The 115,343-nt window shown below is 37.8% G+C and carries 100 protein-coding genes, 7 tRNA genes and 2 pseudogenes (2 of these 109 only partly in view); 31 read left to right on the forward strand and 78 right to left on the reverse strand.

The window, feature by feature from the left end; genetic code table 11:
- The 29 genes from PYV58_RS20765 to PYV58_RS20905 all read right to left on the reverse strand — a co-directional run.
- Nucleotides 1–18, reverse strand: partial view of a hypothetical protein gene (locus PYV58_RS20765; protein ID WP_034617310.1) — the beginning only. It extends 546 nt beyond the left edge of the window; 18 of the gene's 564 nt are visible here — the first part of the coding sequence; its start codon is at nucleotides 16–18; its stop codon lies beyond the left edge, outside the window.
- An 83-nt stretch (nucleotides 19–101) separates the two neighbouring features.
- Nucleotides 102–4,295 (reverse strand): DNA-directed RNA polymerase subunit beta', encoded by a 4,194-nt coding sequence (gene rpoC / locus PYV58_RS20770; RefSeq protein ID WP_004718473.1) that lies wholly within the window; start codon nucleotides 4,293–4,295, stop codon nucleotides 102–104.
- Nucleotides 4,296–4,439: 144 nt separating this feature from the next.
- Entirely contained in the window at nucleotides 4,440–8,528 is a 4,089-nt protein-coding gene (rpoB, locus tag PYV58_RS20775; RefSeq protein WP_004718475.1) for a DNA-directed RNA polymerase subunit beta, read from the reverse strand.
- Nucleotides 8,529–8,832: 304 nt separating this feature from the next.
- Nucleotides 8,833–9,198 carry a 50S ribosomal protein L7/L12 gene (gene rplL, locus PYV58_RS20780; RefSeq protein WP_004718477.1) on the reverse strand — a complete coding sequence of 122 codons (366 nt, stop codon included), beginning with the start codon at nucleotides 9,196–9,198 and terminating at the stop codon, nucleotides 8,833–8,835.
- Nucleotides 9,199–9,246: 48 nt separating this feature from the next.
- Nucleotides 9,247–9,753 carry a 50S ribosomal protein L10 gene (rplJ, locus tag PYV58_RS20785; RefSeq protein ID WP_004718479.1) on the reverse strand — a complete coding sequence of 169 codons (507 nt, stop codon included), beginning with the start codon at nucleotides 9,751–9,753 and terminating at the stop codon, nucleotides 9,247–9,249.
- A gap of 361 nt (nucleotides 9,754–10,114) precedes the next feature.
- A complete protein-coding gene (gene rplA / locus PYV58_RS20790; protein ID WP_004718482.1) occupies nucleotides 10,115–10,810 on the reverse strand; it encodes a 50S ribosomal protein L1 in 696 nt (231 codons plus the stop codon).
- A 3-nt stretch (nucleotides 10,811–10,813) separates the two neighbouring features.
- Nucleotides 10,814–11,242, reverse strand: coding sequence for a 50S ribosomal protein L11 (gene rplK, locus PYV58_RS20795; protein ID WP_004718484.1), 429 nt, complete (start codon nucleotides 11,240–11,242; stop codon nucleotides 10,814–10,816).
- 117 nt (nucleotides 11,243–11,359) lie between these two features.
- Nucleotides 11,360–11,893 carry a transcription termination/antitermination protein NusG gene (nusG, locus tag PYV58_RS20800; RefSeq protein WP_004718486.1) on the reverse strand — a complete coding sequence of 178 codons (534 nt, stop codon included), beginning with the start codon at nucleotides 11,891–11,893 and terminating at the stop codon, nucleotides 11,360–11,362.
- 7 nt (nucleotides 11,894–11,900) lie between these two features.
- On the reverse strand, nucleotides 11,901–12,341 hold the full coding sequence (gene secE / locus PYV58_RS20805; protein ID WP_004718489.1) for a preprotein translocase subunit SecE: 441 nt from the start codon (nucleotides 12,339–12,341) through the stop codon (nucleotides 11,901–11,903).
- Nucleotides 12,342–12,415: 74 nt separating this feature from the next.
- Nucleotides 12,416–12,491: transfer RNA gene (locus PYV58_RS20810), tRNA-Trp, on the reverse strand.
- 50 nt (nucleotides 12,492–12,541) lie between these two features.
- The gene (gene tuf / locus PYV58_RS20815) at nucleotides 12,542–13,732 is read right to left on the reverse strand and encodes an elongation factor Tu (RefSeq protein WP_004723653.1); all 1,191 of its coding nucleotides are present in this window, start codon (nucleotides 13,730–13,732) and stop codon (nucleotides 12,542–12,544) included.
- Between the two features lie 144 nt (nucleotides 13,733–13,876).
- Nucleotides 13,877–13,951 (reverse strand) — tRNA-Thr (locus PYV58_RS20820).
- Between the two features lie 11 nt (nucleotides 13,952–13,962).
- Nucleotides 13,963–14,038 (reverse strand) — tRNA-Gly (locus PYV58_RS20825).
- A gap of 32 nt (nucleotides 14,039–14,070) precedes the next feature.
- Nucleotides 14,071–14,154, reverse strand: a tRNA-Tyr gene (locus PYV58_RS20830).
- A gap of 53 nt (nucleotides 14,155–14,207) precedes the next feature.
- A tRNA-Thr gene (locus PYV58_RS20835) sits at nucleotides 14,208–14,283 on the reverse strand.
- Nucleotides 14,284–14,381: 98 nt separating this feature from the next.
- The gene (trpE, locus tag PYV58_RS20840) at nucleotides 14,382–15,875 is read right to left on the reverse strand and encodes an anthranilate synthase component I (RefSeq protein WP_034617660.1); all 1,494 of its coding nucleotides are present in this window, start codon (nucleotides 15,873–15,875) and stop codon (nucleotides 14,382–14,384) included.
- 130 nt (nucleotides 15,876–16,005) lie between these two features.
- Nucleotides 16,006–16,674: an HAD-IA family hydrolase gene (locus PYV58_RS20845; protein WP_004718496.1), complete on the reverse strand. Its 669-nt coding sequence runs from the start codon at nucleotides 16,672–16,674 to the stop codon at nucleotides 16,006–16,008.
- A gap of 94 nt (nucleotides 16,675–16,768) precedes the next feature.
- Nucleotides 16,769–17,491, reverse strand: coding sequence for an FHA domain-containing protein (locus PYV58_RS20850; RefSeq protein ID WP_034617656.1), 723 nt, complete (start codon nucleotides 17,489–17,491; stop codon nucleotides 16,769–16,771).
- Nucleotides 17,492–17,675: 184 nt separating this feature from the next.
- The gene (gspD, locus tag PYV58_RS20855; RefSeq protein ID WP_034617653.1) at nucleotides 17,676–19,925 is read right to left on the reverse strand and encodes a type II secretion system secretin GspD; all 2,250 of its coding nucleotides are present in this window, start codon (nucleotides 19,923–19,925) and stop codon (nucleotides 17,676–17,678) included.
- A gap of 41 nt (nucleotides 19,926–19,966) precedes the next feature.
- Nucleotides 19,967–20,812, reverse strand: coding sequence for a type II secretion system protein N (locus tag PYV58_RS20860; RefSeq protein WP_004818497.1), 846 nt, complete (start codon nucleotides 20,810–20,812; stop codon nucleotides 19,967–19,969).
- A complete protein-coding gene (gspN, locus tag PYV58_RS20865) occupies nucleotides 20,812–21,555 on the reverse strand; it encodes a type II secretion system protein N (protein WP_004818496.1) in 744 nt (247 codons plus the stop codon). The genes PYV58_RS20860 and gspN overlap by 1 nt, the downstream gene beginning before the upstream one ends.
- 163 nt (nucleotides 21,556–21,718) lie before the next feature.
- Nucleotides 21,719–22,045: an H-NS histone family protein gene (locus PYV58_RS20870; protein WP_004718506.1), complete on the reverse strand. Its 327-nt coding sequence runs from the start codon at nucleotides 22,043–22,045 to the stop codon at nucleotides 21,719–21,721.
- 225 nt (nucleotides 22,046–22,270) lie between these two features.
- Nucleotides 22,271–22,708, reverse strand: a complete 438-nt coding sequence (locus PYV58_RS20875) for an acyl-CoA thioesterase (protein WP_034617650.1) — start codon at nucleotides 22,706–22,708, stop codon at nucleotides 22,271–22,273.
- Nucleotides 22,709–22,717: 9 nt separating this feature from the next.
- Nucleotides 22,718–23,911: a hypothetical protein gene (locus PYV58_RS20880; RefSeq protein WP_034617647.1), complete on the reverse strand. Its 1,194-nt coding sequence runs from the start codon at nucleotides 23,909–23,911 to the stop codon at nucleotides 22,718–22,720.
- Between the two features lie 4 nt (nucleotides 23,912–23,915).
- Entirely contained in the window at nucleotides 23,916–24,746 is an 831-nt protein-coding gene (locus PYV58_RS20885) for a hypothetical protein (protein WP_034617644.1), read from the reverse strand.
- Complete coding sequence (locus PYV58_RS20890) at nucleotides 24,743–25,525, reverse strand: uroporphyrinogen-III synthase (RefSeq protein WP_034617641.1); 783 nt, start codon at nucleotides 25,523–25,525, stop codon at nucleotides 24,743–24,745. Before PYV58_RS20890 ends, PYV58_RS20885 begins: the two co-directional genes overlap by 4 nt.
- A gap of 13 nt (nucleotides 25,526–25,538) precedes the next feature.
- Complete coding sequence (gene hemC / locus PYV58_RS20895) at nucleotides 25,539–26,462, reverse strand: hydroxymethylbilane synthase (RefSeq protein WP_034617638.1); 924 nt, start codon at nucleotides 26,460–26,462, stop codon at nucleotides 25,539–25,541.
- Nucleotides 26,463–26,557: 95 nt separating this feature from the next.
- Nucleotides 26,558–27,295 carry a LytTR family DNA-binding domain-containing protein gene (locus PYV58_RS20900; RefSeq protein ID WP_034617635.1) on the reverse strand — a complete coding sequence of 246 codons (738 nt, stop codon included), beginning with the start codon at nucleotides 27,293–27,295 and terminating at the stop codon, nucleotides 26,558–26,560.
- A 49-nt stretch (nucleotides 27,296–27,344) separates the two neighbouring features.
- Entirely contained in the window at nucleotides 27,345–28,361 is a 1,017-nt protein-coding gene (locus PYV58_RS20905) for a histidine kinase (protein ID WP_081407412.1), read from the reverse strand.
- A 134-nt stretch (nucleotides 28,362–28,495) separates the two neighbouring features.
- Between PYV58_RS20905 and argH the strand changes: the two genes are divergently transcribed.
- Nucleotides 28,496–29,926, forward strand: a complete 1,431-nt coding sequence (argH, locus tag PYV58_RS20910) for an argininosuccinate lyase (protein WP_004718519.1) — start codon at nucleotides 28,496–28,498, stop codon at nucleotides 29,924–29,926.
- Nucleotides 29,927–29,937: 11 nt separating this feature from the next.
- The gene (locus PYV58_RS20915) at nucleotides 29,938–30,207 is read left to right on the forward strand and encodes an oxidative damage protection protein (protein WP_004818487.1); all 270 of its coding nucleotides are present in this window, start codon (nucleotides 29,938–29,940) and stop codon (nucleotides 30,205–30,207) included.
- 700 nt (nucleotides 30,208–30,907) lie between these two features.
- Here PYV58_RS20915 and PYV58_RS20920 read toward each other — a convergent pair.
- Nucleotides 30,908–31,546, reverse strand: coding sequence for a sterol desaturase family protein (locus PYV58_RS20920; protein ID WP_034618016.1), 639 nt, complete (start codon nucleotides 31,544–31,546; stop codon nucleotides 30,908–30,910).
- A 152-nt stretch (nucleotides 31,547–31,698) separates the two neighbouring features.
- Between PYV58_RS20920 and PYV58_RS20925 the strand changes: the two genes are divergently transcribed.
- Nucleotides 31,699–32,706 carry an AraC family transcriptional regulator gene (locus PYV58_RS20925; protein ID WP_034618018.1) on the forward strand — a complete coding sequence of 336 codons (1,008 nt, stop codon included), beginning with the start codon at nucleotides 31,699–31,701 and terminating at the stop codon, nucleotides 32,704–32,706.
- Nucleotides 32,707–32,981: 275 nt separating this feature from the next.
- Nucleotides 32,982–33,674, forward strand: a complete 693-nt coding sequence (gene aqpZ / locus PYV58_RS20930) for an aquaporin Z (protein WP_034618020.1) — start codon at nucleotides 32,982–32,984, stop codon at nucleotides 33,672–33,674.
- Between the two features lie 109 nt (nucleotides 33,675–33,783).
- Here aqpZ and PYV58_RS20935 read toward each other — a convergent pair whose 3' ends face one another.
- From PYV58_RS20935 to PYV58_RS20945, 3 genes are all read right to left on the reverse strand, one after another.
- Entirely contained in the window at nucleotides 33,784–34,029 is a 246-nt protein-coding gene (locus PYV58_RS20935; protein ID WP_004818484.1) for a hypothetical protein, read from the reverse strand.
- Between the two features lie 79 nt (nucleotides 34,030–34,108).
- Nucleotides 34,109–35,131, reverse strand: a complete 1,023-nt coding sequence (locus tag PYV58_RS20940) for a DNA/RNA non-specific endonuclease (RefSeq protein ID WP_227504289.1) — start codon at nucleotides 35,129–35,131, stop codon at nucleotides 34,109–34,111.
- 597 nt (nucleotides 35,132–35,728) lie between these two features.
- On the reverse strand, nucleotides 35,729–37,609 hold the full coding sequence (locus PYV58_RS20945) for a potassium transporter Kup (protein ID WP_004718533.1): 1,881 nt from the start codon (nucleotides 37,607–37,609) through the stop codon (nucleotides 35,729–35,731).
- Nucleotides 37,610–37,730: 121 nt separating this feature from the next.
- Between PYV58_RS20945 and PYV58_RS20950 the strand changes: the two genes are divergently transcribed.
- The 3 genes from PYV58_RS20950 to PYV58_RS20960 all read left to right on the forward strand — a co-directional run bounded on the left by PYV58_RS20950 (nucleotide 37,731) and on the right by PYV58_RS20960 (nucleotide 41,531).
- A tRNA-Ser gene (locus PYV58_RS20950) sits at nucleotides 37,731–37,821 on the forward strand.
- A 181-nt stretch (nucleotides 37,822–38,002) separates the two neighbouring features.
- A complete protein-coding gene (locus tag PYV58_RS20955; RefSeq protein WP_275059653.1) occupies nucleotides 38,003–39,178 on the forward strand; it encodes an integrase arm-type DNA-binding domain-containing protein in 1,176 nt (391 codons plus the stop codon).
- 247 nt (nucleotides 39,179–39,425) lie between these two features.
- Nucleotides 39,426–41,531: a hypothetical protein gene (locus PYV58_RS20960; RefSeq protein ID WP_275059654.1), complete on the forward strand. Its 2,106-nt coding sequence runs from the start codon at nucleotides 39,426–39,428 to the stop codon at nucleotides 41,529–41,531.
- 81 nt (nucleotides 41,532–41,612) lie between these two features.
- Here the strand turns inward: PYV58_RS20960 and PYV58_RS20965 are convergent, their stop codons facing one another.
- The 10 genes from PYV58_RS20965 to PYV58_RS21010 all read right to left on the reverse strand — a co-directional run bounded on the left by PYV58_RS20965 (nucleotide 41,613) and on the right by PYV58_RS21010 (nucleotide 58,262).
- A complete protein-coding gene (locus PYV58_RS20965; protein ID WP_275059655.1) occupies nucleotides 41,613–42,536 on the reverse strand; it encodes a hypothetical protein in 924 nt (307 codons plus the stop codon).
- A 52-nt stretch (nucleotides 42,537–42,588) separates the two neighbouring features.
- Nucleotides 42,589–45,768 (reverse strand): DEAD/DEAH box helicase family protein, encoded by a 3,180-nt coding sequence (locus PYV58_RS20970; RefSeq protein WP_275059656.1) that lies wholly within the window; start codon nucleotides 45,766–45,768, stop codon nucleotides 42,589–42,591.
- Nucleotides 45,769–45,781: 13 nt separating this feature from the next.
- On the reverse strand, nucleotides 45,782–47,758 hold the full coding sequence (locus PYV58_RS20975; RefSeq protein WP_275059657.1) for a site-specific DNA-methyltransferase: 1,977 nt from the start codon (nucleotides 47,756–47,758) through the stop codon (nucleotides 45,782–45,784).
- Nucleotides 47,759–47,785: 27 nt separating this feature from the next.
- A complete protein-coding gene (locus PYV58_RS20980; protein WP_275059658.1) occupies nucleotides 47,786–50,515 on the reverse strand; it encodes an ATP-binding domain-containing protein in 2,730 nt (909 codons plus the stop codon).
- Between the two features lie 5 nt (nucleotides 50,516–50,520).
- Nucleotides 50,521–51,195, reverse strand: coding sequence for a DUF4391 domain-containing protein (locus PYV58_RS20985; RefSeq protein ID WP_275059659.1), 675 nt, complete (start codon nucleotides 51,193–51,195; stop codon nucleotides 50,521–50,523).
- A gap of 2 nt (nucleotides 51,196–51,197) precedes the next feature.
- Complete coding sequence (locus PYV58_RS20990) at nucleotides 51,198–54,473, reverse strand: helicase-related protein (RefSeq protein WP_275059660.1); 3,276 nt, start codon at nucleotides 54,471–54,473, stop codon at nucleotides 51,198–51,200.
- 105 nt (nucleotides 54,474–54,578) lie between these two features.
- Nucleotides 54,579–54,806: an AlpA family phage regulatory protein gene (locus PYV58_RS20995; protein ID WP_275059661.1), complete on the reverse strand. Its 228-nt coding sequence runs from the start codon at nucleotides 54,804–54,806 to the stop codon at nucleotides 54,579–54,581.
- 82 nt (nucleotides 54,807–54,888) lie between these two features.
- Nucleotides 54,889–55,824 (reverse strand): hydrolase or metal-binding protein, encoded by a 936-nt coding sequence (locus tag PYV58_RS21000; RefSeq protein ID WP_275059662.1) that lies wholly within the window; start codon nucleotides 55,822–55,824, stop codon nucleotides 54,889–54,891.
- A 110-nt stretch (nucleotides 55,825–55,934) separates the two neighbouring features.
- Nucleotides 55,935–56,996 (reverse strand): lambda-exonuclease family protein, encoded by a 1,062-nt coding sequence (locus PYV58_RS21005; RefSeq protein WP_275059663.1) that lies wholly within the window; start codon nucleotides 56,994–56,996, stop codon nucleotides 55,935–55,937.
- Nucleotides 56,997–57,230: 234 nt separating this feature from the next.
- Nucleotides 57,231–58,262, reverse strand: a complete 1,032-nt coding sequence (locus PYV58_RS21010; RefSeq protein WP_275059664.1) for a DUF932 domain-containing protein — start codon at nucleotides 58,260–58,262, stop codon at nucleotides 57,231–57,233.
- A 320-nt stretch (nucleotides 58,263–58,582) separates the two neighbouring features.
- Here PYV58_RS21010 and PYV58_RS21015 point away from each other — a divergent pair, with 320 nt between their 5' ends.
- The 6 genes from PYV58_RS21015 to PYV58_RS21040 all read left to right on the forward strand — a co-directional run bounded on the left by PYV58_RS21015 (nucleotide 58,583) and on the right by PYV58_RS21040 (nucleotide 61,905).
- Nucleotides 58,583–58,714, forward strand: coding sequence for a hypothetical protein (locus tag PYV58_RS21015; protein WP_275059665.1), 132 nt, complete (start codon nucleotides 58,583–58,585; stop codon nucleotides 58,712–58,714).
- Between the two features lie 1,227 nt (nucleotides 58,715–59,941).
- Nucleotides 59,942–60,196: a hypothetical protein gene (locus PYV58_RS21020; protein WP_275059666.1), complete on the forward strand. Its 255-nt coding sequence runs from the start codon at nucleotides 59,942–59,944 to the stop codon at nucleotides 60,194–60,196.
- Nucleotides 60,197–60,199: 3 nt separating this feature from the next.
- Nucleotides 60,200–60,331, forward strand: a complete 132-nt coding sequence (locus PYV58_RS21025) for a hypothetical protein (protein WP_275059667.1) — start codon at nucleotides 60,200–60,202, stop codon at nucleotides 60,329–60,331.
- The gene (locus PYV58_RS21030) at nucleotides 60,328–60,552 is read left to right on the forward strand and encodes a hypothetical protein (protein WP_275059668.1); all 225 of its coding nucleotides are present in this window, start codon (nucleotides 60,328–60,330) and stop codon (nucleotides 60,550–60,552) included. The genes PYV58_RS21025 and PYV58_RS21030 overlap by 4 nt, the downstream gene beginning before the upstream one ends.
- A 32-nt stretch (nucleotides 60,553–60,584) precedes the next feature.
- Nucleotides 60,585–61,046, forward strand: a complete 462-nt coding sequence (locus PYV58_RS21035) for a hypothetical protein (protein WP_275059669.1) — start codon at nucleotides 60,585–60,587, stop codon at nucleotides 61,044–61,046.
- A 265-nt stretch (nucleotides 61,047–61,311) separates the two neighbouring features.
- Nucleotides 61,312–61,905 (forward strand): hypothetical protein, encoded by a 594-nt coding sequence (locus PYV58_RS21040; protein ID WP_275059670.1) that lies wholly within the window; start codon nucleotides 61,312–61,314, stop codon nucleotides 61,903–61,905.
- A gap of 189 nt (nucleotides 61,906–62,094) precedes the next feature.
- On the opposite strand, the gene PYV58_RS21045 is transcribed toward PYV58_RS21040, so the two are convergent.
- Together PYV58_RS21045 and PYV58_RS21050 are read right to left on the reverse strand one after the other, a co-directional pair.
- On the reverse strand, nucleotides 62,095–62,394 hold the full coding sequence (locus PYV58_RS21045) for a hypothetical protein (protein ID WP_275059671.1): 300 nt from the start codon (nucleotides 62,392–62,394) through the stop codon (nucleotides 62,095–62,097).
- A 112-nt stretch (nucleotides 62,395–62,506) separates the two neighbouring features.
- Nucleotides 62,507–63,376, reverse strand: a complete 870-nt coding sequence (locus PYV58_RS21050; RefSeq protein ID WP_275059672.1) for an inovirus-type Gp2 protein — start codon at nucleotides 63,374–63,376, stop codon at nucleotides 62,507–62,509.
- Nucleotides 63,377–64,035: 659 nt separating this feature from the next.
- On the opposite strand from PYV58_RS21050, the gene PYV58_RS21055 reads away from it, so the two are divergent.
- Nucleotides 64,036–65,010, forward strand: coding sequence for a hypothetical protein (locus PYV58_RS21055; RefSeq protein WP_275059673.1), 975 nt, complete (start codon nucleotides 64,036–64,038; stop codon nucleotides 65,008–65,010).
- A 532-nt stretch (nucleotides 65,011–65,542) separates the two neighbouring features.
- Here the strand turns inward: PYV58_RS21055 and dcm are convergent.
- A complete protein-coding gene (gene dcm, locus PYV58_RS21060) occupies nucleotides 65,543–66,835 on the reverse strand; it encodes a DNA (cytosine-5-)-methyltransferase (RefSeq protein WP_034618023.1) in 1,293 nt (430 codons plus the stop codon).
- Between the two features lie 74 nt (nucleotides 66,836–66,909).
- On the opposite strand from dcm, the gene PYV58_RS21065 reads away from it, so the two are divergent.
- Nucleotides 66,910–68,169 carry an AAA family ATPase gene (locus PYV58_RS21065; protein WP_275059674.1) on the forward strand — a complete coding sequence of 420 codons (1,260 nt, stop codon included), beginning with the start codon at nucleotides 66,910–66,912 and terminating at the stop codon, nucleotides 68,167–68,169.
- Here the strand turns inward: PYV58_RS21065 and PYV58_RS21070 are convergent.
- A protein-coding gene (locus PYV58_RS21070; RefSeq protein ID WP_085947552.1) for an IS3-like element ISAba21 family transposase occupies nucleotides 68,120–69,285 on the reverse strand; the annotation gives its coding sequence in 2 pieces (ribosomal slippage) (nucleotides 68,120–69,027 and nucleotides 69,027–69,285; 1,167 coding nt in all). The genes PYV58_RS21065 and PYV58_RS21070 overlap by 50 nt on opposite strands.
- A 65-nt stretch (nucleotides 69,286–69,350) precedes the next feature.
- Here PYV58_RS21070 and PYV58_RS21075 point away from each other — a divergent pair.
- Nucleotides 69,351–69,842, forward strand: a complete 492-nt coding sequence (locus PYV58_RS21075) for a hypothetical protein (RefSeq protein ID WP_275059675.1) — start codon at nucleotides 69,351–69,353, stop codon at nucleotides 69,840–69,842.
- Entirely contained in the window at nucleotides 69,832–71,109 is a 1,278-nt protein-coding gene (locus PYV58_RS21080) for an LlaJI family restriction endonuclease (RefSeq protein WP_034618027.1), read from the forward strand. Before PYV58_RS21075 ends, PYV58_RS21080 begins: the two co-directional genes overlap by 11 nt.
- Before the next feature lie 436 nt (nucleotides 71,110–71,545).
- Here PYV58_RS21080 and PYV58_RS21085 read toward each other — a convergent pair.
- The 10 genes and pseudogenes from PYV58_RS21085 to PYV58_RS21130 all read right to left on the reverse strand — a co-directional run bounded on the left by PYV58_RS21085 (nucleotide 71,546) and on the right by PYV58_RS21130 (nucleotide 84,187).
- Nucleotides 71,546–72,556 (reverse strand): annotated as a pseudogene (locus PYV58_RS21085) (HNH endonuclease signature motif containing protein).
- Nucleotides 72,556–73,149, reverse strand: coding sequence for a class I SAM-dependent methyltransferase (locus PYV58_RS21090; RefSeq protein WP_034613938.1), 594 nt, complete (start codon nucleotides 73,147–73,149; stop codon nucleotides 72,556–72,558). Before PYV58_RS21090 ends, PYV58_RS21085 begins: the two are co-directional and overlap by 1 nt.
- 69 nt (nucleotides 73,150–73,218) lie before the next feature.
- Nucleotides 73,219–76,479 (reverse strand): DEAD/DEAH box helicase, encoded by a 3,261-nt coding sequence (locus PYV58_RS21095; protein WP_051671014.1) that lies wholly within the window; start codon nucleotides 76,477–76,479, stop codon nucleotides 73,219–73,221.
- A 1-nt stretch (nucleotide 76,480) separates the two neighbouring features.
- The gene (locus tag PYV58_RS21100) at nucleotides 76,481–78,313 is read right to left on the reverse strand and encodes a phospholipase D family protein (protein WP_275059676.1); all 1,833 of its coding nucleotides are present in this window, start codon (nucleotides 78,311–78,313) and stop codon (nucleotides 76,481–76,483) included.
- A 3-nt stretch (nucleotides 78,314–78,316) separates the two neighbouring features.
- A complete protein-coding gene (locus PYV58_RS21105; RefSeq protein ID WP_034613936.1) occupies nucleotides 78,317–79,588 on the reverse strand; it encodes a DUF6361 family protein in 1,272 nt (423 codons plus the stop codon).
- A gap of 261 nt (nucleotides 79,589–79,849) precedes the next feature.
- A complete protein-coding gene (locus PYV58_RS21110; RefSeq protein ID WP_034613941.1) occupies nucleotides 79,850–80,080 on the reverse strand; it encodes an AlpA family phage regulatory protein in 231 nt (76 codons plus the stop codon).
- 195 nt (nucleotides 80,081–80,275) lie between these two features.
- Nucleotides 80,276–81,345 (reverse strand): annotated as a pseudogene (locus PYV58_RS21115) (IS3 family transposase).
- A gap of 166 nt (nucleotides 81,346–81,511) precedes the next feature.
- Nucleotides 81,512–82,462 (reverse strand): hypothetical protein, encoded by a 951-nt coding sequence (locus PYV58_RS21120; RefSeq protein ID WP_275059677.1) that lies wholly within the window; start codon nucleotides 82,460–82,462, stop codon nucleotides 81,512–81,514.
- A 124-nt stretch (nucleotides 82,463–82,586) separates the two neighbouring features.
- Nucleotides 82,587–83,597, reverse strand: coding sequence for an HNH endonuclease signature motif containing protein (locus PYV58_RS21125; protein ID WP_275059678.1), 1,011 nt, complete (start codon nucleotides 83,595–83,597; stop codon nucleotides 82,587–82,589).
- Nucleotides 83,597–84,187 (reverse strand): class I SAM-dependent methyltransferase, encoded by a 591-nt coding sequence (locus PYV58_RS21130; protein ID WP_034618333.1) that lies wholly within the window; start codon nucleotides 84,185–84,187, stop codon nucleotides 83,597–83,599. Before PYV58_RS21130 ends, PYV58_RS21125 begins: the two co-directional genes overlap by 1 nt.
- A gap of 787 nt (nucleotides 84,188–84,974) precedes the next feature.
- Between PYV58_RS21130 and PYV58_RS21135 the strand changes: the two genes are divergently transcribed.
- A complete protein-coding gene (locus PYV58_RS21135; protein ID WP_034618331.1) occupies nucleotides 84,975–85,391 on the forward strand; it encodes a hypothetical protein in 417 nt (138 codons plus the stop codon).
- 49 nt (nucleotides 85,392–85,440) lie between these two features.
- Complete coding sequence (locus PYV58_RS21140; protein ID WP_034618330.1) at nucleotides 85,441–86,010, forward strand: hypothetical protein; 570 nt, start codon at nucleotides 85,441–85,443, stop codon at nucleotides 86,008–86,010.
- A 204-nt stretch (nucleotides 86,011–86,214) separates the two neighbouring features.
- On the opposite strand, the gene PYV58_RS21145 is transcribed toward PYV58_RS21140, so the two are convergent.
- Together PYV58_RS21145 and PYV58_RS21150 are read right to left on the reverse strand one after the other, a co-directional pair.
- Nucleotides 86,215–87,216 (reverse strand): Fic family protein, encoded by a 1,002-nt coding sequence (locus tag PYV58_RS21145; RefSeq protein WP_034618329.1) that lies wholly within the window; start codon nucleotides 87,214–87,216, stop codon nucleotides 86,215–86,217.
- A gap of 137 nt (nucleotides 87,217–87,353) precedes the next feature.
- On the reverse strand, nucleotides 87,354–87,674 hold the full coding sequence (locus PYV58_RS21150; RefSeq protein WP_004718545.1) for a hypothetical protein: 321 nt from the start codon (nucleotides 87,672–87,674) through the stop codon (nucleotides 87,354–87,356).
- Nucleotides 87,675–87,956: 282 nt separating this feature from the next.
- On the opposite strand from PYV58_RS21150, the gene PYV58_RS21155 reads away from it, so the two are divergent.
- Together PYV58_RS21155 and PYV58_RS21160 are read left to right on the forward strand one after the other, a co-directional pair.
- Nucleotides 87,957–88,184 (forward strand): hypothetical protein, encoded by a 228-nt coding sequence (locus PYV58_RS21155; protein ID WP_004718547.1) that lies wholly within the window; start codon nucleotides 87,957–87,959, stop codon nucleotides 88,182–88,184.
- A gap of 349 nt (nucleotides 88,185–88,533) precedes the next feature.
- A tRNA-Thr gene (locus tag PYV58_RS21160) sits at nucleotides 88,534–88,609 on the forward strand.
- Nucleotides 88,610–88,711: 102 nt separating this feature from the next.
- Here PYV58_RS21160 and PYV58_RS21165 read toward each other — a convergent pair.
- From PYV58_RS21165 to PYV58_RS21175, 3 genes are all read right to left on the reverse strand, one after another.
- Nucleotides 88,712–89,530: a class I SAM-dependent methyltransferase gene (locus PYV58_RS21165; protein ID WP_034611322.1), complete on the reverse strand. Its 819-nt coding sequence runs from the start codon at nucleotides 89,528–89,530 to the stop codon at nucleotides 88,712–88,714.
- 60 nt (nucleotides 89,531–89,590) lie between these two features.
- Entirely contained in the window at nucleotides 89,591–90,889 is a 1,299-nt protein-coding gene (locus PYV58_RS21170) for an FAD-dependent oxidoreductase (RefSeq protein ID WP_034611315.1), read from the reverse strand.
- Between the two features lie 814 nt (nucleotides 90,890–91,703).
- Complete coding sequence (locus PYV58_RS21175; RefSeq protein ID WP_004718553.1) at nucleotides 91,704–92,579, reverse strand: pirin family protein; 876 nt, start codon at nucleotides 92,577–92,579, stop codon at nucleotides 91,704–91,706.
- 277 nt (nucleotides 92,580–92,856) lie between these two features.
- Between PYV58_RS21175 and ycaC the strand changes: the two genes are divergently transcribed.
- Both ycaC and PYV58_RS21185 read left to right on the forward strand, forming a co-directional pair.
- Nucleotides 92,857–93,483: an isochorismate family cysteine hydrolase YcaC gene (gene ycaC, locus PYV58_RS21180; protein WP_004818434.1), complete on the forward strand. Its 627-nt coding sequence runs from the start codon at nucleotides 92,857–92,859 to the stop codon at nucleotides 93,481–93,483.
- A gap of 131 nt (nucleotides 93,484–93,614) precedes the next feature.
- Nucleotides 93,615–94,538, forward strand: coding sequence for a LysR substrate-binding domain-containing protein (locus tag PYV58_RS21185; RefSeq protein ID WP_034611312.1), 924 nt, complete (start codon nucleotides 93,615–93,617; stop codon nucleotides 94,536–94,538).
- Nucleotides 94,539–94,606: 68 nt separating this feature from the next.
- Here the strand turns inward: PYV58_RS21185 and ahpC are convergent, their stop codons facing one another.
- Nucleotides 94,607–95,170 (reverse strand): alkyl hydroperoxide reductase subunit C, encoded by a 564-nt coding sequence (ahpC, locus tag PYV58_RS21190; RefSeq protein ID WP_004718560.1) that lies wholly within the window; start codon nucleotides 95,168–95,170, stop codon nucleotides 94,607–94,609.
- Nucleotides 95,171–95,390: 220 nt separating this feature from the next.
- Between ahpC and PYV58_RS21195 the strand changes: the two genes are divergently transcribed.
- On the forward strand, nucleotides 95,391–95,726 hold the full coding sequence (locus tag PYV58_RS21195; RefSeq protein ID WP_034611310.1) for a hypothetical protein: 336 nt from the start codon (nucleotides 95,391–95,393) through the stop codon (nucleotides 95,724–95,726).
- A gap of 33 nt (nucleotides 95,727–95,759) precedes the next feature.
- Here the strand turns inward: PYV58_RS21195 and PYV58_RS21200 are convergent, their stop codons facing one another.
- On the reverse strand, nucleotides 95,760–96,395 hold the full coding sequence (locus PYV58_RS21200) for a TetR/AcrR family transcriptional regulator (RefSeq protein WP_034611308.1): 636 nt from the start codon (nucleotides 96,393–96,395) through the stop codon (nucleotides 95,760–95,762).
- Between the two features lie 150 nt (nucleotides 96,396–96,545).
- Here PYV58_RS21200 and PYV58_RS21205 point away from each other — a divergent pair, with 150 nt between their 5' ends.
- The gene (locus tag PYV58_RS21205; protein ID WP_034611305.1) at nucleotides 96,546–97,010 is read left to right on the forward strand and encodes a hotdog fold domain-containing protein; all 465 of its coding nucleotides are present in this window, start codon (nucleotides 96,546–96,548) and stop codon (nucleotides 97,008–97,010) included.
- Between the two features lie 84 nt (nucleotides 97,011–97,094).
- Here PYV58_RS21205 and ssb read toward each other — a convergent pair whose 3' ends face one another.
- The 3 genes from ssb to PYV58_RS21220 form a co-directional block, all read right to left on the reverse strand.
- Nucleotides 97,095–97,703 (reverse strand): single-stranded DNA-binding protein, encoded by a 609-nt coding sequence (gene ssb, locus PYV58_RS21210; RefSeq protein ID WP_004718569.1) that lies wholly within the window; start codon nucleotides 97,701–97,703, stop codon nucleotides 97,095–97,097.
- 51 nt (nucleotides 97,704–97,754) lie between these two features.
- Nucleotides 97,755–99,119, reverse strand: coding sequence for an MFS transporter (locus PYV58_RS21215; protein WP_034611303.1), 1,365 nt, complete (start codon nucleotides 99,117–99,119; stop codon nucleotides 97,755–97,757).
- A gap of 139 nt (nucleotides 99,120–99,258) precedes the next feature.
- Nucleotides 99,259–100,341, reverse strand: coding sequence for a DUF475 domain-containing protein (locus PYV58_RS21220; RefSeq protein ID WP_171066888.1), 1,083 nt, complete (start codon nucleotides 100,339–100,341; stop codon nucleotides 99,259–99,261).
- Between the two features lie 234 nt (nucleotides 100,342–100,575).
- Between PYV58_RS21220 and tenA the strand changes: the two genes are divergently transcribed.
- Complete coding sequence (gene tenA / locus PYV58_RS21225; protein ID WP_004818427.1) at nucleotides 100,576–101,247, forward strand: thiaminase II; 672 nt, start codon at nucleotides 100,576–100,578, stop codon at nucleotides 101,245–101,247.
- A 155-nt stretch (nucleotides 101,248–101,402) separates the two neighbouring features.
- Here the strand turns inward: tenA and PYV58_RS21230 are convergent, their stop codons facing one another.
- Nucleotides 101,403–103,235, reverse strand: coding sequence for a choice-of-anchor I family protein (locus tag PYV58_RS21230; RefSeq protein WP_034611302.1), 1,833 nt, complete (start codon nucleotides 103,233–103,235; stop codon nucleotides 101,403–101,405).
- 201 nt (nucleotides 103,236–103,436) lie between these two features.
- Here PYV58_RS21230 and mdtD point away from each other — a divergent pair, with 201 nt between their 5' ends.
- The 3 genes from mdtD to dinB all read left to right on the forward strand — a co-directional run bounded on the left by mdtD (nucleotide 103,437) and on the right by dinB (nucleotide 106,844).
- Nucleotides 103,437–104,828: a multidrug transporter subunit MdtD gene (mdtD, locus tag PYV58_RS21235; RefSeq protein ID WP_034611301.1), complete on the forward strand. Its 1,392-nt coding sequence runs from the start codon at nucleotides 103,437–103,439 to the stop codon at nucleotides 104,826–104,828.
- 79 nt (nucleotides 104,829–104,907) lie between these two features.
- On the forward strand, nucleotides 104,908–105,666 hold the full coding sequence (locus tag PYV58_RS21240) for a GH25 family lysozyme (RefSeq protein WP_034611300.1): 759 nt from the start codon (nucleotides 104,908–104,910) through the stop codon (nucleotides 105,664–105,666).
- A 122-nt stretch (nucleotides 105,667–105,788) separates the two neighbouring features.
- Entirely contained in the window at nucleotides 105,789–106,844 is a 1,056-nt protein-coding gene (dinB, locus tag PYV58_RS21245; protein WP_034611297.1) for a DNA polymerase IV, read from the forward strand.
- A gap of 41 nt (nucleotides 106,845–106,885) precedes the next feature.
- Here dinB and PYV58_RS21250 read toward each other — a convergent pair whose 3' ends face one another.
- Together PYV58_RS21250 and PYV58_RS21255 are read right to left on the reverse strand one after the other, a co-directional pair.
- Complete coding sequence (locus tag PYV58_RS21250; RefSeq protein WP_034611294.1) at nucleotides 106,886–107,485, reverse strand: alpha/beta hydrolase; 600 nt, start codon at nucleotides 107,483–107,485, stop codon at nucleotides 106,886–106,888.
- A 26-nt stretch (nucleotides 107,486–107,511) separates the two neighbouring features.
- Entirely contained in the window at nucleotides 107,512–108,153 is a 642-nt protein-coding gene (locus tag PYV58_RS21255; protein WP_004718584.1) for a glutathione S-transferase, read from the reverse strand.
- A 135-nt stretch (nucleotides 108,154–108,288) separates the two neighbouring features.
- On the opposite strand from PYV58_RS21255, the gene PYV58_RS21260 reads away from it, so the two are divergent.
- Complete coding sequence (locus PYV58_RS21260; protein WP_034611292.1) at nucleotides 108,289–108,735, forward strand: surface-adhesin E family protein; 447 nt, start codon at nucleotides 108,289–108,291, stop codon at nucleotides 108,733–108,735.
- Nucleotides 108,736–108,849: 114 nt separating this feature from the next.
- Here the strand turns inward: PYV58_RS21260 and PYV58_RS21265 are convergent, their stop codons facing one another.
- From PYV58_RS21265 to PYV58_RS21290, 6 genes are all read right to left on the reverse strand, one after another.
- Nucleotides 108,850–109,248, reverse strand: a complete 399-nt coding sequence (locus tag PYV58_RS21265) for an OsmC family protein (protein ID WP_004718587.1) — start codon at nucleotides 109,246–109,248, stop codon at nucleotides 108,850–108,852.
- 157 nt (nucleotides 109,249–109,405) lie between these two features.
- Nucleotides 109,406–110,353 (reverse strand): pirin family protein, encoded by a 948-nt coding sequence (locus PYV58_RS21270; RefSeq protein ID WP_034611289.1) that lies wholly within the window; start codon nucleotides 110,351–110,353, stop codon nucleotides 109,406–109,408.
- Nucleotides 110,354–110,618: 265 nt separating this feature from the next.
- On the reverse strand, nucleotides 110,619–110,882 hold the full coding sequence (locus tag PYV58_RS21275; protein ID WP_034611342.1) for a DUF2798 domain-containing protein: 264 nt from the start codon (nucleotides 110,880–110,882) through the stop codon (nucleotides 110,619–110,621).
- Between the two features lie 52 nt (nucleotides 110,883–110,934).
- The gene (locus PYV58_RS21280; protein ID WP_004718593.1) at nucleotides 110,935–111,237 is read right to left on the reverse strand and encodes a DUF3861 domain-containing protein; all 303 of its coding nucleotides are present in this window, start codon (nucleotides 111,235–111,237) and stop codon (nucleotides 110,935–110,937) included.
- Between the two features lie 35 nt (nucleotides 111,238–111,272).
- Nucleotides 111,273–111,668 (reverse strand): transcriptional repressor, encoded by a 396-nt coding sequence (locus tag PYV58_RS21285; protein WP_034611287.1) that lies wholly within the window; start codon nucleotides 111,666–111,668, stop codon nucleotides 111,273–111,275.
- A 38-nt stretch (nucleotides 111,669–111,706) separates the two neighbouring features.
- Nucleotides 111,707–112,249 (reverse strand): PadR family transcriptional regulator, encoded by a 543-nt coding sequence (locus PYV58_RS21290; protein ID WP_034611284.1) that lies wholly within the window; start codon nucleotides 112,247–112,249, stop codon nucleotides 111,707–111,709.
- A 377-nt stretch (nucleotides 112,250–112,626) separates the two neighbouring features.
- Here PYV58_RS21290 and PYV58_RS21295 point away from each other — a divergent pair, with 377 nt between their 5' ends.
- The gene (locus PYV58_RS21295; protein WP_004718597.1) at nucleotides 112,627–113,388 is read left to right on the forward strand and encodes a putative porin; all 762 of its coding nucleotides are present in this window, start codon (nucleotides 112,627–112,629) and stop codon (nucleotides 113,386–113,388) included.
- A 71-nt stretch (nucleotides 113,389–113,459) separates the two neighbouring features.
- Here the strand turns inward: PYV58_RS21295 and PYV58_RS21300 are convergent, their stop codons facing one another.
- Together PYV58_RS21300 and recJ are read right to left on the reverse strand one after the other, a co-directional pair.
- Nucleotides 113,460–113,942, reverse strand: a complete 483-nt coding sequence (locus PYV58_RS21300) for a thioredoxin family protein (RefSeq protein WP_051670978.1) — start codon at nucleotides 113,940–113,942, stop codon at nucleotides 113,460–113,462.
- A gap of 268 nt (nucleotides 113,943–114,210) precedes the next feature.
- On the reverse strand, nucleotides 114,211–115,343 hold the 3' portion of the coding sequence (gene recJ / locus PYV58_RS21305) for a single-stranded-DNA-specific exonuclease RecJ (protein WP_034611280.1). Its footprint extends 571 nt past the window's final position; only the last 1,133 of its 1,704 coding nucleotides appear in the window; its start codon lies off the right edge, out of view; the stop codon is at nucleotides 114,211–114,213.

Consider the following 115,343-nt stretch of genomic DNA (forward strand, 5'->3'; position numbering starts at 1 on the left):
TCTAATTTTAATTGCCATTTTTAATGTTTGTAACTGAGGTCTACTCAGTATATAAAAAAAGACGCCCTAAGGCGTCTTCTTCATTTCAAAAGCTGTTTAACTTAGAAAGAATCTTCGTTTAAAGCTTGAGAGAATGCTTGATCAACTTCAGAGAAGTCATTTACAAGCTCATGCTCTGCAGCTTCTGCTTCTTGACGACGACGCTCTAAGTGGTATGCAAGACCAGTACCTGCTGGAATCAAGCGACCTACAACAACGTTTTCTTTCAAGCCACGTAAATCATCTTCTTTACCTGTTACAGCCGCTTCAGTTAACACACGAGTTGTTTCCTGGAACGATGCAGCAGAGATGAACGAGTCAGTAGAAAGCGATGCTTTGGTAATACCCATCAATTGACGTTCATACTTCGCAGGGAACTTGTTCTGAGCCAATACCGCTTGGTTTTCGCCCACAACGCGGATGTAATCCACTTGTTCGCCTTTGATAAAGCTTGTATCGCCACCGTCGGTAATGTCAACTTTACGCAACATTTGACGAACGATTACTTCGATATGCTTATCGTTGATTTTTACACCTTGTAAGCGGTAAACGTCTTGAACTTCGTTCACGATGTAGTTGGTTAATGCAACTTCACCTTTCAAACGCAAGATGTCATGTGGGTTTTGTGGACCATCAGAAATGGTTTCACCACGGTTCACATGCTCACCCTCAAACACGTTAATGGTACGCCATTTTGGAATCAACTCTTCATAAATTTCAGAGCCATCATCTGGTGTAATCACTAAACGGTTCTTACCTTTGGTTTCTTTACCAAAGCTTACAACACCTGAGATTTCAGCAAGAATTGCATGTTCTTTCGGCTTACGTGCTTCGAACAAGTCAGCTACACGCGGTAGACCACCGGTAATATCACGAGTACGTGAAGTTTCTTGTGGTACACGACCAATAACGTCACCAACACCGATCGTCTCGCCATCACGAACAGTCACGATCGTGTTTTGTGGCAAGAAGTAGAACTGTTCGCCGCCATCGGTTGTATCCAACACGATTGCAGGACGCAAATCTTTACCAGAAGCAGGACGTGCTGTTACAGGTAAAATTTCAACAGTGGTCATACCTGTTGCATCATCAGTTTTCGATGTTGCAGTTACGCCATCCGAAATTTGGCTGAAGCGTGCTTTACCAGCAACTTCTGTAACCAATGGATGTGTATGTGGATCCCAAGTTGCAACAATACCGCCGCCTTCTACAGGTTGACCATCTTTAATCAAGATAGACGCACCGTATGGAAGTTTATAACGCTCACGTTCGCGACCTAAATCATCAGCGATACCGATTTCACCTGAACGTGAAACAGACACCAAGTGACCTTTGGCATGTTGAACAGTTTTAACGTTATGGAAACGAACTGTACCTTTGTTACGTACTTGTACGCTATTTGCAGCAGACGTTCGGCTTGCAGCACCACCTACGTGGAATGTACGCATGGTTAACTGTGTACCAGGTTCACCAATTGATTGCGCAGCCATAACACCGACAGATTCACCTGGATTCACCAAGTGACCACGCGCCAAGTCACGACCATAACATTTAGCACATACACCGAAAGTCGAAGCACAGTTTACAACTGAACGTACTTTAACTTCATCGACACCCGCATCTTCAAGATACGCCGCGATTTTCTCGTCAATCAATGTGTTACGTGGAAGCACAACTTCATCTGAACCCGCTTTTTTCACGTCTTCAGCAGTTACACGTCCTAATACACGTACACTTAATGGCTCAATGACATCGCCACCTTGAATGAACGGAGTCATTACAAGACCTTCAAGCGTACCACAATCTGGCTCAGTAATAACCAAGTCTTGCGCAACGTCGACTAGACGACGTGTCAAGTAACCAGAGTTTGCTGTTTTAAGTGCTGTATCGGCCAAACCTTTACGCGCACCATGTGTTGAAATGAAGTACTGAAGTACTGTCAAACCTTCACGGAAATTTGCTTTAATCGGTGTTTCAATGATCGAACCATCTGGTTTCGCCATCAAACCACGCATACCTGCAAGCTGACGAATCTGAGCTGCCGAACCACGGGCACCAGAGTCAGACATCATGTAGATACTGTTGAATGATTTTTGCTTCTCGTCTTCACCCTGTTTGTTTTTAACAGTCGTGAATGACAAGTTGTCCATCATCGCTTTGGCAACTTGGTCGTTAGTACGCGCCCAAATATCGACAACTTTGTTGTAACGCTCACCCGCAGTTACGAAGCCTTGCTCGAATTGTTGTTCAATTTCACGAACTTCAACTTCTGCTTTTTCGATAATTGCTTGTTTTTGTGGCGGAATCAACATGTCTTCCATACCCACAGAAACACCAGAACGTGTTGCTTGACGGAAGCCCAAGTACATCAATTGGTCAGCAAAGATAACTGTATCTTTCAAACCTAATTTACGGTAGCAAGAGTTAATCAACTTAGAGATATTCTTTTTAGTCATCTCAACGTTGATTTGTTGGAAATCCATACCTTCAGGAACAACTTCCCAAAGTAAGCAACGACCAGGTGTCGTATCTACAACAATGGTTTGATGCTCACGGTTACCGTTTTCATCAATCACTGTTTGGTGTACACGTGCTTTTACACGCGCATGTAAGTCAACTTGACCTGTTGCAAGTGCACGGTTTACTTCGTGAGTATCCGCAAACACCATGCCTTCACCTTTGGCATTGATTGCATCACGTGTGATGTAATACAAGCCCAAGACAACGTCCTGAGAAGGTACGATGATCGGCTCACCGTTGGCAGGTGACAAGATGTTGTTGGTCGACATCATTAACGCACGAGCTTCTAATTGAGCTTCAAGTGTTAATGGAACGTGAACCGCCATTTGGTCACCATCGAAGTCGGCGTTAAACGCAGCACAAACGAGTGGGTGTAAACGGATCGCTTTACCTTCAATTAGAATAGGTTCAAATGCTTGAAGACCTAAACGGTGAAGTGTTGGCGCACGGTTCAACATCACTGGATGTTGACGAATTACAGATGCAAGAACGTCCCAAACTTCAGGAGTTTCACGCTCAACCATTTTCTTCGCAGCTTTAATGGTTGTTGCTTGGCCAGAAGCTTGTAGCTTAGCAAAGATAAACGGCTTGAATAATTCAAGTGCCATTTTCTTCGGAAGACCACATTGGTGCAAACGTAAAGTTGGACCTACAGTAATTACCGAACGACCAGAGTAGTCAACACGCTTACCAAGTAAGTTTTGACGGAAACGACCTTGCTTACCTTTGATCATATCTGCCAAAGATTTAAGCGGACGTTTGTTCGAACCGGTAATAGCACGACCACGACGACCATTGTCCAATAACGCATCTACAGACTCTTGTAACATACGTTTTTCGTTACGTACGATAATGTCTGGTGCAGCAAGGTCAAGAAGACGTTTTAAACGGTTGTTACGGTTGATCACTCGACGATAAAGATCGTTCAAGTCAGAAGTCGCGAAACGACCACCTTCAAGCGGTACCAACGGACGAAGATCAGGTGGAAGTACTGGAAGTACATTCATCACCATCCATTCTGGCTTGTTGTTCGACTCTTTGAACGCTTCCATCAACTTCAAACGTTTAGAGGCTTTTTTAAGCTTCGTTTCTGAAGTTGTGTTCGGAATTTCTTCACGTAAACGAGAAATTTCAGCTTCAAGATCGATATCTTTCAACAAATCTTGAACTGCTTCTGCACCCATTTTCGCGCTGAATTCGTCACCATGTTCTTCTAACGCAGTGAAGTATTCTTCATCGTTAAGAAGTTGGTACTTTTCCATTGGCGTCATGCCAGGATCAGTAACCACATAAGATTCGAAGTACAATACACGTTCGATATCACGTAAAGTCATATCAAGTAATAAACCGATACGGCTTGGTAATGATTTCAAGAACCAAATATGCGCAACTGGAGAAGCAAGCTCGATGTGACCCATACGCTCACGACGAACTTTTGCAGTTGTTACTTCAACGCCACATTTTTCACAAATGACGCCTTTATATTTCATACGCTTGTATTTACCACACAAGCATTCGTAATCTTTTACTGGACCAAAGATTTTGGCACAGAATAAACCATCACGTTCTGGTTTAAACGTACGATAGTTAATGGTTTCTGGCTTTTTAACTTCACCGTGAGACCATGACTTAATCATTTCTGGTGACGCAAGACCAATACGGATACGGTCAAACTCTACTGGAGCGTGACCATCTGAATCCGTCTTTTTGCGCATGATATCGAGCAAGTCTTTCAATTTTTTTCTCCGTGTGTCGAAGCGCTTTTCAGGCTACGACTGGGTCACAAATATTGTTTTTTCACTGAGATTTGGAATCTCCCCTAACCCCTCTTTAAGAAAGAGGGGAACTTCCCCCTTTAACAAAGGGGGATCGAGGGGGATTTAGTCACCATTTTTCAGTTCAATGTTGATACCTAAAGAACGGATCTCTTTGGTCAATACGTTAAACGATTCAGGCATACCCGGATCCATATAATGGTTACCATCTACGATGTTCTTATAGATGCGAGTACGACCTTCAACGTCATCCGACTTCACAGTAAGCATTTCTTGAAGTGTATAAGCAGCACCATAAGCTTCTAGTGCCCAGACTTCCATCTCACCGAAACGCTGACCACCGAATTGTGCTTTACCACCAAGCGGTTGTTGAGTTACAAGTGAATAAGAACCAGTAGAACGTGCATGCATCTTGTCATCAACCAAATGGTTCAACTTGAGCATGTACATATAACCAACAGTTACTGGGCGGTCAAAACGCTCACCTGTACGTCCGTCATACAATACTGTTTGACCTGTACGTGAGATACCACCAAGCTCAAGTAACTCTTTGATCTGACTTTCTTCTGCACCATCAAATACTGGCGTAGCTAAAGGAACACCTTTACGCAAGTTACCTGATAACACCAAGATTTCTTCATCAGTTAAGCTATCAAGATCTTCTTGCTCGCCACCAACTTTGTTATAAATCTTGTCTAAGAAATCACGAAGCTCAAGAACGGTACGTTGCTCTTTCATCATCTTGTCGATCTTATCGCCAAGACCTTTTGCAGCCATACCTAAGTGAGTTTCAAGAATCTGACCCACGTTCATACGTGATGGTACACCCAACGGGTTAAGTACGACATCAACTGGAACACCATGGATGTCATGCGGCATGTCTTCAACAGGCAAGATGTTTGATACAACACCTTTGTTACCGTGACGACCCGCCATCTTATCACCAGGCTGGATACGACGTTTTACAGCTAAGTAAACTTTAACAACTTTCAAGACACCTGTTGTAAGCTCATCACCTGTAGAAAGTTTGCGTTTTTTCTCAGCAAATTTCTCATCAATCTCGTAGCTCTTCTCTTTCAAGAACACTTGAATTTGAGTTAAGCGTTCAGCGATGCCTTCATCTGTTGGTTGAACTTCTAAAAGATCAACAAGCTCTAAACCAGACAATACATCTTCAGATAGCTTATCACCGCGCTTGGTCGTACCGCCGCCATTCGACTCTTGGCCTTTTAACAAACGGATAATACGTTCACGAGCAGCTTCTTCGAAGATTTTGAATTCTTCTTTCAAGTCTTTACGGTAAGCATCAAGCTGCGCTTTCTCAATCGCTTGAGCACGTTCATCTTTCTCGATACCGTCACGTGTAAACACTTGAACGTCGATGACTGTACCTTTAACGCTTGAAGAAACACGTAAAGATGAATCTTTAACGTCTGCCGCTTTCTCACCAAAGATTGCACGAAGTAATTTTTCTTCAGGGGTTAATTGTGTTTCACCTTTAGGTGTCACTTTACCAACAAGAATATCACCCGCTGCAACTTCAGCACCGATATAAACAATACCTGATTCATCAAGTTTAGATAACGCTGCTTCACCTACGTTAGGAATATCGGCAGTGATTTCTTCCGCACCTAACTTCGTATCACGCGCAACACATGATAATTCTTGAATATGAATTGACGTTAAACGATCTTCTTGAAGAACACGTTCAGATAATAAAATCGAGTCTTCATAGTTATAACCGTTCCAAGTCATGAACGCGACACGCATGTTCTGACCCAATGCTAATTCACCACCATCAGTTGATGGACCATCAGCAAGAACGTCACCACGGCCGACTTTATCGCCCATGCTCACAAGCACTTTTTGGTTAATACATGTGTTTTGGTTTGAACGCGTGTATTTGATCAAGTTGTAGATATCTACACCTGCTTCACCCGCGATCATTTCATCTTCGTTGACACGAATAACCACACGTGATGCATCTACAAACTCAATGCGTCCGCCACGTTTCGCGATCACACATACACCAGAGTCGTGCGCTACGTTTGCTTCCATGCCGGTACCCACAAGTGGTTTATCAGCAAGCAATGTAGGAACAGCCTGACGTTGCATGTTTGAACCCATCAATGCACGGTTGGCATCATCGTGTTCAAGGAATGGAATAAGTGATGCAGCGACAGATACAACCTGTTGAGCAGATACATCCATATGCGTCACTTTTTCAGGTGGCATACGAACGAAGTCACCTTGGTGACGTACTGAAACGAAGTCTTCTGTTAAATGTCCATCTTTATCCAATGCAGAATCGGCCTGTGCAATAACAGTACCTACTTCTTCAATTGCAGATAAATATTCAACATCATCTGTTACACGACCATCAACAACGCGACGGTATGGTGTTTCCAAGAAACCGAAGTTGTTCGCTTTTGCATAAACAGAAAGCGAGTTGATCAAACCAATGTTTGGTCCTTCAGGAGTTTCAATTGGACATACACGACCATAGTGAGTTTGATGTACGTCACGTACTTCAAAGCCCGCACGTTCACGTGTCAAACCACCAGGCCCAAGCGCAGATACACGACGTTTGTGTGTAATTTCTGACAACGGGTTGTTTTGATCCATAAACTGTGACAATTGGCTTGAACCAAAGAATTCTTTGATTGCAGCAGCAACTGGTTTCGCATTGATCAAATCTTGTGGAGACAAGTTATCTGTTTCAGCTTGGTTTAAACGCTCTTTAACAGCACGTTCAACACGAACTAAACCAACACGGAATTGGTTTTCTGTCATTTCACCAACAGAACGTACGCGACGGTTACCCAAGTGATCGATATCGTCGACTTCACCTTTACCGTTACGAATTTCTACCAGTGTTTTCAGTACATCAATGATGTCATCGTTAGAAAGAATACCTTCTACTTCACGAGACTTCTGATCTGTACCTACTTCGTAAGGACGACCCAAACGACGGTTAAACTTCATACGACCCACAGGCGATAAATCATAACGCTCTGTAGAGAAGAATAAGTTATTGAATAAGTTTTCAGCCGCTTCTTTCGTTGGTGGCTCACCTGGACGCATCACTTTGTAGATTTCTACAAGTGCTTCTTCACGACCAGATGTTGTATCTGCACGTAAGGTGTCAGCAACAAAAGAACCACGATCGATGTCATTGGTGAACAGGATATTAAATTGTTTAATACCACCTTCAGCAATTCTGACCAAAATCTCATGACTTAATACAGTGTTAGCAGTAATTACTTCACCGTCTTTAAGTACGATATCTTCAGCAGTAATACGCTCATACAAATATTCATCTGGAACTGGAAGTTTAGTTAAACCAGCAGCTTCCATTTGACGTACATGGCGAGCATTAATACGTTTACCTTGTTCAACAATGGCTTTACCATCATTGTCCACGATATCAAATTGAGCCATTTCACCACGAAGACGTTCAGGCACAAGGTCAATCTGATAGCTACCCATATCAAGATATACAGGTACTTTTTCGTAGAACATATTCAGAATTTGTTCATTGCTATAGCTCAATGCACGTAACACAACAGTCGCAAGCAATTTACGACGACGGTCAATACGTACAAAGACTAAATCTTTAGCATCAAACTCAAAATCTAACCATGAACCACGATAAGGAATAATACGTGCTGAATAAAGCACTTTACCGCTTGAATGCGTTTTACCTTTATCATGGTCAAAGAATACGCCTGGTGAACGGTGTAATTGAGATACGATTACACGCTCAGTACCATTGATGACAAAGGTACCATTCTCAGTCATGAGTGGCATTTCACCCATGTACACTTCTTGTTCACGTACGTCTTTAATAGATTTCGTTTCACGATCTTTGATGATCAAACGAATTTTAACGCGCATTGGTGCCGCAAAGGTTGAGCCACGAAGAATACATTCGCGAACATCAAACTCTGGTTTACCAAGACTATACTCAACGAATTCTAAAGCAGCATTGCCCGAATAACTTTCAATAGGAAAAACTGAACGAAATGCAGCTTGGAGACCGATATCTTCGCGATTTTTTGGTGTTTTGCCGTCTTGCAAGAATGTTCTGTACGAGTCGACTTGAATCGAGAGCAGGTACGGAGCATGCATGACTTGGGGCAATTTACCAAAATTCTTACGGATCCGTTTCTTTTCGGTATATGAGTATGCCATCTGGAGTCCTCGGAAAGTAAACTAAGTCCGCCTGCAGAACGAACTTAGAAGGAATTACGCAGGTCGATATGACCACCACTTTTATACAAATGCTGCAAATTTCAGTGGTACAAAACGCTTAGCAATATTTTTAAAATGGAAAAATATTGGTAAGCGTTTGATTGTGTTTATTTATTTTTAAAATTGATGGTTTTTCTACCAATCAATCTAAAATCGAGCCGATTATTGTAACGCAAAAAGGCTGATGACCCAAGAGCCATCAGCCAATTTTTGGGGTCAAATTAAAATTCGACCCCTAGCGAAATTACTTAACAGTAACTGTAGCACCAGTTTCTTCAAGTTTTTTCTTAAGTTCTTCAGCTTCTTCTTTAGAAACGCCTTCTTTAAGATTTGAAGGAGCGCCTTCTACTAAGTCTTTAGCTTCTTTCAAGCCAAGACCAGTAACTTCACGTACTGCTTTAATTACAGCAACTTTGTTAGCACCGAAAGAAGTCAATTCAACATTGAATTCTGATTGCTCTTCAGCAACAGCAGCAGCAGGACCTGCAGCTACAGCTACAGCAGCAGCTGATACGTTGAATTTCTCTTCGAAAGCAGAGATAAGTTCAACAAGTTCAAGAACAGTTTTTTCAGCAACTGCGTTTAAGATTTCTTCGTTAGTTAAAGCCATGAGAATAACTCCAAATGGATATTGAATGGTGTGTGAAATTTATTAAGCTTATGCAGCTTCTGACTCGTTTTTCTCTTTGAGTGCTGTAATAAGGCGACCCAATTTCGAAATAGGAGCTTGAAGAACATTGGCAAGCATAGTAAGTGCTTTTTCTTGGTTCGGAAGATTCGCGATAACGCTAACGTCAGCACCTTGATAAAGTTTGCCGTCAAATGCAGCAGCTTTAAGTTCAAATGCTTTGTTAGTTTTAGCAAATTCTTCAAACAAGCGAGCAGCTGCGCCCATGTCATCTTCAGAAGTTGAAAAAGCTAGAATAGTTGGACCAACAAGGTTTTCGTCTAAGATATCAAATTGAGTACCTTCGAAAGCACGTTTAGCCAAAGTGTTACGCACGATACGTGTCTTAACACCTAACTTACGAGCTTCAACACGAAGTGTAGTCAATTGTTCAACTGTTAAACCTTGGTAGTCAGCAACAACAGCAGCAAACGCGGTAGAAGCAACTTCATTTACTTCCGCAACGATCTGTTTTTTGTCTTCGATAAGAAGAGCCATTGTAAAACCTCCTAACGGTGATTTATGCAATCCACGGACTGCACTCCCAATTCGTAAATCAATCTCTTGACTTACACGCGGAGGAGGAATCAATCACACCACCGCGTCTACTCAGACTGGTATTTTAAGAAGCGAATCCGAAGATTCCCCTCGCCTGAGGTCTTTGACGCTGATAAATTTACATCTATCAATTCAAAGTCCGCCTGATGATCAACAAAGCAATGCTTTATCAATCCACAAGAAGAAAAGCTTAACCTCAATAGAAGTCACCGCTCTTTCTTGCGTAAAATTTGAAGTAACACTTCAAATTTTACTCAGGACTTTAAAATTCTTTTATCGCAATATAATTATTGAAAAATAATTATTTAGAAACGTTTTGTACATCAACAACAAGACCAGGACCCATAGTTGAGCTCAAAGTGATCTTTTGGATGTAGATACCTTTAGAAGTCGCAGGTTTTGCTTTCTTAAGGTCAGCGATAAGCGCTTCAACGTTTGAACGAACAGCTTCAGCAGTGAAACCTACTTGACCGATCGCAGCGTGGATGATACCCGCTTTGTCTACACGGTAACGTGCTTGACCAGCTTTTGCATTTTTAACTGCAGTTGCTACGTCAGGAGTTACAGTACCCACTTTAGGGTTTGGCATTAAGCCACGTGGACCAAGGATCGTACCTAACTTACCAACAACACGCATTGCATCTGGAGCAGCAATCACAACGTCGAAGTCTAAGTTACCCGCTTGAATGCTTTCAGCAAGATCATCAAAACCAACGATGTCCGCGCCTTCAGCTTTAGCAGCTTCAGCAGCAGCGCCTTGAGCAAACACAGCAACACGTACAGTTTTACCAGTACCTGCAGGAAGTGTAGTCGCGCCACGAACAACTTGGTCAGATTTACGAGGATCAACACCTAGGTTTACCGCAACATCCAAAGATTCTTTGAATTTTGCAGCAGGTAGGCTGCTAAGAACTTGTACTGCTTCTTCCAAAGTGTAAACTTTGTTTGCTTCAATAGCTGCAGCAATGGCTTTTTGACGTTTAGTTAACTTTGCCATGTCTTATAGCTCCACTTCCAAGCCCATAGAACGCGCAGAACCAGCAATGGTACGTACACGTGCGTCTAAATCAGCACCAGTTAAATCTGGTTCTTTAGTAGTCGCAATTTCTTCTAACTGAGCGCGAGTCAACTTACCAACTTTAGTTTTGTTTGGTACAGCAGAACCCTTTTGGATACCAGCAGCTTTCTTAAGAAGAATCGCAGCAGGTGGAGTTTTCATGATGAATGTGAACGACTTATCGTTGTACACAGTGATCACTACAGGAATTGGAAGACCTTGTTCAACTTTTTGTGTAGCAGCATTGAATTCTTTACAGAATGCCATGATGTTAACACCACGTTGACCTAGTGCAGGACCAATCGGTGGAGATGGATTCGCTTTACCAGCTGGAACTTGCAGCTTGATATAGCCGTCAATCTTCTTAGCCATTTCAAATTACCTCTGGGTACAAACGCCTTTTAGAGCTCCCCAACATTTCAAGTAACGATACCGTTACAACAACAATGCCCGATCCATAACAAATCGGGCGCTTTCAAACAGTGCAAATTAAATTGTTTTTTCGACTTGGCGAAATTCCAATTCAACTTGAGTTGGTCGATTAAATACATTAATCGTCAACGTTAAACGTGATTTTTCGTACTGAACTTCTTCCACCACACCTTTAAAGTCTGTGAATGGACCGTCAGTAACAAGTAATTCTTCACCCGGCTCAAACATCGTCTTAGGACGAGGTGCTTCACCTTTATTGTGTACACGTGCAAGAATCGCATCAGCTTCTTTTTGCGTAATTGGTGCTGGCTTTTCAGCTGTACCACCGATGAAACCTAATACTTTTGGACATTCTTTAACAATGTGCCAAGTTTCATCATTCATTTCCATTTCGACTAACACATAGCCAGGAAAGAATTTACGCTCTGATTTACGTTTCTTACCATCCTTCATCTCTACCACTTCTTCGGTAGGAACAAGGACTTCACCAAAACTATCAGCAACAGCGCTACGCTGGATTCGATCATTAAGTGAACGCATCACTTGTTTTTCATAACCTGAATAGGCATGAATAATGTACCAACGTTTCATAGCTCTCTTACCCGATAATAAACTTCATAAACCAACCGATGATATAGTCAAAACACCACAAAATAATTGCGGCAACTACAACAACGAGGAGAACTTGCCATGAAGTGGTTACTGTTTCATGTTTCGTAGGCCATGTAACTCGACGCAATTCGATACGAGAGTCTTTAAGCAAACGAACAAAGCCTTTGCCTTGATGGGTGGCGTATAATAAACCTAAAGCTACGATGATACAAGCTAAAATTACCCCAATACGCACCCAGACACTATTTGCAGGTGCCCAATACGCTGGAAGATATTGATTTGTCATCAACGCACCGCCAAATAAAGCCAATGCTATGATCCACAAAATAAAATCAAATGGAGAACTTGTCTTCACCATTTCAGCAGAATTGTTGCTTTGAGGAATTGCCGCGCCGCCCATTGCGTCACGTGATTTATCATTCGACATTTTTGTACTCGTCGTAGGTTTCGCGACTTATTATATGACCAGTTTAGCCGACATCAAGTTTTTTATTTAAAAAATGGCAGGTCAGGAGGGACTCGAACCCCCAACATTCGGTTTTGGAGACCGACGCTCTACCAATTGAACTACTGACCTATAAACAAACCGAGAGCCTAAACTCTCGGTTAGAACAAACATATTAGCGGTTATGCAGTTACTTTAGCAACTACACCAGCACCAACTGTACGACCACCTTCACGGATCGCAAAACGTAGACCTGGGTCCATTGCGATTGGGTGAATTAGTTCTACTGACATTTCAACGTTGTCACCTGGCATAACCATTTCAACGCCGTCTTGTAATTGGATTGCGCCAGTTACGTCAGTTGTACGGAAGTAGAACTGTGGACGGTAACCGTTAAGGAACGGAGTATGACGACCACCTTCTTCTTTAGAAAGTACATATACTTCTGCGTCGAATTTAGTGTGCGGCTTGATTGTACCTGGTTTAGCAAGTACTTGACCACGTTGTACATCTTCACGCTTAGTACCACGTAAAAGAACACCACAGTTCTCGCCCGCACGACCTTCGTCAAGAAGTTTACGGAACATTTCTACGCCAGTTACAGTTGTTTTAACTGTATCTTTGATACCAACGATTTCAACTTCTTCGCCGACTTTAACGATACCAGATTCTACACGACCTGTTACCACTGTACCACGACCAGAAATAGAGAATACATCTTCGATTGGCATCAAGAATGCTTTATCGATAGCACGTTCTGGTTCTGGAATATAAGAATCAAGCGCTTCAACAAGTGAAAGTACAGCTGATTCGCCATATTGACCAGCATCACCATTAAGTGCAGCAAGTGCTGAACCACGGATGATAGGTGTGTCATCACCAGGGAAGTCATAAGTAGAAAGAAGTTCACGAACTTCCATTTCTACCAATTCAAGTAATTCTTCATCATCAACAAGGTCACACTTGTTAAGGAATACAAGAATATAAGGTACACCTACTTGGCGAGAAAGAAGGATGTGTTCACGAGTTTGTGGCATTGGACCATCAGTCGCAGCACATACAAGGATCGCACCGTCCATCTGAGCAGCACCAGTGATCATATTTTTAACATAATCGGCGTGACCTGGGCAGTCTACGTGAGCGTAGTGACGAATTGGAGAATCGTATTCTACGTGTGAAGTATTAATTGTAATACCACGTGCTTTTTCTTCTGGTGCAGAATCGATTGCTGCGTAGTCTTTAGCTTCACCGCCGTAAGTTTTTGCACAAATTGTTGCAATTGCAGCAGTTAAAGTTGTTTTACCATGGTCGACGTGACCAATTGTACCCACGTTTACGTGTGGCTTATTACGTTCAAACTTAGCCTTAGCCATTTGCTCTTCCTCGTTTATGTCGAACACGAGTTAAACAACTCAGCATCGACAATCGTCTAAAAAACTAGACACCTAATACTTGAAAAGCAGACTAATAAGCCTGCTTTTGAGAAACTGGTGTAGAATAATCTACCAAATTGTATCTGGAGCTCTTATCGAGATTTGAACTCGAGACCTCTCCCTTACCAAGGGAGTGCTCTACCACTGAGCTATAAGAGCATCATCTTCGATGGAGCGGGAGACGAGGGTCGAACTCGCGACATGTAGCTTGGAAGGCTACCGCTCTACCAACTGAGCTACTCCCGCTTAATGTTGGTAATTACCACTTATCGAAGTAATGGTGGTGAGAGAAGGATTCGAACCTTCGAAACTTTCGTGGCAGAGTTACAGTCTGCTCCCTTTGACCGCTCGGGAATCTCACCTTTACACTTACTTTCAGTGTCGTTCTTCAACATTATAACACAAAACCTTAAGATGGTGCCGGCACACGGATTCGAACTGTGGACCTACTGATTACAAGTCAGTTGCTCTACCAACTGAGCTATGCCGGCGTTTCTTAGTGTTTCGTACGTTTCGTATCGGAACGGTGTGCAGTTTAGCAAAACTCAGAATCCTTGCAAGTGTTTTTTGCAAAAAAAACCTCAAAAACTCATAAAATCAATCCGTTTGACGATAATTCAACCGCTTTGATCACTGCGCGAGCTTTTATTTGGGTTTCATTCCACTCTGATTCAGGATTTGAGTCGACAACCAACCCTGCACCAGCCTGTACATAGACCTTATTTTCACGAATAACACAGGTTCTGATCGCAATCGACATGTCCATTTCGCCATGCCAGCCCAAATAACCCACTGCGCCGCCAAAAATTCCACGTTTTACCGGCTCAACTTCGTCAATAATTTCCATTGCACGAATCTTTGGGGCACCTGAAAGCGTCCCTGCTGGAAAAGTTGCCTTAAAAACATCCAAAGCATCGACATCATCCAACACTTCACCTTGTACATTGGAAACAATATGCATGACATGTGAATAACGTTCGATCACCATTTGATCAGTCACTTGCACTTTACCGATTTTCGAGACACGCCCCACATCATTACGGCCTAAATCAATCAGCATTAAATGTTCCGCAATCTCTTTTTCATCAGAAAGCAAATCTTTTTCAAGCGCCAAATCTTCTTCTTTGGTTTTTCCTCGTGGGCGTGTACCAGCAAGCGGACGTACAGTCGCGATTCCATTTTCGAGTCGAGAAAGAATTTCCGGTGAAGAACCTACGATATGGAACGGCTTTTGATCTAAAAGGGTCTGGCCTTGCACCAAAAATAAATACGGTGATGGATTGAGATGTCGTAATGCGCGATAAACCTGTAAAGGCTCACCATCAAAATCCGACACCATACGATGCCCAGGAACAACCTGCATCACATCACCAGCACGGATATATTCTTTAACTTTCTCAATTGACTCAAGGAATTTGTCATGCCCAGTCAGTGACTCAAAATGCGGAGCGGTATGTTTTTTAGCAACCAAGCTGATTGGCATAGCCAATAATGCCTCAATCTCATCCAGCTGTTGCTGAGCCTTGGCATAAGCCTCTGTATCATTAACATCTGCATGCACGATTAAAAACAAAGTATCTTTTAAGTTATCAAATACAATGACGGTTTTAGACAACATCATCCATAAGTCTGGTAGTCCAACGGGATCCGCCTCAGGCACATTCTTTAACCGTGGCTCAATATAACGTACTGCGTCATAACCAAAGTAGCCCACCAAGCCGCCAGTAAAATTAGGCAGCGCGGGTAAATCTTGCTGGGTGGGTACTTTAAACTGCGCTTGAAAATCACGGATATATTGAAAGGGATCTGTACATGGCTGGGTATCTATCGAGCCATCTACCGATTTTATCGTGAGCTGTCCTGCATTACAGGAAAACACGATTGATTCACCCAGTCCAATAATTGAATATCTTGCCCAGTTTTCACCACCTTCGACAGATTCAAAAAGATAAGCTTGTTGATGCTGTTTTAACCGTGCAAATACAGACAATGGCGTATCTGTATCGGCTAAGCGTTGGCGGTATACAGGGATAAGGTTATAACCCGCTGATTTTAGTTGTTCAAATTGCGCTAAGGTTGTCATCAGGAATTCTCTCTATTTTCGATAATACTAAGTATGGATGTCTCTGCATTTCACTTAGTGACGCCATCGAAAAGTGCGTTTGCTATTCATTCCTCTTCCCTTTTTTCGCAACAATTTAAATATACAGGTGTTAAGCCAAAAGCTCTGTTAAATCATCCACCACTTGTTGTGGCTGACAGAGTTGAATATCTTCACCGTGATTATAACCATAGCTGACCACAATACAATCAACCTCTGCACGGCGTGCAGCCTCGACATCATTACTTGAATCGCCAATCATCAAGGTTTTGTCCGTTGATGACTGATAAGTTTCAACACAATATAACAATGGTTTTGGATGAGGTTTGCGCACTTCAAAACGATCACCACCTATTACATCGACAAAATAGTGATCCATTTGCAATTCTTCTAGAATTTTTCGTGCAGGCTGTTCTGGTTTATTGGTCACACAAATCAATTTCTTATTGTTTTCAATTCCCCATTCTAAAAATTCTAAAATTCCAGAGAATGGTTTGGTATCAACACAAGGCTCTGCATTGTAAATTTCCAAGAATGTATCCAAAAGCTGTTGATGCAGTACAGGATCCACCTCACCCTTTAAATACTTCAATGTACTTTCACAAAATAATGAGGTGCCTTTACCAATCCAAACCCGAACCTGTTGTTCAGTGACTTGGGGTAAGTTCAAACGCGCTAGACTTAAGTTCATGGCACGATATAAATCAAATGCTGAATCAACCAAGGTCCCATCCAAATCAAATAAAATCAGTTCGCGTTGGTCTAGCTTTGCCACATTCATGATTTACACCTAAATCGAGTTTTAATTTTTAAAAACCAAAATACAAAAAACAAAGGCATGCGATTGCATGCCTTGAGTGTAGCGCATTCGCAAATTATTTAAACAATAGCCATGCAATAATTGCCAAAATGATCAAAATCACCAGAGTTGCCAAACCTAACTTTGCATTTTTCTGGGTTTCGACATGTTCTTCTGCAACAATCTCAGGTGCTTTGGCCTGCTCTACTTTTGGCTGTGTAGCCGCATGAATATCCACACCTTCTGGAATTGGCGCAGGTTTAGGGATTGCTATATCAGACGGCATACCTTCACGGTTGATTTGCACACTGCTATCTCGTTCTGAAAGCTCAGGCATGCCCTGTTCATTCATCTGATCTGCCACTGTACGTTCTACTGGGGCAGCTGGTTTAATTTCAGCAGTCGCCACAGCCTCAGCAGGTTGTTGAACTGGCGTTTCTACTGGAACTACAACCGGTTGAACTTCGACCTCAGGCGCTGCCTGTTCAGTTTGCAAAACAACAGGTTTTACCGGTGCAAGTACATTAAATTTAACACTGGCAAATTGAACAATATCACCATCCATCAACAGTTTATCTTGATCGATACGGATATCATTCACAAAGGTACCATTGGATGACTTTAGATCTTGAACCCAAAGTGCATCTTCTTTTAATAAGAATGCAGCATGGCGACGTGAAATTTCCGCAGCTTGTAATAACAGGTCTGCATCTTGATGGCGTCCAACCAGCATATCACGGTCAATCGTGACTTCCTGCCCTTCTAACTCACCTGTAATTGCTTGTAATTTCCAAGTCATGATTATCTTCCCATTCTAATTCAAGTCTATCTTAGCATGACATTTCTACAGTGCTAAATCAGCGCAAAACTAAGCTTTATGTTGTCCACGCCACAACAGGACACACCACAATACTTTAACAAGCTATTTTAAATATCAAATAAAGCATGCGATTAGAAGCACTTGTTACGCGAAGCCCACAATGCTACTGCTTACGGATATCATTTGGTTCCTCTGCAACGGGTGTAGTCACTACATTGCCTTGTACTGCACTTGTCTTGGCACCTGTAGGCACTTTTTGATACTGACTTGATGGTTGTGCTGTCGGTTGCGGTTGTACCAACTTAGGCTGCGAACTTGGTGTGGAGCTAATCGGTAGTCGTTGCTGAAAAACATCATCCACATTGGCTGGGAGTTTTGCAAAATTACCATCTTTATCCATCGCCAATTGCAGACTATACAGCTGATCATAACGTTGTTGAGATACACGGCGTATATCAGCGTTATCACCAATTATCGTTGGGTGGATAAACACCAATAAGTTACGTTTAGCATTCGATTTGCCTTCCGCTCTAAATAAACGGCCTAAGCCCGGAATATCCCCCAAGAAGGGTATAGATTGGCGTGTATGGGCAGTATCATCTGAAATCAATCCACCTAACACCACGGTTTGCCCATGATCTGCAAGCACAGAGGTCTTGATCGAGCGTTTACTGGTGACCAAATCTGTTGCCTGTCCTTTATTTTCAGCAACTGCAGAGACTTCTTGTTCTACCTCTAAACGAATCGAACCACCCTCACCAATATGCGGAATTACCTTTAAGGTCACCCCCACATCCTTACGTTCAATTGAGGTATATGGATTGACAGTACCCCCTGTCCCGGTACTGACTGAGCCTGTAACAAATGGAACGTTTTGCCCAACCACAATATACGCTTCTTCATTATCCATTGTGACAATCGATGGCGTAGATAATAAATTTGACTTGGTGTTGGCTTTTAAAGCCTGAATCACTGCACCATATAATTTACGAGAACCATCAGCACCTTCTCTATAATCCCCTAAAATCAGAGATGTACCTGCACCAACAGCGCTACCTAAACCAGCCGCCCCACCTGACAGATAGCCTGCTGCCAATTTAGATAAACTTGTACCCACATTTGAAAAATTGACAACACCCACACCACTACTTAGATCACCCATTGCCCATTGCACACCGAGTTGATCAGTATCATTACCCTCAACCTCAATAATCGTCGCTTCAATCAATACTTGTTGACGACGGACATCGAGCTGTTGGATCGCCGCTTCTATTTCGCGCATCAGTTGTGGTTCAGCTTTAACCACCAACGCATTTTGAGCACCATCTGCAATAATGCTCACACCATTGGCATTAAAACTGGTGATATTATTTTGATTATTGTTATTTGAGTTGCTGTTTAAATTAATTGCTGGTGTTGAAATACTGCTTCCAGTGCTTGAGCCGGTATTCGATGATGAATTGTTATTATTGTTAAAACTGTTGCTATTGCTGTTGTTAGAACTACTATTAGAAGAATTATTTGAACTAGAATTGACTGCCTGACCAGTAACCAAACCTTGTAAAATTTCAGATAAATTCTTTGCACTGGCATATTTTAATTTAAAGACTTTAAGACCACCTAAACGATCCGCAGAAGGTACATCCAACATTTCAATCATATTGCGGATACGTTTACGCGTACCTGTATCCCCTTTAATCAAAATACGGTTGGTCCGTGCATCAGCAATAATACGAACCCGTGCCCCAGCAAAGTCTTTCGATGCGCCTGTCGAACTCATGGCATCCAATTGCTTAATGATCTCTTCAGCTTGACTCTGTTGTAAAGGAACAGCTTCAATATCATTTTGCCCAGTACCATCCAAGTTGCGAATAATGGTTTCAAGTTGATAAATATTCGCTGCACGATCAGACACAATTAACGCATTGGTGCCTTGTATGGCCGCCAAATGCGCAAATTGTGGCATTAACGGACGTAATGCTGGGATCAAATCATTGGGGTTGGTATTTTCCAACCAGATCACCCGTGTTACAACCTGATCACCACGTGCATTATTGCGTGGGTCATAAGGTACACCCGAGTTTTTTACATTACTGTCTGGTACCAAGCGAATGGTATTCCCCGATGGAATAGCCACCACACCATTGACATTCAGCACCCCTAAAAATAGGTCATAAACTTCATTTTTATTTAGAGGTTTATTTGAAATAACCGTGACATTGCCACGTACACGGGGATCGACCGCAAAATTTTTGCCCGTAATATCTGCAACTTCGTTGATAAAAGCCGTGAGATCAGCATCGCGTAAGTTAATTTTCCACGTCTGTGCATGTGCTGCTGTACTGACCGCAACCATCATTGGTGCCGCTGCAACTAAAGCCCAAAGTGGTCGATTGTGATTCAAAAAAGCCATAACTTATTATCTATCCTAATTTTATTTGTAGTCCTAGCCACTTACAAACTTTGCTGAATGGTCATCACCTGATCACCACGCTTAATTTCAATTTTTACTTTGCCATCACGCTTTGCTTGTTCTAGCAGCTGAACATCACTCTGTCCTTGACCTACTGATTGTCCATTGAGTGAAAGAATACGATCTCCAGATCTTAATCCCAGTTTATTTCGGAGCGCTGCGGGGGTCTGATCTGTCACTTCATAGCCTTGACCGCCACTTGCGTTAACCCCCATGTTCTTTAGGTATTCGTCCCGATTTTCATTCATCTTCTCAATCGCCTGCCCTAAAGCATTTTGGCTTGAATTTTGTTGTGGCGATGGCACAGGATTACTTGCTGGCGGGCTGGTATTTTGATCTGTAGATTGCCCTGGCATAGGCTGATACAAACTATCCAGCCCGGTAAAACGTAACTCTTTACTGTTATTTCCATTTTGACTTAAAACAATATGATCCCAATATACTTCGGATAACTGATAACTGGTACCCTCAATTGGATCACCCACCGCATAACGATCTGCTGTTTCTTTGACTTTAATCACCGCTGAAGAGAAACGCGCAGGATAACTCACGACTACACCTTGCAAGACCATCGGAATACTGTCATCTGCAGTCGCACTAGAACCCACTTCCTCAAACAATGAAAAGCTTGAAATATTGGGCACTTGGATTTGTTGTGAACCTAGACTCACTTGCTCTGGTTGCATGACTTGTGGCGGTGCAACCACCCACCAAAAAATCGAAGCCAGTTTCCAGCACAATGCTAAAATTAAAAGAAATAAAACAACAGGTGCAAGGTGCTCTGTTTTTTTCCAAGAAATATTTTCAAAGCGTTCTTTTATATTCATTAGAAACCACCTTGAATGAGTGGTTGTCTAGAACTAATCACAAAAGTATCTAAACCAGCCTTTCCATCATAGGAAGGCACATTGAGTAACATGCGTTGGGTTAATTGCACATCTAACATCATGGTTGGATCTATGCTGATATTGGCCATCTTCTGGCTACGTTGATCTTGTATATCCAAAATCAGTTTACCCGCTTCATCTTTAAGTTGTGCATTTAAAGACGGGATATTCATTTGATCTTGACGCTGTCCAAAAGTATAACGAAGCTCACCACCACCCCAATGCAATTGACCATCTACATCACTAAATCCAGTGTCTTTTTTAAAACGTAGGGTCATATCTGAAATTTGAATTGCATTCGCTGGCCACTGCCAATTTGCAATATTCTTTAAAGTTTCTGGTGCAATCTGACCTTGCATCTGATTAATAATTATTTTTTTACCAAGACCATAGCCGACAACCCCATTGAGCTGAGTTTGCCCACTATGCACTTCAACATTTGCGCCCACACGTAATAAAATCAGATCCCACGGGCGTGTTCTCCACGAAACGGAACCACGTAAATTACCCTTGCGCCAATCTGCTTGCCCTTGCCAAATATTTCCACTGACATTTTGTAAGGTTTGATTGTTCTTATAAAATTTAGAAATCAGCCATGTTGCAGGGACTTGCAAAAGTACAAAAATTAAAAAAGCGACAACTCCAGTAATCCACCACGTGATCTGTTTTGATTTTTTATTCATTCATCTTTACCATCATTCATTTATTCTTCCATGCAAGATGATGCCCTCTTGTTTATACATTATGCATAATTTTTGCATAACGCCAATTCACTCGTATAAAAAAACCAAGCAGATTTGCTTGGTTCTTTGATTTTAAGGTCTTTGAATGACACTTAGATGAAGATTAGATCAAGAAATCTTCTAATTTTGCACCTTTTTCGATTTCTGCAACCAACCAACGTGGTTGTTTACCGCGTCCAGTCCAAGTTTCAGAAGTATCTTTTTTATTGCGGTAACGCGGCTCAACAGCTTTACGCGTTGTCTTTTTACGCTTTTGCGCGCCGTATTCAATAAACTGTTCTAAAGTTAAACCAGCAGATTGCGCAATTTCAATAATTTTATTATAGGCATCTTCAACTGCTTGGTCTTTTTTACTTTCAATTAAAGCTTCTGCTTCAGCTGTTAACTTTCTTAACTCTTCAACCGATAAATTACTAATATCAGGCATCATTAACTCTCCACGTAAATTTCTTAATACTTATTTAAAATAACTTCATAGCAATAGTATTTTCATTTATTCCAATAAGCAATACATATATTCCCCAATAAACACATAAAACAACAAAAAGATTATTATAATTACCTCAAAGCGCTTATTTTTAACATCAAAATAAAGCGAATGCAAAAGAATATGCTGTCTTATGTTTTAAATATAATGATGATAACTGAGACATTTTTATGTATTTTTCAAATCATTATGCACTGTAGCTTCTAAATCAATTATAATTTTTCGCAACTGTTGAGGAATTAATGCTTTTTTCATCGCTACTTTATCGACAAAAACAATAACTGCTTCTCCGTCCGCCACAATCTGCTGTTGTTGCTGACTGAATAATACATAATGCATGCGTATAGCACTATTTCTCATTTCTTCTACCCGCGCACCAATATGTAGCACATCAGGATAAAATACAGGTTTTAAATATTTGCATTGACTTGAGGCAACCACAGTTAAAACATCTTGGTCAAATACATTTAAACGATCAAAATATTCAATACGTGCACTCTCAATATAACGATAATACATCACATTATTTACATGACCAAAAGCGTCCATATCGCCCCATGCAACCTTTTGCTCATAAACGATCGGGAATTGTGTCAATGGATTCATGCTGGGTTCTCAAATTTTAAATTGAATATAATTGCTATCTTTTTCAAAAATTGAATTCAATTGTTGAATTAATTCATCATTTCCATTTAAAGTGGACTTGATTCTTAAATAATTCATTAGAATATCATTTGGATATAATGACAGAAGTTGATCTGCTTCATATTCCCGCTGTGTTGCAATATATATATGCCATTTAGCAAAGCAAAAAACAGGAATGTTCATATATTTAGATTCAAGATTTATAATCTGTTGCTCTAAATACTCATAATCTGGATTCTGTCTAAGCAACTGTTGCTGGAACCATAAGTGGAACACATCTTGGTCAAATTTTTCATTAAGTATTTGAATCACCAGCTGCTGCTGTTGCTGAGCAAGTTCAGGTAAACGGGTAATAATTTTTAGCCAAAGCACTTTTGTCTCATAAGGCATTTGATCGAGTTGCGGTTCTATCTCTAAAAATTTTTGCTGTAATAGTTCAGTATCTTCAAAACTTGCTTGGTCATAACAACCCAAAAGCTGTATTAACCACTGCTGTTTAGTCGCAGTTTCTAATTGTCCAAATTGAGTTGAGTGTAAATATTGCCACGGATATTGCAGGGCAAATTGTCCCCATAATTTTTGTACAGACAATTTATAACTTTCTGAAAGTTGATTCAGCCACGGCGAAAGCTCATGTCCATTTAAAAACTCTAAATGGGTGAGGGCTTGCTGACTGTCTTGTTGTGCCAAATAAATTTCGATACGTAAGATTTCCGCCAATTCAAAAGCGGATGGAGAGCTGTGTTCTAAAGCCTTTAATGCTTCTGAATAATGCAGTTGTTTGAGTAATAATCGGGATTGCACAATCGGCTTTAATAAACCAGATTGATCAAAAATCGTTTGAATCACCTGCTCTTGTTCATCTTCACCATCTAATAACCACAATACACCGAACTGTTCAAATGGGTGCAAGGTGTTAAAACTCAGTACTTGTTCTAATTTTCTTTTTTCTCGGCGAATATAACGATTGAGGAAATACCATGCCACATGCATCAAAAAACTGATGCCAACGCCAGCAAATGTTAAGAACCATAAATTGGTTTGAACTTGAATATTGTGCCAGAGCACATAGACATAACCCGAGCCTGCGGTATAACTCAATACACTCAGTACAGCCAGAATAATCAGGCTAATAAAGGCATAGATCAGAAAAATATGTTTCATCGATCTACCCCAAAACAGCCAAGCTATTCAGCTTAGGAATCGGCGGCTGCGATGTTTGCTTCATTTTTAATATTTTTTGCTTAATCTTTTGACTAGCAGCATCGGGTAATATATCCAATTGTTGAATCATTTGATTCAGCATCTCTTGGTATTCAGCAGTTTGCCCTTTGACTAATAATTGTTGCGCCAGTAATAATCTTAATTGGACTTCTTTTAAAATAAATTTACGGTTTGCCAATGCTGGCGTGTTTGTTTCAACAATATCGACTTGAAACCATTTTTCCCAAAAGTATTGCGACTGATCTTGATCTGGTTTTAGTTGATTATTTTTCAATTCAGTGATGAGTGCTTGATCAACTTGTTTAAGTAATGCCTCTAGTTGATCTCGCTGGGCATTTCGTTCAATCACAAAGTGTTGAATACTCTGTATATCTTGCGCAATGGTTTGATGTAGGCTTTGTTTTACTGCATCTGCCAACGCATAATGATCTAAAGATTGATTTAACTGAGTAAGATGCTCAAGTGCATACACAAACTGTTGTTGTTGCATAGCAAATTGCACCAACTCTAGTTGCTGTTTAACCACTACACTGGGATGAATACCAGCAATAGGCGTTTGAATCGAAGCGGTTTTCTTTGCCACCTCTTGAGTCGGTTCATCTGTTTGTCGTTTTACTGCCACCAATTGATCATTCAAACTGGCATTCTTTTGTTCACTTTTATGCAGCGTTTGTTGAATATCATTGAGCTGTTGTGAAACATGATAGAAGTTATAACTCAACTTAATGAGCCATCCTAAAGCGATCAACAATAAGACATAAATAAACTTCTTCATAACTTCCTTTGCAACTGCACTATGGTTTGTAGAATGGTTTCCGGCGCTAAATTTGAAATTTGAGTGCTATTCAAACAGGCCTGAGCTGCATTTTTACCATGTCTTAATAATTGATACAAACGCTCACCCAAAACTAAATAATGACAAGCACTCACGATCTCTTGATGATCTCGGGTCAAAGCCAGCCAATTGTGCCAACTGGCTTCACTGCTGATACAACTCCAATAGGGCTTTTCAAATTGCTCAATTTTGCTCACAAAATCTAAAAATTGTGCCTGAGTTTGTTGAGGAAATGCGCGGTCATATAAAACAAAGTTTAAAACATCAATATGACGTGCTTGGCATTGTTGCATCATAAATTGACGCCCACCTTCACCACGCCAAAACGCAATTCTCTTGAGCTCTTTTACCTGATTAAACAGCGCTAAGCTTAGCATGCCTTCGGATGTTTCCACCGCAGGAACATGGCTTTCTACCCCATAATCTAAGAGTCGTTGCGCAGTTTTTTTACCTACAGCAATCCACTGAATATGCTGGATCTGTGCAAGCGATAGACCCGATTGCTGAAGATATTGCATACCAATCTGCACAGCTGTAGGACTGACCACAACAATAATTTGAGTCGATAACAGCTGTAAATAAAGTTGTTGTAATGTGTTGTTATATGGACGTGGTGTTAATGCCAATAATGGCAGATCAACCACGTCAAAACCTGACTGGCGCAGACATTGGGTTAACGGCTGAGCCCGATCGATGGGACGCGTATTAATAAATAGCATTGAAGCCTAAAAACTAAGCTTGATAAAGTGCTTTGAGTATTTCTCCAGCACCTTGTTGAAGTAGCTTTTGTGCAAGTTGCACACCTAACTGCTCTGCTTGATCTGGTGTGCCACTGACTTGGCTACATAATAGCGTTTGGCCGTCCGCACTCCCTACACGCCCTTCCAAAGACAATGTTTGATCCTTCAATGTGGCAAAACCTGCGATAGGCACTTGGCAGCCACCTTCTAGATAAGCATTAAAAGCACGTTCAGCACGGACACAGGCATTGGTTTCAACATGCATTAAAGGCATGATTAAATCCAAAATCTCTTGATCAGCTGAGCGGCACTCTAAACCCAATGCGCCTTGACCTACCGCAGGTAAGCTAATTTCTGCTGGCAGCGTATGACGAATACGATCTGAGAGTTCTAAGCGTTTTAAGCCTGCACTGGCAAGGATGATGGCATCATATTGACCTGCATCCAGCTTAGATAAGCGTGTTCCAACATTGCCACGTAAATCAATCACATTTAAATCAGGCCGTTGTTTTAAAATCTGACATTTACGGCGTAAGCTCGATGTGCCAAGTGTTGCGCCTTGTGGTAAATCATCAAACTTTTCATAATGATTAGAAACAAAAGCATCAAAAGGGTCTTCACGTTCACAAATGACCGCAAGCTCCAAACCTTCTGGTAATTGCATCGGCACATCTTTCATGGAATGAACGGCTAGATCTGCACGACCATCCATTAAAGCAGCTTCTAATTCTTTGACAAATAAGCCTTTACCACCAATTTTGGCCAAAGGTGTATCTAAAATTTTGTCACCTTGGGTTACAAAGGTAACCAATTCTACTTTTACATGCGCGTGTAATTGCTCTAAACGATCACGAATATGCTCAGCCTGCCACATTGCGAGCGGGCTCTGGCGAGTTGCTATTTTCAAGGTTTTCATCATTTCAGCTTTGCCAAACTTTTAAACACTCTAAACTTACTCTGCAATCGTAAAAATGCAAGTAAATTATCAAAATGATTAAGCTTCCCATCAAACTATAAATTCTGCATCCGTTCGCGCAGTAACGGTAAGTGACGACGACTGACTGCCAAACGCTCGTCTAACTCGCGGCATCGTACCTGATACTGACCGGAGGACACCATTTCCAACCCATCCAAATAATCTAGAGAAATTAAAGCATTACGATGAATACGAATAAATCGATCTGCGAACTCTGTTTCTAAATCTTTGAGCGTTTCATCAATAAGCACGCTGCCATTTTTATGGCGTACAGTGACATATTTTTGATCTGCTAAAAAATAGTAAATATTTTCAACAGGAATTAGCTCCAAACCTCGATAGGTTTTTGCAGCAATTTGCTGTCTTTGCACTTTTTCTTCCATGAGTTCTTTTTTTTCTAGGTGAGTTAATTGAGCTTGAGTCAGTTTAGTGACACTCTCCAAAACCGTTTCTAAATCATCCTTGCCAATTGGTTTTAATAAATATCCTTTTGCTTGAGATTGAATGGCTTGTAAAGCATGTTCATCAAATGCCGTACAAAATACGATGGCTGGCGTCGGATTAAAATGTGCTAAATGCTGCGCACAGCTTAAACCATCCATTTCTGGCATTTGAATATCAAGCAACACCACATCTGGCTCGAACTGCTGAACCATTTCCAATGCCTGTTGACCATGTTGCGCTGTTGCAATAACCTGATGCCCAAGTTGCGACACCAATCGTGATAAGCGTTCCACTGCAAGCGGTTCATCATCACAAATCAGGATGTCCATTGCTCCTCCTTACCCAAATATATCGTCTTTATTTTAATGAATTTCCCAATCATCTATTTTTATACTGATATTGGATTACCATTGTAAATAATCCATTCCCTGCATAATTCCGAAAATAAACAGAATCGCCAAAATGTGCTTTTAGACGCTGTTTTACATTTTCTAAAGCAATTCCATGCCCTTCTCGTACTTTTATTCTATCTTGTAAAAATGGGTTGGTAATGACTATGTTGACTTGATTTTGCAATATTTCAACCAGTATGCCGATCTTGGCATCGATAATCTTTTGCTCAACCCCATGAAAAATACTGTTTTCAATTAAAGGTTGTAAGGTTAATAAGGGAATTTTGACCTGATCTAATAACAGCGGTTGTTGAATATTCCATTCCACATTTAAACGATCTCCCAAACGAATTTGCTCTATTGCAATATATTGTTGAGATAACTGTATTTCTTCTTTTAAGGTTACGAGCTTTAATTCTTGAAAACTGGCTCTAAACAATTTGGATAAATCTATCAGCATTTGTTCAGCTTTATCGGGATCAATCGCAATTAAACTCACCACGCTATTTAAACTATTAAATAAAAAATGTGGATGAATACGTGCTTGCATAGCCTGAATACGCGCATTCAATTCACTGTTTTGCTGCAATACTGCTTGTTCACGGATATACAAGTAGCGTAAACAAAATGCGCCGAGTAATACCCCATAACTGACATGCAAAATAAGATTATGCGAAATGTCTTGGATGGAAATATTTTGTAAAGAAAAATGCGTTCCCCAATAATGAATAATATTTAAAACTAGTGTTGTACACAGCACAATCGCCTGTAAAAGGATAAAACTGAATATTGAAATAGATAAATAGGTATATTGCGAGAGCCTTTTTTCAAATACATCCTGAAAAGCTGCAAAGGCCAATAATATCCAATTAATATATAAAATATATTCTAAAACATGCCAAAGATTTAAATTGCCCCATGATTGTGCTTCGGCCAGTGCCAATAAAAAAGCCAACACATTGCTAGAGATAAATAATTCGAATAAATACTTGCGGTGCCCCATTTTGCTAAAAAAATAAGACTGATAAAAACCGCGCCCAGATTTTATTGATGAATGATTGCGCTTTACTTCGGCAAGTGAGGCTGAATTTGTTATACTGCGTTTAGTTCTACTGCTTTTTTTCCTACTGAGCCGATATGACCACATCTTCTAATTCCTCTAATCCGTCACAAGCCCAAACTTCAGGCATGTGGGGCGGTCGTTTCTCTGAAGCTACTGATGCCTTTGTTGCTGAATTTACTGCATCAGTTCAATTTGACCAACGCTTTTATAAACAAGATATTGCTGGCTCGATCGCACATGCGACTATGTTAGCAAAAGTTGGTGTCCTTACAGAACAAGAACGTGATGACATTATCAATGGTTTAAACACAATTAAAGCTGAAATTGAAGCAGGTCAATTTGAATGGCGCATTGATTTAGAAGATGTGCACATGAATATCGAATCTCGTTTAACTCAGCGTATCGGGATTGCAGGTAAAAAATTGCATACCGGTCGTAGCCGTAATGACCAAGTTGCCACAGACATCCGTTTATATGTACGTGACGAAATTGATGCGATTTTGACTTTACTGGAAAAATTACAAAAAGGCATCTTGGGCTTAGCAGCGAACAATACTGACACCATCATGCCAGGCTTTACCCATTTACAGACTGCGCAACCTGTGACTTTTGGTCATCATTTGATGGCGTGGTTTGAAATGTTGGTGCGTGACTCTGAGCGTTTAATCGACTGCCGTAAACGTGTCAACCGTATGCCTTTAGGTTCAGCTGCGCTTGCTGGAACAACCTATCCTATTGATCGTGCGTATACTGCGGAACTGTTAAACTTTGAAGCCGTTGCTGAAAATTCTTTAGATGCGGTATCTGACCGTGATTTTGCGATTGAATTTAATGCTGCTGCATCTTTAATCATGATGCATTTATCACGTATGTCAGAAGAAATGATTCTTTGGACTTCTGCACAATTTAAGTTTGTGAATATTCCTGACCGTTTCTGTACTGGCTCATCGATCATGCCACAAAAGAAAAACCCAGATGTTCCTGAACTGATTCGTGGTAAAACTGGCCGTGTCTATGGCGACTTAATGAGCTTGCTCACCCTCATGAAGGGTCAACCTTTGGCCTATAACAAAGACAACCAAGAAGACAAAGAGCCTTTGTTTGATGCGATTGATACAGTGCGTGGTTCATTGATGGCTTTTGCAGATATGATTCCTGCACTTGTACCAAATATTGAAATCATGCGTGAAGCGGCTTTACGTGGTTTCTCTACCGCAACAGACTTGGCTGATTACCTTGTAAAAAATGGCGTTGCTTTCCGTGATGCACATGAAATCGTAGGTAAAGCCGTGGCTTTAGGTGTGCAAGAATCGAAAGATCTTTCTGAATTAAGCCTTGAGCAATTACAACAATTCTCAGATTTAATTCAAGCAGATGTGTTTGAAAAAGCATTAACCCTTGAAGCATCTGTCAATGCGCGTAATCATATTGGTGGTACTGCGCCTGCACAGGTTGCTGCTGCAATTGAACGCGCTTATATCCGTTTAGAAAAACTTTATGCATAAGGAGTTTTGATATGACTCGACAAGTATTTTGCCGTAAATATCAAAAAGAGTTAGAAGGTTTAGACTTTGCACCCTTTCCAGGTCCAAAGGGTCAAGTGTTATTTGACACAGTGTCTAAACAAGCTTGGCAAGAATGGTTAAAACACCAAACCACGTTAATCAATGAAAAACGTTTAAACGTGTTTGAACCAGATGCAAAAAAGTTTTTAGAAGAACAGCGTGAAAAATTTTTGGATAATGATCAATCATTGGAAATGGCGGAAGGCTTGAAGCCTGAGTAATGACCGAAGCCTCCTAAGGCAAAAATCCAAAAGTGATGTGCATCTTATGCCCATCTAAAAAATCCCCGTCAGGGGATTTTTTTATTGCTTCATCGTACAAGATGAAGCGATCACATGAACTTATAAATTTAATCGTATGTAACGTGGGCTCGACCTTATTACACCTTTAACTTATTGAAAAAAATGATCTTGGCGGAGTCTTACTGAATTCTCATTCAATTTCAGGATCAGCCTGCGGCTCGCCCTACTTTTGTTTCGACATGAGGAGCTAAGCTCCGCAAGGGTAACCATCTTGCGCAGCTAAATCGCTGCTCACCGCAAAACTCGTCAACCACCAGCAACGCATTCAATGAATCGCAGAAACAACTCTTTATCAATGAAGTCCTGCCTCAGACAGTTGCGGATGACGTTTCCGAGTATCATATTTCATCAAGAGTTTTATATCGAACTCAGGTTATGTATTGTTGGTATATCTCCACGCATAAAAAAAAGGAGTCTTGGAGACTCCTATAAAACTTAAAACACGGCAGTGGGTACATGCTGTGCAATCAATATACATCGATGGCATGGCTTAATATTGACCAAAGATACCGAAAACGTTGACCAATCACGACAAATTATAGATTTTACACGACGCAACCATTTCATTTCACAGCAGTTTTAAACAGATCAGAACAAGCAACAACGTTCAAAAACCCAATTAGGCCACAGAATCGTTGAGCTTTTGTGTATTGTCCTCAACCAATAACGGTTTTTTTTCTACCCATTTGGCTGGAAAATATTTTTCTATGCTGGATGATAACCAGTTTGCGATTGGCTGAGGCAGTTTCACACCTAAAGGATTCTGCTCTTGCAGATCCGCAGAAGAAATCACCCGTGTTCCCATCAGATAGTCAAACCAAGGCTTAGTGACACACCAGTTGGCATCTTGGTTCGAGTTCATATGGTGATCATAATGCCAAGGAATTTTCTTCATCGCCCAATCTGGCTCTAAATGTGCACGGCGATGGATATAATAATAATTACACGCACTATAAAGCGATGCCGCAACCATTCCTTTCGAAATCGGGTAGAAAATCAAACTTGCCGCACCAGCAACCACCGCCAAAGAAACGATTTCATTTTTGGTTCGCCAATTTGAAATCCCTTCTACATAGCCATCATCATGAAAATCTTGTTTACGCACTTCACGATGATGTTCCCAATGCGATTTCATACTGCGTGGCACTGGACTAAAGCGTGGTTTTCCTGGGCGATGTTGACCATGTAAAATATAGTTATGCGCGACCCATTCAAAGCCATTTGCGACGACCAATCCGACTAAAAAACCTTTTAACATAATCAATCCCTCTTGCTTATGGTGAATATAAAACATGCTGGAAAATAGGTATTGACATCAAAAAGTATTTTCATTGACAAATTACGACAAATTAAAATAGTATAATGTTTAAACTACAGCTGACGTAGATCACACAATAACAAGATGTGTAAATGATGCAATTAAAGGACTATGCTGGCTCGATATATGGCGGGCTTGGGCAATTACTCTATACTTTTAGTGAAGCTAAAGGTCTAAAGATCTCATCCAAACTACAACAGATTCAAAATGTTGAACGCTTTGACTATACCGTTTGGCGTGAAATCTTGGATGACATTCAATCACAAGTACAAAGCCCAGCTTTGGGTCTAGACATCTCTAAATATGTACAACCCAAACATATTGGTATCATTGCCTATATTGCACAATCTTGTGACACCCTTGGAGAGGCACTCACCCGCTACCATGATTTTCATCGATTGATTTATGATGGAAGCCCGCTCAAGGTTGAATATTATGATGAACAGCACATCTCGGTACGCTGGGAAAATCTACCCACCCATTTAACCACTCAAATTACTGATGAAATTGCGATGGCCGTGGTGATTCAGTTTTTAAGACAATTTATATCCGATGATATAAGCCTGTATCAGGTTAATTTTATTCATCCTCAACCTAAAAACAGCATGGTATATCAAGCATTCTTTAAATGTCCTGTGCTCTTTCAGCAAGAAAAAGTCGAGCTGATCTTCCCCATCAGCGCACTTGCGATTTCCTTTAAACGCAGTGATCAAACCCTACAAAAACTACTGATGCAACAAGCACAAGCCTTGCTTGAAAGCTTACCCAATGCCACCCAGTTAGATGAACGCTTACAACAAAGTATTTTATTGGGATTACAAAAAAACAATTATCAAATCGAAGCGATTGCCAAACAGTTGAATATGTCGATACGACAATTACAACGTCATCTACAAAGTCAGAACACCACCTATCAACAACGTGTTCAGGATGTCCGCCAATTATTGGCCTTTCAATATCTGCAAGATCCACATTTAGGCTTGCATGAAATTGCCCTGCTTCTCAGTTACTCAGAACAAAGCGCTTTCCAACGTGCGTTTAAACAATGGACCGGCTTAACACCGCAACAATGGCGTATTCAGCATCGAGAATTTAAGTAATTGTGTATTAAATTTATCGATAGAAACAGCATATTTCACCATTCTCACCACTCATTTGTTTAGCATTAAATATCTGTAAAATATAATTTTTTAAAATAAAATCAGAACATTAGCCGATATTGATATGAATATTTTTTATTTGTGATTTTATTTTCATATTTTTAGACTATTATCTTTATACAGAAAATAAAAGTTGTACCCACCCCACGGTTATCAACTATCTAAAAATAGTCATATAACCCCATTCCGTTCAAAAAAATAATTTAGGAATCAATATGAATAAATATCTCGCAGAATTTATCGGAACCTTTTGGCTGGTGTTTGGAGGATGTGGTAGCGCAATATTTGCCGCTGCTTTTCCAGAACTGGGCATCGGTTTTGCTGGTGTTGCACTGGCATTCGGTTTAACCGTACTCACAGGCGCTTTTGCTTTAGGGCATATCTCAGGCGGGCATTTTAACCCTGCGGTAAGTGTGGGTTTATGGGTAGGTGGTCGTTTTAATGCCAAAGACTTAGCCCCTTATATTATTGCTCAAGTCATCGGTGGTATTTTGGCCGCATTTGTTTTGTATTTAATCGTACAAGGTCAGGCGGGATTCACAGGAACTGGTGGATTCGCCAGCAATGGCTTTGGTGATTTATCCCCTGGCAAATATTCTTTAGTCTCTGCATTGTTAATTGAAATCGTATTAACCGCCTTTTTCTTAATTGTTATTCTCGGTTCAACAGATAAACGTGCACCTGCTGGCTTTGCCCCGATTGCCATCGGTTTAGCACTTACTTTGATTCACTTAATTAGTATCCCCGTCACCAATACCTCAGTTAATCCAGCACGAAGTACTGCTGTGGCTTTATTTGCTGAAACAGCAGCATTGAGTCAATTATGGTTATTCTGGGTGGCGCCAATTGTCGGTGCGATCATTGGAGCGCTGATTTATAAAGTTATTGGCAATGAACCTCAATCCTAAATAGATTTTCAGTGTAAAAAAACCTGCTTCGGCAGGTTTTTTTACACTTATAAACCAGTACTTTTAGAAAGCAGTTGATTAGAAAATCATTTAAAAATAAAGATAGTCTTTAAAGAAATGGGTTCTCTATTTCACCTTCGCTTTGGCGTGCTAACTGTTCTGGTAGATCACTTTGCTTCTCTAAACTTGCCACAACTTCATTGAGATAGCTTTGTAAAAGCTTAGCCGCTTTTAAGCCAGCTTGATCTTTGGTGATCTGTAAATTGCCATAAATACTGACACAGTCAGTTTGATTTTCTAAAGTTAAATCATGAATTGAATGTGATTCGGTGCCATTCTCAAACGGTTTAAACATTTTTAATTTTCTCAATTTTTTTCGATCTTATTCACAGTATAAATAGATTCTCAAAAGATACTGCACCATCAGCGCTGAATTATTTCAAAATTTGTAAAATATATTGCAACAACGCTTCAACCAATTGTTTCACCAAGGCATCTTTGGTTTCTGGGTCTACTTTTGGCAATTGCACATCCGATGTGGTTGTTGAACCACTTTTTGGTTGGAACTGCTTTTGCAGTGCGCTGATTTTATCCTGACTGACCTCTTCTGCACATTGGCTTTCCGCATCCCAATGTGAGTACTCAATTTCTTTATTGACCTTGACCTGCTTTGCGTTCAAAGGCAATTTATAGGTATTGCGCTTTTGTTCTTCAGTCAGTTGTGGAAATAAATTCATCCCCAACTGTTCTTCTAAATAGCATACGCTGACCACTTTAACCTGAAGTGAATCATTATTTGGCGCATAGTACGCACCAATGATCCCGTGTTTAGGCAAGTAAATCGCTTTATAGATCGCGGTTGGAACAATCACACCCTTTCCAATGGTTTTTAGTTTTTTCCCAGAAAACACTGGGCCAGTCACCACATACACATCTTTCTTTTGCTTGGTGACAATTGCACGAGTTGCTTCTTCTAACTCACGCCAAACTTGTTGGTTATTTTTAGCAGCTTGCGGCACCATATTGGCTAAAGAAAAGCTGTCGAACTGTGATTCCTTATTGGGCATATCGGCATTGGGTGACATATGACCACGATCATAGCCTGAACCACGATAATCCGATAATAATGCACGATGTGTAGCGTTTACACGTGGCTCTTCGTGGAAATTATCTTCACGTTTAATCTTTTGACTTAAGCGCTGTGGAGATAAATATTCTGCTGTCCATAACGGTGTTTTAGAAACACCCGAATACATCACATTAAACCCGTTAAAACATAAAGGATAACTGTTTTTCTTTAAACTTTCTTTAATTAAAACAGGCGGTTGCTCTCGATAGAACTGATTTAAACACGCAGAGTTATTGGTACTACTTTGGGTAAACGGCAGTAACTGAAAAATTTTCTCTTGGCCAAACGCAATCGCAAAACTTCCAGTAGCAACAACACCCAACACCATTTTAACTACTGAATTTTTCAACAAAGGCTTCCTAAACAAGGTTAAATAAACAATCCACTCAAAACCCATACAAATTAAGTTTTTGAATTTAAATAGCTTAACAAGTCAATAAACTGAAAGATATTGTGCCGATCTTCAACCGAGTAAAGCTTCTACGATTTGTGCTTAACTAAACAACATTCCATGTAACAATTTATTGTTTATTTCACAAAAAATACTAGAAAATCAAATATCTTACAGATGCTTTATCGCACTTGTGATCATGATTATGTCATGTTGCGCAGTGTACTTCGACAGCCTTGCGACACAGTTTGTCGTATAGGATCGTTTTATACTGATGTATCAAGATTCGCTAGGGAGAATTGAATGATGGAACCATTCAAACTCAGCATTCTAAAGGGTTTGATACTGTCTCAGTGCAATATCAACCTATCTACATTTGCAGACTCAATAACACAAATGATAAAGGTCTTACTTGCTGGGTTAGAGAAGAAGTCGTTACTAAAAAATAAAGTGAATCAATGTAATACATCAGCCCATAAAACCCATGGGCAAAAAAAAAGCCAGAATGACTTCTGGCTTTTGATTGATATGAATTTAGATTTCGATCTGGCTACCCATTTCCACCACACGGTTTGGCGGGATTTGATAGAAATCACTCACTGGACTGGTATTACGTTGCATCGAAATAAACAGTTTTTCACGCCATGGCGCCATTCCATCACCCACGGTATGAATCAAACGATCACGTGAGATGAAGAAACTGATATGCATCATGTCAAATTCAACTTCAAGCTGCTTATAAGCCAACTCTAGTGCATTTGGAATATCAGGTTGATCCTTAAATCCATAGTAAACAAAAACTCGTTGGAAGCGCTTATCTAAGACTTCAACACGAATTCTTTCTTGGTCTGGCACATAGGGTACATCACGAGTAATCACCGTCACCATAATATTGCGTTCATGCAGAACTTTATTGTGCTTGATATTGTGCAACATCGCATGTGGAACAATATTTGGATTACCGGTTAAGAATACCGCTTGACCGGGTACAAACTGAGTTTCATCACTCAAACTGACACTTTTAATAAACAGATCCAGCGGCAAGGCATCTTTTTCCAAACGGTTAAAGACAATTTCTCGCCCAGTTTTCCACGTCATCAGAATAGTAAATACGATTGCACCAATCAGGATCGGAACCCATCCGCCTGAAATGATTTTTAATGAGGTTGACCCAATAAAAATACTATCAATCACTAAGAATGGGATCGCGAATAATGCCACTTTCCACTTTGGCCAACGCCAAAAGCCATATGCCAGTATTGAAATCAAAATCGTATCGCATAGCATGGTCATCGTGACTGCTACACCATAGGCATTGGCAAGATTGGCACTGTTTTGGAAAATCACAATCAACAAAAGAATCGAGACGTAGAGTATCCAGTTGATAAAGGGCAAATAAATCTGACCTTGTTCCACATCAGAAGTGTGATGCACGGTTAATCTTGGCAAATAGCGTAGCTGAATGGCTTGGTTTGCCATTGAAAATACGCCAGTAATCACCGCTTGTGAAGCAATCACTGCTGCCGCTGTGGCTAAGGCAATCATGGGATATAAGCCCCACTCAGGTACAAGCAAATAAAATGGGTTTTCAATCGCACTTGGATTACGTAGTAATAATGCACCTTGCCCTGCATAATTTAATAACAGACAAGGCAGCACAATGATAAACCAGCCTAAACGGATCGGCAGCCGTCCAAAATGCCCCATATCTGCATAGAGTGCTTCACCACCCGTAACCGTCAAAATCACCGCACCCATGGTTAAAAAGGCCACAAAGGGTTGATGAAAAATAAAGTTCAGCGCCCAATGTGGACTGAGCATGCTTAAGACATAGGGGGTTTGGCTAATACTATGAATACCGATTAAACCGATAGAGGCAAACCAAGTTAAGGTGATTGGACCAAAAAACTTGCCCATGGTTCCCGTACCATGTCTTTGTACCAGAAACAGTGCGGTAAGAATGCCAATTGCCAAAGGCATCAGCCATTTATTAAACATGGGTGTGGCAATACTCAGCCCTTCAATGGCTGAAAGCACTGAAATTGCTGGAGTAATAATGCCATCACCAAAAAACAACGATGCACCAATAAATCCCAAGGCAATTAAATAGATTTTGCGATTATCTGCGATACGATTAGATCGTAAGTTCAGCGCCAGCAAGGACATGATACCACCCTCACCATTGTTATCTGCTCGCATGATAATGGTGACGTATTTAAAGCTGATGGTGAGCATCATGCACCAGAAAATCAGTGACAAGATCCCAAGCACGGTCGCTTCGGTGATGGCAATGTGTGCAGTCAGAAAACATTGGCGTAGGGCGTACAAGGGACTGGTTCCAATGTCTCCAAATACCACCCCTAATGCTGCGAGTGTGATCGCAGGTAACGCGGCTTTTTTTGCAGTACTTTGCATAGATTCGTCTTCAAAAATTTAGACACTATTTTTGCGCAATCATATCACTGTGAAATTTTTTTTGCTCTAAATCAATTGTTGCTTGGCAGAAATCTTTTTTTTGGTTATTATCCCACGCCTTGGTGAAGTGTCCGAGTGGCTTAAGGAGCACGCCTGGAAAGTGTGTATACGTTTATAGCGTATCGAGGGTTCGAATCCCTCTTTCACCGCCATTTTCAATTCTTACAATATCTCATGATGTCTTTAAAAGCTTAAATCTAAAGGGTTTAGGCTTTTTTTATGTCTAATACGATCTACTTTATCTGTTGCAAGCTTGATGTGATTGGGGGTATAACTGGGGGTATACTAAATTACCCCCAAAATCATACCCCCAAATTCTGTGGAAACATTACAATGCTTACAGATGCTCAAATCAGAAAAATAAAGCCATTAGAAAAGAAAACTAAATACGCTGATGAAAAAGGCATGTATCTAGAGGTGACCCCTTCTGGAGGTATGCATTGGCGAATGAAGTTTCGTTTTAATGGCAAAGAGAATATCTTCAGTATTGGCACATACCCTGAAACCACGCTTGCACAGGCTCGCCGTGCCAGAGATGAAGCTCGATTGAAATTGAAAGATGGGATTAGTCCCAACGAAGCGAAGAAACAAAAAAAATTACAAGCAGATGAAAATACGCTTTTTAAAACACTTGCTATGGAATGGATGGAAGATCGTAAAGCCGTCATAAAAGAAACCACTTACTTACGTGATTTGTCTGTATTTGAAAAAGATCTCTTCCCTGCTTTAGGTCACATGCCAATCGATCAAATTAAAGGTAAAGATGTACTCGCCTGTGCTAAAAAAATTGAGGCTCGTGGTGCTCAGGAGATGGCTAAACGATCTATTCCTTTAGCTGGACGTATTTTCCGTTTTGCAATCCGTAAAGGACTGATTGAGAATGATCCAACACCACATCTTCAAGAAGCGTTAAAGCCTCGTAAAGTGAAGCATATGGCTCGGCTAGATATTTCTGAGTTCCCACCTTTTCTTGAGCGTATGGATCGTTATCATGGCAATCCAATGATTAAGACTGCCATTCAGTTAATGACCTTAACATTTGTACGCACTGCTGAACTGAGAATGATGGAGTGGAATGAGATTGATTTTGATAATCATTTATGGCGAATTCCTGCTGATAAAATGAAAATGGCTCAACCTCATATTGTTCCATTATCTCGACAGGCAATTGAACTGATTGAAGGATTACGCCCTCTTACTGGCAATAAGCAGTACGTTTTTTATAATCACAGCACAGCCAAACCTATGAGTAGCAATGCCTTACTCTGTGTAATTCGAACAATGGGTTATAACGGAAAAATGACTGGACATGGTTTTCGTGGACTTGCCTCCACAACCTTACATGAACAAGGCTACATGCATGATGCAATTGAAATACAGTTGGCTCATAAAGTTGGTAATGCTGTGTCGCAGGCATACAACCATGCACAGCATTTAGACTATCGAATTAAGATGATGCAGGATTGGTCTGATTTTATCGATGGGCTGAGGGATAAAGTAGTTCTATAGATAGAAGAATATAAATAAAAGTAGCTAATTTAAGAAAAATTCACCACGAATGTAACATACGAAAAGGATGTCCCTTTGCTTATTACTTGAAATATTATAGACCGTTAAAGTCTCTGATTTTAACTGCGTATAAGTATTTCAGTAGGACTTCAAAATTGCTATATTCTTAATTAGTATCAATCATTGATTAAAGGGTTCCTGTCATGACTCACTTAAATTTTAGTGTTTATTTGAATAGAAATTTATTATGACTTTAGATATTAAAGGCGGTTTAAAAAATACCCCCCCTAGTGCCAATAAATATGTAGTGGTAGAAGAACTGCTATCTAATGCTATTGATTCCTACTTAATCCGTCGAAAAGAAGATTTGAGTACCCCAAAACTCGCTATCACTTTTGAAATAGAATTTTATCAAAAATCTTTATTTAAGGATGGCGAGTATGATTTAGCTATTTCTTGTTTAGAAAATGGAGCCGGATTTTGTAATGAGCAAGTCAAAGCCTTTGTAACGAAAGATTCGACTTATAAAGATTATTTACATATAGAAGGGCTAGGAAAATGTAAAGGAGCGGGTAGAATTCAATTTTTCCATTACTTTGAAACACTAAATATTGATAGTGTCTACTTAGATAATGATAACCTAACACGCAGAAAACTTTCGATAAAACCTGAGACAAGAGAAATTTCAGAGTCTCACTTTTCTCAGTGTGATCTTGAATCTACAGATATAAATACAAAAGTAACGCTTAAAGGTATTAAAAAGAACTCATTTAAAAATCAAAATGATTTATTAACGATTCGTAAAGATTTTTCAGCACTCATATTAAAAAAGTATATTTTAACAACATTCTTACAGCGCTTGATTCTCTTAAAAGAATTAATCGGTGAGTTTTCTATTAATTTTCATGATAACGATAATGGCGAACGGACTTCATCTTCTATTTCGTCAGATGATTTACCATCGCCAGTGGACAAAAAGACATTACCATTAAAATGTTCACATAGCACTTCATCTAAGCCATTTTATGATCTAAAAATTACAAGATATTCTATTACTCCCTCTGAGAATAGCAGCGAACAACATGAAGTTGCGCTTTGTGCCAACTCTGCAATAGTTTGTTCACTAGCAAAGAAATTTTTCCGTACAAGCTTTGATATCAAAAAGCCTATTGATGGTTTCTTTGAGTTGATACTAGTAGAAAGTGAACTTCTTGAAAGCAAAGTGAATCAGCAAAGAGATGCTTTTAATATTCCTAAAGAATGTTCTGGTGGCGAAGACCTTATTGATGAAATTTCAATGCAGGATATTATTGAAGCTTTAGAAGATTATGTTTACTTAATTTTAACTCCAAAAGATTTTAATAAAGAGGCTTTAATCAACTCCACTCAAGAAAGATTTGGTATATCACGATCCATGCTTGAGGACACTAATATCAAAATTCACTTCAGCGATACAGAAGAGAATATTGCTAAGCGTGTTTTAAAGAAGCTTCAGGAGGATATTGTTAAAGATACGTCAAATTTATTTGATATTAAACAAAGTGTATTACTATTAGATCCTCGTAGCGAAGATTTCAGAACACAAATTAATAATCTCGCATGGAAGTACACAAGTACACTGAAAAAAATGGATATGGCTAACCTATCTCAACTTGTAGTTCGCCGCTCCTCAATGATTGAAGTGTTGAGAAAAGCCGTGAAACTTATGCTTGCATGTCAAGAACAGGCTCCTAGTGTACGTCGTGAAGATGAAAAAATAATCCATAATGTATTTTTCCCAACTGGAAAAGATAATACAGAAAATATAGACCATGATATTTGGATATTAAATGAGGAATATCATTATTTCGAACATATAGCTTCGGACAGACCACTTTCATCATTTGTATGGAAAGATCAGAAAAAACTATTTGATTCAGATATTGATGAAAGCCTTGAAGAATTATTCAAAAAAAACAATACCGATCATTCTAAGAAACGCCCAGATATTGCAATTTTCAATGAAGAAGGTTCAGCTATTATTATTGAATTTAAGGCACCTAAAGTACCTCTTCAAGATCATATTCCTGATTTAGTACAATATTCGAGACTTTTAGCAGCGAAATCTGGTGGAAAAATAAAAAAATTCTATGGTTATCTAATTGGTACTGAATTAGATGAGTCAAGAATGCCAACCAACTATGAGAAATTCCCTAGTGGTCAAGGTTACTTTAATACCAGTGTTATATCCGATCCTGCAACAAGAATTCCATATGGCGAGCTATATTCTGAAATTCTTTTCTATGATCAGTTTATAGATAGAGCAGAAAAAAGGCTTAATATTTATAAGAAAAAATTAAATATTGAGTTTTAATGCCAAGATTAATGCAATCTTTCGACTTAAGCAGATCACCATTTATACGGAAGTTGAAGTTAACAAAGAATTCCACTTTATCTAGAGTATACCTGTACCAGTTTGATGCTTGAGCAAAGCAGCTAATTGAGAACCTGACTTCAATTTTTCCATATACGGGCAACCTTGGTCATTAGGTGCCCAGTGTGGACACCTTAGATAATATTGATCTAGCAAACCTAGACCATTCTTTTTCTTTTGTAAAACCATTGGTTCAGCATGCATTGGACAACAAACAATGCTTACACCTTGCTTTTTATTAATTAGATCAGATTGTAAATCATCCATACGCTCTATAATACTTTCAGAAGTACTATGATCCTGAAGAATAATATTAAAATCTTGGGCAGAAAGGCTAAACTCAGGTGCGGATGTATCTGTCATTAATGCCAAATCTTGTCGAGATAGATTTTCACGATACTCACACAAACGAATCTGCTGATTATTAAAATACCAACCTGTACATCCCCAATAAAAATCTTGTGGATTTACATGAACTAAATTACGTGCCCACTGCAATTTCATAGGTCTTTGACATTTAGGACATGTCTTGGCCATTGTATCTGCAAAAGCATTCCATTGAAGAACATGTGTTGTTTCTAAACCAATCTCGACTTTGTGGATGTTCTCTTCATTTTGTTGGAATTTATCAGCAGCAATAATTTGACTGTCACTTTTAATGCCTTGTTTTAGAAAATTTCTTTCCTCATCAAGTTCATATAACCTTTTACGCTGTTGCTCTGTAATATTGCCATGATCTCTAATTTGTTTTCTTAAGAACTGTATTTCTTGATTGAGTTCATGTATCTCCTCTTGTTTTTTATCTCTCTCATCATAGACAGTCTTTGAGATAATGTCTTTCGCAGCAAAATAGGTCTTCACTGTGTAAACAACTTCAGAAACGACACCCACGGCTACACTGAATAAAGATCCAATGCCAGAAAACAACATATCAAAAAAGCCCATACATCCCCCATGCAGGGAAGTCTACGACTGAGTCATAGACTTTTCCCTATGCTTATTTAACTAGGCTCATCAAACTGCCAAAGCTATCAACTACTGCGTACTTAACTGCATCACCTAATAGAAGATTTTCTTCGTTTAAAGTAGTAAAGAATTTCTTAGCACTCTCAATTTTATGCTTTTCTTTATCACGTAAATCAGCATCATCCATCGAACCTTTTGTTTCTGCAACAAAATAAACTTGGCGTACTTTATCTTTATCAAAAGCAATTGCCCAGTCAGGGTTATAGTTACCAAAAGGAGTAGGAATTTGAAAACGATCTGGAAGTTTTGCGTAAACAATCACCTCCTCGGCTCCATCCAATTCTTCTACAAACTTACGTTCATTATCGGAATCAGTGACCACATAGTCCCAAATATGACGATCTGCTTTAAATGACCTTAATGGAATATTTTCATTACTAACGAAAATATCATTTTCAGGATAGCCATCTTTTAATGGATTGTATTTTAAACCCTGAATAACCATTGAGGCTTGTTGTTCATTGATAATTCTACTTATATCACGAATAAAAGCTTCAGGATTTAATTTAAATTGAGCAAAAACAGAGGCATTAATCCCTTTGAGAATCTGTGCTACAGTCTTTCGAGTCAAGTTGGTATCTTCCGCAATATTACCAACCAAGTCATATTGCACCTGAGAATGAATCGATAAAGTACTATTTTCAGTTTTGGTTGTCATTTTTCCAAAAGCATCTTTTGACTTCAACTCGTCAAAACTAACTTCATCTTTCATTGATGATTCTGCAAGTTTATAACTGAGTGTTTCAACGAACTTATTACCACGTTCAACTGCGGTACGTTCAATACAACTAATACTGTCAGTAATCAGCTTTTTAGAGTCAATCTGAATTTGAAAAATCGCTTTACGGTTAATTCTTTTCCATAAATCCTGAAATTCTTTACGCTCAAGATTTTTAGAATTGATGTGATTCGTCAAATGCATATTCGCATCTTCCGTCATACCTTCAGTCGCTTTAGGATCAAAAATACTATCAATCAACTTTGTGATTTGAGCAGTATACGGTTGTAATTCTTCAGGAAGTGCAACAAGTTCACCATTGGCTTTATCTTGATGATACTTCGGTGCAATATGATCATTATCATCAATATAGTCATTTCGTGTCAGATACTTATGAATCTGCTTTGCCATTACTTTAGTGATTTCAAGTTTTGAACCATCGGCCAAAGTGAGTACTTTATTTTCAAAGTACTCAGGCGTTGCTTGGGTAGGGCGACTGGCAAGTGTTTTCACAATCTCTGTCTGTAAATTCGCAACAAAATCCTTATAACTTTCGTTGGTGACCACAGTCAGATTATTTAAGCGATGAACTTCACCAATTGCACCGAAATAGTTGGCATCCATACGTTCGCCATTTTTATTCACAGCTAAACGCAAACCACGACCCACTTCTTGACGACGTGAAATGGTATTGTCCGAATGTTTTAAGGTACAAATGACAAATACGTTTGGATTATCCCAACCTTCACGTAATGCAGAATGTGAAAAAATAAAACGTGTTGGCTCTTCAAAAGAAAGTAAACGTTCTTTATCTTTTAAAATTAGATCATATGCATCTATATCATCGGCTTGCTGAACAGACACTCCTAATTCTTCATCTTTGACTTTCTTTAAAGCAGGATCAGTTAGTTTTTTTGACTTTTTATCAATCGAGAAATAACCATTATGGGTTTTATCAACGTCAATGGATTTTAGATATTCTTGGTATGGATCATTTTCTATATTGAGATCCAAAAACTCGTTTAAAACAAATTGATATTGTGCTTTAAAGATTTGAGTGTATTTACCATCAATAGGATTGTTATCTTCATCATACTGACGGTATTTAGCCACTTCATCAATAAAGAAAAGACTCAGAACTTTAATGCCTTGATTATAAAGCTGACGTTCTTTTTGGAGGTGCGCACGAATCGTTTCACGGATTTGAATTGTTCGCGTCACTTGCTCATCAAGATGTCCTATCGATTTTTCAGCTTGAATTGTGATTCCATTTACAAAAGTGACTGTATTTGTTCGTGCATCAATATCAGAAATGACATAACGATCATTATACTGTTCAGCTTCATGAGAAATGACAAATAAATCATCACCTTTCGAAACTTTTCGGACTTCTCGTTTAAAGCCAGTTTTGGTTTGTATTTCTAGTTCTAGGCGTGCAACTGGTGAGGACTTTGAGACAAGAATATCTTGCAAATACAAATAGCCATGTGTGCCTGTTAAACCTTGAACTTCGATCCCTTTAACCGTGATTTTTTTTACTAATTTTTGGTTATAGGCATCTAATGCATCTAAACGATACACTAAATTGTAGTCACGTTTATGTGTTGCAGAATAACGCAAGATAAACAGTGGATTGAAATTTGCCAAAGACTGTAAGGTCTTTTCAGCACCCATTTTTTGTGGTTCGTCCAAAATTAGAATTGGACGGTTACGGCTAATTACATCAATCGGGCGACGAGATTGAAATTCATCAAGCTCGTCATAAATACGTCGGTTATCTTTACCTGTGGCATTAAACGCTTGCACGTTAATGACCATCACATTAATGCCTGCATTTGAGCTAAAGCTTTCTAAATGATGTAGGGCCTTGGAATCATAGATAAAAAAGCGGGCTTTTTTGCCATATTGTTCCTGAAAATGATCCGCCATCATCTCAAGGCTTTTATGGACACCTTCACGAATCGCGACACTTGGCACCACAATAATAAACTTTGACCAACCGTATTTTGCATTGAGTTCAAACATAGTACGGATATAGCAATAGGTTTTACCTGTACCTGTTTCCATTTCGATATTCAAATTCAGTGGGCTGTTAGTGAGGTTTTTACCTTTGCTATCATCTGTTACTAAACTTGACGATGGTTCTAAAATATTCGCCATTTGTACATTTTGAATATTTTTAAGTACTGCATCTAAGTTAAAAATTTGAGCATTTTCAAAACCAACGTCAGCCACTACTTTCTTAGATTTAGCACGCTGTAAGTCTAATGTCTCTTCAAGCATGTCTGCTTGTGCTGTTGGTTTTTTAGATTTTACTGCACCTTGGTCGATCATATAACGATGACCTTCCAGCTTAGGTTGTCCAACAAAACAATCAACCACAGCTTTAACTGCATCTTTCTGATAATCAAGTGTTTTAAAATGGATTTTCATGTATTAAATCCTCTTAAATAAACTTAATTTCAGTTTCTGGCGATAGCTGTTTAAAGCGTTCTTTGACATTGGTTTTGTCGTGATCGAGTTGAATTGCACGTTCTGCTGATACGACTCTTAATGGCTTGTCTTGGGCAATTTCGTCCACCATTGCAAAGTTAATTTCGTCAAAACATGCCACGAGGCTATTGCCTGCCACATAAAAAACTTCTTTGCCTTGAATAGTTTTACGCTCAATTGGTAATGAGAGTTCAAGCCCCCAATCCAACATCACTTGGAACAATAAATCTTCAGAAGTACGGTCTTCTTTGATATGGTCTGCTAAGTCCAATATATCGACTTGCTTATAGGAATCTGGTGTGTAATACACATCTTTCATATTCGTTGAGTCTATTTTAAGAACGCGGAAGCCAATATCTAAATTTTCAATACCTTCTGTGCTGGCATTATCTTCTATGATCTTTTTACCTGCACGACGGATACGTTCTTTTGAAATTTCAGCAATATTTTTATAACCCAATTTATATTCTTCACTATCATCCATAGATTCCTGCGGTATTTGTACAAGAATATATTTCAATTTTTTACTTTCTTTGATTGATAGTTGCATGATTGCATCAGCAAATGAACCAGATCCTGCAAAGAAATCCAATACAATATCCTGATCTTTTAATCTACAAATTTGTGTTAAATATATTAATAAACTTGTAGGCTTAGCGAAATCAAAAGGTATTTCTAATTTTTTTAGTTCTGCAGAACTCTGCCTGTTTTCAAATTTGTTTAAATAATTTGAAGGCACAACACCTTTCTCTTGTTGATCAAGCAACCAAACCTTATTATAAATATTCCATTTAGATTGCTTACCATCCTGATCAACTAAACCACTAGTTGCCGTTTCTTTAAAAACTATATTACCTTTATCGAACTCTTCCTTAAATCTAGGATAAATCCATTTCCAAACTTTATCATCAGAAGAAGGTAGAACTTTTTCGCCCTGAATCAATTTTTTTGGGAATTTGTTACCTGGTGGTATGCAAAAAGAACCATCTGGACATTCAATCCAATATCGCTGATTTGGCCTTGCATCAAGTGAAGCCTTAAAAAGTCGTTCTTCGCCAAACAACTCCCCCTTTCTTTTCCCTTCAATTTCTTTCTTATTATAAAAAATTTGTATTTGTTCTTCTGTTAGAGGGGCTCTAAAAGGTAAAGTAGATTCTATATTTTTAGTACAGACTAGAATATAGTCCACGCTTGGTGAAAAAAACTTACCTTTTGCCCCTCCAGTTTTCATTAATCTTGGAATAATAGTTAAAAAATTATTTTCACCAAATATTTCCTTAATAAGCTTTGCTAAAGAATCAACTTCAACTTCTCCAATACTACAAAATAATACCCCTTGATCTGAAAGTAAATTTCTAGCCAACTTTAAACGGCTATACATCATACTCAGCCAATCAGAATGAAACCGTCCATTACTATCCGTATTTGCAATTAACCGATTTCCATCTTCATCCACTTGGTTAGAGCGCTCAAAAAACTCATCCGTACTTTCTGCAAAGTCATCTTCGTAAATAAAATCATTGCCCGTGTTGTAGGGCGGGTCAATGTAAATCATTTTGACCTTCCCTAAATAATTCTCTTGCAGAAGTTTTAAAGCTTCTAGGTTATCACCTTCGATAAACAAGTTTTCAGTAGTATCAAAATTTACACTTTCTTCACGGCATGGACGCAGGGTTTTAGCAATTGGTGCATTGGCAGTCAGAATAGATTCTTTTTTGCCCACCCAATCCAAACGGTAACGCTCTTGTTCACCCTCAACAATCACTTGCGATAGCTCTTGTTTAAGCAGGTCAAAATCAATAGTTTTTTTTAGCTCGCCATTTTCCGCTTCTACTTCAGTCACACAGTTTGGAAACAGTACTGCAATTTTTTCAATATTGGCATCGACCAAATTTGGCGAGTGCATTTTTAACTGGTCTGAGTTACTCATGAGTAATACCTTTAATACTTGCAAAAATTATAAGTTTTCAATACGCCAATTATGACCAAAATAGGGACGTAAATCCTCCAAGGTTGAGGGAAGTTCGTCCGAACACGTCATACCTAAATAATTAGCTGCTCGGGTTGCACCCACGTATAAATATTTTTGGTATAAATCAGGATGTTCTTGCATTAATTCATCAATATTGACAAAGAATACAGCTTCAAATTCCAAGCCTTTAATATATTCAATATTACATACACGAATATTATTTTCCCCTCCCAAACTGCGTCCCTTATTACATGCATCCGCTTTAAGGCTATAGTCTGCTAAGTACTCATTGAGGGCTTCTGTCATTGGTTCAACATCAGGCTCATTCTTTACCAACACGACAATAGAAGGTAAAAGCTTTTGACCATCATTAAAAGTATTGACTAAGCATTCAATTTCAACAATTCGTGTCGTAATCCATTCTGCCGTCATTTCGACATCAGATAAATTTTCCATCAAAACTGGGGCTAAACCTTCTTCAGGATTAGCAAATTTCTGAAGTTTTGATTTAGATGATTCATCACTGTCATCCATTAAATCCAAAATTCCATGCGTTAAGCTATTTAATTTTGGACTCTGCCTAAAAATGGTTGTAATACGTTCTGTTTTTAATTTAGGAGAAATCCATTGAAGCAAAGATTCGTCCTTGATTCCTTGATTAGTCAATCGTTGGTTAAAATCACCACACGCAATAAAAGAATCTAAATCTGGTTGTGTCATTGTATACATACACGCCAATTGTAAGACAGAAAAATCCGTTGCCTCATCAACCAACACTTGATCTTTAAATAAATCAGATTGAAAGTTTTTAATTTCTAAAAACTTCGCTTCGTCAATATTCTTTACAACGTAAGGCTCTTTTAACAGTTTTTTAATTTCTCGGAGTGTAATGAATAGAATTAAATCGAGTTCAGTCTGAGAAATTTTTTGACCGTCCCATTCTTTAGCATAAAAAATATTATTCTTTTCATCTTTGCGAAATTGTCTATAAAACTTGGTAGGAAGCTTATATAAACGTTTCCAACAGTTTAAATTATGTCTTAAACCATTTTGTAATGAGATACTGCGCCCAAGACTATTTAATTTATCTAAGTCGGGTAAACGCTCGCCCAACCATTCTTTAATTTTCGAATCTTTACTTGTCTTGGGCAAAGTACGTTTAAGATAAGTGTATCGAGCAATTTTCTTTAAAAACGTTTGTAATTTTACCAAAGCTTTATTTTGTTCTAAAAAGCCAACACTAACTTCTTCTTCATCCTCATCGAAAGTATCTGCTTCATCCTCATCTTCGTCACCAACATCCTGTATATTTAATGTGCCTAGAAAACGCGCAAATTCCTCCAAAAAATTATTGTTCTTATTGATCAATCTATTTTTTTCTTCTCTAATAATTTTATCACTGATTTCTTTTTCTTTTTTAATCACTTTATTAATTTGATTTTCTAACGAATAAAGTGCTTTGTATTTCGCATGAACATCGGAATCACTAAGTACAATTTCTTTAATTTTCTGAATTAATGCCTCATCACTTAAACCCGAAGTTTGTTCAATAGTTTGTAGTCCTTTTACCAGCTCATCACTTAGTTTTTTCATAAAAAAATCAGTAAAAGATTGAACCCATATTCTAGGATCATCAATGTATTGCTTTTTTACATGTTCAGTTTTACTAAGTCGATAACCAGATAGATTTTCTGGCGAGGAAAGTATATTTAACTTTTGACGACCAATATCGTGAGAATATTCCCAAGTTTTTAAAACAAAATCTGATGTAACAATGCCTTCTTTTGCAAAAGCTTCTTTCAAAAAACCTTTAAGTAATTCCGATGGCGTAAACATCATCCAATGACTAAAGCCATTTTTATTTAATTTTTTGAGTAAGTTAATTTCTTTTTCTTCAAAAGAACCCTCATTTGTGTCTAATTTTTGACCAAGTCGTTTTATTAACGTTGTCGTTTTACCCGTTCCTGGAGGACCTAATAGGACTAGTTGAGAGTTGACTGGCAGGCGAATAATTTTATCTTGGTATTGATCTAGTGCTGCTTGACTACGCAAGGACATACCTGTGCGAATACTCCGAGTCAAAGATTTGATTTTTCCTTGCTCAGTATTTTCTAATTCTCTTAACTTTTCTAATATCTTATCTGCGTTATTAATGTCTCCGCTATCTAAATTTAGATTAAGAAAATCACGAAAAGAATCAATATATTGTTGCTGATCTTTTGTTGTTATAACAACTTCAAAACCATCCCAATGTTCAGCAGAAAATTTTGGCGTAAATTTAATTTTTCGTCTTACGTAATATTCAGTATCAGATGTTAAATGCCAATCAGAACCACAATCCAAGGAGGCTAAGTTCCCCCCCTTAGCCGCACGTGAACTAATAAAATTTAAATTCTGTTTACGCCATTTATCTAACCCTGTAGGTGATATTACAGGAGTCACATACATGCTAAAAACATAGTTGCCATCAACATCTTCTAAATCTACTCGCATAAATGTAGGGTTATCTTTTAGAATCCACTGATCTTTTTCAGTTTGATTTTTAGCATTCTGAAGATTTAAAAAAGCTTGGTCAGTCATTGCATTCGCAGTCAGCCCCTCACCAGTAAACCCTTCCTGTTGAAGATACTCCTTTGCTTTATTTGAAATATCCTCAAATATATCTAGCGTTGTATGAACAATAGGTTCAAAATTTTCTAATAACAGACTTTCCATGAACGTCACTCCTGACAATCTTTCAATTTTTTTTCTAAATCAATAATCTTTTGGTTTAATAAAACTTTTCGATTAAATTGTTGATCACGTTTCATCTTTGATTTTAACTGGGCGATTTGTTTCTTTAATGACTCTAATTGCTCTGCTAAATGTAATTTTCCCTGAATCGTTTGTTTATCTTTTACCAAGACTCCATCTACTTGGGGTATAGGTAATAACTGTTCGATGAAATGCTCATATAGATCTACTAAGTTTAAATAAAGAGGTAATTCAACACGACTAGCATCATCCAACCAATCAGAAGCGTAATAGTAACCAATCACAGCTTTAGTCTTGTCTGATTGATTTAAACGCTTATAGGTTGCGATCACCTTAACTTTATCTTGATAAACCACCTCAAAAATAATCGGCGTTAGAATGAGTTTATCAATGAAAGATAAAATTGATATATCTAAATCTTCAACTCGACTTTTCACTCGAAAGATTTGAATTTCCTTCAAATCTTCCTGCTCTTGAAGATGAATTGTAGATGAAGCCAATTTATAAACCCACCGTATATTTTCAACTTGATCAACAAATAGCTGTTCAATTTTGGTATTGGCTTTTCCTTGTTCATAAAATTTATTTTTCGGAATCAACCGATCCACTTTAGCCTGGAGTGGGAATTTATATAACTTCATGATCAAGATTCTTCAATCACAATAAAACTAATAAGCTCAAAGTCATTTAATCCAGAAACCACATCTACCAACGCTGATGTAGTCAAGCCTGAAAACAAGCTATCAATATCCTTTTCCGCTTTTACGTCCTGAATGGTATGGATCACAATATCTAACAATTCTGAATATTGACTCATATCTCGACCATCATTGGTTTTCTCATTAAACTTTTCATAAGCTTTGGGTATCGGATAATCCTTTCCTCGACATGCTTTACGTGCTATATCCAACAAATATTTGGCTTGGGTGTAGTCATAAACAACTTCACCACCTTGATTAATATAAACTAAGTAATATGGATATAGGCGGTTGATTTGGCTGTTAGGCGACTCAGAATGTCGTGCTCTTAGGGTGAAAATGACTCCTGCATTTAAACCGAGTTCTGGCTGCGCAGCGACAACGGTATGTAATCCATTCGGTAATCTCTCTAACTCAGGATTCTCTTCCATATAGCCAAGCAAATCCATACGGAAGTCATTCAAACCTAAATCAGTAATAGAAACTCCTGTATTGGCATCTTCCAAGTCTAAAACTTCAGTTTGTAGCTTCTGTAATTGTTCACGACGATAGGCAATATCATTAGCTTGGGCACTGAGGACGTTATCATCTCCCGTACTGGTCATATCGACGATCACCATGCGATTCTCGACCCGTTCTCGCAAGTTAATATATTCATCCAGACTGATATCAGGCCAGTAATTAACGAGCTGAATAACGCTGTTTGATGAACCAATACGATCCACACGCCCAAAGCGTTGAATGATGCGTACGGGATTCCAGTGAATATCAAAATTAATCAAATAATCACAGTCTTGTAAGTTTTGTCCTTCAGAAATACAGTCGGTTGCAATGAGCACATCAATTTCTCTGGATTCTTCAGGGAATATATCTGCTTTTTGTTTTGACTGTGGAGAGAATAAAGTGAGTAAGCCCTGCATATCATAACTTTGGCGGCTTCCCACTCTGGTCTTAATCGTTGAGGTATTATCACTACCGATCACTTTAGCACTGTGCAGACCATAGGTTTCTAGCAGGATCGGAGCAATATGCTCATAGATATAATTCGCTGTATCCGCAAACGCAGTAAATATGATGACTTTACGATTATTGGTATTAATTGGATTCTGAATTTTCTCAACAACATGAGCTTTAAGATGTTGTAGTTTAGCATCCTTTTCAGCATCAATTGGCTGAATCATTCGCAATAAACTGAGAATAATGTGGTAGTCACCGTCTAGATCCGTTTTCCAGCTCAATAGATCCATATCAGCCAAATGAATTTTTAGCTTATTGCCAATAAGGTCTTCAGTATTGAGCAATTCGCCATTTTCATCCTCATCATAACCGAAGTTGGGTGAAATACTGACTTCATCATCCGCCTGACGAGCTTCAAAGTCCGCAATTTTAGCGAGTACATTTTCAATATTTTTCTTTAAAACGTTCAGTGTCAGCCTAAACGCATGGACAGAACTTTCCAGACGTTTCAGTAAATTGACCGTCATCAAAGCCTGTAAACTTTTTTCACGATCTATCTGTTTTAGTTTACCTTTGCCTTCTACACGCGTATCAAAAATTTCTTCGTATTTTCTTAAGGCACTTGGAAAGATATAGCTGACTGGTGCATAGACAGACATCTTGATTAAAGACAGATCTGTATAAATTTGATTCAGAGAAATACTATCCTGATCGGTCGATAATGAACAACGGAATGAAATCGGCTTGAGTCGTTGAGGGAACTGTCCAATATCTTTGGTGTCATAGAAAGTTTGAATGTGCTTTCTTGAACGAGCAATCGTCACGCTATCCAAGAGCTTAAAGAAATCGAAATCCAGAAGGTTAAGAATTGCTTGAGTTGTCCGTTGGGCAGGATCTAGTTTTGCCCAAGCATTAAAGCTGGCCTGTGCTCTACGGAATATAGTTTCGATATCACGTTCAGTATCGAGCTTATTTTCCAATAGAGCAGCATTGCCTTCATAGGCAAGGGCAAGCTGATTCTTGAGGTCAGTGAAGTGATTGTTTACTGGCGTAGCAGACAACATCAACACTTTGGTTTTCACGCCCTGACGAATTACTTGATTCATTAAGCGATCATAACGTGTTTCTCGATCCTTAAATGTGCCACGGTTACGAAAGTTATGCGACTCATCAATCACCACTAAGTCATAGTTACCCCAATTGATTTTCGCCAAATCTATACCTAGGGTTTCACCACCTTTACGAGAGAGATCGGTATGATACAGCACATCGTAGCTAAAACGGTCTTTAGCAAAGATATTCGTGAATAAATTGGCGTTATAATTCGTCCAGTTCGCTCCCAATTTCTTAGGACATAAAACTAGAACACTCTTGTTTCGTAATTCGTAGTATTTGATCACTGCCAATGCAGTAAAGGTCTTACCCAGACCTACACTATCCGCCAAGATACAACCATTATAGGTTTCGAGTTTATTGATGATGCCTACGGCCGCATCTTTTTGGAAATTGAACAACTTATTCCATACTAAGGTATCCTGATAACCTGTAAGATCATTTGGCATGACATCGGCATTGATATCTTCCAAGAAATCTTTGAAGATGTTGTAAAGCATTAAGAAATAAATGCGTTCAGGTGGATTTTCCTGATATACAGACTCAATGTGTCGAATAATTTCACTGGTGACATCTTCTACCTTTGAAGGGTCATTCCAAATTTTATTAAATAGCTGAATATAGGTCTGCACCGTTGGTTGCTCATCAAAGCAGTTCACCATATTAGAAATGGCATTGCCTTTTTCAAAGCCTAGCCCCATCGGGGTAAACCCCTGAATTGGCATATAGGTTAAGGACTGCTCTGGTTTCTGAATACTGATGAATTCCTGCATCGGCGCATTGCTGTTATTCGACTTAAATGTTGCTTTTCGCCGTATCCAATCTGCACATTCTTTTGCAATCGCCTTTTGAGATAACTGATTTTTCAAGTGAATCTCAAACTCTGTCCCATACAGGCTACTTTCACGATCATGTTTAGGAATAATGAACTCACGTTTTTCTTTTTTTAACTTATCTGTCACACCATCTGGGACAAAAGTAGGAGACGTAAAAACAAATTGTAATTCTTCGATTTTTTCTAGTTCTTTTTTTAAATTGGCAAAGGAATAGATAGAAAAGTATGAAGCAGCAATCATCATTTTTGACTTTTTATTTAAATTCTCAGCAATATCAGAGCCAAGTGTACTGTTGATGTTATCAATAAGTTTCATAAGCAAAAAAAAAATTCGATGCTAATCATAATAGCTTATTACGGTGCCTTACACCCATCCTCTTTTATAATAGTTACAGGAAATAGGGAGCTTTCGCCCCCACACTTATCGGCTTTGTATCTTACTTTCAATCCATTGATGAACTTCCAAAGCCACCCAACCAATACGTGATTCACTTAAACGTACTGGTTTCGGGAATGTTGGATCATAATACTTAGAGCTGACATTGATCATTTCGTAAATCTTTGCCCGACTAATACTTGTGAATTGAATAACTTCTTTAATATTAATAATTTGATTCATTTGAAAAGTTTGACCTGTGAACGCATTCATGATGTTTACTCCTGATCATTGATGCGAGCGCTACTGCTCAAATAATCCTGTGAGTCTGTAATTTTTTAACCTTTGACCTCATTCAGTTCACTGCCCTCACACTCCCCTGCAATCCCTGCTGAATATCCTGCACAAACCCATCACCCTGATTGAGCTTAGGCTTAACTTTAGATTTGGACTCAGGTTGTGCTTGTTCAGACTCAGTAACTTCATCTGTATAAAACTCCTCCACCAAGTCCAAACCCTCTTCTGAATTCACCTCAAATCTTGCATTACTAAAACACTGCCGAGCCATCTGATCTAAAGCACTTTGATTAAAGCCAGATGCTTTACTCTGCTGATCAATCTCTTTTGCCATTTGAATAGCTTGTTGAAGATTGACACCATCTCGTAGAGTTAAGTCCACGTAATACACAGGGGTGCGATAACTTTGTGTGGTGGACTTGCCGCGGAGTGTGAGTTGCAATGATAGACATGACAGCAAACCATTCGATGCCGCATGGTAATAAGACAAGCGTGCTGCCAAAGTCCGAATGCTGTTAAATCCAGTCGTTCTAAAAATAAAAGTACCCAATTCATCCGATTCGTCTAAGTTGACATGTAAGCGTCCAAAAGGTTTACAGTTCCCTCCCTGTGCCAATGGACATAGCTCAGGGGAAGGACATGGATGTTGTTCTACACCTTGGCTGGTTTTTCTTTGACAGGTTTCACCATTCCCGATACATACAGGTCGTCCAGTTTGGCGATCAAATAATGTGTATTCCGCTCTAAGGTTGAGTTCAGGATCATTAAATATCATCCGTACTGGAATTGTTCTGAGTTTTTGGTTTTGATTGGGTGCTTTGGCTCGGAGTTGTTCATCCAGTGGATGTTTAATCCATCCGTCTTTCCCTTGGATTTGGCTGGAGATGGTAAATTGGTCATCCTTTTCAGGGAGTCGTTTACCATTCTTTTCAACAATTTTACCAATGCTGATTCTACCGAGTATGGGTGGTGTAATCGCTAAACCTTTGATCATGGTATTTCTCTCTTTTGAATAAATTAATGAGACATAAAAAAATCCCATACGCTCTGGCATGGGACTTTTAATTGTTTATTTCACTTCAAATTACTTAGGCTAAATTTGTTTCAGTCATCATGAGTGTAGATGTTGAAGCGCCTAGAACCTTTTTTGTTTTGTGGAAATTGATTGAGGTATTCAGGGTACTGTTTAAGTAACGCCTTAGTGTCCAAACCGATTGAATCCTTAGACTTCTTCCAAGTTACTGAGCCTGTTTTAAAGGTCGCTCGTTCAGTCTGTTGCATCTTGGCTTGTAGTTGATGTTTCAGCAGATCGAATGTCTCTTGACCAGTTTCAATTTGATGTCGTGCTTGAATCAATTGCTCAAATTGTTGATTGGCTTGTTCATCTTCGGATAGGTCAGTGGTACTGAGTGGCACATGCTCGGGGTAAAGTTGCTGTAAGGCTTTGGCTGCTGATTCAGATGCATCGGCATCAGGTGGCGTATCTTTTTCAACGCACTCCCAAAAGTGCCGTTCAGCATTTATGATCTGTTGGATTACTGACTCTGAACGTGTCACTTTAAAGATTCGGGTTTCATGTCCACAAATCAGTACACAGATATGTGCTGCTTTCTTAGCTGTGACCGCCAATTGATGTTGTACTTGGCAAAGTACATATAGAGGTACACCATCTCGCCAAAGCTTTGCTCCATACTCACCTGCGGTTTTGCATTCCAATATCTGTACATCTGCATCACCAACCACGGAGTAATCTAAGTTGGCTAACATAAAGTGTTTATCAGGTTCAGGGTGTTGTAGTACCGCATTGACTCGACGTACTTTATAGTTGGTGTGGAGACTGTAGTATTCAGCGATCAATGGTTCTAGTCGTTTGCCCCAATACAAAGGTGCATGACCTTCACTTTCATCCTCAATGTTCTGTTGAATACGCCCTGTCTTGATCATCCACAGTTCAAGCATCGACATATAAGGATTGAGTCCGCAGGCTGCGGCACAATCACTACTGCCAATACCTTGTTTTCTAACTTCAAGCCATTCTGCTTGGCTCATGTGTTTGGTATTCACCAAGCGTTTAGCTGAAAAGAATTTAGGAGCAATAAATGTTTTAGACCTTGTTGATGGAAGTAATTGAGCAGATTGAGTCGTGATATTGACATGGTTATTCATATCTACATTCCTATTGAATTATATTTTGGGCATAAAAAAACCATATCCGTAGATATGGTTGAGTTTTGTTAGATGATGGAAATGGAAGGCTTTTAATCAGAGCGTAAAAAATCAGGCATAAAAAAAACCACACTTGGCGTGTGGCTATAAAATAGGTATGTGCAACCGAGGGGTATTCACACATACTCAGCATGTTTGATAAGCCTATTTTTCAATCTCAAACTTAAATGAAGCTTAAGCTAACATTCTTAATGCTTGTTCCAAACCTCGCTGTTTTAAGCCTGCACCTGCACCAAACCATGCTGAATCGAGCCGATGATCCTGACTCATTGCACGACGTTCGTGATCACAAAATTCTGTAATAGAACACAATAAGCCATAAGCCGTATCTTTGGCTGAAGATAGTGTTGCTCCTCGCCCATGCCCATTAAACATGGTCATGACCTTAGACATTGCTCTTCCGTTCGGTTCGGTTTTATTCGAGTCTGCTTGATTGGCAACATTACGATAGAACTGAATGATGTTTTCATCCTGTTCGGCAATACTCAAACTCGTATTATTAAATACCGCATCAAAGTAAGCAGCAGCTTCTTGTTGAGTCACTTTTCGTTGACTGAGCTGTTTCATTTCATACATGTGTTCATCCCATGCACGGATTGAAATACCTAATTGTTGCTTGACCTTTTCAGCATCAAACTTGGTACTGTGCGGGACTTTGACTACACCATAACTTGAATCTTGTCCTTTCAGTGCAATAGCTAAGGTGTTATTACACACTACTCGAATGGAAGTAAATTGTGCTGTCGTAGCAAGCGTTCCATCACACGCCGTGGCTAAAAGAATGTAGCCATTACTGACATCTTTGCCTTTGAGCGCATTCGTTTGTCCAGTTCTCGCCAAAGCCCAGAATTTCCTACCACCTTTTAGTACGCCTGCTGTTTCCAGTTCAAAACCAGATTGTTCTGTTAAGTCTTTGTAGAAATGTAGAATCTCTTGAGGTTGCACTTCCTGAAAGCGCTGGCTGACCACAGATAATGGCGCATGGGTATCTGAACGATAAAGTACCCGTTGTTCTTCAAAAGGCATGATGATACTTTGCCCTCTCTCATTCTGTGCCATGTAACTGACATTTGAAGATTCAATTCGCCAGTCCATACCAGCCTGTTGTGCCCAAACCGCTATGGGTTGATTCTGCGTCAGTTGGTTGCCTAAACCATGCCAAGGCGTTTGTCTAACATATGCCATTTGTTCAATTTGATGTGCCATAAAAATTTTCCTATTCATCATTTAATTTTTTAGATCGTCTATCCAAATTTGGGCATAAAAAAGGCTTGCACAAAGAGCAAGCCGAAATTGTGATTCACCATATTTAGATTCAAATCAATTGATTCACTTAGATGATATATATCTGAAATTATTTGAAATAATCTTAAAGTAGTTCTGCTATTTGTATTTTAGTGTTTGGTTTAAAAATCTTATTTTACAACTGATAAAAAATAAACTATTTTATGGTTTTTAGGGCAACATCATTATTTTGGGTAAATAATAATGTGCTTGTCAAATACTCAATATATAAGGAGAGAATGATGACAAAGACAGCAAATGATCAACGTTCAACGGTAAAAAATCCGAATAATGATCAATTTAAACAAGCTCAAGATAATCGCGCTAATCAACTCAATCCAAATCATCAACCAACAAAATCAAATAGAGGATAACGAAATGAGTAAAGCGGGTTTTCCAAGCACTACTGGTAATCCATCAGGGGGTGGACGTGATAACAATCCGCCACGAAGTAAATAGTCAATTTTAGCAATCCTGCGATATCAATTCGGAAGGCCAAATATGTTTGCCTTCCGAAGGGTATTGATTTAAAAAAGCGCCCCATAACAACATAAATTCTTCTGATGAGGCTAGATCATTTACACTTGCTATCTTTTGAATATGCTCGTAATAAAAATTTTGCCAATAATAAATTAACCATAAACCACTAATTGCATTGATACTGTCAAGCCATTTTTCTTCTGGGAGCTCATTTTTTAGAAATAAGTAGTTTTCATAGCATACTTGCTCATAAATTTCATCATTATAAAATTCACCATAGGGTAAACTGAGAATTAGAAAGCTTTTTGGAGTCGAGATATTTCATACACAGATTATGCTTGAAAATCTTAAATTTTGCAGGTTGAATAATGAACAAAAAGATGAACATTTTTTGATTTATGAAAGAGGTTTAATGCAATTTCTTCATTTTTGAAAGTTAACTTGGCAAACTTTTTTTCAATTGACACTATTCTTTTAGCTAGATTCTTATCTAAATTTTTAATGATTGAATAGTTGAACGACAATAAGTCCATAAAAGACCCTATCTTTTAAATGCGTAGAGTAATTTAAAAAGCTTACCCATATTTTTTTTACTTCACAACTCCGGATGATTCATATTGATTTAACTCGCTTTTCAATCATGATTGATTGACTAAGTCTATCCTTAATTCTATCATTCAACTGCTGACCTACATCGTCAGTCGGTTTTAGCAGACCGTTTAGCCAACACACTAAAAAGTTTATCTTTTTGGTGGGTAACCCTGCGTGCCCCCTCTGCGGCGGAACGGGAGGGGGACACCTTCGGGTGTGCTGATCCTTTGGCTATCAGTCTGCTAACCCCTTTTCGTTTCGCCACCATTATTTAGCAGTAAAGTGGTGAAACTTCTTTCATAGCCAAAGGAGTCATAGCCATGACTAAATTCTTACAAACTTCATTATTCCCTCAAAAGCCATATCGGTTATTGCCGTGCCTTTGGCATAACAGCTAGTTTTTCATTCAACAGACATTCAATCTAAAGACTTATTTGTCCTCGGAATAGGACGCCTTTGTCTTTGCATTTTGTCATGCTGTTGAAATGATCAATTTCAAAATAAGCAATAACAATAAATTAGGGGGAATGATGAAAATTCAAACTTCAATTTTAATCATTGGTTGCTCATTCATAACACTCGGTTGTGCCAGTAAAGCAGAACGGGAGTTTCTTGGGGGTTGCCAATCTACAGGTATGGAGCGATCCGCCTGCAAATGTGTCTATCAAAAACTAGAAGCAAAGTACGGAGAGGAAGGATTTAAAAACAATCTTTACACCTTAAGCCAGACTGAACCCTTTCAAAACGATATGGTGCAAATCAGTTTGCAATGTATGCGGGAGTAGGCGATGAAAGCTATTGCTGGAATCATCTGTATTGTTGCAGTCATTTGCTTTCTGGGTCTGCCATTCATCGGCATGATGATTGTTTTTGGTTTGTTTTACTTACTTGCTCAATATGCGTTTGGTGGAAATAAATGAATACATCTATTGCTTCTTGGTTAATCCGTTCTTATTTGATTATCGGCTTACTGTTTGCAATCTATCAAAACTTTTGGGGTCAACATAGCTATAAATCATTTGCCTATCACTTAGGACAAGGCATTGTTTGGCCAGCGGTGATGTTCCCATCTGTGGGTAAATTCATTGGTGGAGTACTTATTCTTGTAATCATCGGTGGCTTAGTACTTCGCTCTAAATAAATTCCAATCTAAAATATCTATAGGATCTTCTCATGAAAAAATTCACCATAATGGCATTCATGCTGTGCATATATTCCACATCACAAGCAGCACCCAATATCTGGCAAGATGGATTTGCACAAGGGTTTAGCTATTATTTGCTCGAAAATAGTCAAAATCAAAAATTGACTATTTCATGTAATACGGGTGCGGGACCATACAGTGATCACTCAGTAGAACTATCAAAGGGTAGAAAAGAATATGCGAGCTTTAACAAGCAATCGTTTTTTAGCTTTATCATTGATGGAAAGGCATTTGATGCACCTTCTGAAACACGAACTAGGCTTAACGGCAATGATTGGGATAAATTTATCGCTCACGTAGGAAAAGCCAAAAAAATTGAGGTTTTTATAAACAATAAAAAAATGGCTGCTTTCATGCCTAAAAATGCAAATAAAGCGTTTTCTAAAGAGTTAGTTGAGGCATGTGCTTCACTACAATTCTCAAGTTTTTAATTGTCGCTCTTCTTTCATCATTACTTTTATTCATGATTAGACAAGAAATTGGGATACCTAGGCTTAAAAACCTAGGTTCCACTTTCCGATAACGATAAAGAATTATCCAAGCTAAAACCCTCGATAGAGTGAAGCATATAACGACTTAGTAACATTAGCATGGTGGTGAATTATTTGTTTTCTTCATGATCTATAACGGATTATTTTTAGTCTAAATCAGTGTCATCAATGCGCATAGTCAACAAAATATCAAGAGGATAATTACATGAAAAATCATCTGCAACTTATCTTCAATGTGATCATTATTATTGCCCTTACTGGAATAGCTTATCTTGTATGGAATCAATCTAAGCAATCACAAATCAACAACAACGTTCCATCAGATATTAAACCTAATCAAATACACGCTTCGCAAGTTGGAACAATGACTGCCCACCAACCAGACATGCCAGAAGAAACTCATGAGGATTCTCTAAATCAACCTGAAATGACTGAGAATATTCAAACCATTACAAACTCACCAATAAAGGTTCAATCTTGTGGTGCAGATGAATACAGTGCTGATTGTGAGAATCGAAATGTACCTCGACTTTATTTCATGTACAGCATGAACCCTAAAAACCCTGCATGGGTCGAATTTATCACTTTAGGTAAACCTATTGGATATCCAGATATCTTGATTGAGGAAGTACAGATAACATCTAAAGATGCTCATTCCTGTATGGTCGATTCATGGGGGCCAGAAGGTGAAACTATAACTGACAGCGACATAAACGTTTTAATCACCCCTGCTTGTCTTGAAAAGCAAATTAATCATGTTGACTTAAAAATTGATGGGAAACTCTATCGATTCGTTTAATTTTAAAATCAAAAAAATCAAGATTTTTACTAAAATAAACCGATGCCTCTCAACGCATCGGTTTATTTATAGTTCTCTTCATCAATCCTTATTACTTTAGAATATAAGAACAAAGCTCAAAAATACACATGCAAACATGATAGTCTTCTATCAAATCCATTTTAAAGCCATGACGATCATCTACCAAATTCATGTATTAAAACTGCGATGGCAAGATTCACAATAGAACTTAATTACAATTCCTGATTCTGAAGTGCTATGTTTCAATTCAAGTAAATAATTAATCAAGCCACTTAATATCACTTCTGCCAATTTCAACATCCAAGGCGATAACGGTGAACCAGATGAAAGCCGCTTCATGATCATGGTTGCTAAGCTAAGCTTTGAGATGGATGTCTTATTTGAAAATAAATGAATGACTTGTTGTTGATGAGAAACAAATATTCGGTGTATTTGAGCAGACTGGCAATATGGACAACATGTTGGCATTTGAAACATCTCCAATGAAAAAATATAAAAGGGCTTATAGAAATAAACCCTCTTTTGTAATCACTTGATTCGTGATCTTCATGTGGATGATGTATGTCTCAGTTTTCTTCTATTAACCAAAGGTACGCATACGTTTTTTACATTTGACTCGTAAATGTTGGTTTTCTTTTTCAGGTCGAACTAAATATTTGATCGTGTTTAACATATTATTCACTTGATCTTGATTTTTACGATAAATCATACCAATACCTAAACGATTAAGATCAGAGAATTGCTGAAGATACTTATAATCATGACAATTAAAACAATATCCTTTATCGCTAGTGATACTGCCCCATAATTCGCCCACTTGTTTAGCAATACCATAGGCTTTTTGATGTTCACTCCCTTTGTAGACCAATAATAAATGGCAGTGGTATCCTTTGTCCTTGCCCTGTTCTAATGCCCATGCATATTCAATTAAACCCGCAAATATTCTATCTTTATCACGTAATCTAGTACGTAATACGTCCATATCATCATTAAATGCTTGAATACCAACTTGGTTTTGATGTTTAAGGAGATAAGCTAAATCTACACGAACCACTAAAATACGTGAATAACGCTCAACGACTTGTTCCATACGCTCAACTAAATTTCTTGTATTTACAGATTCACTATAATGATGATCACGCAATTGACGTAAATGTCTGCGATGGTGTTTTTTAAATCCCTCTTTAATTTCAATAAAGGATATTCGTTTTAATATTTCATACAAAGAATGCCAATGGTCAAGATACTTCTCAAAATCAATGAGTAATTCAATCAATGTATCGACGTAAGCAGAATAATAGAAGTCATGATTATAAATTCCATCCAGTTGGAAAATTAAATCAGTGAGCTTTTCATAGAATCGATTTGGCATTCGCGATCTATTGACAACATCATATACAAAGTCTTCGATCTCGATGAGGGTTTTAGATTCATTCACTAAATGTGTCATGTTGATTTCCTATAAGGATTTAATTCATAGGAATACACAGAGTGTAATTATTTACTTAGTAGTGATAATAAACATTCCATTAAACTAGCTTTATTAATTTAAATAATATTAATAACCCTCAATAAATAAATATTAAGAAGCACAAGAACATTGGAAAAATTTAAAAAAATAAAGCAATAATTATCCGAACAAAACACCAAAAAAATTTAAAAAAATAATTTTTCATTATTTTAAAAATTTAGACTTAAGTTAAAGTTAACACACTTATAATTAAAAACCTCCGCGCCATATAATTAACAACTTAAAATATATAGATTAAAACATTTAAATATTGAATTTAATCAGAATTAATTAGACCTTTTGCACATGTAGGTTTATTGATCATTTTTACTTTATGTAATACCTCATGAATCAAAGATCAATTTTGATCAATTTTCGATCTTTACAAGAGGTCTATTGTGGTATCTGAAATTCCACAAGCTGAAATGTCAAAAAGTTTTAGAAATATTATAGAAATTGAATAGATTTAAGATAAATCTTATATATATCTCAATATCTACAATAAGATAGAACCTAATATTCAATACTTAAAAAACACTGAAAATACGTATATAATCACTACATAAATTCTACTACTTTTACTACACAAGGAGTCGCAGATGCCTGGTTTTGATGAGGACATTCATGAAGTTCAAGAAACAGACAGTAAAGTAAATAATAGTCTAGATACTGTTGATGAAATATTAGATGAAGAGTTTCTAAAATCAATTGAAATCGCTCTAGAAGGATATTCAGATGAAGACCTTATCTGGATTTCCATAGATTTTTTAAATTTTAGAGAAAATCTTAAACATGGACCTAAAAAAAGTTATCATGAAATTAATGATTTGAGACATTTTTCAAATTTCAAAGATTTAAAAGACAATCTGATAGACCAAATAAAAAAATTAAAATCAAAAGAAAATATTAACAACCTCTTTAAGGAAATTAAGAGTAGTAATAATAAAATTTCACAAACATTAATAGAAATAAAAGAAAATAAAAGATTGTGTGTTTTTATTTTCAATTACATAAAAAACTCCAATCATGATTTTTTACAATTTGAATACCACCCAAACATATATCTCCATCTAGCGCATTGGTATTTCACAGACAAAGAGAACGAATACAGAAAAAATCATAAGATTAATAGTGCTATAAAATATTTTACTGATAATATTATTTTAAAAGGAGAAAAATATTCAAAAAAAGTCAGAGATAATCATTTCGTTGATTGGGTATATTTATACTTAAAAAGAATTGACGATAATTTTAAAATGATAAATTATGTACCAACGTGTAAAAATAATTATCAATTATTAACAACAACATATCTGGATTACTTAAACTTCTATGATAAGATTCAACATGAAAATACAATCAATAAACTTAATAAGGCATGGAGTCAGAAAAAATTTAGGGAAGGAGGAAAAGTAAGAAAACCCCACCATCTCCCTCTCACAAAAAAGACAATAGAAAAGCTTAAAAAACTATCGGCTTTCAAAAATATTTCAGAATCTGATATGTTAGAGGAGCTCATAGACCAAACTTTCCTTAAAGAAATGTGCGATGAACATGGAAAGCCAAAGTTCTAATGTCCATATTTTTTGTATATTAATATTTTTGGGGGTATAATTGGGGGTAATAATAAAAATTTGTTACACCTGTATAATTTTATTTCAATAGCTTAGCTTGAAAATATGACTCCCTCTTTCAGCCAGAATTGAAAAACTGCATGCCGATGCAGTGGAGAAAGGCCTAAACCTTAAGGGTTTAGGCCTTTTTTGTTGTCTTTCTAATAATCAGAATCTTGATATGATTGAGGATAGAATTCATTTGTGGCGGATAGCTGAAAAAATATAAATCGCACAGCCTCACATCGTTCCATTATCCAAATAGGCAATTGAAATCATTGGAAAATTATGCCCACTTACCTTGGTAGAAACATATTGACTACTTATTCTAAATAATGGTTAGGTGGCCCTACTTAATAGTAATGAATTTAACTTTTATTGACTACTAAAAAGTATTTATACTATAACTCACTTATTCAGGGTGGGACCGGAATGGATTTTGCAAGCGAGCAACATCCAACACAGATATACCCTTTTTGAGAATTTTAAACCCTTAGAATAATTTTAGCTGTTTCTCTAAAACTATCTTTTCCGCCTTATCCAAACAATTGATCATCTGCCCAGCAACAGCCTCAATTACTTTCACACAAACAGAGTTCCCAAATTGTTTATAGATCTGGCCATGAGAAACAGCATTAACAATATAATTTTCAGGAAAACCCTGAAGTCTTGCGCACTCACGAGGAGTTAACTTACGTGGGTTCTTATTTAACTCTGCCTGAGAGATCAGGATCTCAGATCCATCTTTATAGTAACGAGCACTTAAAGTATTAGTATAAGAGCTATCACCAGTGTAAAGAGTATAGCCAAATCCATTGCCCTTGATACCATGACCTTCTTTACGGCGTTGATGTCCTTCCCATAGACGATCAGAAATTGTATAGACATCTTCGCTTTTTTTGAGTTTCTCAACACCTTCAAGAATGTTGCCTAATCTAGTCTGTGTTTTAGGTGGTACAGGCCAACTAAACAGTTCGTCGAAGTTGCACTCTTTACCGAAGTATTTTTTGTCAAAACCTACAAGAAAAATTCGCTCTCTATTCTGAGGTACACCAAAATCAGCGGCACGAAGAACCCTCACATCTACCCAATAGTTAAGCTTTTCAGAAAGTGCTTTTTTAGTTTCATCAGAAAGAGAAACTTCTAGATCAAGTTCTTGATCAAATTCCCCTTTCAAAATCTCAAGAATAGTCTTTAATGTTCTGCCCTTATCATGTCCTTGCAACTGTTTTACGTTCTCAAGCAAAAATGCTTTGGGACGCTTCTCTACAAGAATACGTTGGATCTCAAAGAACATAGTTCCTCGAGTATCTTGGAAACCTTGTCTTTTTCCTGCCTGCGAGAAAGCTTGACATGGAAAACCGCCTAACAGAATGTCATGGTCAGGAATATTAGCCGCTTTGATCTGTGTTATATCGCCAGAAGGTAATTCACCAAAATTTGCAGCGTAAGTCTTTTGGGCAAATTTATCCCATTCAGAACTAAATAAACATTTACCTTTTAATTGCTGAAAAGGTAATCGAATTCCACCAATTCCAGCAAAGAGATCAATGAAAGTAAATTTATGCTTCTGTTCAGGCTGCTCTCTAAAAGGTGCTTTATCAGGCAACGCGATAATTTGTTCCCATTTAGCTTTAGTGGGGACGTGTTCACCACTTTCCCATCCTCTGACAGTTCTTTCGCCATTCTCTTTCATATCAAGAAGCAAAGCGAACTCTTTAAGAGATAACCCCATATTATTTCTTTTTTGTCTGATATATGATGAATCAAAATCAACGTACTTCACAACAACTTATCCGTTTTTTGACCTGGTTCAATATAACACATGTCAAAAGTAAGTGCCATATAATAGAGGCAAATATGTCAGTTTTTGAACTTGAAAATCTTAACGATGTTGTTCTTGCATGTAGACAGGAATATCAAAACTTACCGAATAAAATTGATATAAAAATTACGAGTGAATTGAAAGATTTAATACAAGAAGAAATATCTAAAATACTTTCTAATGGTGTTTCTGTCGAATTCTCTGACTACTCAATTACTTATAAAAATAGAGACGATCTAATTGCAATTCTTCCATCAAGATGGTTATGGATAGCATCTGTATTTCATAAATATGCATTTGAGTACTTTAAATATTCAGATCTGGTACATGGCATAAATGAAAAGTTAAATCTTCCAAAAGGGTTCTTAAAAGATTTTCCAAAAAATTCTGAACCAGCAACCAAAAGTCCTGATGAACTTCGTTTCGAACAAGAAATTTTTAAAGAACTACGATTAAGAGATAACACCCACCTCAATTCGAATTTCGATCTTATAAAAATGTTTTTATACGAGAGATCGTGGTGGAATTTTGGTGGTAGTGGTAAAACTCTTGACCGACATGATTCTTACGATAGTACTTTACTTGGCGCATGTCAGGTTATTGCTGCGAGCTCAGATAAGTTAATTACTCTTATTACTGTGTTTTTGAGAAGCACACAGCTTCAAAATTTGTTTCAACAAATAGCCATGCCATACATTTCCAAAATAAATGTACCTAGTCAGGTAATGAAAGGGGAAAATACCATCTACTACGGCGCACCTGGTACAGGTAAGAGCCATGAAATTGATAAACTAGCAAATGATAATAACTCTGTCCGAACTGTCTTTCATCCAGAAAGCCAGTACAGCGATTTTGTAGGATGTCTCAGACCATCTATGGGAGGTAGTGGAATTGAATATAGTTTCAAACATGGTCCTTTCATCCAATCTTTGATTATGGCTCTTAAAAATCCTAGTAATCACTTTTATCTAATCATCGAAGAAATTAACCGTGCGCCTGCTGCTGCAGTTTTTGGCGAACTATTTCAATTATTAGACAGAGATGAGACTGGTAGAAGCCAGTATTCCATTGATATCAATGACAAGGATTTATTAAAATTACTTAAAAATGAATTACCAAATAGCTTCAATGATAACAAGTTATACATCCCAGCAAATTTTAGCATTTATGCAACAATGAATAGCAGTGATCAAGCGGTTATGCTGATATGTGCTGAATTAGCAGGAGACTTTCACTTGGGATATGCTAGGCAGCTAACCGATAAAAGTTCTCTGCTATTTGATTTGGCGTTTTAAAATCCAAACTCTTTTGAATTCTTCGCTGATTATAAAATAACACAATGTATTTTGTAATATCTGCTTTAGCTTCATCTCTGGTTTTATAGTTGCAATGATGCACTAATTCATTCTTGAGTATGCCCCAGAAACTTTCAATCGGTGCATTATCGTAACAGTCCCCACGTTTGCTCATTGAACCTTGAAAATCACATTTTTCCAGTATCTTTCGATATTCATGGCTGCAATATTGGCTGCCTCTGTCCGAATGAATAATTAAGCCTTTCGTTGGTTTTTGATTACGAATCGCCATAGTCAGTGCATTGCAAACAAGTTGTGCGGTCATACGCTCATTTAAGCTATAGCCAACCACTTGTTTCGTGTACAGGTCTTTTACTGCTGCCAAGTATAACCAACCTTCAGCAGTCCAAATGTATGTAATATCGCTTGACCATGCAAGATTGGGCTTAGTCATTGAAAACTGTTGCTCTAGTAAATTTGCGTAGATCGCTCGATTATGATCACTCTTCGTAGTTCTTTTGAAACGCTTATGACGCTTACAATACAGCTGGTTGAGCTTTTTTATTTGACGTACAGCATACGTACTGATTTTGATACCTTGCGCTTGTAAATGCTTAGTTAATCGAATATAGCCATAGCTTTGTTTAGTTTCCTCATGAGCTATTTTGACCAAAATTGTCTGTTGATTTCGCTGAACCAATCTTTTATTCATGCCTCGTTTTAGCCAATCATAAAATCGTGACACTGAAACGTGAAGTAATCTAGCCATAAAGCTAATCGGGAATAAATATCTTTGCTGTTTCATATAGGCGTACCTTACTGACTTTCTTTCGCAAAGTACGCTGCTGCCTTTTTTAGAAATTCACGTTCCATTTCAGCTGTTTTGAGCTGTTGTTTGAGCTTTTTATTTTCTTCGAGTAAGGCATTTAGATCAGGTGAATATTGTTTAGTGCCTGCTAAGGTGCCAGTCTTTGCTTTATTATTCCAATTTGAAAGAGTTTGCATTGAAATGCCAAGTTGTCTGGCTGTTTCCGATACATTGCCTTGATTGGCTTCAATCAATTTTATTGCTTCAACTTTAAATTCTGCGGTGTAAGTCTTCTGTTTCTTGCTCATGGTAAACTCCTGATGAGTGTCTATAGTTTACCAAGTTAAAACCTCCTGTTTTCTCAGCACACATCATGCCTTTAGACTCTGCATTCAAACGTCGTTGGAAATTTATATACAAACCTCTAAACTTCTCAGATTCGCCTGCTGGGAATTTTGATATTTATACAGAAGAAGGTAAGAAAACTATAAGTTGGTCAATATTTGCAAAAGCTGTTAATGCCATTTTATCTTTAGAGTCTATTCCTGAAGACAGACATTTAGGTCCTTGGTTTGTAAATAAAACTGAAATCGCAGATCCTAAAAATGCAAACAATGCATTAACAGGTAAAATTATGATGTATCTCTGGGATGATGTTTTAAGACACAGCGAGCGCTCAATCCTCTTTCAATCTGAAATTAAAACATTTGGTGCATTAATTAAGGGATTTAAGGATAAAAAAATTGTTTTCTCAAATAACTTCTTACTCTCTGTAAAAGATGACGTTCAAGATAGTATAGAGGAATCAACGGAAGAAACATTAAACATCAATCCAACAGTGGAAGATACTACTGGTGAAAACTAGTGCCTTTAAAAACATATATTTTTTAGATAGGAGTCTAATCCATTCATTACCGACTCCTGTTGCGACATATATACAATCACAAGGGTTATTAAGTTCTATTAATGGACTAAATACCTCATTTTGTGGGCTTATCTCCTACCAAGGAAAGAATTATTTCTTCTTCCCTCGTCAGTCCAATCTTATCGATATTAAGCAGGATCCTGTACGTTACTGTTCTATGTTGATGCAAGCTCTTTTAAAGTTTGCACAATTATCTCGAACACAAATAAGAAATCCTGAAGATGGAGCTGATGAAATAGGTTTCGAAAAACTGGAGATGTTCAAATATTTGATTCATGATTTCCAGCAACATGGAATTTTTAAAAATGAAGAAGTACATTTACGTAAGAATTCTGGAAAATCCGATTGGAAAAAAACTATAAATAGGTCTATTTCTTATCCTGATAGTTCTGGTCATCCTGTTTATCTTGATGTTTTTGGTAAACATAGAACTTCGGCAAATTCAGAAATTACTAGAATTCATGCAGCAATTCTTAAACAAGTATATTCAAATTACGGTTTTATTTTTACACGCAATCACAATGTCCCATATTCGTTAAAACAATTTGGTGATACCAATTTATCAATTGACACTCAGATTTCTATTTTAAAAAATGAAATTAGAAACCATTTTGCTGATCGTCAAACACTACTTTTGAAAACCCTTATTGAGTACTTGCAAGGCTTTAAAGGTAATCATCAAAAAAATCAAATCATAGGTGTTACACGTTTTCATGTAGCATGGGAACACATGCTTGCCAATTGTTTTGAAAATGTAATTGATATTAATAGTAAATTACCTAAACCTGTATTTGTTCGGTATGATGGCCAAGCAATACCTGCAAAAAAATCAGGTATGCGCACTGATATCGTGATTAAAGATACAGCTCTCCACACCTTAACCGTACTTGATGCAAAGTATTACGAGGCAACAACTGTTGAGAATTCTCCTGGTTGGTCAGATCTAGTGAAACAGTTTTTTTATGAAAAAGCTTTAAAAGAAATTATTGATTTTCAAGACTATCAATATCAAAATATTTTTATTTTCCCTGGAAAGGAAGTCATTTTCCAAAAAATAAAAATGCAAGATCAGCAATCTGGAGATTTTTTAACAAATGAATTTCCTGAAATATTATGTTTATATTTAGATCCTCTAGAAATATTAAAAAAATATTTCAATAATGAGAAGATATCACTGAAATATTTTTTCAATGATAGAGAAAAATAAATTAGTGGACAATCCTATAGTGAACCATTCCTATACAAACCAATTTAAGTTAAAGACACTAACCTCATTGGCCCTAGACAAAATAATGGACAAGTAGCCCCACTTAACTATCGTAACTTCAACTTCAGAGACATAAACTGCTTTATCTTGAATTCTAACAAGAAGCACTAAATTATGCACTTTCAAGCTCATATGGTATAGGGTAATGTGCTTACTGACCGAAAAGAAGCAATTCTGTCTGGTTCGAATATACTAAGGTTTACTACAATCTAATTAGGGGATATTCTGCAAATAACTGGTTAAGCCCAAAGGCATACAATCAAAAATATTTTAAGAATTTAAAGGATTCGGCTGTTCATGATACTATCTAAAATCCCCCCCTTTCAAAGATGGTATTTCTACATTATGAGTCCAATAAAAATATAGATAATTAAATTTAAACATTATCCCATAATAAATACCCATTCTCCTTTGCCTGTCTGTATGCCCAACTTGCAACACTATGTGACCGTTCAATATTAGTCAGAAAACCAAGCTTTGATAACTCGTCCGTAATGCGACTATCAAAGTTTTGATTCCGCTCTTGCCATTGCAATAAAAATTCTTCTGATGCTAAGAAATCACTTTTAGCTAAATTGCATTTTTCATCTGCAAGTACAAAATTATGACCTGTATCTGCTGGGTACATTGCCCAAGGTATAAAATGATCTACAGCCCACTTATTTTGTTTAATTGGCTTTTGGCAGTAGAAACACTTACACATTTGTAGGTCAACTAAGAATTCTCCTACTTAGCGGAGTTGATTTCGATTTGGTTCAAACATAAATGTTGCCAAATCAGGTAAACCATCTAGCACTAATAAATTGCCTTTATTTAACCTTACAAAATCAACCCACTTTTTTTGGCATAACTCTTCAATGATTTCGCTAAACTGACGCAAACAATACATGACGTTTGGTAGAAGTATAAGTTGTTTTCGAGAATCTTCTAAACGATATAAAAACTCAACATTCTGACGTTTCAAATTTTGTAGGTAATTTACAGGCATCTTTTTCACAATGTCAGATACTTTCTTTTTTAATTGTAACCAGTACACACGATCTCGTCTGGCTAAGGCAAGAGATTTATAACTTTGCTGGGCAGTGTAAATTAAGCTGATAATTCCTGCTTGCTTGCCATTATTCTGTTGTAATAGGAACGGTTCATTTTCATTAAAAAGAAATGGAAGAGTCTGCTTCCAATATAAATCTATAAATTTTTCTGCAATATCAAGATAGTCTAAAGTTAAGCTTTCCCCAGTATCATCTCCTTGCTCAATCGCTAAACGAGAAAGACTCATCAACAAAGCAAATTTATAAGTGGAAGAAAAACTTCCTGAATGCAAAATTTGCTGAATCTGTTTCAGAAACTTAAGTTGCTGCTGTGGTGTTGGTATAGATACTGACATTATTTATTCAATTTTTTTTGAAATATGACATTCAGCCAATCTTCATGATGATCGGGACGCTTATCAATGGTAATCCATTGTTGTAACAGTAAAATATTATCAAATTTTTTTAATAAGTTCTGTGCCTGTGATTCATCCATATCTGTAAATTTTCTTCCATCCTTGTAATGGTCTCCCGTACCATATTTAAATGACATATAGCAGATACCATTAACTTTTAATGCTTTTAGTATTTTTCCCAGTACCTCAGGCAAGCGTTTTCTTTCACAATGTAATAGTGAAGCACATGCCCAAATACCATCATACTGATTTAGCTCAGACAACTCATAGAAGCTTTCAAAACGCACATCGATTCCAGTGAATTGACTTGCCTTATCAACCAGTTCTTTTGAATAATCTGTTGCTGTAACCTGGTAACCTTTATCTTTAAAAGCTAAGGTATCCCTACCTGAACCACAACCTAAATCAAGTATAAAGGCATGGTCTGGTAGATAGCGTAAAAATGGTTGGTATAGGCTCTCCATGTCTACCTTAAATGTAGACTCGAAGAATCCCAATGCATTGATATCGTAATAATCTAAGGTTTGTTTCATTCATATCACGAATAATTTTTCTCAACTCTACCAAAAAATAAGGGAGCAAAAGCTCCCCCATCCACTTGCTTAGTTTCCCAACTTAGCTTCAACATTAATCTTATGTTTGTACTTTTTTCCAATAGGCCTACTAAAACTTGGTGGCCTGAGATCAATCCAAAACTCGGACAACTGCTCTACATCCTGTATATCCTGAAATCTTGCTAAAAGATCATCTTGTCTTGGCTGACCAAATGCCATTCTATAAAGGCTTAAATCTGATTTTAATCGGGTCAGCTTTTTCTCTTCTTTACTATACGGCAGCCATGGAACATAGCGTTGAATCGTGGTTGTTCCTTTCTCTGAAATCCAAAACGGAATCATGTCATTTTTAGATGTACATTTTTCTAAATAAGCTTTGTCAAAAAGCATTTTCCATGGATCTTGACCTGCATGGTATACAGGCTTCAAAGTATGAAAGTTATGAAATTCTGCAATATTCTTCCGAACTGCATAGCCTTTATAACGATGTACACGACCTTCTCTCTGCTCCAAATCAATCGGATTTGAGGGCAGATTCCAATGCATCACTGCATGACACCATAAATGAAAATCCAAACCTTCCTGACCAATAGATGTTGATGCTAGTACAAATGGTCTAAAAGGTGAATTAAAAGCATCTCTTACTTTCTCAATTCGAATTTCTTGTCCTGCTTCATTTTTCCCACTACCGAATCTTAAAGCGAATTTACAACGTACATCAAAAGCATCATCAACCACTTGATTATTTCTTACTTTGAATTGATGTACCCGTACATGGCTTGTACGTAACGTTAATACTGAGTAAAGAGACTCTGAAATTTCGTATATACGTTCACACGCAGATCGATGAGTTAAACCTAAAGACTCTATCAGTACATGGATATGTTCATCCAATAATGCTTGTAGATTACCTTGCAAACTATATTGGAGTACCTTTCGCCAATAGGATTTACCACTAACAGATTTAATCAATCCAACATTTTCAGGAACATTGAACAAACTTTGGAAACCTGCTGTAATGCGTAATGCGCCTAAAAATAATCCATGTGCATCATTCTTAACCTCCTTCTCAGTTAGGACACGTTGTAGTGCCCGATATGCACATAATGCAGGTGATGCTAGAACAATATCAGCTAAGACCTCAAAAAAATCTTCTGGCAATACGCCCAACCCCCTCCCATCTAAACGTTCCTTGACTATTGATTTAATTGCATCCACAAAACGTAAAATGGTCTTATTTTCTAATGTCTCAGTGTCATCATCTAGTTTTTGGGAGAAATGACTTGCCCATGTATCAAACCTCAATTCCCAATCCAAATCATCCTCAAGCACAATATCTAATAAAATAGGTGCTAACCAATACCAATTAGTATCAATATCAGATATATCGGGATCTTTAAAACTATCTAGAACAACACATTGTTTTTTTAGTTGATCAATTACTAGAGATTTAACTGAAGTAATATTGACTTCAATTAAATCCATTTCACTCAAAATCAAATCCAAAGGATCTAGCTTAGCTAAGGTGATGGAAGGATATAAGAGGCTGAGGAAATGAAAAGATTTTGTCTTGATATCTAGAGGTCTCGAAGGTGTATTTTTTTTAAAATAAGTCAAATCTTGTGTTTTACCATACATTAACCTTTCAGCCTCGTAGGAGGTAAATGCTGCAATCGCATTTGGAACAGCATTCCATGCAGAGAAGATCAGTTGTTTCGTCAAATTATTTTTCCCCTTATAAACGCCATAAGGTTCCCAATAAGCTAAAGATGGTGGCATCCACAATAATTTTGCCATCCCTTGACCAAGGGTCTCTCTAATCAATAAACGAAGTTTAGAATTATTCAATGGGATAGGCTTATATTTTTGAATATGCTCTTTTTTTAAGCTATATTTATTAGCTTCTCTCAATCCATTTTTAAATTTTTCTGAAAATTCAGATTCATGAGATAGTTTAGTATTTTCGATTTTCCGACCCAAATCATAATCTTTAATAAAATTAAGCGTATAAGGTATCGACTTCCAATATTCAGTCACATTGCTCACATTGAGTGAACCTAACAAATTTCTCATTGAGGCAGCGTACTTCAAATCTTCCACATCGAGTACCGAACTTTCATTATGTTCAGAAAGCATGGAATTATTATCATGACTCAAAGATACTCTTTCTGTTCGGCACATCACCTCAAGTAAGTTATCCTCTACTTTACGCTTCAAATCATAAATTTTTTCACTATTTGTAAAACCTAAAGCCAGTTCTCTCCTGTACTCTAATATTAGTTTTTTTAGCCTTTCTAACTTCGATTCATCATTAAAAAGAAAACCAAGAATTTGCATCAATTCGGCATAATGATCTGTTTCATCTTCCCCTTGCACGCTATACATTTTATAAGGCGTCGCTGAAAGCATAAGAATTTTACTTTGATCATCGGAGAAAATCTTTTCGGCAATCATCTGTACTTCATTATCAATACTTTGACCATCCGTTGCTTGTTGAATTAACAAGTTTTTAAAACGTTGAAACTCATCTAAAATAATTAAACTAGGTTTCAATGCTGACAAACTAACAGAGGCTAAAATTGATCTAAGCTTTGCGATTAACCGATCTCTCATCTGTATGACACAGGTATCAGATTCAGCCGAATCACTATAATGAATACTTGTTTCTTCAATTTGCTTCATTAGCTTTAGATCTTTTTGAAGCTCTTGTCTAAATGAATTCACAATAGTTTGATCATAAACTCCCTTGCCTTGATTTAAACATTCATCTATTCGTTCATCCCAACGATTAAGCCCGACCTTACATCTGAGCAATTCTTTTAGCCCTGTTTTGACTTGGATTGATGCAAATAATGGTTCTAGAAGATAGTAAAGTATTGCTCTTTCATCGGCCTGCCCGCCTTTACTTCGGGTATGATCCAATGCAGTACTCGGTGTCAGACTGATAAAATTAACCTGACTTTGCTTCAATAAAGAAGTTTCTCTTACCAGATAGGTTAAACGTGTCGCTCTAACCACTTCATCTTTATTGGTCACATTCAATCTACGGATGTTCTGAGTAGCAATGCTAGCATTTGAACAAATATAAAGAATGTCAATTCGCTCTTGATGGGTACTTAAATGTTCGATCGTTTTAGCAATTACACCTCTAGCAACCAAGGTTTTACCTAAGCCAACCTCATCAGCTACTAAAAATCTCGCATTATGTTCACACTCAAAAAGTTTAGAAAACACCCAATGGACTGTATTACGTTGAAAATCTTTTAAATTATGTAGAACTGAGTCTGATGAAAATGCTGCTTTATTCAATTTATTTTTTCCCTTTTATTGCTTGCTCAAATACATTCCACAATTGAATAAACTCTTTCGGAATATGAGCACTATCTTCCCCCCCCAGATCCTGAACTAATTTTTGAATATCTTGTAATCTTTCAGGTTCTTTCATGTAGATAACAAACAAATCTTCAAACAAGGTCGTTTCATCATCAAGTAACCTATTTAACCAATTGAAGTCAGCTTCAGTATTTTTCGTACCTATTTTGTCGGTAGCGTAAACGTACCCGAGCAATATTCTTAAGTACTGAAGAAATCCTTCTTTATTATTTATTAATGTTCTGAGTATCTCAGCATCACGGTCAGAAGGTAAGTCTGATACTGTTATTTTCAATACAAACCTTACTTTTTCTTGTCGAGGTTTATGTCTGATTTCAAATGCAATTAAGCTTGAAATCGCAGTACTAATTAAGTTGGAGAAAACAATATTTTCATTTGTCTTGCTGATATTCCAAGACTGAGCACGTTTTTCATCTAAAGTAATAGGCCAAACCTTGATCTCATAATCTTGATAATTATTCTGAGTATTCATTCCCTCTGCATTTAGCACATAATTCCAATAATTCGAAGTTTCGTCGAATGTGCAATAACCCCTAATTGTGGTACTACATATCCATTTTCGAATTTCCTCTAGAAGTTGATCATCTTCACTCAGACTTGAATCACCAATTGCGGAGAGATCATCATATTGAGTCAAGTAACCATTAGCTTTCATGCTTGAAAGAAAGTGATCAACATTAATCAATTCACTATCCTCACTCACCAGTTCAACCAATATTTCATCATTTTTTTGACACCTCAAAGCTGCATCAGTCGCATTCGCAGAACCTACTACCACATGTGTCCTAGATTCACCATCTTCCAAGACCTCATAGATATATGCTTTTGCATGTAATCCCTTAGTTAAAATCTGATCTGTCTTAACTTGGAAATTATTGCTTTGATCGTCATTTGTATAATCATCATCAACCAAACCATCAGCTAAGGTATAAATTTCTTGGTCAAAAGCTTTAAGTGTTGCAGGTTTTAAAGCTAAGAGTTCCTCTTCTCTTGTCAGAAGAAAACAGGTTTTACTCGAACTAGCCAATTTTTTTAATACAGCATCGGAACAAAAAGGCGAAATAATTAGTAATTTCTCATTCTTTTTAATGTTCCATGGATAGGAACCCTGATCTAAAATGTAGAAAGAAATATCATTAAAACCTTCAGGCAAACACCATTGAACTTTAATTAAATCTTGTGTCATCTTATTCATTTGTTGAGCCTTTTTATATTTTAGCTCACCATCTTGAAAACGCTCTAAAGTGTTTAAAAGGAAATAAATTATTGGATCATTCTTCGGATTTCGCTTCTTACCCACATGTCCATCTAACTGTAAAGCAATGTCCCACGAATTATCTCTAGTTAAGTTTCTAGAAAGTACAACCAGTCTGTATACAATATCTTTTCCATTGATGAAGCGTAATAACCATATCTTTGGATGAAAAACGCCTCCTCTAGGAGATTCAATTTCTATGATCATATCTTCCAAATAACTGAAAGCAGGATTTGGCTTTCTGTCTTTAGGAACCTGAATTAATCCTCTTTGTGAAAATATAGTGATTCGTTCTTTCAACTTTTTGATTGATGCCAAAATTGAATAAGGGTCGATTGGCTTACTATCAGTTGCTAACAATGAAAGATAGACTGGAATCTCTAATACAACAGACGGATCTAGGCAATAAGTTGTCAGTATTGCTTCATCAAATATCATCCCTACAGGAGGCACTAAGAAAGACGTATTTAAGCTTCTATGCGATGGGTTCAACATGACCTAAATTCCCTCAACAACAGATAAATCTTTCAAAAATTGTTTTGCGGTCGGCCAACGATATCTCAACTCATTTACACCCGCGGCTCCGCCCCACTGTTCTAACGCTTTTTTATTGGTAAACCTTGATCTAGCACCTTTTAAATACTTCTCACGCTCTATGATCAATTTTTTCACTTTATTCAACTTATAAAATTTAGGATCTTTTAACTGAAGAATACTTACCCATGATTCAATAAAGATTTTAGTCGTACGATTGATTGATATAGGCTCAGCATAAGAAATTTTTCTTTTTTCAATTGTTATCCAGAAATCGTCTATGAACCAATTATCAAGGTGAAATACCTGAGAATCCCTGCTGTATAATTTCTGATACCACTCATGTAATTTATTTTTATAATCCTGATAAACTTTTTTATTCTCGCTGAGATCAGCAAGTAATAGATTATAAAGTAAATAGGCGCCGTGAATAATGACAGAAAAGAACTCTGCATGATTAAGGAGTTTCTGAGTCTCCACATCAAAATTCTCAAATTGTGGATGCTCCCATGGTACTGTTACGTCTTGGCTATAGTGACTATTTAAAGCAAGATAAGCCAAAAGGCTCTCACCACAATGACAACGAAGCTGTTCTTTTATAAATCCAGCTTCTTCATCCGTAACTTTTAAATTCACACTGTTGGGAAAATCTTTAGGTGGCTTGGGAAGGCTGAAATGCCATATAGAAGATTTATTTTTTTCAATTTGGAGTTCTGAATAATCATCATTACGCTTTTGTAGATGTGCTATTTCTTTCTCTAATTGAGCTCTTTTGTTCTCTAATTTCTTAGCATAAAAGAAATATTCAGTTTGCAAACAATTTTTACTCTTAATTCCCCATTTTTCTAAGCCTGACCAATATACTGAACTTGGTAATCGTTTCAAAGTGATGCCAGAAGTCTTACCAAACACGCCATCTAAATCATCAGACTGCATCAAGCTAGTAATCAAATTGCGCTCAAGCTGATCAATAATTTTGAGTGATTCAGTATCATTCAAATGTTTTTTTTCAGCTTCCTGATATAGCCAAGGTATAAAGAAAAAATAACGAAGCCTCGTTTGAATGGTACTCGTACCTGGAAATAAGAGATCTGATATACGATCCCTAATGCTACCAATCCCTAGCTCATCCCTGCTGTCCTTTTCATTGAAATGAGATAAAAGCTCTAATACTTTTCCTCTCGCCTCTTTATCATTATCTATCCATGAAAGTGATGATTTAAGTGTAATGGTCATATAACTTTTCTATTTAGGTAATGAATTCAATTTATCAATTTTCCAATATTAGAATACAATAATTCTGCTTTTAATTGACTCCCATTTATTTCCACTACCGATAGTTAATGATGGTTCAGTTATGAGTATCGTACAGAAAGCCTGTCTATACTCAGTAAAACAAGTTAAGCCTTACTAAGTGAGTGAGAAGTGGTAATCAAGATTATGTCTTGCTAATAATAATGCTCAAAACATACAAAAAAAAGGGAGCAAAAGCTCCCATTACTCTCGTTCTTCCATCTTAGACTCAATCCACTGATGGATTTCCCAAGCAGACCAACCAATACGCATTTTAGTTAATCGTATAGGCTGAGGAAAGGTAGGATCATAATACTTTGATTTCTTATTGATCATCTCATAGGTTTTTGATTTGCTCAGAGCAGTAAATTCAACAACATGCTTGATATTAATTATTTGATTCATCTGAAAAGTTTGACCTATGAACGCATTCATGATGTTTTTCTCCCAATCAATGATGCGAGCGCAATTTCGCTCAAATAATAGAGCTCGCTGTAAGAAAAAACGTCCTGCTTCCACCTATTCAATTCAAAGCCTGAACCGATTGCTGCAACCCTTTCTGAATATCTTGCACATGGCTTGGTAATACCCCCATTTTTAATTGATTTAATGAGTAGAAAACCAAAGTCCTTATAGTTGTTTAAATTTAGGTGGTTTACCATCAACTGACATATGTGGTCGTTCATGATTATAAAAGTGTTGCCATGCAGTTGTATAGTCTTGGACATCTTCAAGTTCTCGAAATAAATATTGATTCAAACATTCATATCGAACTGTCCGATTGAAGCGTTCTACATAAGCATTCTGCTGTGGATTACCAGGTTGGGTAAATACATGTTCAATTTCATGTTGAGTACACCAGGCCTGCATTAAATCACTAATGTACTCTGGCCCATTATCACTACGTATACGCTTTGGCTTACCTCGCCATGCGATTAATTGATCTAGTCCCCTGAGTACTCGTTGAGCTGGCAAAGAAAAATCAACCAATATATCTAGTGACTCACGGTTATAGTCATCAATAACATTGTGAATTCGGTAACTGCGACCATCACTGAGTTGGTCATGCATAAAGTCCATTGACCACGATTCATTCGGTATTGAAGGCACTGCGAGTGATTCAGGCTTAATGCGTTTGTTTGGTTTAATTCGTAGGTTAAGCTCAAGCTCCTTATAAATTCAATAAACACGTTTGTGGTTCCATAGATAGCCTTTGACATTACGTAGGTACAAAAAGCAAAGCTGGAAGCCCCAAGTCTTATTCTCATTGGTGAGCTTAAGCAGCCATTCTGCGATGATCTTATTTTGCTCGTCTAATTGAGCTGTATATCGATAGCAGGTTTGACTGACTTGGAATATGAGACAGGCCTTACTTACTGAGATCTTAAATTGCTCAACGGCTCGCTGAGCAAGAGCTTTACGTTGTGTTGACCTTATAACTTTTTTGACAGTGCATCCTGAAGAATATCTGCTTTAAGGCGTTCGTCAGCATACATACGCTTCAGACGAGCATTTTCAGCTTCTAATTCTTTAAGTCGCGTCATTATGGAAATATCCATACCGCCATATTTCGCTTTCCATTTATAAAATGTAGCGGAACTCATGCCATGTTCACGACACAGATTAGGAACAGGGGTTCCTGATTCGGCTTGCTTCAAAATACTCATGATTAGGCTGTCTGAATATTTAGATGTTTTCATAGAAAATCTCCTTCAACAAGATTATTCGATTTTCTACTTTTAACTTCAATTATTTTTAGGGGGGATTACCCTTTCACCGCCATATTTATTCCAACCTCATCCATTGGAAGCTGAAAAGCCTAAACTGTAATGGTTTAGGCTTTTTTGTGTTTAAAAATTATTAAAATCATTTATCCTCTTTCAGAATCCTTTCTACAGTAATATATTCATTCGGAATTACGATCTGTTTCTCAATATTTTTAACTTTATATGAGATTAGGGTATTTTTACCAATACCTTGAAATAGCACTTTTACATCTTTAAAAATAAATATTTGATTTTGACTAAGCTCTTTAGTTGTCGTTTTAGGTAAATCAATCAAATTGGCATAAGGCGCTTTAATATATAGGGTCGCTTTCTCTATACTTACACCAGTTTTTTGCATCGTGTACTCTAAGAACACTTTACCAATATCTCCGATAAAAAACATAGGTACAAGTGGGGTCATAATAAGAAAAAGCGCTATTTGTATACTGTCCTTAATATGTGTTTCTAATCTCTTTAATTTGGTTTTTGCAAATTTTTTAAGATTATCACTAGCATCAGGATCGTCAATTATATCTTTTAGGTTTTCAAATTTATTGCCGAATTCTTTGATCTTCTGTCGATTAATGTAAAAAGCATAATAAAACAATGCAATAAAAGCAGATGTAACAGCTACATAAAGACTAATTTTCCAATGCAATAACAATAAACTTCGAAGGCTATATAGAAGGTATATAGATGCTCCTAATGTTAAAATGCTGATCTTTGGAAAGGGAAGTTTCTTTCCAATTCTTATATGAGGTGGTAAATATTTATCAACTGTAGTGAAAATTAGATATACCAGTGGTGTTAAAGATATACCAAAGAAAAATAACACCATGCTTAATCCAGTATAGACAATAGAACATGCTACAAAGATCAGTAAAAAAACAAGTGTATCACCAAAGCTAATCTCCGATGGGATATAACCAATGCTTAGAAGATACGCGACTAAGCACATTATACCTATCGCAATAATAGCTTTAATGGTTGTCAGAGTCACTTCATGCCACTGACTAAAATTATTTAAAAATCTTGTTGCTAATTCATACATAAATTATTGAACCATTTCTGATAATGATATTTTTAATTTCTATAATTTAAATATCCTTAGCTTTAATTATATATTTATTGCTTAACATTTATAAATCAATATTATTATCAATTATATGGAACCTCTATCCTAAACGCCATAACAAATACCCATTCTCCTTTGCCTGTCTGTATGCCCAACTTGCAACACTATGTGACCGTTCAATATTAGTTAGAAAACCAAGCTTTGATAACTCATCAGTAATGAGACTATCAAAGTTTTGGTTTCTCTCTTGCCATTGCAATAAAAATTCTTCTGATGCTAAGAAATCACTTTTAGTTAAATTGCATTTTTCATCTGCAAGTACAAAATTATGACCTGTATCTGCTGGGTACATTGCCCAAGGTATAAAATGATCTACAGCCCACTTATTTTGTTTAATTGGCTTTTGGCAGTAGAAACACTTACACATTTGTAGGTCAACTAAAAATTCTCCTACTTGGCGGAGTTGATTTCGACTTGGTTCAAACATGAATGTTGCTAGATCAGGCAAACCATCTAAAACCAATAAATTCCCTTTATTTAACCTTACAAAATCAACCCATTTCTTTTGACATAACTCTTCAATAATTTCACTAAATTGACGCAAGCAATACATGACGTTTGGTAAAAGTATGAGCTGTTTTCGAGAATCTTCTAAACGATATAAAAACTCAACATTTTGGCCTTTAAAATTTTGCAAATAAGTTACAGGCATCCTCTTTACGGTATCAGCCACTTTCTTTTTCAATTGCAGCCAGTACAAATGATCTCGTCTAGCTAAGGCTAGAGATTTATAACTTTGCTGGGCAGTGTGAATTAAGCTAATAATTCCTGCTTGCTTGCCATTATTCTGTTGTAATAGGAACGGTTCATTTTCATTAAAATGGAATGGAAGCGTTTGTTTCCAATATAAATCTATAAATTTCTCAGAAATATCTAAATAATCTAAAGTTAAACTTTCTGCCGTGTCTTTTCCTTGTTCAATTGCCAAACGACAAAGACTCATCAATAAGGCGAGTTTATATGTTGAAGAAAAACTTCCTGAATGTAGTATTTGTTGAATCTGTTTCAAAAACTTGAGCTGTTGCTGTGGTGTAGGTATAAATATTGACATTATTTATTCATTTTTTGAAATACGATATTAAGCCAATCTTCATTATGATCAGGACGTTTATCAATGGTAATCCATTGTTGTAACAGTAAAATATTATCAAACTCTCTTAATAAGTTTCGTATTTGTAATTCATTTAAATCTGTAAAATCCCTGCCATCTTTATGGCGATCTTTTTCACCATATTTAAATGACATATAGCAAATACCATTCATCTTTAACGCTGCCAAAATTTTACCTATTACTTCAGGTAATCGTTTTCTTTCGCAATGCAGTAATGAAGCACATGCCCAAATGCCATCATACAGATTCAATTCAGACAACTCATAGAAACTTTCAAATCGTACATCTATTCCAACTAATTTGCTGGCTTTATCCACTAACTTCTTTGAATAATCTGTTGCTACAACTTGATAGCCTTTATTCTTAAAAGCCAAAGTATCTCTACCTGAACCACAGCCCAAATCAAGTATCAATGCATTGTCTGGTAAATATCTTAAAAAGGATTGATATAAACTCTCCATATCTATTTGAAAAGTAGATTCAAAAAATTCTACTGCATTGATATCGTAATAATTCAAGTTTAGTTTCATCATTATATTTGGTAATTTTCCAATTCTACCAAATATAACAGTGCTATTTCTCCCTCTATTCGCGACTGTTCAACTGACGGCCCTCACTCCATTGATGTACCTTCACCCTACTAAGACCAAAATGAAGTGATTACCCTTAAGACTTCAACCTTTTTATTTTAAACCTACCCAAACAAAAACCCTTTCAACCCACACATTTGACTAAAAGTGCCTGCACTATTATCCTTTCCTTGCTGGCCTACATTGCCAGTCGGTTTTGACAGACCGCTGATCCAGCACGATATATAAAGTGATTCTTTTATGTCGTGGAACCCTCGTGTCCCCCTTTGTTTCTATGGTAGGGCGGGAGGGGGACGCTCTACGCGTGCTGGTTCCTTGGATCCCAGTCTGTCAACCCCCTTTCGTTCTGCCTCCATAATCAATTGACAGTGATTCGGTAGAACTTCTTATAATTCCAAGGAGTCAACCATGACTATTTCTTTATTTTCAAAATTTCACTTTATTCCTATTTTATCTTATCAATCTAAGCTGAATCGTATCTCTACATTGCTTCGGCAAAGAGGACTTTTGCACGTCTGTTTTTAATCATTGGTGTATAGGTCTCGCTGGAACTTACAGTCATTGGCTTTTTGCTGATGCTATTGCTGTTTTAGTTATTGGTTAACTGTCTGGATGGAATAAACCAACACCGCAGTAAATCATTTCTACGCCCTTTGAAATCAAACATCGATGTTTAATTCATCCAATTAAAAATATATCTAACAACAAGAATCAGGATTCTATTTTTATGAATAGCCAAATCAAAATATTCTTACAATACAGTGCCGTTGTTGCCTATTTTTCAATAACCTCACTTTGTCATGCGGATATGAATCAAGTGATAGCACTGATCAATAACCCATCCTCTGCTCCCGTGATTAGACGTTGTGAAAGCAATATCAATTGCAATGCGTTTGTTGCGATAAGCAAGCAATGGCAACTCATCCCTAAAAATGATCGATTACGTTATTTTATTTATAGCGGTGATCTAAACGCCCTTATTCGAGAAGGTAAAGAATTAAAGGAACAGAAGTTAATTGACATTGATAACTTCGCTTATCAGATCTTTGATTATCGTGCGGAGAATTTTAATGATCGATGGTTGTATATCAAAGGTTTAGCTGTCCTTAAGTATGTGCAAAGTACTCAGTTTAACCAGCTGTGATTGATAAATCTGTCTATGTTCCATGCTCAAATTACAAGGAAATCTAGTCATGAAAAAATTAATCATCACGCTCACGGTTGTATCAACTTTAACAGCATGTTTTCAGATATCTGAGTCGTCTTCGCCTGATCTTACAAACGAAGCAGCTCACGCTCAATCTCAAGTTGGCTCTTATCAAGAAATGCAAGAGAAAGAAACTGAGGCTGCTGCCATTGCTCATGATCGCTATGATCCTGACAGTATTTATAAGGGAGCTGAGAATGTTGTTATTCCACCACCTCAGCTCAAGCGTAAATTGTTAACAAGTGAAGCACTAGAGGTTCAGTTTCGCCCTATCGACACTTCTCCAAACTTTAACGTCATCAGACAAACTGTTTATGATGTTACGCGTTTAAAAGTCATCTCTGAAATTGAAGATGTACTTGATAAAGTCGAAGTAGATAATCCGAACTGTAAACTCATTGGTGTAGAACCGTTTACCGTCAAATTTCCTAAAGAGACCTATTATGGAGATGTGTTTAATCTTGTTTTAAAAGGCTGCTCTGCTCAGGAAATCAAGGAGGTTTATCTTTATACCACACATGGAAAATTAACTTACCGTGCCATTGTTGAAGAATAATTTCTTTAAAATAATGACAGGTAAATAAACCATTTTCTCTGTTTCAGCTCAATGCCTCATATTGAATCAGCGCAAATATTCATCACTAAGCTGAGTTGGAACAGAGCTTTATAAGAAATCAAAAAAGTCCATATCTGAAAAGCTAGAAATGGAATAGGCCCTCAAATCATTACATCGATTGTCTTTGAAGAAAAACTTTTCATTTCACTTCAATCTATATCGTTGTTTAGGGCTTTTCGGCTTATCTGGAATGGTACGTTCAATAAGATTTGCGTCTAACGCAGGATTGAGATAATTCTTTTGGAATGTTGCACGATGAGATAAATCTAATAACTGCATCAACTCAGCCAAGCTATATTCTTTTTCCTGCATAACTGAAATTAAACGCTGAACTTGGTCGCTTACTTGTACGTCAACTTGAGCGCTAACATGATCGCTATCTTGAGCGGTGTTATTTGAGTCCAATATCGCATCCAAAATCATCTGCAAAATAAACTCTATAAATGCTGCAGAATCAGTACGGTCTGTGCTTGCTTGTAAAGCCTCATAGTAGGCCTTTTGATTTTGATAAATCAGACTCTCAACAGGAATATTTGCAAAAATAGTATTCCATCGGCTAAGTATCAATGTTTGCCAAAGTCTCCCCATACGTCCATTCCCATCAGCAAATGGATGTATAAACTCAAACTCATAATGAAATACCGAACTCTGAATGAGTGGGTGTTCTTGGCTATCTTTAAGCCATTCCAGTAAATCAGCCATTAAACGAGGAACCTGATTCGCTGGCGGAGCCATATGCACCACTTGATCACCAGACATGACACCTACATTGGCATGACGGTATTGTCCAACGTCATCAATCAAGCCTGCCATTAAAATTTGATGTGCTTGTAATAAATCTACTTCTTGGCTGGGTTGCCATTTTTGAAATGCTTCATAAGCTTTTATGGCATTACGTACTTCTTGAACTTCTTTAGGTGGTGCAATTACAGCTTTACCATTCAGAATCGCGGTAATTTGTTCTGTGCTGAGGGTATTTCCTTCAATTGCAAGCGAACCTTGAATTGTTCGGATACGATTGACTTTTCTCAGTTTTATGTTGTGTTGGACTTCCTCTAAAGCACTCAAACGCCCTATATTCTCACTGATCTGCGCAATCAGATGAATAATTTTTGATGTGATGGTATAAGGCGGTTGATATTTCATGCCATTCCTAAACAGAAGTAAATACAAAGCACTGTTGATTAAACGCTAAAAGTTTTGTCTTTTATAGGCTATTGAATGCTTTCAGAAATGGCACCCTCTATTTAACCATGACACTATAGGCGAAATAAAACAATCCTTTATCTCGACTCAGTTGGCATCACAACATCCGCAGACTGACACACCTCTTGCCATTTTAGCTTAAAATCATTAATCGCTTTTTGTCGGGTTAAAGGTATCTGATAAATCGGTACACCCTTTGCATCGTCAATCATACCTTTTAACAATACCTGTTCTTTTGCAGACAATGCTTCAGGATTAAAATCAACATCATCTAACGACAAACCGTTTTGACGTAACTGCATTAACATTTCGGAGGTCTGTTCAAGTAACTGACATTCTTTAGGAGCTTCAGCATGTGCGACAGAAACCAATAATAATAAAATACTGAATCGTTTCATTCTCAATTGTTCTAGTTTTTACTTAACTTAGTTATACGATATTTGAGCTATTTTTTGAAGCAAATAGATACATATCCACTCAACTAAAAAGACAATTGACTATTTCAATTCCAACTTTCTTGAATTAGTATCAAGTGAAAAGAACTTCTAGCACGATTCAAAGGAGGTGAAATACAAAATAAAAATCATATAGATGTAACGTTCTCTTAAGATAATCATGATGCGGTACTTATTAGCGATTCAAACAAGTTAAAAGCATAAAACTGCTATTCGGGAGTGACAATGAATAACAGCGCCAATTATGTAAGACAAGTCAAAAATGCTAAACGTGGTGGATACACCCCAACTATTGCCAAAGATGTAAATAAGCATAAAATTCAGAAAGCTATCCAATTGATTGAGCAATGGAGAAAACTCGCAAACGAATTGAAACCCCAAATGCAAATAGATATGGCAATCACCCTAGAAGAATGCGCACAAGATCTGGATCATATTTTAAGGAGAAAATAAGTCTATATTTCAAAACTGATAAAGATTTATTGATTTAACCCCAAATACTCAAGGCTTACCCCTCCGTAAGCCTTTTTAGTCGGAAGATTAAAGCAACTACTGAGCGTTGCTCTAGTTGTCCTTACTCTAATTGCTGCTACTCTAGCTATCTTTCTTTGCTATTTGATTTACCTGCAAATGAAAAGCGATAAAATCCTTTGCTCTCTAAAAATCTAAGCATTCATAGCACACAGCATTATCAGCTTCAGACCAAGACCCCATCGCTAAGACTATAAATATTAAAGATTATTCAATTGTTTATTTTTTGGCTTGCAATCTTATAAATATTCTGTAAAATTCTCGCCACGTTGCCGGCATAGCTCAGTTGGTAGAGCAACTGACTTGTAATCAGTAGGTCCACAGTTCGAATCCGTGTGCCGGCACCATTTTTACTTAGCCTCGCTTTTTTAGTGAGGCTTTGTTGTTTTTGGCTGAGGCATTTTCTTATAATTTTTTGATCTGTTTGATCTCATCGTAAATAATAAAAATTATGTTTTGACTGCACTGAGCTGTATATATCGAACGATCCCCTCTTCAAATAACCTTTGACAAAGTTTTGCGGTCATTTGTATTTTGATTTGATCTAGCCCTCCACGCTCTGTTTTCGTTCTTGTCACAATATATTGACTAAAACCAGCCAATACTGATGTGGATAGATCTTCAATCACGATTTGCTCAAGACCATGCTGTTGCAGTGCATGATTGATTTGGGTCGTGGTCATCAGTGATTTTAAATCGACATCAGCGGCTTTAAGTAGCCATTTGTATTTCATTTTTTGTTTTGAATTTAAAACTGTGTCTGAAAGCATCAACGTATGAAAACCCAAACGACCTTTTGAATTTAAAATTGGAACGACTGAATTTAAGAATAAATTTAAATCACTGTGATAAGCCGCATCAATACACAACACCACATCAAAAGGTTGCGTAAATAAAAGCGCATTTAAATTTAAAAAAGATTGGCAGTGAATCGCCTTAATTTGCGGGAGTTGTTTGTGAATTTTATAAACACACTGTTGTTGTAACTCAACCGCTTCTAAATCTTGAATTTGATAGTGTTCTAACCAGTATTTTAAACTGGCACCTTGACCACAGCCTAAGTCCAGTACCCGATCATGTGGTGTAAGCTGTACCGCTTGTGCAAGTCGTTTAGCAAGTTGCTGACAGGCTTGAGGATAAGAGGATGTAGCTTCATCCCAATACCCTAGATTGGTCCAAGCACACTCAGCATTATCTCCTAACATTTTTGCATCGATTGCATATTTATGTTTTGGAAGTTTTTGCTGAATCGCTTGAAGCCATTTCATTTTAAATCATTCACTTATTCAGTTATGAATTCATTAAACTTTATATGAATTCACTGGGCTTTAATAGCCAAGTTGCGGAGCCACCTCAACTTTAGGTTTTAATCCTACAAATGGCAATGGTGCACCAAAAATTTCTGCGATATGCATTGCAGAAGTTACCGCAGATTCAAGAATTGGCAGACCGTCACATGACCATGAACCGCAATAGAATACTTTGCGGTTGGCGACTTTATGACGCGCTTGTAACTCGATGTTTAAAGCCACTGTTTCAGAATCCACCACAGCACGGGTTAAGGTCACAGTAGAAATGACTTTCTTCGGATCGATGCTGGTCACAGGACGCCATGTTTGGAACACTGGAGATTTACCCACCAAACTTGGTTCAATCGAGTTCAGCCAAACTGTGAATTGTTGTTTGGTAAATTTACGATCCATCATATAGCTCAACACAGCCCAATCTTTACGATTTGGCGGCATCACAGATGCATCGGTATGCATAACCAATTCGCCTTGCTCAAACTTAAATTTTTGCAATAAAGCGATATCATCAGCAAATTGTTGTTTATTTAAAAAGTTTTCTAATTTATTGGTCGGTGTTGCAACCACCACACGGTCAAATTGAAATTGCTCACCTTGTGCATTTTCAACCAGAACAGCATTACCCTGTTCCTCAACTTTGGTGATTTCAGAACCGCTATGAATATCAATACCTTCAATCAATTTATCGACAAAAGCAGGTGTTCCACCATGTAAACGCAATAAAGCATCACCATCGGTTAATTGCTTTAAAAAGATTAAGAGCGGTTTTGCAGGCCATTCACCAATAGTTTTAGGGTCACAGGTGCAAATGGTATAAAGCACAGGCATTACTGCACCATGCCAAAATACTTCTTCAATGTCATTGTGATTGATAAAATCAGCAAGGGTAATGTCTTGATTTTTAGATTTAAAAAATTGAGAAATGGCGGTTTTAAGCTGCAACATCCCTTTGACTAAACGCCAACCATACTGCTTAATCCCTTTACGGTTATTGATAATAGGGAAATTACCAATACGGGTACGTGATGTGGTCAACCAAGTTTCTGTTTTGTCTTCAAATAACCAACTGCATGCCATAAAGGTACGCACTGGAAAGGTTTTTATGCCAAGGTGTGTTGCAAGGCTCAGTGTATTTTTCCATAAATGCTGATTCATCACGCGCAAAGGTGCATCAATTAGACCACCTTCAAACTCAATGCTGTGACTATCCATACCGCGACCAGGTAATGCTTCGAAGATGGTAATGTTATGACCTGCATCTTTAAGAATTCTTGCGGTGGCCAGGCCAGCCATACCACTACCAATCACTGCAATATCCAAAGTTATTATCCGTGCGTAACCATTTTTTTTATTATGAGCTATAGTCGATTAAATCGCGGTATTAAAAAGTTCCAGTTTTAACTTTTTTTGTTGGAAATTTTTTAGGAAAAATCTCCATTCCTCGGTCTGTATTTAATTTTAGCGGTTTTAGGCCAAGCTCTTGTGCGACACCCTGCTTATACTTGATTGATATTTATATATATAAAAAAATACTGTTAAAAACATACAGATAATTTAACTATTTATTAAAAAAACATTTACAAATGCCAATTTATTAATTATTATTTACAGCATAAAAACGATAAATAATTCACATTTACAATAAAAACAAATAATTATGACAACACACACAATAAAAGAAACTACAGCATAAAAAGGATCTCTATAGTGTGGAATAGAGATCCTTTTTTTTACTTTGAATTTGCTTTTTAAGCAGATCAATTACAGCACTTGTAAAATGACGGCATACAAAAAATACTGAAACAACGGATATAAATTAACCAAATGAAATATATTGTGCTTTACTTCACATTTTTAATTAATTATGATGCGCGAATAACAAAACAACCCAATCAAAACAAGACATAATCATCTAAAGAAAAAAACTACAGCGTAAGAGAGCTTCTGTTCAATAAGAGCAAAGCTCTTTTCTTTTTTTAAATTTCTGACCTTTTGGTGCTAAAAATTTTAAATATAAAAAAAGCGGATTTTACAATCCGCTTTTTGACTTCTCGATATCTCATACATGGCTGAACTCATAGACTAAAGACATGCAAGGTATCCGTTATACACAAATACCTTTCATCAACATCAACTAAGCTTCCGCTACAATTTCACCAAATTTGCCATTATTGAAATCGTTAAACGCTTGCACGATTTCTTCTTTGCTATTCATTACAAATGGACCATAGCCTTGGATTGGCTCATTCAGTGGTTTACCTGTAAGGACCAAAAACTTAGCATCTTGCACCGCTTCAAGTTGAATTGCTGCATCGCCATCTTTTTCAAACATGACAATCGAGCTATCAAGTACCTTTTGTGTGCCATTGAGCAGCATTTCACCTTCGAGTACAACCACCAAAGTATTGTGGTCAACAGGTACATGAATAATTTGCTCATGACCCGCTTTAAGCTGACCATCCCAAACATTGACAGGGCTAAAGGTTGAAGCAGCGCCTTGTTGTTCAGCGTATTTCCCAGCAACCACACGTAAGTGGCCTGCATCGTCATCAAAATGAATCACAGGAATATCTTGCGCAGAAATTGCTTGATACTTAGGTTGAGTCATTTTATCGGCCGCAGGTAAATTCACCCATAGCTGAACCATTTCAAAGATTCCACCTTTTTCAGTGAATTCATGTGAATGGAATTCTTCATGAACCAAGCCTGCGCCCGCAGTCATCCATTGCACATCACCTGTTTTAATGGTTCCACCGCCACCATGGGAGTCTTTATGGGTAACTTCACCTTGATAGGCGAGTGTCACTGTTTCAAAACCACGATGTGGATGTGAACCTACACCGTGCTGTTCATGGCTAGGTGCAAATGTATAAGGCGCTGCATAATCCAATAATAAAAAAGGACTAATCGCTTGACCTAAACGATCATAAGAAAACAAGTTTTTTACAGGAAAGCCATCACCGACCCAATGCATATTTTGATTGCGGTATACACCAATAATTCTTTTCATCTCAATACTCCTATCGCTAGGCTTTAATATGAATCCATTTTAGGTTTTTTAAAGTGATCAATACAGCAATCTACCAATACGCTGAATCCCAAATATAGGATATTCAATAGCGACGGCACAGCGTAGTTTTTAATCAATCATCTTATTTATGAGATTATTAATCTCAGTTTATAGGCTTAATTATCATGATTAAGCCACGTAACATGAAATCCATGCAAAATAATTTGTTTTGTATTTAAGCACAATTTAAATTTTAGTGACTTCAAGGATATAAAAAATGGGAAAACCTTACGTTCGTTTAAACAAAGATGATGCTGCGGTATTGTTAGTCGATCATCAAACTGGATTACTTTCTTTAGTCCGCGACATTGACCCAGATAAGTTTAAAAACAATGTTTTGGCGCTGGCTGCGGCGGCTCAATATTTTAACCTTCCCACTATTCTGACCACCAGTTTTGAAGATGGTCCCAATGGTCCACTGGTACCTGAGTTAAAAGCACTTTTTCCAGATGCGCCGTATATCGCTCGCCCTGGTCAAATCAACGCTTGGGACAATGAAGACTTTGTCAAAGCGGTAAAAGCAACAGGTAAAAAACAACTGATTATTGCGGGTGTTGTCACCGAGGTTTGTGTTGCCTTTCCTGCACTTTCTGCCCTTGAAGAAGACTTTGAGGTCTTTGTGATCACCGATGCTTCTGGAACATTTAACCCGCTAACACGTGACTCTGCTTGGGACCGTATGAGCAATGCAGGTGCACAATTAATGACTTGGTTTGGTGCCTCTTGTGAGCTACATCGCGATTGGCGTAATGATATTGAAGGTTTAGGTACGCTATTTGGTAACCATATCCCTGACTATCGTAATCTGATCAACAGCTACACACAAAACACTTCTCAAAAATAAGATAATCGTTGTCGCGAGGAATGTAAGTCTTTGCATTCCTCGCTTTTGTTTGTGCATTTTATTTGTACAAATTTTAAAATATTTTCCTATTAATGATACTATTTTATCATCAACACACCTGAGATGAAGCTGTGCACTCTTTTGATGACTACTATTATTTCTATCTGGTGGTAAAACATGGTGGATTTAGTGCTGCGAGTGAAGCCAGTAATATCACCAAGTCTAAACTGAGCCGACGTATTCTGGATTTAGAAGCCAAATTTAATGTGACTCTGATTCAACGCTCAACACGACATTTCAAAGTCACACCTTTAGGACAAGAATTCTTTGAGGAATGTGCAAAGATTATTGAACAGGCGGATAATGCTCAGAATGTCTTATTAAAACAAGAAATTGAATTACAGGGACTAATTAAAATTAGTTGCCCACCCGTCATGATGGAACATCAAATTCGACCAATTCTAAATCAGTTTTTAAAAAAATATCCCAAAGTTCGGGTTGAATTGGCACTCACCAGTCGACGTATCGATGTGCTGCATGATGATATTGATTTGGCCATTCGTACTAACTTTTCAAGCAATGAAGACTCCAGCATTATCGTTAGAGATGTGATTAAAACCACGCACTGTTTAGTGATTAGTCCTGAACTTTTAGGCGATCGTGAAATTCAACATGTTACAGAACTGTGTGAATTTCCAACCATTGTATTAGGTACAGATAAACAGCACTATCATTGGCATTTACATCATATTCAGCAACGTGAAGAAATTGATATTCCGTTACAGCCTCGGGTCAAAAGTAATGACTTAATGGGTGCGTATTATGCGGTACTCGATGGCTTAGGTATTGCTGATCTTCCCTATTTAACGGTAGAACGAGACATTGCTTCAGGGCGTTTAATCCATCTGTTACCAGAGTGGTGTTCCAATATCGGTGTTGTACAGTTGGTTTACGCATCACGCAAAGGTCAACGCTTAGTCATGGAAAAATTAATTGAAGATTTAGTTGAAGGTATTCGTGCCTATGCACCTAAACACGATGGTTATATTTTATAAAGCCAAGCGAACAATAAAAAAACCAGAAGTTAAACTTCTGGTTTTTCAATTCTAATCCTAGGCAATGATTAGATTTTACCGATTAAATCAATTGAAGGTGCAAGTGTTGCATCGCCTTCTTTCCATTTTGCTGGACATACTTCACCTGGGTGTGCGTGCACATATTGTGCTGCTTTCACTTTACGCAGTAATTCTTGTGCATCACGTCCAATGCCACCAGCATTGATTTCAATAATTTGGATTTTACCTTCAGGATCAATCACGAAAGTGCCACGATCTGCAAGACCTTCAGCTTCAATCAACACTTCAAAGTTTTTTGCCAAAGCCCATGTTGGATCACCCACCATTGGGTATTGGATCTTTTTGATTTCATCTGAGTTGTCATGCCATGCTTTATGGGTAAAGTGTGTATCGGTAGAAACTGAATAAATTTCTACACCCATTTTTTGGAATTCAGCATAGTTGTCTGCTAGATCGCCTAACTCTGTTGGGCAGACAAAAGTAAAGTCAGCAGGATAGAAAAATACCACAGACCATTTACCCAAGAAGTCTTTTTCAGACACTTCGATAAATTCACCATTTTTATATGCAGTTGCATTAAATGCTTTAACTTCAGTATTGATCAAACTCATTTGGTCTTCCTTCAATTGGTTTCAGGGATTGCTTATCTGTGAAATCACTATACGAAAAATTATTAAATCGGTAAAACTGGAGTTTTTAATAAAAACAATCGGTTTTATAGATTTATTTTTCCAATCTGTTGGTTTGGTTTGATCGAAAATATTATTTCAAACTTTGCTTGACCTTTCGCCTTTTACTCTATAGATTTTCTTTTTGAGTGGACTTTAAAAAATGACGTTCTCAATTCTTTTGGAGCAATTCCAAAACCTTCCTTTTGGTACAGACGCTTTTAAACAACTGAAAATAAACTGTGAATCTCAAATTGCTCATTCTGAGGCTGATTTTGAGAAAACGGCGATTTTTATGATTTATGGTTTTGCCAAAAACTATGTCTTACTTTATGAAGATCAAGCCATTACTGCTGAATTTGCGGCAAAAGCAAAAAACCAATTGCTAGGCTATATGCAGCAACTGGACACAGCAATTCAGACTCAAGATCGTGCAACCATTCTTAATCACTTAGATCAAGTCACAGCGCACTATATGCAAAGCTCACGAATTTTTTAATCATAGCATCCATGATTTAACAAGCTTGGTTATTCAGCCTTGTTGTTGCTGATATACGCTTTCTAAACTGCACCAAGCCGCATGTGCCAATGCTGCTTGGTAAACTTTTGGCGTGGCTTTCACTTTACCTGACAACCATGCCCGACAATAACTTTCTGTCGATCCAACCATAAATGACAATAATAATTCATGGGGAATGTTCTTGATCACCCCATAATCTGGTTGTTGTTTCATCCAAGCCAATAAGTGCTGATTACGTAAATGATTCTGCTGTTTTAGCTGATCCCGTTGAGTACTTTTAGAAATACTAAAATTGGCAGTATATAAAAATCTGGCGAAATCAGGATAATCCATCACCCAGTCTATATAACTTGCTGTCATCACTTGGATACCCTGCTGTAGACTTTGTGCAGACAATAATGCTTGATCACGGCGTTCTGCTTGGTCTTCTATGGCTAAAATATACAGGGCTGCCACTAAACCTTCTTTATTTTTAAAATGGTGATAAATCGCTCCCACACTGGTTTGCGCACGTTCACGGATCATTTCTATTGTTGTTGTTTCAATCCCATATTCTAAAAAACAGGCTAATGCTTCCGTTAAAATCACACGTTTTAATTCTGCACGACGTCCACTATAACGACGTTCCAACAAACTTTGATTATTCATGTACAGCCTTTGATTTTATTTAAGCATTTTCTATATGACATTTTACGCGATTCAAATCGTCTGTCGAGCCAAAAACAGAATTTAATTCTGTATTAGAATAATATTCTGCAAACTAAATAATATTCTGTAAACTAAATAAGGAATACAACAATGAGCCAAACCCTAAAGCTGTGGAACAGATTTAAAAATAAGCCTGCTGGCAAATGGACATTTTCAAAATTATTATGCTTAAAAGCGCCTTATTTCAGCAGTATTTCTCCTGTTTTTGAACGACTCGAAACGAATTATGCTGAAATTAAAATCAAAAAACACCGTGCTGTACTCAATCATATTGGTACAGTCCATGCAATTGCCATGTGCAATATGGCTGAACTTGCTGGTGGAACCATGACCGATGTAACCGTACCTTCCACGCATCGTTGGATTCCCAAAGGGATGACAGTTGAATATCTAAAGAAGGCTGAAACTGATTTAATTGCGATTGCCACGCCTGTTGAGCGCAATTTTCAGTGGAATCAAGGCAGTGATTATTTGGTCAATGTGGAGGTCAAAGACACACAAAATAATCTGGTGTTTAAAGCTGTGATTACCATGTGGGTTTCTGCGAAAAAGTGATTGTCTAAAACCAAATCATGAGATTCATAAAAAAACCCTTTGTTTTCACAAAGGGTTTTGATAAAGCTTGACCGTTTTTATCAATTAAAACGGTAAGTCATCATCCAAATCCGCAGGGGCAGCAGTAGGTGCTGATGGTGCAGCTGCAGGTTTAGGCGATTGAAAACCTTGGTTTACATTGTTTCCGCCATTGCCATAGCCACCTTGTGGATTGGCATTGCCGTAACCACCACCTTGATTACCTTGATTCGCATAACCGCCACCGCCTTGGTTGTTGTTAAAACCACCTTGCTGGTTGTTATTGAAACGTGGTTGGTTATAACCACCATTGTCAGCAGCAGCGCCTTCACCTTGTTGACGGTTGTTATCAAGCATCTGCATTTGTTCGCCACGAATTTCAGTGGTATAGCGCTCTTGACCATTTTGATCCGTCCACTGACGGGTACGTAAAGAACCTTCAATATAAACTTTTGAGCCTTTACGTAAATACTGCTGTGCAATCTCACCTAAACGGTTGTGCAATACAATACGATGCCATTCCGTTTGTTCTTTTCTTTCACCAGAATTTTTGTCTGTCCAAGATTCACTTGTCGCAATTGAAAATTGAGTGAGAGAACCCCCATTTGGGAAAGTTTTAGTCTCAGGATCACGACCTAAAGTACCAACTAAAATAACTTTATTTACACCACGCATTAGATGTTATCTTCCTATTCGATTCTATGTTTTACTTTATAAGAGTTATGTTTAAATGGCTACCTCTTTCCCAAACAACTGCGTTAAATGTTGTCGCGCAGCATCATCAATTTGCTGTTTATCAACCTTTATATACGCAACTTGCTGGTCAGACATAACCACAACTTCCTCAATACCACGAATTGACAACAACTGAGAAGTCCAATTATCGGTTTGTTTATCCTCAGGCAATCGTAATACGATTGATGTTAAATATCGTGGTTGAGCTAGCCCAAAACTAATGAGCAACCAAAGTATAGCAATAGCTGATAAGACACTCCAACCCATTGTTGTATTATTGAGCAAAATTAATTGCCCACCAAGTGTCCCGCCAAAAAAAGCCCCTAAAAATTGAGCACTTGCATTGACACCCATCGCTGTTGCTTTGGATTGAATCGGTGCTGCTTTAGACAACCATGAAGGGAGTAATGCTTCCATGACATTAAAGGCAATAAAGAACAATCCTAGGCCTAACAACAAGACATATTTGGACTCATAACCAAAAATCAGAACGACTAATCCCGCTATAATTCCCGCAATTGCCGTTAGAAAAATGCTGCGCATTTTACGGTATTTTTCAGCCAGAATAATGCTCGGAAATGCAAAGAACAAACTGATGACCAACAAAGGCAAGTAAACAATGCCATGTTGCGCCAAAGGGATCCCAGCAAAATTGATCAATTGAGAAGGCACATAAACAAACATTGCAGTAAGCAATAAGTGCAGCGCAAAAACTGAAACATGCAGACGATTCAAATCGCCCATTTTTAAGACTTGTTTGAGCTGATGCAGATAACCTTGTTTAAAGTTTTTATGATGACGGGTTGTTTTAGGCACCATAAACAACATGAGAATTGCCAATAATCCCATGATTGTTGTTACCCAGAATAACCCTGAAATCCCCACCAAACTGGTGAGCCAAGGCCCTAAACTAAAAGCCACAACAAAAGACAATCCGATACTCATGCCCATCACAGCCATGGCTTTGGTCCGATTCTCTTCACGGGTGACATCCGCCAACAAAGCCATAACAACCGCAGATACAGCGCCAGCGCCAGCAATCGCACGGCCAATGATGACCCCATAAATGGTTTCAGACATTGCCGCAACAGCACCACCCAAAGCAAACAGCAGTAAGCCAAAAACAATCAAAGGTTTACGACTAAAACGATCTGCCCATAAGCTAAAAGGAATTTGCAGAAGTGCTTGGCTGAGACCATAGACGCCGACCGCTAAACCGATCAAAGCGGGTGTGGCATACTGATAAGACTGACCAACCACCGCAAACACAGGGATAATCATGAACAACCCCAACATGCGTAAAGCAAAAATACTACTTAATGCAAAGGTCGAGCGGCGTTCTAAAGGATTCATCATATCTACTGGCTTATCAAAACTGGCGAGCTAATTATCAAACACATCATCGCATATTGTGGCAACTTTGTGGAAACATTGAGCATAAAAAAGAGCACTGTTAAAGTGCTCTTGTATTGTAATCTCTTTTCTTAAAAAAGGATTAACTCTGTTGTTCAATTCGCTTGTTATATTGAATCGATGCAATCACTGCCCAAACAATAAAGGCAACACCAATCAAACCTGTTACCACCTCAGGTACATGTAAACCTGTACCGCTCGCAATCATGATAAATGCCAAAGCACCAATGGCATAATGCGCACCATGTTCAAGGTAGATATAAGCATCAAGTGTACCTTTATCAACCAAGTAAATTGTCATTGAACGAACAAACATCGCACCAATGGCCAAACCAAGCATAATGATGACAACATCAGAGGTAATCGCAAACGCACCGATCACGCCGTCAAAACTAAACGATGCATCTAAGACTTCTAGGTAAATAAAGCCACCAATACCCGCTTTGATCACACCAGTAGGTGCACCATTGGCATCATGACCCACAGCATTGCCGTCTTCATCCACTTCTGGCTCGCCACCCAGTAAATGACTGAGTACTTGTACACCAATATAAATCACGATGCCCCAGATACCTGCCATTGTGACCACAAGGCGTTTCGCTTCATCTACATTTGCAGCCATAATCAGCAATGCCACTAAAGCAAGGAATACCGACATTGCTGGTACATTGGCCAAGTTGGCTAAACGCTTTTCAATCCATTTAAACCAATGGGTATCTTTGCCTTCATCCAAGAAAAAGTTTAAAAATACCAATAACAAGAATGAACCACCAAAAGCGGCGATTTCAGCATGATGTGCCAATAATTTTTCTGAGTATTGAATTGGATCATTTAATGCCATTTTCACAACATCAAACATGCCCATATCCGCTGTGACTGCAACAATCACAACAGGAAATACCAATCGCATACCAAACACAGCAATCAAAATACCAACGGTTAAAAAGATCATTTTCCAGAAATGATCCCAATTACGCAGTACAGATGCATTTACAACAGCATTGTCAAAAGACAGAGACACTTCCATCACAGCAAGAATTGCCGTAATAGTCAGTGCAGAGAGCATGGCTTGCACACCTGCATTTGGACCATGGGTAAAGCCCCAATATGCAGAGATTGCCAAACACACGATCGTAAAAAATATTGAGAAACCAAAATGTTTCATCATGGGAATTCGACCTACGGAGAATAGTTTTTGAATCAGAAAACTGAAATAAAAATCGCGTTTTTAATGCGCACATTATGACGACTTTTTCACATTTATCCAAAGTTCTTTGTCATATTTTTATGCAAATACAGCCGAATTTTCTGCATTCAAATACCTAAAGCAATTTAGAGTTGTTATAGTCTTGCAAACTGAAATCATTTTATAACTTGAATCATTGCATAGGAAAATGACATGTCTTTTTCTCAAGACGTATGGCAACGTAATCTTGCTTTATATAACAAAACTTTAGCGCTTCCATTTAACCAAGAACTTGCGACAGGCTCATTAAACAAGGAAGCTTTTTGTCATTATGTGATTCAGGATGCGCATTATCTGGTGGCTTATGGTCGTGCATTGGCTGTCTGTGGCGCAAAAGCATTTGATGCTGACGATATCATCCAATTTACCCAAGGTGCGAAAGAAGCAATTGTGGTTGAACGTAGCCTACACGATGGATTTATGAAAGATTTTGGGATTAGCAAAGCTGACTTTGAGAATACCCCGCTTACCCTTGCCTGCCATCATTACACTGCTTTTTTAACTGCGACGGCTTGGTCTGAAAGCTATCCTGTGGTTTTGGCTTCGTTACTGCCTTGCTTCTGGATTTATGCAGAAGTTGGAAAAGATATTGTGAGTAAATCTATTGCCAATAATCCATATCAAGCATGGATCGATACCTATTCGGGTGAAGAGTTTAACGAAGCAGTTAAAAATGTTTTAGCGACGATTGACCGTATTGCAGAACATTGCGATGCAGATACCCTTGAGAAAATGCATAAGGCTTATACCAAAGGCGCTGAATTAGAGTGGTTGTTCTGGGATAGCGCTTATCATCAAAGACAGTGGTTGGGCTTAGATCAGTAATACAATTTTATTGAAAATTACCAATGTATATAAAGATGAATAATTAAGCTACTTCATGTATTACATCTACAACTATCCCTCATAAAACCGAGGGATAGTCTCAATAAAAAAGAGTGCCAAAGCACTCTTTACTCGTAACAGAATACATCAAAACGCTATTTTAAATTAATCTGATAAATTGCTGTACTGCCACTGACTTCATTGCCCACAATCAACATAGGCTTTGCATTTGGTGAATCTTTGGCAGAGACAAACGTCAGTCCTTCAGGACCTAAATCACTTTTCTCAATCAGAATCTGCTTGCCATCCTTGTTTAAGATCGGCTGACCTTTAGCATCTTTATAAACCTGATCCTGTTTAAAGGTACGATGATTAAAATACTGTATAAACACAGGCTTTTGTGGATTGCTAATGTCGTATACCATTATCCCACTTTGGCGCTCTAAGCCGATAAAGGCAAAGGTTTTTTTACCAATCGTACCCAGCGCTAAACCTTCAGGCTCAGGTCCTTTATTGTCACTTCGGTCATCAAAAGCCGCCGCTTCATGATCACTATTAAAGTAATTTGGAAATAGCTCAGCAACTTTACGCTCAAATTCACTGCCTGAATCCCAAACTAATTTGCCTTGTGCATCCCATATACTGAAAGAACGCGCGCCATAGCTATAAAGTTTGCTATAGGTCAATAATCCATTGGCATCCAATTTTGGTGAGCCATCCGTGTTGATTTGATAACCCATATTCCAAGCAATGTTTAAACGTCCAAGTTGTGTATCATCACGGCACATGCCTGGATCAGTCGCTGTTGCCCCACAATAAGCAAAAACCGTTGCATCTAGTTTGGCACCTTTTACACCTGCGGCAAGATTGGTCAAATGAGCAGGATAATCGCCTTTATTATTGAAACCTTTGACGTTGAATAAATGCTTCATTCGAATTGCTTCTGCAAAACCTTTACTTTGATCTCCAGCATAATATGCAGTTGAGTCCTTCAACCATTCACGTGAATCACCTTCATTGGCTGTGACTAAATAACTTGCCCCATTGGCTTGATAATGGGCAATTGAATCAGGTTGATACATCCCCACCAAACCCGGCCAAACTTGAATATTAATTTTTCCATCTTTATCACTGACATCTAGCGCATTATTGGCAAGCCCATGATCTTTATAACCTAATGGAAAAATATCAGTCACTTTTTTAGCAACGATATCAATTTTGGCAATGGCATTATTTTCTTGTAAGGTCGCCCAAGCAGTTTTCCCATCATTGCTGATGGTGATGTACTCAGGTTCTAGATCCTGAGCCACTGTCGCTTTAGGACCAAAAATGCGTACACCCGCTTTAATCAAATCGGCTTTTTTATCATTAAACGCTTTAAAATCAGCAAGGCTGGCGGTTGGTCGTTGAATATTGCTGATATCAATAATGCTGATTGAACCTTCAGGATCAATACTATAGTCATCATTGGGTTCAGCCTCATTTGCCACCAAAACAGTTTTACCATCGGGGCTAAATGTCAGCATATCAGGTAAAGCACCAACTTCGACTGTACTGATCAACTTCAAATCTTTGGCATTAAAAAAAGCCACAATCCCCTTATCTGTTTTTTGTTTGGCTTGAACAGCAAGTGCCACAATGCCATTTTTAATCGCAACTGAATTTACTTCTGAATCAGCTAAAGCTTCACGGGCCGAAAGCTCACCAATATGCACAGGCGTTTCGGGTTTAGACACATCTAACACATCAACTAAACCCTTTTTAGCATTGACCACAAATACCCGTTTTGTTGTTGCATCATATGCCGGAATCTCTGCTGCACTTTCAGCAAAAATACCCGTTTCATAACGCCCCAATAAGCAGCTTAAATTAATGCTTTCAGGGGTGGCTTCTTCAACCGTTGGCGCTGTTGTTTTATTATCATCATTACATGCCACTAAGCCAACAGAAAGCATTGCTAAACACAATGCAGAAACTTTTATGTTCATAAACAGCCCATTTTGTGTTTAATTTGGCTTAATGTATTCATCACGGGTGTAAGTTCCATGACAAGCAGATTACAGTTTCATGGCAATTTCTTGAACATTCAATTGGGTATCGCGCATGAATCAATATAAAGCAACGATTTCATACAGATTTAGTCAGATGATTGTTTTAAAATATTCACAAAATGGGATTATTTAAGTTCTATGACGACTACGCCATCGCACAGTAAACTCCAACCTAAATTCTATTTATTGGTTTTTTTAGTTTCGATCGGCTTTTTCATGCAAGGCTTAGATACCACGATTATCAATACCGCTTTGCCTGCTATGGCAGAAAGCCTGCAAGAAAATCCATTAAAAATGCATGGCATCGTGATTAGCTATGTCTTGGCGGTTGCTGCGTGTATTCCTTTAAGCGGTTGGCTGGCAGATCGCTTCGGGGTCCGAAATATTTTCTTTGCAGCGATCGTAATTTTTACCGCTGCCTCATTGGGCTGTGCACTGTCCAATGACTTCAATCTGCTTATTATATTTCGAGTTATTCAAGGTATCGGTGGCGCATTACTGGTTCCAGTCGGGCGACTCGCCATGTTAAAAATCATCCCTCGTGAGCAGTTTCTTTCTGCAATGAGTTTGATGAGCTTAGCAGGTTTACTCGGTCCATTAATGGGCCCGATCTTAGGTGGTTGGTTGGTCGAATATGCGTCTTGGCACTGGATTTTTCTGATTAATTTACCCATCGGTATTTTAGGCACTTTTGTCACTTTTAAAGCCATGCCCAATGTGACTGAAGCATCGGTAAAATCCTTTGATTTCAGTGGCTTTATCCTATTGGCAATCGCAATGGTGGGCATGGCTTTAGGGATTGAAAATATTGCCAGCAATGAAATCTCCAGAAGCCTGAGCTTAGGCTTACTTTTCGCTGGAATAATCTCAGCCTTAGTCTATGCCTATCATGCCCATACCCATAAAAATGCATTGTTTCGTAGTCGACTGTTTAAAAATAAAATCTATACCATCGGTGTACTCGGTAATTTCTTTGCACGCTTTGGTGGAAATGCGGTTCCCTTTATTTTGCCACTGATGCTTCAAGTCGCCTTTAAAATGGAACCTTTTATGACTGGGGTAATGATGACCCCGATTGTACTCGGTTCATTATTTTCTAAACCCATCATTCGCCCGATTCTACAACGTACTGGTTATCGTCCATTTCTACTGGTTAATACCTTATTGATCGGTGCATGTATTGCCAGTTTTGCCTTACATACAGCAGATACCCCGACATGGTTAGGTGTAGTGCATTTCTTTATTTTTGGTGTACTCAACTCATTACAGTTTGTGACCATGAATACCCTTACGCTTAAAGATCTCCCACAACAGGATGCCAGTAGTGGGAATAGCTTTTTATCGATGATTATGATGTTATCAATGAGTATTGGGATCGCTTTGGCAGGTACTCTACTCAATGCATTTACAGGCTATTTTAGTGAAGCGCATATTACACAAGCATTTCACTATACCCTGATTTGCTTAGGTGCGATTAACATCATTACGGCGTTGATATTCTTTCAAATTCCCAAAGATGCGCAAATTTAAGTGTTGCAATTTTTATTCAGCCATCGTTTTTTAGAACCAAAGCACGTTAAACTGATCCATCTGGATATTTAGAAAAACCATGTCAAAATACGCTGCGAAAAAACACAAACAGCAAAAAATCACTCGCAATAGCTCAGTTTTAGCGATCGCACTTTTTTGCTGCGTCATACTCGGCACTTTGTTTTTTGTTCATAATAATGCTGCCTTGGCTGAAGCCTATCCGATTAAAGGCTTCGATGTATCACATCATCAAGGTGATATTGATTGGAAAAAAATTTCTCCGCAGCACTATCAGTTTGTCTATCTCAAAGCCACTGAAGGTGGAGATTATCAAGATGATAAATTTCAGCAGTATTGGTTAGAAGCACGTGAACGTGGTCTACGCGTGGGGGCTTATCACTTCTTTCGTTTATGTCGCGATGGTGACATTCAAGCACAAAATTTTATCAAAACAGTGCCAAATAAAAGTAATGCCTTGCCCCCTGTGATGGACTTGGAGTATGACAGCAGTTGCATAAACACCTATACCAAAGAACAATTAATCAAACACATCAAAAATATGCATGATCAATTGCAAAAGCATTATGGTAAACAACCGATTTTTTATACCTCTAAAATCTTTTACAACATGGTACTCACAGGTGAGTTTAAAGATACACCGATTTGGATTCGTGAATATAAAGATAAGCCAGATTTAAAAGACCAACGTGCATGGACATTTTGGCAAAAGAGCAACCAAGGCAAAATTCAAGGCATCGAAAAAAATGTCGATTTAAATGTGTTCTATGGTGATGCAGAACAATGGCAGCAGTTTTTACAGAAAAATAAGTTGAATTAAGCGTAATCAAGATCATTCATGACATAAGCTGTCGCATATTCTTTACAAAATTCAAATTCATCAATAGAAACAAATCAAGATCGGTTAGAATAATCACACAGCGTTTCAACACTGTGTAATTCATGAGAAAAATCATCCATATTGACATGGATGCATTCTATGCATCTGTAGAGCTACTCGACCGTCCTGAACTAAAACACTTACCTGTGGTGATTTCCTCACATCATCCTCGGGCTGTGATTGCTGCTGCATCCTATCCAGCGCGTCAGTTTGGATTACGCTCCGCCATGTCGATGTCACAGGCAAAAAAACTCTGCCCTCAAGTCTATGTGATTGAACCGAATTTTGAAAAATATCGCGATGTTTCTGTAAAAATTCATGAAATCTTTCAGAAATACACTGCGCTTATCGAACCTTTATCTTTAGATGAAGCTTATTTAGATGTCACTGAAAATTTACAAAATATTCCCAGTGCTACTGAAGTGGCGGAACGAATTCGAGCCGATATTTTTCAACAAACAGGGCTTACTGCTTCGGCAGGTGTGGCACCGAATAAATTTCTTGCCAAAATTGCCTCAGACTGGAATAAACCCAATGGCATTTGCATCATTAAACCGACCCAAGTTCAACATTTTATCCATGATTTACCCCTGAAAAAAATTCCCGGTGTTGGGAAGGTTACTCAGGAAAAACTGAAAAGCTTAAACTTAGAGACTTTGGGTGATTTGCAAAAAATTGAAGAAAATATACTAATCCATCATTTTGGCAAATATGGCAGACAGTTGTTTTTATATGCCCAAGGTATTGATGATCGTCCGGTACAAGCTGAACGACAACGTCAGCAAATTTCCAAGGAAACCACATTTGATGATGATCTCAGCCTTGAACAGTGCTCAATCTATTGGGACAATTTAATTGAACGTGTTTGGCTCAGTTTAGAAAAAAAACACATGCAGGCTCGCGGTGTCACCGTTAAGTTAAAACTCAAGAATTTTCAAGTTTTACAGCACAGTAAAAGTTTTAAAACCGCACTTCAATCACAGCAAGAAATGGTTCAGGTCATTCAAATATTATTAAGTGAAATGCAAATTCCTGAGCATTTCCAATTCCGTTTAATCGGGGTCGGTTTGTATCAACTGACAGATCAGCAAGATGAAGCACAATTGTCATTATGGTAAACATAAATGAAAAAGACATGTGCGACATCAGCTTAAATCTTTTACTTTATATCAGAAATAAAATCGTGAATTAATCTAGCCACTTGATTGGCGTGTACATTGGCCAAATCATGTTCCCCTTGTTCAATGATATGCAATATGGAATGCTGGATTTTTTCATGCAAATATTTACCCACGCCCACAGGGCTAATGGGATCTGCATCGCCCCAGAGCAACAGGACTGGGCACGCTATTTTGTATAATAAATCATCTAAATGGGATTGATGATCGACAAACCAATTGGGCACCGCAAATGTTTGCTGGTAATCGCCTCGCCAATCGGCAACCTGAAAGGGGCTTAAATCAATTCCACCAGAGCTTGCAACCAAAACCAAAGCTTTGATCAATTCAGGTTTTTGTAGTGCTGCTTGAACTGCAAAAACCCCTCCCATAGATTGAGCAATCACAATGCAGGGCTGTTGAATTTGGTCGAGAATATAGCCCTGTAAATCGTCAAAACTATCAATATGCGGATGCTCTGGATACCCAGCAAAACTTGGATAGGCCATCACTGTTTTTTGATGATCGGCTGAAAGCTGCTGCATAACAGGTTGCCAAAACGCTGTGCTTCCCGATGCGCCTGGTAAAAAAATTAAATGCATTCAGCCATCACCTTGATATACAAAATTTAATCATCACTCTTTAGTTTAGCGCGTTGAAAAGCCGGACGCTGCTGAATTCGTTCAGCATATGCAGCCAGTCGAGGGGTTTTATTTTTGGTTCTTTGTTGCATGGCAATCACGGGAAAACTCATTTGAATGTCTGCAAAAGAAAACTCACCTGCGGCATAGTCATGTTGACTAAAATAAGCTTCCAAAAAGGCTGCATGTTCTTTTAAACGAGGATTGCTAAAGCCGCCACGGACGCCTTCTGAAATTTTCTTTGCAATCGGGCGAATTAAAAAAGGAACATGTTTTGGCATATTGGTCATGACCAAGGTCATCAACAAATAAGGCATTAAAGAACCCTCGGCATAATGCATCCAGTAGTTATATTGCATTAAGTCTTTAGGATTCTGAGGCTTAAACTGATTTTTTGTATCATAGGTTGCTTGAAGATAATCCAAAATCACAGCAGATTCTGCAATGGTTAAATCGCCATCGGTCAATACAGGTGACTTTCCAAGCGGATGAACTGCTTTTAACTCAGGGGGCGCAGCGAAAGTAGGCAAGCGTTTATAGTGCTTAATCTGATATTCAAGCCCCAACTCTTCTAAAGCCCAAATAATACGGAGTGAACGAGATTGATCTAGGTGATGTAATGTAATCATTGTATTGCCTCAGTTTTTATCCTTCGACTATAAATTGATCTCAACTTTTCAACAATTCTATTACTGTATTTAAATCATTTTTTTATCAACTTTGTTTATACTCTAGATTCAATATTGATTATTCTGAGAATAAAAATGAAGTCACTTATCCCGTTAATTTTCTTCTTTATTTGTTCAAATCTATATGCATATCAACCCAAGCTTATGTTATTGGGATCTCTTGAGAATAAGGGTGAATCCTTTATTGATGTAAATGCACATCAAAAAATTCGTGATTCGTTTAAGCAAGCTGTCATCTATGAAAAATATGCCAACCCTATTAAAGATGAGCAAGGTGCAACATATCAATCGGTTATTAAACAGCTTATTGTAGATTGCACAGGAAAAACCATCGCCATTCGGGGCGCTGACTACTTTGCAGGAAAAACATCAAACAGTAAATTAGTGAAAAAATTTGATGACCTTACCTTGAGCCATGATGGTGAAACGGGGGCTGCTTTTTATTCCTTTGACGACTTAGAGTTTAAAGCCTTGAATCAAGATAAGTTCTATAACAAAATTTATGCAAACACCTGTAAATAATCAATAAAAGCAACTTTGTATAATCTTAATGACAGAAAAAAAAAGATATTTTGTTTTTATACAAAATATCTTTTATGGATCAAATACAACGACCATCTTTTACATAGCCGTTTTTTAAATAATCGTGGTATTGATTTCCACACTACGCAATAAAGTCTTGGTCACTGGGGTTTTTTGGCAAATGTCTAACACTTTTTGATGCAACTCTTCAGACAAAGGAGTGGCAAAAGACAAGCGACGCTCGACCCATTCTTTCCCCTCTTTATTGGCATTAAAATCAGCTTCAACTGTAAACTCACCCAAATCAAGCCCTTTGTGTTGAGCATACATACGCAATGTAATCATGGTACAAGAAATTAAACCTGAACAGATAAAATCATAAGGCGCTAAGCCCTTGTCTTGCCCACCGAATGATTCTGGTTTGTCGGTAATCAGTTGATGTTTTCCACTCACCACCTCACCTGACCATGGTTCTGGATAGGTTTTTACCTTTGCATTTGCAATAATTGCCATTTTATTTTCCTTGAATCTTTAAATTTTTAGTGAATGCCAGTTTAAATAAAACTTTGTAAACGCAACACTTGCGCTAAAGGATGAGCAAGCTCGCCTTTAACGCAAATTATTTAGTTTGAATCCCTGTCTAAAAATCGATAATGCGCAATGCAGCACATCACTTCGATGCTCGCATCTTGTCTGGGAATGCCGGTGCTTCTAAACGTGGACCATCATAATCAGGGATCGTTCCAAAACGCGCGTCCTGATTTGCCCATTGTTCTGTTGCCGTTTTTAGTTCTTCCTGTGTTCTGCCCACAAGATTCCACCACAGTAAAATAGGCGACTCAAAAGGTTCACCACCTATCAACAGTAAGCGCGAGCCTTTTGGTAACTCAACCTCAATCTGTGAAATTCCAGGTTCAATTACCACCATATTGTCACTATTTAAATCATGACCATTTACTGTTGCTTCACCTTCTAATGCCATAAATCCATATTCAAAATGAGGATTCAGTGGAATACGTGTCTTGGTTGATTCTTTTGCAAAAAAATCGATCCCGACTAATTCCGTATGCACTTTGACAGGAGATTTGGTATTCATGAATTCACCGACTAAAACTGTAAATTCAATATGGTCCTGCTCTACGATGGGTAATTCTGGATAATGATCAAACTGCGGTGCCATATTGATCTTATCATCAGGCAATGCAATCCAAAGCTGTGCAGCATGCATTCTCGTTTCAGTATCGGGAGCAACTTCTGTATGGGAAATTCCATAACCCGCAGTCATCAGATTCACTTGTTTAGGACGAATCAATTGTTTAGAGCCGATGCTGTCTGTATGCATCATCGTCCCTTCGATCATCCAAGTGAAGGTTTGTAATCCAATATGTGGGTGCGGTCCGACATCCAATCCATCTCCCTGAGGAAATACGACTGGACCTGCGTGATCTAAAAAGCACCATGCGCCAATCATGCGTTTTTGACGACTGGGTAATGCACGTTTAATGACGGTGCCTTTGCCTATTTCTGCTGAACGGATTGGAAAATCTTGAATAAACTGATTCACATATTTTTCACAATCATCAGAGTTAGAAATCTCGGTATAGTTGGTATTGGTCATTTTGTTATCCTAAATTTGTCCATCAGCTCAGGACGTTATTGCAACATCTACAATTTCATTTTATTTAGCTTATCGGTTTTATATACATCGACCTATAGCTATCTTAATACGCTGAATACCATGAATAGGACAATAATAGTTTGGTTTTTGTTATGCAGTTTCTGATTACAAGATCTGGGAACAATACTTTACCGAGTTGAATATTCACTTTGAAATGTTTATAGGCCCGTCATCGCATCATGATGTCTTCAAAGCCTTGATCGAATTAAGCAGAAGGTGGTGGCGTAAGATCTACAAATAAGCCTGTGAAACGGCGAACCAAAGGTAAAAAAATTAATACTGTGGGAAAGGCAATCATCCATGAAAATAGCCAGACGCTAAACCATTTTGCAAAAAATCCATCGAACCACCCCACATTTTTCCATAAATTAATCATGGAAATGGTCGCACTCATCAAAGCTGAGAGTATCAACGGCATAATCCACCCTGCATATTTTGCTGGTAATTTCGGAATTCCAGCAAAAATCATGGCAGGTTTATGTTGATCGCGTCTATTTTCGATCTTGATCTCTGGTTTTAAATCAGGCATTTTTCTTGACGTTCTGCTTTAGGTTTTTCATAAATTGTTTAACTGCAGGTTCAAAGTCTTGAAATAGCACATGATCACGGTGGGTAATCATCACCTCTAAAAAGAGTTTTAATCCTACCGCAAACGCTTTAGTGGTTTCTTCATCAAAAAATTCAGCAGCTTTTAAGCGCTCTACGATTTGGAAAATATCATCGTGATTACCCACATTAAATTCGATATTTTCATTGTAGGTTGACGGATGACCTTGCGCATCTGCAAGATGTTGAACAGTTACATAATATTGATGTTGTTTCATAAGATTTCTCTAACTTGTTAAATATACCGCTGGGTTTAATGTAATGTGGTACTAAATTTAATATCCAAAACATCAATATCAAACGCTTGAAAAACCTGTTCCAGTGAAGCGATCAAAGACGCTTTATTGATCTGGGTTAGGTCGGCACATTGGATATTGAGTGACTCCACTTCGGATAAATAAGGCAAAGCATATTTGGCTTCATCTCTGCCATGCAGATTTTGCGTAATCAAACCCACTTTCTCTAAATCACTCACCACTCGATATATGGTCGATAAGCTGATCTGCTTATTTTGTACATATAACCGCTGATAAATCTGCTTTGCTGTCAGTTGTGTTTTTTGGTCCAACAGCGCTTTGAATACAATCACTCTTGCTTGGGTCACTTTTAAATTTGCATGACGCAGTTTTTGTTGTACCTCAATACTCATGTCTCACCTAAACCTTCTATTGCCCCATTATTGCACTGTTATAAACGTCCAATTTCTACTGCAGCTTGATCAATTTTTTCAGCGACTTGTCTAACTTGCTCCGCATCAAAATCTTTACCCTTGAGCTTTAGGCGTAATGATGTTTTTAAGTTTTCCATCGCACGATGAATATCCAAATATTGGTCGTTTTCATGAATTTCGCGTCGAGTTTCTAAACGCTCTAATAAGTGTTGGATATGCGCATGCTGCTCTTTTAAATGTAATTTTCCAGCATCAGTAATGTGATATTGCTTACGATCACCTTCTGTATTTTCAGCATGCACAAAACCAATTTCTTCAAGATAGGTCAGGGTTGGATAGATTGTGCCTGAACTTGGAGTATAGCCTCCACCGACCAGATCACTGATGGCTTTGATAATTTCATAACCATGCTTTGGCTGTTGCTGTATCAGATGTAAAACCAAAAGCTTCATTTTACCCGATTCAAACAACCGACCTCGTCGTCCACCATAGCCCCGTTCGGTATGCTGTTCACGATGCTCAAAATCATGTTGTGAATGATCATGTCGCTCTGATTTCATCTTTATTTTTCTCAAATTGATTAATTTATGTATATTAAGATATGTCTTAATAAGTCTTAATGCAAGATGATAGAACAAAATCAATTATAATATTTTGATAAATAATGAATTAAATAATTTTGAATCGATCTATCTTAAAAAATTAAGACATAAAAAAGACCGATTAAAAGCCTTTAAACCGAATCTATTGGCTATTTTTATTGTTGTTATGGATTGCTTAAAGCTTGACTCAGTTATCCATTTTTTAAGCATTATTTTTATGTCATGGCGCAGCAAACTTTTAATTTTCAGATCTTTAGCCTTGACATAGAGATTAATTTACATACAATGCGATTTGTAACAAAAAATTAATATTTTTATAACAAAAGGGTCACACAATGTTTAAGAAAACTTTATTTGCTGCATTACTTGCTAGTTCTTTTGGGTCTGCACATGCATACCAAGCTGAAATCGGTGGTTCACTCGGTATTGTTGATCCAGATAAAGGGGATACATCTACTGGTTTTGCTATTGATGGAACATATTATTTTAACCCTGTTCAAGTTAAAAATAACCCATTAAACGAAGCTGCCTTTCTAGATCGCGCAAGCAACGTAAATGCTGGGATTAGCTATATCGATTATGATGCCTACGATGTAACAGCTTATGGTGTTGGTATTGAATATTTCGTTCCAAATACCGATTTTTATGCAAGTGCTGCTATTGGACGCTCTACAGCTAAGGCCGATCATGTCGATGATTTAGACACAACAACTTACTCTGCTGAAGTAGGTTACTTGCCAATCCCAGGTCTTTTGATTGCGGTTGGTTTAGCGGGCTATGACAATGATTTTAATGATGATATAGATCCAACTATCCGTGCTAAATATGTCACTCAAGTGGGTCGCTATGACATGAATTTTGAAGGTGGTGCAAGCTTTGGTGATACCGATGCTTACAGCGTAGGTACAGATTTATACCTAGATAAAACTTTCAGTGTCGGATTGGCTTATTCAGGTAGCCGCACCGATGGTACTGATGAAGACAGCTTTACAATTCGTGCAAAAAAATTCTTTACTCAACAAATCAGCTTAGAAGGTTCTGTTGATTTTGAAGATGACGATAATATCTATGGTCTTCGCGCTGCTTACCGCTTCTAATTATTGGTAAACTTTAAAAAACCGCTCTTGTATAAGCGGTTTTTTTTATCACTAATTAAATAAATCAACAATTAATGATTCATTAAAATAACTTTAGGTTTGATCGAGACTTCATTTAACTTGTATTGTACTTTTTTCATCAACCTTAGTAATTCATTAGGATTTTCTTCATTTAAATTAAACGGATGCTCTGAAGTACTACTACGTATATCAGTTTGAATATTTGATTTACTATCCAAAAATAATGTCATCGGAATATAGCGCACACCATACTCTAAACTTAAATCCTCATCCTCATTCACATCGACCTTAATCATGATGAATTTTTTCGAAAGATTTACAACCTCATCATCATAAAATACTTTTCCATATCGCTTAGAAGCGCCACACCAGTTAGCATAAAACACCAATAAAATGGGTTTCTTCTCTTGTTCAGCAATCTGTAAGCCTTTTTCATAAGACAGCCAATTAATATTATTTTCGTTCCATTTAATTACATTTGCAAAGGCTGTATTTGAAATCAGAATAAAAAGCACTGCAATCCATATTTTCATTTTTCTAGATTCTTTTAGGCATAAAAAAGCGTTAAACCTATATTAATCTATGACTTAAAGAAGGGAGATAATTTTCTTTGATGTTTAATCCGCAAATCTAGTTAGAAGCACTACTTTTTACAGTGCAGAGAAAGGCCTTAACTACACAAATGTATTTAAATTTTGAATGTAAGATAAGGCTATACGCGCTCTAAAATGAGATGTATTAACTATTATAGTGGGTATCAAATAGATAAAGCGCTTATATAAGCGCTTCTTTCGCCTAAATTTACTGTTCTAAATGCAGCATTCTTAACTGCAAACTCACATTGCCATTAAATTGATTTTTATCCAATTCATAAACAATACGTACCATATCTTGCATAGGATCAAAATTGAATTTATCACGTACATTAAAGGCAATCGCATCAATCGGTTGGCCATTTTCCAAAGCTAAGCGCAATTTCAGATGCACTTCCTTTAACCAACGATAATCGATGACTTTAAAACGCCCTTCAAATACCGGTGCAGGAAACTTTTGCCCCCACGGTCCCAATTGCGCCAAAGTATCTACAGTTTGCAGTTGAAATGCCTGAGCAGGCAATTCACCATCCGTCCACAACACCGCTTGGAATAGCGCATCATCTGATTGAGCAACCAACTCAGTAAAACGTTGTTTAAATTCTTCAAAATGTTGCTTTTGAATAGTCAATCCCGCCGCCGCCGCATGCCCACCAAAATGACTAATCAAATCAGGATATTGCTCGGCAACTTTTTCAATACTGTCTCGAATATGAATACCATCAATCGAACGTGCGGAACCTTTGATATGAATCCCGTCTTTATCTGCCGCAAATACAATACTGGGGCGATGAAATTGCTCTTTTAAACGCCCGGCTACAATACCAATCACCCCTTGATGCCAATGCTCTTCAAACATGACCAGCGCTGCGGGTAAATGATCTTGATCAAGCTGTAGATTTTCCAGCGCAGCTAAAGCTTCTTGTTTGATCTCCGACTCAACTTGACGGCGTTCTAAGTTTAAATCATTGAGCTGGCGTGCCAAAGCGTGAGCTGTCTGCGTATCGGTTGCCAAAAGACATTCAATACCGATGTCCATGGTTTCCATACGCCCTGCGGCATTAAGACGAGGGCCTAACACAAAACCTAAATCAGAGGCTTTTAACTCAGCAGGATCACGCGCTGCAATGTCTAATAAGGCACTAATCCCAGCACGACATTGATTCTGTTGAATCCGTTTAACCCCTGCATCCACTAAGATACGATTGTTATGGTCGAGGCTGGCAACATCGGCATAAGTGCCCAAAGCAACCAAATCCAAATATTGCGGCATTTTTGCAGCCGATTTCCCCAGTTTTGTCCGATGGCTACTTAACTTTGCCAATAGGTAAAATGCCACGC

It is taken from the genome of Acinetobacter sp. TAC-1, from assembly GCF_029025845.1.
Classification (GTDB): domain Bacteria; phylum Pseudomonadota; class Gammaproteobacteria; order Pseudomonadales; family Moraxellaceae; genus Acinetobacter; species Acinetobacter guillouiae.

Excerpts from the sequence above, each read along its gene's own strand:
- PYV58_RS21220 (WP_171066888.1), bottom strand. The coding sequence starts at position 100,341 with ATGAAACATTTTGGTTTCTCAATATTTTTTACGATCGTGTGTTTGGCA.
- PYV58_RS21270 (WP_034611289.1), bottom strand. The coding sequence starts at position 110,353 with ATGACCAATACCAACTATACCGAGATTTCTAACTCTGATGATTGTGAA.
- PYV58_RS21105 (WP_034613936.1), bottom strand. The coding sequence starts at position 79,588 with ATGACCATTACACTTAAATCATCACTTTCATGGATAGATAATGATAAA.
- PYV58_RS21045 (WP_275059671.1), bottom strand. The coding sequence starts at position 62,394 with ATGCCAACATGTTGTCCATATTGCCAGTCTGCTCAAATACACCGAATA.
- PYV58_RS21255 (WP_004718584.1), bottom strand. The coding sequence starts at position 108,153 with ATGATTACATTACATCACCTAGATCAATCTCGTTCACTCCGTATTATT.
- PYV58_RS21295 (WP_004718597.1), top strand. The coding sequence starts at position 112,627 with ATGTTTAAGAAAACTTTATTTGCTGCATTACTTGCTAGTTCTTTTGGG.
- secE (WP_004718489.1), bottom strand. The coding sequence starts at position 12,341 with ATGTCGAATGATAAATCACGTGACGCAATGGGCGGCGCGGCAATTCCT.
- PYV58_RS20985 (WP_275059659.1), bottom strand. The coding sequence starts at position 51,195 with ATGAAGTTATATAAATTCCCACTCCAGGCTAAAGTGGATCGGTTGATT.
- aqpZ (WP_034618020.1), top strand. The coding sequence starts at position 32,982 with ATGAATAAATATCTCGCAGAATTTATCGGAACCTTTTGGCTGGTGTTT.
- PYV58_RS20900 (WP_034617635.1), bottom strand. The coding sequence starts at position 27,295 with ATGGACATCCTGATTTGTGATGATGAACCGCTTGCAGTGGAACGCTTA.
- PYV58_RS21100 (WP_275059676.1), bottom strand. The coding sequence starts at position 78,313 with ATGTTGAACCCATCGCATAGAAGCTTAAATACGTCTTTCTTAGTGCCT.
- PYV58_RS21205 (WP_034611305.1), top strand. The coding sequence starts at position 96,546 with ATGAGCCAAACCCTAAAGCTGTGGAACAGATTTAAAAATAAGCCTGCT.
- PYV58_RS21015 (WP_275059665.1), top strand. The coding sequence starts at position 58,583 with ATGACAAAGACAGCAAATGATCAACGTTCAACGGTAAAAAATCCGAAT.
- rplL (WP_004718477.1), bottom strand. The coding sequence starts at position 9,198 with ATGGCTTTAACTAACGAAGAAATCTTAAACGCAGTTGCTGAAAAAACT.
- PYV58_RS20960 (WP_275059654.1), top strand. The coding sequence starts at position 39,426 with ATGACTTTAGATATTAAAGGCGGTTTAAAAAATACCCCCCCTAGTGCC.
- PYV58_RS20915 (WP_004818487.1), top strand. The coding sequence starts at position 29,938 with ATGACTCGACAAGTATTTTGCCGTAAATATCAAAAAGAGTTAGAAGGT.
- ahpC (WP_004718560.1), bottom strand. The coding sequence starts at position 95,170 with ATGAGTTTGATCAATACTGAAGTTAAAGCATTTAATGCAACTGCATAT.
- PYV58_RS20920 (WP_034618016.1), bottom strand. The coding sequence starts at position 31,546 with ATGTTAAAAGGTTTTTTAGTCGGATTGGTCGTCGCAAATGGCTTTGAA.
- PYV58_RS21250 (WP_034611294.1), bottom strand. The coding sequence starts at position 107,485 with ATGCATTTAATTTTTTTACCAGGCGCATCGGGAAGCACAGCGTTTTGG.
- PYV58_RS21000 (WP_275059662.1), bottom strand. The coding sequence starts at position 55,824 with ATGATCAAAGGTTTAGCGATTACACCACCCATACTCGGTAGAATCAGC.
- PYV58_RS21035 (WP_275059669.1), top strand. The coding sequence starts at position 60,585 with ATGAAAAAATTCACCATAATGGCATTCATGCTGTGCATATATTCCACA.
- PYV58_RS21065 (WP_275059674.1), top strand. The coding sequence starts at position 66,910 with ATGTCAGTTTTTGAACTTGAAAATCTTAACGATGTTGTTCTTGCATGT.
- PYV58_RS21005 (WP_275059663.1), bottom strand. The coding sequence starts at position 56,996 with ATGAATAACCATGTCAATATCACGACTCAATCTGCTCAATTACTTCCA.
- PYV58_RS21050 (WP_275059672.1), bottom strand. The coding sequence starts at position 63,376 with ATGACACATTTAGTGAATGAATCTAAAACCCTCATCGAGATCGAAGAC.
- PYV58_RS20850 (WP_034617656.1), bottom strand. The coding sequence starts at position 17,491 with ATGACTTGGAAATTACAAGCAATTACAGGTGAGTTAGAAGGGCAGGAA.
- PYV58_RS21090 (WP_034613938.1), bottom strand. The coding sequence starts at position 73,149 with ATGAAACAAACCTTAGATTATTACGATATCAATGCATTGGGATTCTTC.
- PYV58_RS21075 (WP_275059675.1), top strand. The coding sequence starts at position 69,351 with ATGCCTTTAGACTCTGCATTCAAACGTCGTTGGAAATTTATATACAAA.
- PYV58_RS20955 (WP_275059653.1), top strand. The coding sequence starts at position 38,003 with ATGCTTACAGATGCTCAAATCAGAAAAATAAAGCCATTAGAAAAGAAA.
- PYV58_RS20870 (WP_004718506.1), bottom strand. The coding sequence starts at position 22,045 with ATGATGCCTGATATTAGTAATTTATCGGTTGAAGAGTTAAGAAAGTTA.
- PYV58_RS20990 (WP_275059660.1), bottom strand. The coding sequence starts at position 54,473 with ATGAAACTTATTGATAACATCAACAGTACACTTGGCTCTGATATTGCT.
- PYV58_RS20875 (WP_034617650.1), bottom strand. The coding sequence starts at position 22,708 with ATGAATCCATTGACACAATTCCCGATCGTTTATGAGCAAAAGGTTGCA.
- rplA (WP_004718482.1), bottom strand. The coding sequence starts at position 10,810 with ATGGCAAAGTTAACTAAACGTCAAAAAGCCATTGCTGCAGCTATTGAA.
- rplK (WP_004718484.1), bottom strand. The coding sequence starts at position 11,242 with ATGGCTAAGAAGATTGACGGCTATATCAAGCTGCAAGTTCCAGCTGGT.
- PYV58_RS20965 (WP_275059655.1), bottom strand. The coding sequence starts at position 42,536 with ATGGGCTTTTTTGATATGTTGTTTTCTGGCATTGGATCTTTATTCAGT.
- PYV58_RS21215 (WP_034611303.1), bottom strand. The coding sequence starts at position 99,119 with ATGATGAATCCTTTAGAACGCCGCTCGACCTTTGCATTAAGTAGTATT.
- rplJ (WP_004718479.1), bottom strand. The coding sequence starts at position 9,753 with ATGGCTCTTCTTATCGAAGACAAAAAACAGATCGTTGCGGAAGTAAAT.
- PYV58_RS21275 (WP_034611342.1), bottom strand. The coding sequence starts at position 110,882 with ATGATTTTTGCTGGAATTCCGAAATTACCAGCAAAATATGCAGGGTGG.
- PYV58_RS21230 (WP_034611302.1), bottom strand. The coding sequence starts at position 103,235 with ATGAACATAAAAGTTTCTGCATTGTGTTTAGCAATGCTTTCTGTTGGC.
- PYV58_RS21130 (WP_034618333.1), bottom strand. The coding sequence starts at position 84,187 with ATGAAACTAAACTTGAATTATTACGATATCAATGCAGTAGAATTTTTT.
- PYV58_RS21290 (WP_034611284.1), bottom strand. The coding sequence starts at position 112,249 with ATGAAATCAGAGCGACATGATCATTCACAACATGATTTTGAGCATCGT.
- PYV58_RS20980 (WP_275059658.1), bottom strand. The coding sequence starts at position 50,515 with ATGGAAAGTCTGTTATTAGAAAATTTTGAACCTATTGTTCATACAACG.
- argH (WP_004718519.1), top strand. The coding sequence starts at position 28,496 with ATGACCACATCTTCTAATTCCTCTAATCCGTCACAAGCCCAAACTTCA.
- PYV58_RS20940 (WP_227504289.1), bottom strand. The coding sequence starts at position 35,131 with ATGGTGTTGGGTGTTGTTGCTACTGGAAGTTTTGCGATTGCGTTTGGC.
- PYV58_RS20935 (WP_004818484.1), bottom strand. The coding sequence starts at position 34,029 with ATGTTTAAACCGTTTGAGAATGGCACCGAATCACATTCAATTCATGAT.
- mdtD (WP_034611301.1), top strand. The coding sequence starts at position 103,437 with ATGACGACTACGCCATCGCACAGTAAACTCCAACCTAAATTCTATTTA.
- PYV58_RS21200 (WP_034611308.1), bottom strand. The coding sequence starts at position 96,395 with ATGAATAATCAAAGTTTGTTGGAACGTCGTTATAGTGGACGTCGTGCA.
- ssb (WP_004718569.1), bottom strand. The coding sequence starts at position 97,703 with ATGCGTGGTGTAAATAAAGTTATTTTAGTTGGTACTTTAGGTCGTGAT.
- trpE (WP_034617660.1), bottom strand. The coding sequence starts at position 15,875 with ATGACAACCTTAGCGCAATTTGAACAACTAAAATCAGCGGGTTATAAC.
- tenA (WP_004818427.1), top strand. The coding sequence starts at position 100,576 with ATGTCTTTTTCTCAAGACGTATGGCAACGTAATCTTGCTTTATATAAC.
- rpoB (WP_004718475.1), bottom strand. The coding sequence starts at position 8,528 with ATGGCATACTCATATACCGAAAAGAAACGGATCCGTAAGAATTTTGGT.
- PYV58_RS21055 (WP_275059673.1), top strand. The coding sequence starts at position 64,036 with ATGCCTGGTTTTGATGAGGACATTCATGAAGTTCAAGAAACAGACAGT.
- PYV58_RS21285 (WP_034611287.1), bottom strand. The coding sequence starts at position 111,668 with ATGAGTATTGAGGTACAACAAAAACTGCGTCATGCAAATTTAAAAGTG.
- gspD (WP_034617653.1), bottom strand. The coding sequence starts at position 19,925 with ATGGCTTTTTTGAATCACAATCGACCACTTTGGGCTTTAGTTGCAGCG.
- nusG (WP_004718486.1), bottom strand. The coding sequence starts at position 11,893 with ATGAAACGTTGGTACATTATTCATGCCTATTCAGGTTATGAAAAACAA.
- PYV58_RS21300 (WP_051670978.1), bottom strand. The coding sequence starts at position 113,942 with ATGAAAATATGGATTGCAGTGCTTTTTATTCTGATTTCAAATACAGCC.
- PYV58_RS21025 (WP_275059667.1), top strand. The coding sequence starts at position 60,200 with ATGAAAGCTATTGCTGGAATCATCTGTATTGTTGCAGTCATTTGCTTT.
- PYV58_RS20880 (WP_034617647.1), bottom strand. The coding sequence starts at position 23,911 with ATGAAACATATTTTTCTGATCTATGCCTTTATTAGCCTGATTATTCTG.
- PYV58_RS21280 (WP_004718593.1), bottom strand. The coding sequence starts at position 111,237 with ATGAAACAACATCAATATTATGTAACTGTTCAACATCTTGCAGATGCG.
- PYV58_RS21150 (WP_004718545.1), bottom strand. The coding sequence starts at position 87,674 with ATGAAACGATTCAGTATTTTATTATTATTGGTTTCTGTCGCACATGCT.
- tuf (WP_004723653.1), bottom strand. The coding sequence starts at position 13,732 with ATGGCTAAGGCTAAGTTTGAACGTAATAAGCCACACGTAAACGTGGGT.
- dinB (WP_034611297.1), top strand. The coding sequence starts at position 105,789 with ATGAGAAAAATCATCCATATTGACATGGATGCATTCTATGCATCTGTA.
- PYV58_RS20975 (WP_275059657.1), bottom strand. The coding sequence starts at position 47,758 with ATGAGTAACTCAGACCAGTTAAAAATGCACTCGCCAAATTTGGTCGAT.
- PYV58_RS20945 (WP_004718533.1), bottom strand. The coding sequence starts at position 37,609 with ATGCAAAGTACTGCAAAAAAAGCCGCGTTACCTGCGATCACACTCGCA.
- PYV58_RS21110 (WP_034613941.1), bottom strand. The coding sequence starts at position 80,080 with ATGAATGCGTTCATAGGTCAAACTTTTCAGATGAATCAAATAATTAAT.
- gspN (WP_004818496.1), bottom strand. The coding sequence starts at position 21,555 with ATGAATAAAAAATCAAAACAGATCACGTGGTGGATTACTGGAGTTGTC.
- PYV58_RS21010 (WP_275059664.1), bottom strand. The coding sequence starts at position 58,262 with ATGGCACATCAAATTGAACAAATGGCATATGTTAGACAAACGCCTTGG.
- PYV58_RS21165 (WP_034611322.1), bottom strand. The coding sequence starts at position 89,530 with ATGAAATGGCTTCAAGCGATTCAGCAAAAACTTCCAAAACATAAATAT.
- ycaC (WP_004818434.1), top strand. The coding sequence starts at position 92,857 with ATGGGAAAACCTTACGTTCGTTTAAACAAAGATGATGCTGCGGTATTG.
- PYV58_RS20905 (WP_081407412.1), bottom strand. The coding sequence starts at position 28,361 with ATGGGGCACCGCAAGTATTTATTCGAATTATTTATCTCTAGCAATGTG.
- PYV58_RS20925 (WP_034618018.1), top strand. The coding sequence starts at position 31,699 with ATGATGCAATTAAAGGACTATGCTGGCTCGATATATGGCGGGCTTGGG.
- PYV58_RS21175 (WP_004718553.1), bottom strand. The coding sequence starts at position 92,579 with ATGAAAAGAATTATTGGTGTATACCGCAATCAAAATATGCATTGGGTC.
- PYV58_RS21195 (WP_034611310.1), top strand. The coding sequence starts at position 95,391 with ATGACGTTCTCAATTCTTTTGGAGCAATTCCAAAACCTTCCTTTTGGT.
- PYV58_RS20885 (WP_034617644.1), bottom strand. The coding sequence starts at position 24,746 with ATGAAGAAGTTTATTTATGTCTTATTGTTGATCGCTTTAGGATGGCTC.
- PYV58_RS21140 (WP_034618330.1), top strand. The coding sequence starts at position 85,441 with ATGAAAAAATTAATCATCACGCTCACGGTTGTATCAACTTTAACAGCA.
- PYV58_RS20890 (WP_034617641.1), bottom strand. The coding sequence starts at position 25,525 with ATGCTATTTATTAATACGCGTCCCATCGATCGGGCTCAGCCGTTAACC.
- PYV58_RS21265 (WP_004718587.1), bottom strand. The coding sequence starts at position 109,248 with ATGGCAATTATTGCAAATGCAAAGGTAAAAACCTATCCAGAACCATGG.
- PYV58_RS20845 (WP_004718496.1), bottom strand. The coding sequence starts at position 16,674 with ATGAATGTGGCAAAGCTAGACCAACGCGAACTGATTTTATTTGATTTG.
- PYV58_RS21145 (WP_034618329.1), bottom strand. The coding sequence starts at position 87,216 with ATGAAATATCAACCGCCTTATACCATCACATCAAAAATTATTCATCTG.
- PYV58_RS20860 (WP_004818497.1), bottom strand. The coding sequence starts at position 20,812 with ATGAATATAAAAGAACGCTTTGAAAATATTTCTTGGAAAAAAACAGAG.
- PYV58_RS21260 (WP_034611292.1), top strand. The coding sequence starts at position 108,289 with ATGAAGTCACTTATCCCGTTAATTTTCTTCTTTATTTGTTCAAATCTA.
- PYV58_RS21120 (WP_275059677.1), bottom strand. The coding sequence starts at position 82,462 with ATGTATGAATTAGCAACAAGATTTTTAAATAATTTTAGTCAGTGGCAT.
- PYV58_RS21040 (WP_275059670.1), top strand. The coding sequence starts at position 61,312 with ATGAAAAATCATCTGCAACTTATCTTCAATGTGATCATTATTATTGCC.
- PYV58_RS20995 (WP_275059661.1), bottom strand. The coding sequence starts at position 54,806 with ATGAATGCGTTCACAGGTCAAACTTTTCAAATGAATCAAATTATTAAT.
- PYV58_RS20970 (WP_275059656.1), bottom strand. The coding sequence starts at position 45,768 with ATGAAAATCCATTTTAAAACACTTGATTATCAGAAAGATGCAGTTAAA.
- PYV58_RS21020 (WP_275059666.1), top strand. The coding sequence starts at position 59,942 with ATGAAAATTCAAACTTCAATTTTAATCATTGGTTGCTCATTCATAACA.
- PYV58_RS21125 (WP_275059678.1), bottom strand. The coding sequence starts at position 83,597 with ATGTCAATATTTATACCTACACCACAGCAACAGCTCAAGTTTTTGAAA.
- hemC (WP_034617638.1), bottom strand. The coding sequence starts at position 26,462 with ATGAAAACCTTGAAAATAGCAACTCGCCAGAGCCCGCTCGCAATGTGG.
- PYV58_RS21135 (WP_034618331.1), top strand. The coding sequence starts at position 84,975 with ATGAATAGCCAAATCAAAATATTCTTACAATACAGTGCCGTTGTTGCC.
- PYV58_RS21155 (WP_004718547.1), top strand. The coding sequence starts at position 87,957 with ATGAATAACAGCGCCAATTATGTAAGACAAGTCAAAAATGCTAAACGT.
- PYV58_RS21030 (WP_275059668.1), top strand. The coding sequence starts at position 60,328 with ATGAATACATCTATTGCTTCTTGGTTAATCCGTTCTTATTTGATTATC.
- PYV58_RS21240 (WP_034611300.1), top strand. The coding sequence starts at position 104,908 with ATGTCAAAATACGCTGCGAAAAAACACAAACAGCAAAAAATCACTCGC.